The 83,681-nt window shown below is 38.2% G+C and carries 89 protein-coding genes, 1 tRNA gene and 1 pseudogene (1 of these 91 only partly in view); 48 read left to right on the top strand and 43 right to left on the bottom strand.

The window, feature by feature from the left end; genetic code table 11:
* The 8 genes from INT04_RS12645 to INT04_RS12610 all read right to left on the bottom strand — a co-directional run.
* Nucleotides 1–198 (bottom strand): hypothetical protein (locus tag INT04_RS12645; RefSeq protein ID WP_193016471.1); only part of this gene is annotated, 198 nt, incomplete at its 3' end.
* A gap of 43 nt (nucleotides 199–241) precedes the next feature.
* A complete protein-coding gene (locus tag INT04_RS12640; protein WP_193016466.1) occupies nucleotides 242–1,456 on the bottom strand; it encodes a phage major capsid protein in 1,215 nt (404 codons plus the stop codon).
* A gap of 11 nt (nucleotides 1,457–1,467) precedes the next feature.
* Nucleotides 1,468–2,319 carry a head maturation protease, ClpP-related gene (locus tag INT04_RS12635; RefSeq protein WP_115349554.1) on the bottom strand — a complete coding sequence of 284 codons (852 nt, stop codon included), beginning with the start codon at nucleotides 2,317–2,319 and terminating at the stop codon, nucleotides 1,468–1,470.
* A 4-nt stretch (nucleotides 2,320–2,323) separates the two neighbouring features.
* Nucleotides 2,324–3,655: a phage portal protein gene (locus INT04_RS12630; RefSeq protein ID WP_193016465.1), complete on the bottom strand. Its 1,332-nt coding sequence runs from the start codon at nucleotides 3,653–3,655 to the stop codon at nucleotides 2,324–2,326.
* Entirely contained in the window at nucleotides 3,655–5,394 is a 1,740-nt protein-coding gene (locus tag INT04_RS12625) for a terminase large subunit (RefSeq protein ID WP_193016464.1), read from the bottom strand. The genes INT04_RS12630 and INT04_RS12625 overlap by 1 nt, the downstream gene beginning before the upstream one ends.
* Before the next feature lie 2 nt (nucleotides 5,395–5,396).
* Nucleotides 5,397–5,867 carry a phage terminase small subunit P27 family gene (locus INT04_RS12620; protein ID WP_074924471.1) on the bottom strand — a complete coding sequence of 157 codons (471 nt, stop codon included), beginning with the start codon at nucleotides 5,865–5,867 and terminating at the stop codon, nucleotides 5,397–5,399.
* Between the two features lie 147 nt (nucleotides 5,868–6,014).
* A complete protein-coding gene (locus INT04_RS12615; RefSeq protein WP_193016463.1) occupies nucleotides 6,015–6,212 on the bottom strand; it encodes a hypothetical protein in 198 nt (65 codons plus the stop codon).
* Nucleotides 6,209–6,559 carry an HNH endonuclease gene (locus tag INT04_RS12610; protein WP_193016462.1) on the bottom strand — a complete coding sequence of 117 codons (351 nt, stop codon included), beginning with the start codon at nucleotides 6,557–6,559 and terminating at the stop codon, nucleotides 6,209–6,211. Before INT04_RS12610 ends, INT04_RS12615 begins: the two co-directional genes overlap by 4 nt.
* 940 nt (nucleotides 6,560–7,499) lie before the next feature.
* On the opposite strand from INT04_RS12610, the gene INT04_RS19550 reads away from it, so the two are divergent.
* Nucleotides 7,500–7,703 (top strand): KTSC domain-containing protein, encoded by a 204-nt coding sequence (locus INT04_RS19550; protein ID WP_036904935.1) that lies wholly within the window; start codon nucleotides 7,500–7,502, stop codon nucleotides 7,701–7,703.
* Nucleotides 7,704–7,942: 239 nt separating this feature from the next.
* Here the strand turns inward: INT04_RS19550 and INT04_RS12600 are convergent, their stop codons facing one another.
* From INT04_RS12600 to INT04_RS12545, 12 genes are all read right to left on the bottom strand, one after another.
* On the bottom strand, nucleotides 7,943–8,425 hold the full coding sequence (locus INT04_RS12600; protein WP_193016461.1) for a lysis protein: 483 nt from the start codon (nucleotides 8,423–8,425) through the stop codon (nucleotides 7,943–7,945).
* A 2-nt stretch (nucleotides 8,426–8,427) separates the two neighbouring features.
* A complete protein-coding gene (locus tag INT04_RS12595; RefSeq protein WP_164530183.1) occupies nucleotides 8,428–8,586 on the bottom strand; it encodes a hypothetical protein in 159 nt (52 codons plus the stop codon).
* Complete coding sequence (locus INT04_RS12590; RefSeq protein ID WP_109850081.1) at nucleotides 8,568–9,038, bottom strand: lysozyme; 471 nt, start codon at nucleotides 9,036–9,038, stop codon at nucleotides 8,568–8,570. The genes INT04_RS12595 and INT04_RS12590 overlap by 19 nt, the downstream gene beginning before the upstream one ends.
* Nucleotides 9,038–9,307, bottom strand: a complete 270-nt coding sequence (locus INT04_RS12585) for a bacteriophage protein (protein ID WP_036904926.1) — start codon at nucleotides 9,305–9,307, stop codon at nucleotides 9,038–9,040. The genes INT04_RS12590 and INT04_RS12585 overlap by 1 nt, the downstream gene beginning before the upstream one ends.
* A gap of 340 nt (nucleotides 9,308–9,647) precedes the next feature.
* Nucleotides 9,648–9,896: a hypothetical protein gene (locus INT04_RS12580; protein ID WP_072065159.1), complete on the bottom strand. Its 249-nt coding sequence runs from the start codon at nucleotides 9,894–9,896 to the stop codon at nucleotides 9,648–9,650.
* 204 nt (nucleotides 9,897–10,100) lie between these two features.
* On the bottom strand, nucleotides 10,101–10,259 hold the full coding sequence (locus INT04_RS12575) for a hypothetical protein (protein ID WP_156733932.1): 159 nt from the start codon (nucleotides 10,257–10,259) through the stop codon (nucleotides 10,101–10,103).
* 112 nt (nucleotides 10,260–10,371) lie between these two features.
* Entirely contained in the window at nucleotides 10,372–11,538 is a 1,167-nt protein-coding gene (locus tag INT04_RS12570; RefSeq protein WP_193016460.1) for a 5-methyltetrahydropteroyltriglutamate--homocysteine S-methyltransferase, read from the bottom strand.
* 240 nt (nucleotides 11,539–11,778) lie between these two features.
* A complete protein-coding gene (locus INT04_RS12565) occupies nucleotides 11,779–12,162 on the bottom strand; it encodes an antiterminator Q family protein (protein ID WP_075673909.1) in 384 nt (127 codons plus the stop codon).
* Nucleotides 12,162–13,136, bottom strand: coding sequence for a toprim domain-containing protein (locus INT04_RS12560; RefSeq protein ID WP_072065065.1), 975 nt, complete (start codon nucleotides 13,134–13,136; stop codon nucleotides 12,162–12,164). Before INT04_RS12560 ends, INT04_RS12565 begins: the two co-directional genes overlap by 1 nt.
* Nucleotides 13,133–14,698 carry a DEAD/DEAH box helicase family protein gene (locus INT04_RS12555; RefSeq protein WP_193016459.1) on the bottom strand — a complete coding sequence of 522 codons (1,566 nt, stop codon included), beginning with the start codon at nucleotides 14,696–14,698 and terminating at the stop codon, nucleotides 13,133–13,135. The genes INT04_RS12560 and INT04_RS12555 overlap by 4 nt, the downstream gene beginning before the upstream one ends.
* 260 nt (nucleotides 14,699–14,958) lie before the next feature.
* Nucleotides 14,959–15,228 carry a hypothetical protein gene (locus INT04_RS12550; protein WP_075673914.1) on the bottom strand — a complete coding sequence of 90 codons (270 nt, stop codon included), beginning with the start codon at nucleotides 15,226–15,228 and terminating at the stop codon, nucleotides 14,959–14,961.
* A complete protein-coding gene (locus INT04_RS12545; protein WP_064720848.1) occupies nucleotides 15,200–15,418 on the bottom strand; it encodes a hypothetical protein in 219 nt (72 codons plus the stop codon). The genes INT04_RS12550 and INT04_RS12545 overlap by 29 nt, the downstream gene beginning before the upstream one ends.
* A gap of 105 nt (nucleotides 15,419–15,523) precedes the next feature.
* Here INT04_RS12545 and INT04_RS12540 point away from each other — a divergent pair, with 105 nt between their 5' ends.
* From INT04_RS12540 to INT04_RS12455, 18 genes are all read left to right on the top strand, one after another.
* Entirely contained in the window at nucleotides 15,524–16,192 is a 669-nt protein-coding gene (locus INT04_RS12540; RefSeq protein ID WP_193016458.1) for a LexA family protein, read from the top strand.
* 294 nt (nucleotides 16,193–16,486) lie between these two features.
* Nucleotides 16,487–17,017 (top strand): Panacea domain-containing protein, encoded by a 531-nt coding sequence (locus INT04_RS12535; RefSeq protein ID WP_193016457.1) that lies wholly within the window; start codon nucleotides 16,487–16,489, stop codon nucleotides 17,015–17,017.
* A gap of 5 nt (nucleotides 17,018–17,022) precedes the next feature.
* Nucleotides 17,023–17,487, top strand: a complete 465-nt coding sequence (locus tag INT04_RS12530) for a hypothetical protein (protein WP_193016456.1) — start codon at nucleotides 17,023–17,025, stop codon at nucleotides 17,485–17,487.
* Nucleotides 17,488–17,641: 154 nt separating this feature from the next.
* On the top strand, nucleotides 17,642–18,100 hold the full coding sequence (locus INT04_RS12525; RefSeq protein WP_193016455.1) for a helix-turn-helix domain-containing protein: 459 nt from the start codon (nucleotides 17,642–17,644) through the stop codon (nucleotides 18,098–18,100).
* A 1-nt stretch (nucleotide 18,101) separates the two neighbouring features.
* A complete protein-coding gene (locus INT04_RS12520; protein ID WP_193016454.1) occupies nucleotides 18,102–18,308 on the top strand; it encodes a hypothetical protein in 207 nt (68 codons plus the stop codon).
* Between the two features lie 2 nt (nucleotides 18,309–18,310).
* Nucleotides 18,311–18,508 (top strand): hypothetical protein, encoded by a 198-nt coding sequence (locus tag INT04_RS12515; protein ID WP_193016453.1) that lies wholly within the window; start codon nucleotides 18,311–18,313, stop codon nucleotides 18,506–18,508.
* Entirely contained in the window at nucleotides 18,501–18,902 is a 402-nt protein-coding gene (locus INT04_RS12510; protein ID WP_193016452.1) for a hypothetical protein, read from the top strand. Before INT04_RS12515 ends, INT04_RS12510 begins: the two co-directional genes overlap by 8 nt.
* A complete protein-coding gene (locus tag INT04_RS12505) occupies nucleotides 18,899–19,198 on the top strand; it encodes a hypothetical protein (protein WP_072065077.1) in 300 nt (99 codons plus the stop codon). The genes INT04_RS12510 and INT04_RS12505 overlap by 4 nt, the downstream gene beginning before the upstream one ends.
* Entirely contained in the window at nucleotides 19,195–19,617 is a 423-nt protein-coding gene (locus tag INT04_RS12500; RefSeq protein WP_072065078.1) for a hypothetical protein, read from the top strand. Before INT04_RS12505 ends, INT04_RS12500 begins: the two co-directional genes overlap by 4 nt.
* Before the next feature lie 74 nt (nucleotides 19,618–19,691).
* Nucleotides 19,692–20,045, top strand: a complete 354-nt coding sequence (locus INT04_RS12495; RefSeq protein ID WP_193016451.1) for a hypothetical protein — start codon at nucleotides 19,692–19,694, stop codon at nucleotides 20,043–20,045.
* Nucleotides 20,032–20,238 carry a hypothetical protein gene (locus INT04_RS12490; protein WP_082147391.1) on the top strand — a complete coding sequence of 69 codons (207 nt, stop codon included), beginning with the start codon at nucleotides 20,032–20,034 and terminating at the stop codon, nucleotides 20,236–20,238. The genes INT04_RS12495 and INT04_RS12490 overlap by 14 nt, the downstream gene beginning before the upstream one ends.
* Nucleotides 20,235–20,717 carry a hypothetical protein gene (locus tag INT04_RS12485; protein WP_072065080.1) on the top strand — a complete coding sequence of 161 codons (483 nt, stop codon included), beginning with the start codon at nucleotides 20,235–20,237 and terminating at the stop codon, nucleotides 20,715–20,717. The genes INT04_RS12490 and INT04_RS12485 overlap by 4 nt, the downstream gene beginning before the upstream one ends.
* Nucleotides 20,718–20,726: 9 nt before the next feature.
* Entirely contained in the window at nucleotides 20,727–21,428 is a 702-nt protein-coding gene (locus tag INT04_RS12480; protein ID WP_072065081.1) for a hypothetical protein, read from the top strand.
* Nucleotides 21,428–22,009, top strand: a complete 582-nt coding sequence (locus tag INT04_RS12475; protein ID WP_072065082.1) for a hypothetical protein — start codon at nucleotides 21,428–21,430, stop codon at nucleotides 22,007–22,009. The genes INT04_RS12480 and INT04_RS12475 overlap by 1 nt, the downstream gene beginning before the upstream one ends.
* 11 nt (nucleotides 22,010–22,020) lie before the next feature.
* Nucleotides 22,021–22,272 carry a hypothetical protein gene (locus INT04_RS12470; RefSeq protein ID WP_072065083.1) on the top strand — a complete coding sequence of 84 codons (252 nt, stop codon included), beginning with the start codon at nucleotides 22,021–22,023 and terminating at the stop codon, nucleotides 22,270–22,272.
* Nucleotides 22,259–22,657 (top strand): hypothetical protein, encoded by a 399-nt coding sequence (locus tag INT04_RS12465; protein WP_072065084.1) that lies wholly within the window; start codon nucleotides 22,259–22,261, stop codon nucleotides 22,655–22,657. The genes INT04_RS12470 and INT04_RS12465 overlap by 14 nt, the downstream gene beginning before the upstream one ends.
* Nucleotides 22,644–22,961 carry a hypothetical protein gene (locus INT04_RS12460; protein ID WP_072065085.1) on the top strand — a complete coding sequence of 106 codons (318 nt, stop codon included), beginning with the start codon at nucleotides 22,644–22,646 and terminating at the stop codon, nucleotides 22,959–22,961. The genes INT04_RS12465 and INT04_RS12460 overlap by 14 nt, the downstream gene beginning before the upstream one ends.
* Entirely contained in the window at nucleotides 22,958–23,146 is a 189-nt protein-coding gene (locus INT04_RS12455) for a helix-turn-helix transcriptional regulator (protein WP_051175912.1), read from the top strand. The genes INT04_RS12460 and INT04_RS12455 overlap by 4 nt, the downstream gene beginning before the upstream one ends.
* 76 nt (nucleotides 23,147–23,222) lie before the next feature.
* On the opposite strand, the gene INT04_RS12450 is transcribed toward INT04_RS12455, so the two are convergent.
* Nucleotides 23,223–23,299 (bottom strand) — tRNA-Arg (locus INT04_RS12450).
* A 190-nt stretch (nucleotides 23,300–23,489) separates the two neighbouring features.
* On the opposite strand from INT04_RS12450, the gene folD reads away from it, so the two are divergent.
* The 4 genes from folD (at nucleotide 23,490) to INT04_RS12430 (ending at nucleotide 26,828) form a co-directional block, all read left to right on the top strand.
* Nucleotides 23,490–24,362: a bifunctional methylenetetrahydrofolate dehydrogenase/methenyltetrahydrofolate cyclohydrolase FolD gene (gene folD, locus INT04_RS12445; protein ID WP_193016450.1), complete on the top strand. Its 873-nt coding sequence runs from the start codon at nucleotides 23,490–23,492 to the stop codon at nucleotides 24,360–24,362.
* 3 nt (nucleotides 24,363–24,365) lie between these two features.
* Nucleotides 24,366–24,578 carry a ribosome-associated protein YbcJ gene (gene ybcJ, locus INT04_RS12440; protein ID WP_193016449.1) on the top strand — a complete coding sequence of 71 codons (213 nt, stop codon included), beginning with the start codon at nucleotides 24,366–24,368 and terminating at the stop codon, nucleotides 24,576–24,578.
* Nucleotides 24,579–25,208: 630 nt separating this feature from the next.
* On the top strand, nucleotides 25,209–26,150 hold the full coding sequence (fruK, locus tag INT04_RS12435) for a 1-phosphofructokinase (RefSeq protein ID WP_193016448.1): 942 nt from the start codon (nucleotides 25,209–25,211) through the stop codon (nucleotides 26,148–26,150).
* Nucleotides 26,151–26,384: 234 nt separating this feature from the next.
* Nucleotides 26,385–26,828, top strand: a complete 444-nt coding sequence (locus tag INT04_RS12430; RefSeq protein ID WP_193016447.1) for a hypothetical protein — start codon at nucleotides 26,385–26,387, stop codon at nucleotides 26,826–26,828.
* 102 nt (nucleotides 26,829–26,930) lie between these two features.
* Here INT04_RS12430 and cysS read toward each other — a convergent pair whose 3' ends face one another.
* Nucleotides 26,931–28,322, bottom strand: a complete 1,392-nt coding sequence (cysS, locus tag INT04_RS12425; RefSeq protein ID WP_193016446.1) for a cysteine--tRNA ligase — start codon at nucleotides 28,320–28,322, stop codon at nucleotides 26,931–26,933.
* Between the two features lie 432 nt (nucleotides 28,323–28,754).
* Between cysS and ppiB the strand changes: the two genes are divergently transcribed.
* The 7 genes from ppiB to INT04_RS12390 all read left to right on the top strand — a co-directional run bounded on the left by ppiB (nucleotide 28,755) and on the right by INT04_RS12390 (nucleotide 36,518).
* Nucleotides 28,755–29,249 carry a peptidylprolyl isomerase B gene (gene ppiB / locus INT04_RS12420; RefSeq protein ID WP_193016445.1) on the top strand — a complete coding sequence of 165 codons (495 nt, stop codon included), beginning with the start codon at nucleotides 28,755–28,757 and terminating at the stop codon, nucleotides 29,247–29,249.
* Nucleotides 29,250–29,261: 12 nt separating this feature from the next.
* Nucleotides 29,262–29,984 (top strand): UDP-2,3-diacylglucosamine diphosphatase, encoded by a 723-nt coding sequence (locus INT04_RS12415; protein ID WP_193016444.1) that lies wholly within the window; start codon nucleotides 29,262–29,264, stop codon nucleotides 29,982–29,984.
* A 134-nt stretch (nucleotides 29,985–30,118) separates the two neighbouring features.
* Entirely contained in the window at nucleotides 30,119–30,640 is a 522-nt protein-coding gene (purE, locus tag INT04_RS12410) for a 5-(carboxyamino)imidazole ribonucleotide mutase (RefSeq protein ID WP_193016443.1), read from the top strand.
* Complete coding sequence (gene purK, locus INT04_RS12405; RefSeq protein ID WP_193016442.1) at nucleotides 30,637–31,704, top strand: 5-(carboxyamino)imidazole ribonucleotide synthase; 1,068 nt, start codon at nucleotides 30,637–30,639, stop codon at nucleotides 31,702–31,704. The genes purE and purK overlap by 4 nt, the downstream gene beginning before the upstream one ends.
* Nucleotides 31,705–31,827: 123 nt before the next feature.
* Nucleotides 31,828–33,087 (top strand): CynX/NimT family MFS transporter, encoded by a 1,260-nt coding sequence (locus tag INT04_RS12400; protein WP_193016441.1) that lies wholly within the window; start codon nucleotides 31,828–31,830, stop codon nucleotides 33,085–33,087.
* 66 nt (nucleotides 33,088–33,153) lie between these two features.
* Complete coding sequence (locus tag INT04_RS12395; RefSeq protein ID WP_193016440.1) at nucleotides 33,154–34,176, top strand: mechanosensitive ion channel family protein; 1,023 nt, start codon at nucleotides 33,154–33,156, stop codon at nucleotides 34,174–34,176.
* A 179-nt stretch (nucleotides 34,177–34,355) separates the two neighbouring features.
* Nucleotides 34,356–36,518: an ornithine decarboxylase gene (locus INT04_RS12390; protein ID WP_193016439.1), complete on the top strand. Its 2,163-nt coding sequence runs from the start codon at nucleotides 34,356–34,358 to the stop codon at nucleotides 36,516–36,518.
* Between the two features lie 90 nt (nucleotides 36,519–36,608).
* Here INT04_RS12390 and ybbP read toward each other — a convergent pair whose 3' ends face one another.
* Entirely contained in the window at nucleotides 36,609–39,050 is a 2,442-nt protein-coding gene (gene ybbP, locus INT04_RS12385) for a putative ABC transporter permease subunit YbbP (RefSeq protein ID WP_193016438.1), read from the bottom strand.
* Nucleotides 39,047–39,733, bottom strand: a complete 687-nt coding sequence (ybbA, locus tag INT04_RS12380) for a putative ABC transporter ATP-binding protein YbbA (protein ID WP_193016437.1) — start codon at nucleotides 39,731–39,733, stop codon at nucleotides 39,047–39,049. Before ybbA ends, ybbP begins: the two co-directional genes overlap by 4 nt.
* On the opposite strand from ybbA, the gene tesA reads away from it, so the two are divergent.
* The 5 genes from tesA to INT04_RS12355 all read left to right on the top strand — a co-directional run bounded on the left by tesA (nucleotide 39,704) and on the right by INT04_RS12355 (nucleotide 43,563).
* Nucleotides 39,704–40,333, top strand: a complete 630-nt coding sequence (gene tesA / locus INT04_RS12375; RefSeq protein WP_193016436.1) for a multifunctional acyl-CoA thioesterase I/protease I/lysophospholipase L1 — start codon at nucleotides 39,704–39,706, stop codon at nucleotides 40,331–40,333. The two genes, ybbA and tesA, sit on opposite strands and share 30 nt — an antisense overlap.
* 50 nt (nucleotides 40,334–40,383) lie before the next feature.
* Complete coding sequence (locus INT04_RS12370) at nucleotides 40,384–41,169, top strand: SDR family oxidoreductase (protein ID WP_193016435.1); 786 nt, start codon at nucleotides 40,384–40,386, stop codon at nucleotides 41,167–41,169.
* Nucleotides 41,170–41,253: 84 nt separating this feature from the next.
* Nucleotides 41,254–42,111 (top strand): co-chaperone YbbN, encoded by an 858-nt coding sequence (locus tag INT04_RS12365; RefSeq protein WP_193016434.1) that lies wholly within the window; start codon nucleotides 41,254–41,256, stop codon nucleotides 42,109–42,111.
* A gap of 37 nt (nucleotides 42,112–42,148) precedes the next feature.
* Nucleotides 42,149–43,072 (top strand): SPFH domain-containing protein, encoded by a 924-nt coding sequence (locus INT04_RS12360; RefSeq protein WP_193016433.1) that lies wholly within the window; start codon nucleotides 42,149–42,151, stop codon nucleotides 43,070–43,072.
* 2 nt (nucleotides 43,073–43,074) lie between these two features.
* The gene (locus INT04_RS12355) at nucleotides 43,075–43,563 is read left to right on the top strand and encodes an NfeD family protein (RefSeq protein ID WP_193016432.1); all 489 of its coding nucleotides are present in this window, start codon (nucleotides 43,075–43,077) and stop codon (nucleotides 43,561–43,563) included.
* Here the strand turns inward: INT04_RS12355 and cueR are convergent.
* On the bottom strand, nucleotides 43,517–43,930 hold the full coding sequence (gene cueR / locus INT04_RS12350) for a Cu(I)-responsive transcriptional regulator (protein WP_193016431.1): 414 nt from the start codon (nucleotides 43,928–43,930) through the stop codon (nucleotides 43,517–43,519). The two genes, INT04_RS12355 and cueR, sit on opposite strands and share 47 nt — an antisense overlap.
* 135 nt (nucleotides 43,931–44,065) lie before the next feature.
* Between cueR and copA the strand changes: the two are divergent.
* The 4 genes and pseudogenes from copA (at nucleotide 44,066) to ybaK (ending at nucleotide 50,108) form a co-directional block, all read left to right on the top strand.
* A pseudogene (gene copA / locus INT04_RS12345) lies at nucleotides 44,066–47,009 on the top strand (copper-exporting P-type ATPase CopA).
* A 384-nt stretch (nucleotides 47,010–47,393) separates the two neighbouring features.
* The gene (locus INT04_RS12340) at nucleotides 47,394–48,674 is read left to right on the top strand and encodes a YadA C-terminal domain-containing protein (protein ID WP_193016430.1); all 1,281 of its coding nucleotides are present in this window, start codon (nucleotides 47,394–47,396) and stop codon (nucleotides 48,672–48,674) included.
* A gap of 109 nt (nucleotides 48,675–48,783) precedes the next feature.
* On the top strand, nucleotides 48,784–49,593 hold the full coding sequence (locus INT04_RS12335; protein WP_193016429.1) for a TraB/GumN family protein: 810 nt from the start codon (nucleotides 48,784–48,786) through the stop codon (nucleotides 49,591–49,593).
* A 35-nt stretch (nucleotides 49,594–49,628) separates the two neighbouring features.
* Nucleotides 49,629–50,108, top strand: a complete 480-nt coding sequence (gene ybaK / locus INT04_RS12330) for a Cys-tRNA(Pro)/Cys-tRNA(Cys) deacylase YbaK (protein ID WP_193016428.1) — start codon at nucleotides 49,629–49,631, stop codon at nucleotides 50,106–50,108.
* Between the two features lie 70 nt (nucleotides 50,109–50,178).
* On the opposite strand, the gene ushA is transcribed toward ybaK, so the two are convergent.
* Nucleotides 50,179–51,843 (bottom strand): bifunctional UDP-sugar hydrolase/5'-nucleotidase UshA, encoded by a 1,665-nt coding sequence (gene ushA, locus INT04_RS12325; RefSeq protein ID WP_193016427.1) that lies wholly within the window; start codon nucleotides 51,841–51,843, stop codon nucleotides 50,179–50,181.
* A 261-nt stretch (nucleotides 51,844–52,104) separates the two neighbouring features.
* Here ushA and INT04_RS12320 point away from each other — a divergent pair, with 261 nt between their 5' ends.
* Both INT04_RS12320 and ybaL read left to right on the top strand, forming a co-directional pair.
* On the top strand, nucleotides 52,105–53,343 hold the full coding sequence (locus INT04_RS12320) for an MFS transporter (RefSeq protein WP_193016426.1): 1,239 nt from the start codon (nucleotides 52,105–52,107) through the stop codon (nucleotides 53,341–53,343).
* Between the two features lie 238 nt (nucleotides 53,344–53,581).
* Entirely contained in the window at nucleotides 53,582–55,342 is a 1,761-nt protein-coding gene (gene ybaL, locus INT04_RS12315) for a YbaL family putative K(+) efflux transporter (protein ID WP_193016425.1), read from the top strand.
* Between the two features lie 114 nt (nucleotides 55,343–55,456).
* Here ybaL and INT04_RS12310 read toward each other — a convergent pair whose 3' ends face one another.
* The 9 genes from INT04_RS12310 to INT04_RS12270 form a co-directional block, all read right to left on the bottom strand.
* Complete coding sequence (locus tag INT04_RS12310; RefSeq protein ID WP_193016424.1) at nucleotides 55,457–56,767, bottom strand: inosine/guanosine kinase; 1,311 nt, start codon at nucleotides 56,765–56,767, stop codon at nucleotides 55,457–55,459.
* A 103-nt stretch (nucleotides 56,768–56,870) separates the two neighbouring features.
* Complete coding sequence (gene wzz(fepE) / locus INT04_RS12305; protein ID WP_193016423.1) at nucleotides 56,871–57,989, bottom strand: LPS O-antigen length regulator Wzz(fepE); 1,119 nt, start codon at nucleotides 57,987–57,989, stop codon at nucleotides 56,871–56,873.
* Nucleotides 57,990–58,152: 163 nt separating this feature from the next.
* Nucleotides 58,153–59,133, bottom strand: coding sequence for a ferrochelatase (gene hemH / locus INT04_RS12300; RefSeq protein ID WP_193016422.1), 981 nt, complete (start codon nucleotides 59,131–59,133; stop codon nucleotides 58,153–58,155).
* Nucleotides 59,134–59,341: 208 nt separating this feature from the next.
* On the bottom strand, nucleotides 59,342–59,629 hold the full coding sequence (locus tag INT04_RS12295; RefSeq protein WP_193016421.1) for a DUF2645 family protein: 288 nt from the start codon (nucleotides 59,627–59,629) through the stop codon (nucleotides 59,342–59,344).
* Between the two features lie 138 nt (nucleotides 59,630–59,767).
* Nucleotides 59,768–60,412, bottom strand: coding sequence for an adenylate kinase (gene adk / locus INT04_RS12290; RefSeq protein WP_193016420.1), 645 nt, complete (start codon nucleotides 60,410–60,412; stop codon nucleotides 59,768–59,770).
* Nucleotides 60,413–60,593: 181 nt separating this feature from the next.
* Nucleotides 60,594–62,477 carry a molecular chaperone HtpG gene (htpG, locus tag INT04_RS12285; protein ID WP_193016419.1) on the bottom strand — a complete coding sequence of 628 codons (1,884 nt, stop codon included), beginning with the start codon at nucleotides 62,475–62,477 and terminating at the stop codon, nucleotides 60,594–60,596.
* A 218-nt stretch (nucleotides 62,478–62,695) separates the two neighbouring features.
* Nucleotides 62,696–63,883, bottom strand: coding sequence for a formate-dependent phosphoribosylglycinamide formyltransferase (gene purT, locus INT04_RS12280; RefSeq protein ID WP_193016418.1), 1,188 nt, complete (start codon nucleotides 63,881–63,883; stop codon nucleotides 62,696–62,698).
* A 122-nt stretch (nucleotides 63,884–64,005) separates the two neighbouring features.
* The gene (gene rarD / locus INT04_RS12275; RefSeq protein WP_193016417.1) at nucleotides 64,006–64,917 is read right to left on the bottom strand and encodes an EamA family transporter RarD; all 912 of its coding nucleotides are present in this window, start codon (nucleotides 64,915–64,917) and stop codon (nucleotides 64,006–64,008) included.
* Nucleotides 64,918–65,153: 236 nt separating this feature from the next.
* The gene (locus INT04_RS12270) at nucleotides 65,154–66,101 is read right to left on the bottom strand and encodes an aminoimidazole riboside kinase (RefSeq protein WP_193016416.1); all 948 of its coding nucleotides are present in this window, start codon (nucleotides 66,099–66,101) and stop codon (nucleotides 65,154–65,156) included.
* A 272-nt stretch (nucleotides 66,102–66,373) separates the two neighbouring features.
* On the opposite strand from INT04_RS12270, the gene INT04_RS12265 reads away from it, so the two are divergent.
* Entirely contained in the window at nucleotides 66,374–67,846 is a 1,473-nt protein-coding gene (locus INT04_RS12265) for a glycoside hydrolase family 32 protein (protein WP_193016415.1), read from the top strand.
* Between the two features lie 62 nt (nucleotides 67,847–67,908).
* Here INT04_RS12265 and INT04_RS12260 read toward each other — a convergent pair whose 3' ends face one another.
* A complete protein-coding gene (locus INT04_RS12260) occupies nucleotides 67,909–68,904 on the bottom strand; it encodes a LacI family DNA-binding transcriptional regulator (RefSeq protein WP_193016414.1) in 996 nt (331 codons plus the stop codon).
* Nucleotides 68,905–69,371: 467 nt separating this feature from the next.
* Here INT04_RS12260 and INT04_RS12255 point away from each other — a divergent pair, with 467 nt between their 5' ends.
* The 6 genes from INT04_RS12255 (at nucleotide 69,372) to allS (ending at nucleotide 75,688) form a co-directional block, all read left to right on the top strand.
* Entirely contained in the window at nucleotides 69,372–70,007 is a 636-nt protein-coding gene (locus INT04_RS12255; RefSeq protein WP_193016413.1) for a response regulator transcription factor, read from the top strand.
* A 947-nt stretch (nucleotides 70,008–70,954) separates the two neighbouring features.
* Nucleotides 70,955–71,617 (top strand): CDP-alcohol phosphatidyltransferase family protein, encoded by a 663-nt coding sequence (locus INT04_RS12250; protein WP_193016412.1) that lies wholly within the window; start codon nucleotides 70,955–70,957, stop codon nucleotides 71,615–71,617.
* A gap of 3 nt (nucleotides 71,618–71,620) precedes the next feature.
* Nucleotides 71,621–72,346, top strand: coding sequence for a lysophospholipid acyltransferase family protein (locus INT04_RS12245; RefSeq protein WP_193016411.1), 726 nt, complete (start codon nucleotides 71,621–71,623; stop codon nucleotides 72,344–72,346).
* On the top strand, nucleotides 72,333–73,268 hold the full coding sequence (locus INT04_RS12240) for a phosphatidate cytidylyltransferase (RefSeq protein ID WP_193016410.1): 936 nt from the start codon (nucleotides 72,333–72,335) through the stop codon (nucleotides 73,266–73,268). The genes INT04_RS12245 and INT04_RS12240 overlap by 14 nt, the downstream gene beginning before the upstream one ends.
* Nucleotides 73,269–73,575: 307 nt before the next feature.
* Nucleotides 73,576–74,397: a CPBP family intramembrane glutamic endopeptidase gene (locus INT04_RS12235; RefSeq protein ID WP_193016409.1), complete on the top strand. Its 822-nt coding sequence runs from the start codon at nucleotides 73,576–73,578 to the stop codon at nucleotides 74,395–74,397.
* 376 nt (nucleotides 74,398–74,773) lie between these two features.
* Entirely contained in the window at nucleotides 74,774–75,688 is a 915-nt protein-coding gene (gene allS / locus INT04_RS12230) for an HTH-type transcriptional activator AllS (protein WP_193016408.1), read from the top strand.
* A gap of 58 nt (nucleotides 75,689–75,746) precedes the next feature.
* Here allS and INT04_RS12225 read toward each other — a convergent pair whose 3' ends face one another.
* The 7 genes from INT04_RS12225 to INT04_RS12195 form a co-directional block, all read right to left on the bottom strand.
* Nucleotides 75,747–76,991: an MFS transporter gene (locus INT04_RS12225; protein ID WP_193016407.1), complete on the bottom strand. Its 1,245-nt coding sequence runs from the start codon at nucleotides 76,989–76,991 to the stop codon at nucleotides 75,747–75,749.
* A 26-nt stretch (nucleotides 76,992–77,017) separates the two neighbouring features.
* Nucleotides 77,018–77,923 carry a carbamate kinase gene (locus tag INT04_RS12220; protein ID WP_193016470.1) on the bottom strand — a complete coding sequence of 302 codons (906 nt, stop codon included), beginning with the start codon at nucleotides 77,921–77,923 and terminating at the stop codon, nucleotides 77,018–77,020.
* A 47-nt stretch (nucleotides 77,924–77,970) separates the two neighbouring features.
* Nucleotides 77,971–78,798 carry a DUF2877 domain-containing protein gene (locus tag INT04_RS12215; protein WP_193016406.1) on the bottom strand — a complete coding sequence of 276 codons (828 nt, stop codon included), beginning with the start codon at nucleotides 78,796–78,798 and terminating at the stop codon, nucleotides 77,971–77,973.
* A 45-nt stretch (nucleotides 78,799–78,843) separates the two neighbouring features.
* Nucleotides 78,844–80,109, bottom strand: coding sequence for a DUF1116 domain-containing protein (locus INT04_RS12210; RefSeq protein WP_193016405.1), 1,266 nt, complete (start codon nucleotides 80,107–80,109; stop codon nucleotides 78,844–78,846).
* A 12-nt stretch (nucleotides 80,110–80,121) separates the two neighbouring features.
* Nucleotides 80,122–81,789 (bottom strand): acyl-CoA synthetase FdrA, encoded by a 1,668-nt coding sequence (locus tag INT04_RS12205; RefSeq protein WP_193016404.1) that lies wholly within the window; start codon nucleotides 81,787–81,789, stop codon nucleotides 80,122–80,124.
* A 545-nt stretch (nucleotides 81,790–82,334) separates the two neighbouring features.
* Nucleotides 82,335–82,901 carry a YceI family protein gene (locus INT04_RS12200; RefSeq protein ID WP_193016403.1) on the bottom strand — a complete coding sequence of 189 codons (567 nt, stop codon included), beginning with the start codon at nucleotides 82,899–82,901 and terminating at the stop codon, nucleotides 82,335–82,337.
* Between the two features lie 107 nt (nucleotides 82,902–83,008).
* Nucleotides 83,009–83,681: the 3' portion of a hydrolase gene (locus tag INT04_RS12195; RefSeq protein WP_193016402.1), read on the bottom strand. 5 nt of this gene lie beyond the right edge of the window; 673 of the gene's 678 nt are visible here — the last part of the coding sequence; the start codon falls outside the window, past its right edge — the gene reads right to left on this strand; the stop codon is at nucleotides 83,009–83,011.

The following is an 83,681-nucleotide window of genomic DNA, read 5'->3' as shown; positions in this document are numbered from 1 at the left end:
AGGCTCAGGCTCAGGCTCAGGCTCAGGCTCAGGCTCAGGCTCAGGCTCAGGCTCAATAGCAGGATGTACAACTTCCTTTTCTTTTGCATACCCTTTTTGAATTAACTCACGGCCATGTTGTTCTAAGGTTTCAATCTCTTTCCCCTCAGTAACAACGACACCACCAAAATAAATGGCTCGTAATATAATTAGCTTCATGTTGCCCCCAAAGAAAAAGCGGTCATGAAGACCGCTCTATCGATTATTCCCCTGATGTAGGCACGGTGAAATCACCGTAAACAAAGGCTTCCGGACGTTTTACTGCTAACGCCAAACGCTCCTCGCAACGAATTGAGATCATGTTTTTCTCAAAATCGTCAGTGTTTTCCGTAGAAATCACCACATTGGTTTCTTCACGATCGAATAACTGTGCACCCGCGTTAAATGCTCCTGTTAAGAATTTGCCTTTAAAGGCCGTTGATTCAGTAGCAACAACAGGTAGACCCCATAAAGTTGGGCCAATTAATGCAGATGGGTTGGCAAGAATGTAACGCCCTAATGAGTCTTTGGTTAATTCAATTTTCGCCCAATCGATAAAATGCAAAACATGCCCTGTTGCAGGCAGTCGAGCTAATTGCGCTTGTAGCATCGCAAGGCGTAAATCATCAATGCCACTTTGCTTTTCGACGCTAAATTCAGGTTTATATTTAGAGGCTTGAGGAATGATGCCATGTAAGTGAGCACCAGAGCCGTCACCAAACAAGATTTCTTGCTCTTCAACAAACTTCAAACCATAACGCATTTCAGCATCGACTAAAGACTGCAGTTGTGCAAAGTCATCTAGGATTTGTTTAGAGGCCTTGAACATATGAGCAATGGTGGTTACTGGTGTGATTTTGGTTGCAAATTCAATGTCACTGTAAGGCTTAGTGGTATTTTCTGGTACCACAGAAGCTTTATTCGTAAAGCCCGTTTGCTGAACCCAAAAAATAGCCGGTGACGTTGTTTTGCCCGGCGCAATCAGATCACGGATAAATAAACGCTGTTTTGGCGCAACATCAATACCGGGTAAACGTTGAGGCTCAACAACACCTTCAGCCACACTGGTTGAAGTTAATGCGGCTTGCACTGGAATAGAAATGCGTTTACTTGATTGAATACTAGAATTAATTTCTTTCAACACATCTGCGGAAATCACTTGTTGTCCAATTGTTTTGGCTGCCTGAACCGCATTATTCAACGGCATTTGTGCTACATGTTGCTCTAATTCACCTAATGAAGCTTTGAGTGTTTTTTCAGATTCACGCAATGCATTCAGTTCGGTTGCCATCTTATCTACTGCGGCTTTAGTTTCAGTGCTTAAACTACCGACTTTTTGCGCTTCTTTTAAGGCTTCTTCGGCTTTAGCATTAAATTTGCCATTGGCTTCTTCAATTTTTGCCAATAGATTTTTTAATAATTCATTTGTATCAGACATAATGTCTCCAATTAGTTAGCTGTGGCGAAGGCATTTACCGCCTTTTCCAATTCAGAAAGAGTTTCAGGATTAATTTCAGAGGTAGCGCTTGGCGTACCGTGAGGATTGGAAGTAGCGCTCGGCATACTTCGTGTTAAAGCACTAATAAGTTTTCTACGCTCAGAGCGAGAGGTGTTCGCCTTAGCAAGTAACGCATCTAATTTACGAATGGCGGCTTGTGGGCTTTCATCACCATCATCAACGATATCTGCAGTAAGCAAATTATCAGCAAACCCTTTTTCAATCGCTTCGCTCGCACCAATATAGGTCTCGTCGTCCATCATCTGACTCACGACTTCATTAGATTGCCCACTACGTGCCACATAGATATCTGCCATCGACGTATCAAAAGGGGCGAGATCATTAGCTAATTTTGCAAAGTCATGCCGATTACCCACACCGACAGCCCAACAGTTATGGATCATCAAAAAGGCACCGCGACCCATTTGAACTTCATCACCAGCCATTGCAATAATGGACGCAGCTGAAGCGGCAATGCCTAAAATATTGACGGTCACTTTTCCACTGTGAGAGCGAAGTAGGTTATAAATGGCTAATCCTTCAAACATATCGCCACCTGGACTATTGATATTGACAACCACATCATTATTTCCAATGGCGTGAAGTGCGGCAGAAATACGTTTTGCGGTAACCCCCTCTCCCCAATAATCTTCACCAATCACATCTAATATTGAGATGGTGTTATCTGTACTTGATGCACGAATACTGCTATTCCATTTATCCAGTGCTTTAGATTTCAGCTCATAGCTAATCGATGCGCAGGGGCGATCCTCCAGCGCAACTGGCAAATGACTTTTTTTCATAAATTTACTCCTCAGAGTGAGGTTGATTGGCTTGAGAATGCGGGGCTACGGGATTGCCGTCAGGAAATAACCAGTTGGTGATCTGCGCTTTAAGTTTTTCAGCTTCATTACTGGAGGCTTCTTGCCCGAGCTGATCAAGGGGGGTTAAATTAAGTTGAACGGTATAAATATCACCACCCTCAATCGGCGGTAAATTTTCTAGCCGTCTCACATCATTTCGACTCATCCAGCCATTTTGTAATGCCGTTGTGTAGTAAGCAGAGCGCCCTGCACTGTCAGCCCGTAATAAACCTTCAACAGAGAATTCAGCATAATAATCATCGTCGCCATTCAATAAACACCGGCTAATTTCTTGTTCTATATTGACTAAAAGAGGTCTTAGCGTATTAGTAAGAAACTGCATATTCATACCTTCGACGCTCGATGCCCAACTACTTTGTTTATCCATATGCCCCACCATAAAGGGTGGAACACGAAACCATCGACAAATCTCTTCAATACTGAATGTTCTACTTTCTAGCATTTGAGCCGCTTCAGGATTCATGGTGACATTGTTGTATTTCATCCCCCCTTCAAGCACCATCATTTTTCCCGCATTTTTTGAACCTACAAAGCTTAATAAATAGCTTCTGATTCGCTCTCTTTGTTCATCATTAAGCGGAAGTTCTGAAGATAAAAAACCTGAACTTTGTAATCCATTTTCAAATATTTTAGCCGCCGATTCTTCAACAGATAATGCGGCACCAATAACATCACGCCCTATTTTTACAGGGATCATTCCGCAAATACCATCCATGCCAAATCCACGAATATGCATGATTTTATTAATAGGTATTTTTCGGCTTTTTTGCCCTAATGGATCAGTATATTCATATTCGAGCATACCCGTTTGTTCACTGCGTTTAACTATCATGTTTTGTGGCAAGAGAGGCTCTAATGTGACCAACTTTGAACCAATATACTTCTTCTCAATAAAGCTATTACCGCGCAAACAAAGGCTAGCAACGACCATCAACATAAAGCGTGAAGGCGTCATTTCGAGATTGGGCTGTTTGCAGAGTAACCTATAAATAGGATGCTCTTTTGCTAGGCTTCTTGAACCATCACTTTCACTTTTATAAATTTTGATCGGTAATGTGGATATTGATTCACTGAGTAACCTGACACAAGCCCAAACTGTAGAAAGTTGCATTGCTTTATCTGCTGTTACGACTTTTCCGCTACTACTTGTGCCACTCCATTCTTGCCAAAATTCTCCACTGGTCAGTGAGATTGGAACGCCCAACCAATTAAGAAGCGCACTTTTAATACGTCCTGGTTTTTTGTTGTGTTGCATTAGATACCTACTATGATCGGGTTATTTATAAATCCTGAGATATCGGGCTTATCATCCCCGCCATTGACCAGTAATCGACTCATACCCGTAAATAGTGCAACAGGGCCGTCTATTTTGGCTTCAGGGGTTGATTTATTAGGGAAAATATTGTCATTTTTATCGGGTTTAACCGTGACGTTCGACATCATCCAGTTCATAACAGGGTGTTGGCCATGATGAAACTTACCCGCATAAACCAGTGCTTCAATCTCTTTCATGGATTCAGAAAAATTACGCACCGTTTGAGCGACTTCTACAAGGGGTAACCCTTCTTCTGCCAGTGCTAAACTAAACTGAGTGGCACTCCACGGATCAAAACCCAGCTCTTTTAAGTTTTCACCATCCACCCATGCGATGATTTCTTCTTTAATTTGAGCATGATCGACGACTTCGCCATCAGTTAATTCGAGATACCCCATATCTGCCCATTTTCGGTAAAGTTCAGCCATTTGGCGAGAACAGCGTTCTAACCTCTCCTCAGGTAACCAGAATTTAAAATCAGCATGAACATGCCCATTAGTAGGCTGTTGCCACACTTTTACCGCGGCACAAATATCAATCTTATTAGCGAGGTCAACGCCCACCCATAATGGATAGGTTTTTAATTCATGTTGAGGTGCGAGTTCTGGTGCATCATCCCACTTCATCATGTCCATCCATGACGATTCGGCTGTGACCCAAATATTCATGTGTTTTGTGAAGAAGTTAATTCGTGCGGAAACCTGCTCTTTGGCTTTCTTGGCTAAGCGGCGTAAATCATCCCAGCGCTTACAAATACCGAGACCCGGATTTGCCTTTTGCCACACTGTTTCATCAAAGGGATCATCGTCTTTATCTAGCGTATAGATAATGCCAAAGAAAGAATCATCATCCACTTGACCACGGAGAACCTTAATCGCGTAATCCCGTAACTCGTAACAAATCCCCTCTTTATTAAAACCCGCCGTAGTGATCCCAAAAAGAAGAGACTGCAGACGCGCACCGGTAGCGGTTTCTAATACGTCCCACACATCACGAGTTTTGTGCGCATGCAATTCATCAACAATACCGCAGTGAATGTTTAAACCATCAAGATTATTAGCATCACTGGAAAGCGGTTCAAACTTAGAGGCAGTTTCTTCTTGATAGATAGCGAGTTTATTAAATTCAAATAAACGACCCAATGTCGCTTTGGACTTTTTCAACATGTTCTTCGCATCTTCAAACACAATACGAGCCTGATCACGCGTTGTAGCTGCTGAGTAAACTTCGGCACCACCTTCACCATCAGCACCGGTCATATAAAGCCCAATACCTGATGACAATGTGGATTTTGCATTTTTCCTCGCCACCTCGTTATAAGCTGTTCGATATCGACGAACCATAACAGGACGTCCGCTACCATCGTTACGAAGGACTACTTCACCCGTACTTTCATCAATTAATGGACGAACAAACCCAAAGATATTGATGAGAATAAAAATATGCCAATCCATCAGGTCTATGGGTTTGCCCGCCAATGCACCTTTGACGTGAGGAACGAACTTATAGAAATTCAAAATATGCTGAGCACGAGGTTCACTAAACGTTATTCCTCGTTTCTCACCTTCCTTTAAATCATCGAGAAACCGCTGACAAGCAAGCCTAACCAATTCACCTGCAACAATTTTCCCTGTCACTACTTTCTCAGCATAACGAATGCCATCAATAACCTTTGCCATCTTTAATCTCTCGCTTTTAAAAATGCTGTAAATGGATCCTCTTCTGCTGGAGTCTTCATGGTGACTTTTGTTCGAGAAGCGGGAGTCATACCAAATTCACTTAACATGGCGCGAATACGTTTCCATGCATCGGCCTTCATTGCAGCAGATGGATGCGCCTTTATCATCAATCCACTTTCTGTATTGTTTTTGTAGGTATAGCCTTCTTTATCGAGAACATCACAATGATGTCGATATTCAGTGTAAGCTTCGACGAGTAACTCCAATGCCTTAGCATCCATCTGACTCATGACACCCATTGCATCAAGTTCTTCAGCAATACGCTTAAACCAATACTTACCTTGCTTAGTGAAATGCTTCGGAGTTGGGGGTACCCCTTTTGGCGGTTTTGGCTCTTTTTTATTAATCGGTCGTTTTGATGGGTTCCCCCTCACCAATTGCAGATGTGACGGGGTTTTAGGCGGTCCAGCCATAATAGAAATCTCCTATCAATAATTGCTTGGGGTTCCCCAAAAAAAGTTTTCTAACCTGCGGTGATGTGAAAAGAGGTAAGGGGGCGGTCCTAGGTGGCGAGAGTGGTAGGCATTTTACCCGCCCCTCCCCTATGAGGGGTTGTACTGTTATCCTTGACCAATATTACCTTTCATCTGCTGTTCTGCACCGATATAGCCCACAGCAAGCAATGCTTCACCTTCAGGGTATTCAGTCAGTAACTTTTTTATTTCAGTAATACAATGTTCAACCTTCACTTTGCTTTGTTTGGGGAGTTCAGCAACCAATCCTTTAAACATAAGTAAGGTCTGTTCATCTTGCGTCATTTTATTCTTTCCTTTGCTGTCTTAGCTCTATGACAGGACCAGCACAGGCTTTGCAGGTTACTATCATCATCGGTACCCCCATGTGCCTTAGCAATGATATGGTCAACTGTTTTGGCTTCGGTGGCTCGTCCTACTCTTAAGCATTCCTGACACAGATACTTATCACGCTTGAGTATACGTGCTCGTAACTTATCCCATTGGGTACCATAACCACGTTGATGACGAGACTTACCGCGCTGGTGGGTTTCCCATCCTAAGTTCTGATGTTCTTCACAGTAACCGTTACGTTCTGTTGTTGTCTTGGCGCATCCCTGTTTACGACATGCGCGAGGTATGCGAGGTGGCATGTTATCTCCTATAATTTAAAGGGCAGATATTTGCCATTTTAAAGAGGAGGATAATCCCCTTTGATTTTAAAGGCGGGATTTCCCGACTTTACTTCTGACTGCACCACGTTCTGTTATTTAGTTCATTCATAACTTGAGGCACATTTGGTGTTTAACTTTTATTTTTGTATTAACTCAATAATGCCAGCTACATAACACCTAACAGGTTCAGTAACATAGATTCAAATGATTAACATAAAACAAAATATTTAATAACATTAAAATAGTATTTCTCCTTTCTTTGATTATACTAAAAGAATATCTCTCCCCCCTATTACTTTGTGGTTCGTTAGTTTTGCCCATGTATGTGGGCTTTTTTTTACTTAAATTTAATTTACGGAGAAGTATTTTTTTATTCTTACACTTTGTTACTTTATTTAATATTTTTCTAATGTAGTATTTGTACTCACACTTTGATTGATTATTTTTCATGCCTTTTTGTGTTTGGCCCTTTAGGGCCTTTTTTTTAACCATACTCCGCTGATGAAGAGATCTGGTAACTACCTACTAAATAATTTCCTAAATAGCGCTCTATTAGTAATTGCCCTATTAATTCAGTCTCTGCCCAGTTTACCCCTGTATAGTCATCTTGTTTTATGTCAATTAATTAAAATTAGATAATTAACAACAGTAAACTGGTATATACACTTATTTAATCTATACTAAACAAACATCGCTATACTTTGATTGACATCTTGTTAGTTTGCCCATGCTTAATGCTGGGCTTTTTTTATTCTAAGTATTCCATATCTTTATTGTGATTAACTTCACACAAATAATAAATTCCATTACTTTTCCATTATCACATAAAACTAATTTAATATTTCTACTAAGATTAACAATAGCTAAGGTCAAAAACCTATTTTTCATTTATTACATTTACCTAATAGAGCTTACTCTAATGGATAAAATTTATATTTCATCGTCTAACATCATCTCTGTTGCTTACGATTACCACAGTAAAACATTAGCAATTAATTTCAAATGTGGGGAAAAACATCAGTATAATGAAGTGCCATTTTGCATATATCAAGGATTGATGGCATCAAACTCCAAAGAAGCATTTTATTATTCTATGATTGAACATAAATACCCTTATAGTTAAGTAATCTAATAATTATTATTACACTTAAATTTTATTTCAACATAAACAAAAACATATTATTTGATAACTAATGTAATAAGTTTACGGATTAATTAACAAAGAGAATTCCAGTTAAAATTAAAAGTAATATTTTTATTCTTGTACTATGAGTATATTTAGTTACGTATACTATACTAATTAAAGATTGATATTTTTCAACTTGGTTTATTTTAGCCCTCGTACCCTACGTAGGGCTTTTTTTAGTTCACACACTCCGTCCTAATATAATTCTGCAAATACAAAGTTTGCTGTTCGTTCTCGACTATCATTTCTCTGAGACGTAGATAATCTTGTTCAACTGCTTTGTTAAGTCGTGCGGTGTTTTCATTGCTTCCGCTTTCGGTGGAATTCTTGGTGACTGCTGGACACTCGGCTTTGACATACACCCGCTTAGAGCCATTGCGAATATCATCACGCAACCCATCAATTTCATTCTTTGCACTAGCTAACTCCTGAGTGTATTTAATATCGAGTTGATTTAGTCGCTCTATGCGCACTTGATAGTCAGCATTGATGGCCTTTTGTTCTTCGAGCGTATTAGTAAGTTCTTTGTTGTTTTTTGTCAGCGTGTTAATTTTTTCAGCTTGTGTATTAATTCTTTTCGCTTGTGCATTAATCAGCACGCAGCTACCAGCAACAATACCCACTATCACAATGACAATGTAAAGTTTCCAATGCTTCATAATTAGTACCGATGATGTGAGAGAGCTACCTGACAGCGCTTTTCTAAACTGGCTTTGTCGTTAACACATGAATTATCAATTGAGAGATAAATGCCACCAGCAACAGTGATGAGTAATGCAAGGATAAAGCTGATAATGATGATTAAAGGTTTCCATGACATAGTGCTGACTCCGCATCTCTACGACTGACTAACCCTCTCCATACTTTGCCACCAGCGTAAACCCAGCGTTTCATTTCTTCACAAGCGCCATACTGATCACCTGCATTTAATTTCTTGAGCAACGTAGAACGTGCAAAAGCTGTGGTACCCACATTAAAAGCAAAGGAATATAGAGAGGCTTTGGTTTTATCATCCAGTGATACTTTAACCAGAGCATCAACTTGCTGTTGCGTTCTGATAAAGTCTTTCTGCAGTAATTCATCACATTCTTGCTGTGTGTATGTCTTACCTTGAATGATGTCGTTTCCAGTATGGCCATAACAAACCGTCAGAACACCAGCAACATCACGATAAGGCTCGTAACGCATGCCTTCAAAGTAACCAATCACTGTTAGCGCAATACTTACCGCACCAGCACTCGCAACTGCAGCTACCTTCTGTTTTAGGTTCATTAAATGTCCTTTTTAGCTTTAGTCAGCATCTCGCCAACTATCTTTTCTATGTCTTGCGGATCGCTAGAACAATTTCGATGAACTAATTCAGCAAATAACGCTGTTCGTTTCCGCTGTTCTCGCTGTGTCATAAAGTAAGTTGCTAATCCAAGGAGCATGCTGAATCCCATCCCTATTACAAATCCCCATTCATACAATGAGAGACTTGCAAAAAAGGCAGTTAAGCCAGCCGTTCCGTAGGTAGCATTGGTCAATTTTTCCATGCGCATATACACCCCCTACGGAGTGTCCGAGTTTAGTTAAAAGGATGCAGACACACAGCTCTTGTGTGAAGTGATTAGTGTGTGATTGATACTGTGGTCTGCAATGTGTAAATAGATGGTGGGCACAACTCCACCTAGTGTGCGATTATCGATATCTCTGCATGAGGCTTTCGATAATTAATGAAATACGGCTCGCCAATAAGCTTTATATTTAGAACGGGTAACGAAATAATGAAATGACCAAGCTAAGCCTAATTGCTCTTTAGTCTTACCAGATAGCTTTATACATAGATTAATAAATAAATTTTTCATATTTTCTCCAATAAAAAAGGCCACCGAAATGACCTTACTGGCAAACTTTTCTGCCTCTGGAAATAACCCGAACAGTATCACCTGTTACTGTCGTAATGTAAGCGCGATCTGTTCTATTAATATCAAATGATGGGATGGCGTCTTTCTTTGTGTGTTCAACCCGCGCCACGATATCTTTATTTTCTGATTCAGGATAAAACTCTAAGCGGTACATATCCCCTAAGCAGTGGACTTCTTCCACTTTACGTCCTTCACGTTCAGTAATTAATTTAAGTGCGTACATAATTTCATTCCTTATTTTAGATAATAAAAAAGACCGCCTAAGCGATCTTCTGAATAAACTGTTCGGAATAATCGAATATGTGAACTTGTAAGAATTACTTACAGGTTGAAATAGCGATATCGGAATTCCGACATCGGAACAATATCAATAACTTAAACTATGATACCCTCATCAATAAAGGTAACACCCTCGAATTCGGGGGAATTAAAGTTTGAGATACCCATTACCGAAAAATAGAGAATCATTAAACTTCTGACTTCTTTCTTCACGCTCTTCTTCTGACAATTTATCGCGCTCAGTGTAAGGGCTGGCTTTAGCTAAGTCAGCCCTAGTTGGATATTTAGAATCTGTCGAATTCGTCATACATATAAACTCCAGATAACAAAAAACCCCGCCCAGACGAGGTTTTGAGAAACTATCAATAATCTCACGATATATAGAGTCTTATGAGTAATAACGTTTTCAGTCTGTGAGATTAATCTTTCCAGACCTCTTGAGCAATCTCTTTTACTAATGCGATTTTATCCCATTGTTGCTCTTCAGTTAATGCATTCCCTTCTTCAGTTGATGCAAATCCACATTGAGTACTTAAACATAATCGATCTAATGGTATGAACTTACTAGCTTCATAGATTCGTTCTATTACTTTTTGTTTATCCTCTAACTCGCCAATTTTGGAAGAAATTAATCCCAGAACAACTTTTTTGTTACCTGAAACATAAGATAATGGAGAGAAATCACCAGCTCTATCTGTATCAAACTCTAAATAATATGCTGATACATTTTCTCTTCCAAAAAGGATCTCAGCAATCGGTCCGTAGCCACCACTAGCCGCCCATGTAGAACGATAATTACCTCGGCAAACATGTGTTGTTAACACTAAATCTGATGGTGCGTTTTTAATAGCTTCATTATTCAAATAAACAAGCGTTTCCGCTAATGAGTTTATATCATTGCTTATTACAGTATGATCTGAATGGCATGAGCAACTATTTACACTTTCGCTCTCAGCAATACCTGAATTGTGATATCGAGAATCAACCATCATGCCCCAAGTACAATCATCTAATTGCAAATTGCGACATCCTATAAGATATAACTCTTTTATAAACTCTTGATAAGAAATAACAATATCGTTAATCAACTCATCTTTTGAAGGATAAGTTGCATTAGTGCTATCTAAATTTTCTGGTCGATAAAGCTCTTTGAAAAATTGAGCGGGTGCAGGGATCGTTAAACGAGGAACAATATTATCCTCAGCAAATTTCAACAAAAATGAAAAATGTTCAATAAAAGGGTGGCTATTTCCAGAGATTTTCCCTGTTAATCGAGCCGTCTCTGGACGAGTTTCAATACCATCGAATGAATATCCTTTAGATAAAAAGGCTTTTTCAACGCCGTTTAATCCCCACATAAAGTCTAAATGCCACCAGCTACGACGAAACTCACCATCGGTAATAACATGTAATCCGGCTTTTTTCTGCTTTTCTACTAACTCAATGATCGCTTTATCTTCTATTTTTTTTAATTCATGGCTAGAAATAGTGCCATTAGCATAATCGCTACGCGCTTTATGTAGATATTCAGGTCGAAGGTAACTACCAACGACATCAGCTTTAAATGGAGGGATGTTAGTGCTCATTCAATATATCCTATATTTTCTTATTAAGAATTTTGCTACCAAACATAGCATTAATAAAAAAAATGGATATTGAAACTATTTCATATTTAATATGAAGCTATTTCATTTTAAAAATTAAAAGCGCAGACAAAGAGAATAACCAATAAAAACACAAAACCTCACTTTAAATGAGGTTCATAAGCTAGTTGACCTTGATGTCAGTCTTATCACAATATCATCATTTTTACGTACGTAAAGTTTTTATATGATTTTTTCTACATATCGATCCATTTCTAAGGAAACATCTAGCATCATTAACATACCTTCTATTATTCCTTCTGCCTTTTGTAATTTTTTACCTATATGCCCATCAGAACAATTGTGCTTGTTAGCAAGTTGCATAAATGTCATTCCGAATAAGTAATAATCAAGCAATAGATCATGCATATCACTATTCTTTTTATTCAATTGCGCCATACAACTAGAAATAATTATTGCATCGTCTTCACAGCATTGAGGACGAGCTTTAACCTTGCTTGGTATTAATCCACTAAATCCCGCAGCAATCGAATACCATTGAACCGACTCTGTATTATCTGCCGACCATGCACCCCATCTTTCTAATACCTGTTGTATATCACGCATTACGCCACTTCCTTATGTTGTCTTGAAAATACTAACTCTCTTACCTCACAAGCTTCTGTTAGCATGTCATTAAAATCACCATTATCAGGCCATCTCACACTGACCGTTTCTACATCATTATTAGAAAGTAGGTTTTTATGTGCGCACTCCATAGCTGCAGCATGACCTGCCGCATTCCAATCCATATCTGTAAAGATAACAAGGTGGATAACACCTTTTGGTGCTTTGAACTTTTTCATGAAGTTAGTATTGATGACCGACCAAGTATTTACACCATAGAGTTGCTTACAGGAAAGTGCCGTCTCGATACCTTCAGCTATGCCAAGTGTGGTATCGACAGGAAACATTCTTATCGCGACAGATTCTGCATACTCTAAATAGTTATCTTCCTGCACCGCGGTCATTTTCTTCACAACATCAAGAGGGGCTTTTTTGTCTCCTTGTAAATATGTTCTATGTAAATAACAAAGTTGCCCTTTAGCATCAGTAGCTAGTGACCAAATAGCTTGAAATTTGTCAAAACTATTACGAACAGGTTGATGATCACAATAACGGACATTATCTGCTGGTAATTCAAAAACTCCTCGATTCTGCAAATACTGCATGGCGGGTGTGTTTTTCAGTATGGGTAGTTTGGAATAACAGCCAGTGATGCGTTGGAATAAATTATTCTTATTTATTTTAGTTGGCAAAATAGCTTCTTTTTCTCGCTGATTACCAATCAATACATCAATTTCATCTGCTAATGTTTTAAAGTCTTTACCTTGTGTTCTTTCCAGTAATTGAAAGCCATTACCCGAACCACATGTACAGATGTAAGTTCCTCGCCCGTCTTTATCATCAATACGGAATTTTCCTTTTTGTCCGCAGATAGGGCATTTCCCTTTAAAGTGCTTACGCCCCGTTATAGGAGGTAATCCATAATGAGCAAATACTTTTTCCCATTGCCCTTTTACGGCATCAATTGTATTCACAGTAAACCTCCTTGCTGTGGCTGGTGGCTAATTTGAGTGCGTAAATTTTGAATATTGACTTGTGCCTTCTTGCGAGATTTAGCAAAGGCAATTTGTTTGTATTTAATAAAGTTGCTCACTTCGGGGGTGATTTCTTGTGGTGTGTTGTGAAAGCCTTGTGGCCATACGCCAAATTTATCTTTGAAAGTATTAGAAACCCAACCATCACTGATCGGCTTGCCCTGTGTTGCGCGTTGATTCTGGTAGTATTTCAATTGAGACCACCAGCTTTGCTTGTCTTCTCGGGTGTAAGTGCGTTCTTTCTTATTTAGTTTTTTGATGTTTCGACTAGTATCAACATCAATATCTTCACCAACTAAAGGTTTAAACCCACATTTAGGGCAAACATAAACACCTGCAGGCTTCATGTAGTGGCAAGAGGAACATTCTTTGGGTTTCTTCTCTCGTTTTTCTTGCTCTCGGATAGATGAAGATTCACTCATGCCGTCATTTTTGGTAGGCAGTTCGTCATATTCAATATCATCGGGATAACCTAAGCGGTGAACAGAACCGGAGTGATCGAAAATAAGGCAAGTTTCTTTTCCTGGTGCCGTGCGTAATCCTCGCCCAATAGCCTGACACCAACGAATTTCTGATTTAGTTGGGCGAGCGTAAATAATGCAACGAACATCGCTATCAAAGCCGGCAATCAATGTTCCAACACTTACAAGTACCTTCGTCGCACCTTGTTCAAACCGATGGATAATAATTTGACGCTCATCATGTGGCGTATCTGCGGTGATCACCTCTGCATTCACACCTGCGCGGTTAAATTCGACAGTGACAAAATTGGCATGACTGACCGTGACACAAAAGCAAATCGTCGGTAGGTTTCGACCATTCACAAGCCAGTTATCAACAATGTCCCCCACCAAATCAGCACCACTCATGATTTCAGCAATTTCAGCTTCTTTGTAATCACTACCGAACTCTGCGTTGCTGGACGATTTTACTTTTGATAAGTCTGGTTTAGTTGGTGCATAGAACTCGTATGAGCTTAAATCACCACGCTTGATCAACTCTTTCATGGTGGTGGGCTTGATTAGTGTTTCGTAGTAATGACCAAGGAATGGCGCAAAAGGCGTACCGGACAAACCAATTACCTTGAATTCACTTTCACTGATCACTTCTAATATTTTCTTACGGCGTAAATGTGCCTCATCGATAATGAGTAAATCGATGTTGTCTGGAAAATCTCTACGAATAACGGTATCTGCTGACGCTATCTGAATAAAACGGGTCGGATCGTAATTAGGATGATCGCGCCATACATAGCTAATCTCTTCGGCTGGCAAACCATACTCAATAAAACGACTAACCGTCTGATCAATTAAAATGGTGTAAGGAACAAGAAACATCACTCTCATTCCACGCTGAACATGCCCATCAGTAATAAACGCAGCTAATGCCGTTTTTCCACTTCCTGTTGGGCTATAAATCATGAATGTTCTATTTTGCTTCCATGCCTGACGTAACATCGTCAATCCGCGTTCCTGTGCAAAATTTGGTGTGATTGTTAACATCGGTTTCCTCATTTGATAATTAGCACTGCCAAAGGAAGGGATTAATTTTTATTCATTTAGACATCTAAACGGCTAGTGGCTTTTTAACACCTATAGAGATCTATATTTAAGATCTACTCACTCCCTTGGCTGTGCCTTCCCTAACACCCCTTTCAAAGATCAACCCCCAAACCCCCTTAGAAAGTTTTCCCCTCTTCCCCAGAAAACAATCTAGACGGCTAAACGTCTTAACCTCCAACACCTCCTAAATCTAATTACTGCTAAATCGATAACGGCTTTGCTGTATACCCTTGCATTGCTCTCTGATAACGCTTTATGAACTCTCTTAATCTGACGTTAGCTTCATGGCGAGCTTTGTTGTCTTTACGGTAGGGAACTTGTTCTCGTTCCCATTCCGTTTGATACACTTCTGAATATTTAACTAATGCCTTCTGCCTCATGCTTGGGCTTAACTTTGTAAGTTGTTCCTGAATCCACTTAGCATCATCAGGGAAGTAATGTTCAGGCATCGGCATGTTGATTTGGTGCATGATTTAATCGCTCATGTGTATATGGGATTTCAGGATCGTAATGGCAGAGAATTGCCACATCTTCAGGAACACCACGCCACTTCCATTTACCAACGCCTTGACTACTCCGAGCCTTCCCTTTTAACGGATAAGCTTTGCCTATCGCAGCATTCGTTTTATGAATGCCTTTTAAGATTTCATATAAATTCATAATTTATCCTTGAAAGTTTTCTTTCGTTAAATCATATTAAAAAGAAAGCTAAGTTTCAATTCTTTTTGATATATTAGTTTCGGAATAACTTTTTGAGGCGAAAAAATGAGTACATTTGGAGAAAGATTGCTTGAGCGGCGAACTGAGCTGGGCATGTCGCAAGATGACCTTGCAAAATTAACAAGTGTGTCGAGAGTAACAATTAGTAAAATTGAACTAGGCGAATCACAAGACACAAGATCAGCAAATCTTTTCAAGATTGCAGCAGCGTTGAAATGTTCACCTAAATGGTTACTTCATGGGAAAGAACCAAAACAGGAAGTTACTGAGCAATTCGATAATAATGTATCAAATCCAAGACTATACAAACCGTCCCCAAAATATCCCGTATTGAGTATGGTTCAAGCGGGAAATTGGAATGAGGCTTGTGAACCATACACACTAGATCAAATAGATGAGTGGTATGAATCAGAAGTCAAATGCAATGGCTCTGCATTCTGGCTACGAGTGGAGGGAGATTCCATGACGGCTCCGATTGGGGTTAGTATTCCTGAAGGTTCACTTGTACTTGTCGATACGGGCAGAGAACCAATAAATGGAAGCTTAGTGATTGCCAAGCTAACTGACACCAATGAGGCTACTTTTAAAAAATTAGTAATAGATGGGAATAGTCATTTTCTTAAGGGGCTAAATCCGGCGTGGCCAATGATATCGATTAATGGTAATTGTAAAATTATCGGTGTTGTGGTTCAGATGATGATGCGGTTCGTATGATATCTACAAAACAAACTGGGTATATTTGATTGTGAACGCTAAAAACTCAGGGCGTTCGTGCCCTTTGTTGCTTTCTGAAAGCGTGATTTAAAGTTTTCTTACAAGGTATTTGATTGGTAGATTTGGTCAATTTAGCAACGATGCATACTGGCTACAATTACAGTATTTATAAAGGCGGCATATTATACATTTATAAAATTTAGTTACAAGGAATGCTTGAAGTTAAGCTAACTTACTTCTAATATACTCCAAGATATATTTAGCAATTTGATAAGTAGTTATAGGGTGAAATAAATGGTAAACATAAAATTTGATTCAGAAAAGGCTTTAGAGGCCATTCTGTATGTTGCCTCTAAAGCACCAATACCAGATATTTATCATGTCATTAAGATTCTTTATTTTGCTGATCTGAAACACCTTGAAAGATACGGACGATTAGTTACTGGTGATACCTATATAGCAATGAAAGACGGCCCTGTTGCTAGTGGTGCTTATGATATCATCAAATTAGCAAAGAAAACTTCATATGCTGTTCCAGCAGATTTGGATGTAGGCAACGTTTTGAAATCACTGGATGTTGAGAGTATGAATGTGAAGCCTTTACGTCCATATGAGGATGATGTATTTAGTGACTCAGACTTAGAATGTATAAATGAAGCTATAGGTGAAATTGGTCATCTATCGTTCGGGAAAATTAGATACAAAAGCCATGGTTTTGCCTGGAAGAGTGCTGATGAGAATGGAGAAATGGCAATTCTTTCCTTGGCTAAAGAATGTAGCGATGGTTGTAAAGATCTCCTAGATTATCTATCTGTTGGCGCATAGAACTGATGTCTTTAAGTGATTGTTTTCCCGATTCATTTAAAAAGTCTTTTATAGAACAGAAAAAGATAAAAGTATCTGATGTTCTTTTTTTACACTGTGATTTTACAACACCTCCAAAAAAGAAATATTTAGTTGTATGTTGCTGCGACCCTTTACTGGTCTTAGTTATTAACTCCGAAATACATCCATTTATACAATCAAAAAATTATCTCTTGGAATGTCAGGTGGATATTCTTAAAGAAGATCATGATTTCCTTAAATGGGATTCATATGTTTCATGTATCGAAGCACATCAGGCATTTAACTTGCAGGATGTGAAAAGTAGAATAATACATGAGTATGCTAGTATTTTGGTTGGCAATGTTGCGCCTTATTGCATGAGATCTGTATACCAAGCAGTAGGTAGAAGTAAATCAATGACCAGAAAGCATAAAAAACTAATTTTAGAATCACTATCAGAATTCCAATAAGCTACAATATAATCACCACAGCCTCTTTCGAGGCTTTTTTATTGTCTGAAACTTATCACACCTCAATCCCGAAACTTTTCTTTCATTTTTCTATTGACACAAAACTTAGCTTTTTGTAACCTAGGTTTCGAAAGATGATTATTGAGGGCGAGTCATGATCCAGATTATTGATGAATCAAAATTGTTACGAACAAATTCTCAGGTACAAACTCTGCTATGTTGTGCGCTTGAATCAAGCTCATCAAGTGAAATTCAATCACTGATAGAAATGGCAATAGAGAAAAGTAAGGCTATTAACTCTATTATCGAAAATAAACCTGAATCTTACCAGCAACCAAAAACTCCAGCGATAGAAACTCTCACTGCTTGCAACTCATTTGCAGAACGTTTACGTCTAGCGCTTTCTTACTCTGGAATGACTCAGGATGACTTAGCTTGGAAGATTGGATTATCACAAGGAGCCATTAATTCGTATGTAACAGGAAAAGTAAAAGAAGCTGGTATTGCTCGTGCAGGTGAGATTGCAGAAGCGATAGGAATAAATGCTGGGTGGTTACGTTACGGCGAAGGCGAAATGACAGATTTTTGCACCTCAAAAACAGAGGAGTTATAAGATGACCATTTTACATTCTACCGCAACCCATAACTTACCGAAACCTGACATACATACAGGCGTAATGCTACCTATGTTCTTGTTTCGTTTTTGGACTAAAACAGAGCGTCCAGAGAAAAAAGAAGTTATGGCCACCAGCGCAGAACAAGCTAAAGAATTACTCGGTGGCAACGTTGTTTTCTCTGCTCAATTTCCTTGTGAGGCTTAATTATGGCTCACAAACTCAACTTAGAAGCTGTTGCAAAAAAAAGCGACCAACTAAACGCCCTTTTATTCCAGCTCAACGCTGAACGTATATCGGGCCAACCTGAAATAGAAAGTTTAATTGGGCTAGCTTACGAATTATCAGGTGATATCTCAGTCTGGTTAATTGAAGAAAATGCACAGAGGGATAATGGCAATGAATAATACTGAATTAAAGCAATCCGCTCATGATGAATTAATTTATGCAACTTCTATTTTAAATCTCATTATCAACGACAACATAACACCTAGCGATAATATGTTTAATGCGATTGAATCAGCAGTAGCCAATATAGAAAGAGCTAAAGAAAGTGTATCAAGCATTAATACTGATAAATCACCAAAGCCTATCGGTGAAATTAAAATCAATAATAAGGATACAATTGAAACAGCTGTCGGGTGTATTTTAAATACATTAGAAACTGCAATTAATTTAAAAGTCGCTGAAGAAAGCGGTCACATTAAAAATTACGGCATTCAAATTACAAATTTAATCCAATCAGCAAAATTAAATTTAGAAACTGTTTATGAAAAAGTAAGTTTCACGGAGGCGCAATGAATATCGATGAATTAATTGTTCTTCCTGATTTAAACAAATTATCGGAAAAAGAACTAGGCAACTTAAGAGGTAATTTAGAATTAGCTATTGACTCACTCATTACAGGAATGAAGGTATTCGGCGATTTTATGTTTTGGGCTGATGCTAATGAAAATTATCCCGATGGTAAAGATCATCTTGGTGATGTGGGATTATTTTTAAGCCAAGTGTCATTATTGATATCAATATTAAATGACAAACTTGGTGGAATTGAATACGAAATATCAAATCGAAAAATAAAAGGAACAAAAAAATGAGCAAACAACACGAAGCTATTGAAAAAGCAACTGATAACCAAATTACTATTGCTATGCGCCCTGTTTATATTATCGCAGGTGCCAACCGTGCTTACTTAAGTGAGCGTTCTGCATTAAATAAGCTAGCAAACATTCTCACTGAGCGTGAATTTCACAAAGAAGGCATTGAGACTAACTATGAAGGCGAGCAATGCGAACTTGAGGATGGTACAATCGCTTTCAAGCGTGGCGAACCTACCGAGCACTTTATGGATCGCAAGGAAGCTAAACTAACCGAACTCCAAGAGCGATTAAAGCAAGAGCGTAATATTGAACGATTACAAAAAGAATATGCTAAAGCTGTCGCTAAATATGATGATGCAGAAAAAGAAGCCGACAGATTATATTACGAATTAAATAATGCTTTAACCAATAAATAAAACATTCACTAAATAAAAATTAATTATAGCGTTCATGCTAGGGATTGCTGCGCTCTGAATCAGGAGTAAGCAATATGGATAAAGTTAATTTACTTGAAATAAGAAGAAAGCGTTTTATCAACTCAGTGCTTATTTATATTAAACAAAATGGAAAGAAAGCTGAGTTTAAATCAAAGGTAAATAATAAAACTGTTATTACAGAAATTAACTTTGAAAATTTAAATAATTTCTTCCGTGATGTCTATGAAGAAAAAGATTGCCGTCAACGTTGTAAGTGGAGTGATAACGATATCTATAACACCTATGAGCGTTTATATAAATCTAACGGCTCTATTTCTGAAATGGGTAAATTCATGATTGATTATATTGTTGAATATTTACCTCCTTACTTAAATGGAGAGGAATATAAATATCATGACGTATTCTGAATTCATGAAAAAAGGCAAGCAATTAGAGAGTAAAGGATTTTATAGACGCGCAATAGAGCAATACAACCAAGCTTTTATTATTGCAGATCCACCAGCCAAAGGCGCAATGAGTTATCAACAAAAAATAAGTAATCAATCATCTAAGCGTTGTTTAGATAAAGCAAAAATTAAAGTGACAGGTGGTATGTTATGAATAGTAAAAAAATGACACCAGATGAAATCATCGAATATTTAAAAGAAAAAGGTTTCCCAGCCTCTTTATTAGATAAAGAAGCGATGAAATCAAATCGTAAATTAACACCAGAAGAACAAGAGATATTTATTAAGCACATTGTTGATAATTTAAGAACTATTGAAGCAAATAAATACTTAACCTCTTGCCTAGTACGATTTGGACCAGGGATCACTAGCACCTATGCATTTCGTCATGAAAATAACGTTATTGCAATTGATGAAGAAATTATTGAAACACTCCTGATTCATCAAATTGAAAATATGATCTTAGAGAAGCGCCCTAATGATGGCTACTCGGCTATATGGAAGTTCTATATCAGTAATGACCAACATGAAAAAGATACTGGTAAAAAATGGATGCAGAACTTCATTGATGAAGTATTTATCAAAGGCACTCAGTTTTTAAGCACTACTGTCTCAAATAATCTAATTCATTAAGGGAAATATATGAATAATTTAATTGGAACACAAAAAGATATTGTTATGTCTAGTTTAGACTTTCTCAACAACATCATAAACCCAGCCAGAATCGAATGCGGTGAACCAGAAGTAAAAAACACACACTTCATTAAACGTATAGAAGATGAGTTGGACGATTTACCAGCGGTAAAAAGTTTTTACCGCTACGGAAATGAAGTGAAAACTTATGATTTGAACATGGATCAGTTAATGCTAGTTGGCATGCGAGAATCAAAAGCGGTTAGGCGCTCGGTACTGGCAACATTAAAGTCGCTTAGTCAACCAAAACCAAAATCACAGGCAGAAATTATTGCTGCTATGGCATTGGCTAACTTAGAAAGCGAACGCCGTATATCTTATGTAGAGCAAAAAGTTGAACAAGTGAATGAAGTCGTTGATCAAATAAAACAAGGAACCATCCCTGCTGGCTGGATCGGGTACTCTCTGGCTAGAACTAAATCAGGCATGACGGTGGATAAATGCAAAATACTCACCAAACAGTTCAATGTTCGCAAAAATACAATAACTATTCTTACGCCCGAAGGTATGCCTAGACCTATGGCCATTATTCATGAGGATGATTTTATATCTGCATTCAAGGCAATGATGAATGAAGCCGAGAAACGTGGCACTCGCTGGCATCACCCTAAAATGGGATTGTTTCAGGCAATTGGCTGGGAGGATAAATAGTGGCTTATTTTACCGATATTGATAATGGCGTTATTTCTGATGATGGCACTTTAATTTCTTACTCTGAAGCTGTAACAGCCCTTGAATCAGGTCAATACGATAAAGAGCTATTGAAAGGTTTATATTTGGCTGCGGCAGTCATGGGTAAATTAGCTGATGAACCTGAAATATTAACGCCTGAACAGCGAATTTCCATCTGGCGATGGGTGGTAGCAACTTGCTTTATTCGCGAACTACAAGAAAAGAACGGCACCACTGAAATTCGTAATGAAGAAGGCGGTGTTGATCTTGCCACTATTTACAGTAATGGCGAAGCCTCGTTAACCATTTATCCTGCTTCTTTACGTGTTTGTCTTGCAAGCCATTTTGAAAGCATTCTTATCGAAGAGTTAGGGAGTGTCTATAAGGATTATTGTCCTGACTTCATCATAAAAGCTTATATCGGCTTTCTGGACATCTCCCTTGAACATGGTCCTCGTCTATCAGAAAAAGGACGTGAAGGGCTCTGTATTCTTCATGATGATTATATTCGTGAGTTAGAAGCTAATAACGGACTTCTAGCTATACCAACTATGCACTAAGGACGGTAAAAATGATCAAGCAGGATGAGACTGAGCATGAAGTTAACGAATATGACGATCCGCTTATTAAAGCAATTCATCATTTTGATGATGGTTGCTGTTACGTCAAACCTTATCTTTATGACTTAAATTTTAGACGGTTTATCCATGACGAGGTATATAAGCCCCGCCCTAACCCCAAGCAAGTTACTGAACCAAAATTAACACCGACTATTAAAAAGAAAAAACGTAAATCGAAAGGAGTTCGCCATGCTGAAGTTTGATAAAGATAACCGCTTAGTTTTAGATGAATTAAAAACACTTGAAGACTATCTGCGAGCTTTGGCTTATTGCAATTCTTCTATTATGCGGATTGATACCAGTTTAGATAAACATCAAGAAAGTGACTCAGATTGGGCGATACGTGCAAGAACAGCTCGTAAATATTTAAACTGGCAACGTAGAGCAATTTGCGATCAACTGGCTATTTTAAAGCGCCAGCGTAAAGAGGTTGATTATTCACGTCGAATACTCAGAAATGAAATTTTAGTTGCTGAACTGAAAAAGCTCATTACTCACGAAGAATTTATGCAACTTGTTAATAAAGCCGAAACAGAAGTTAGCGCGCAATTAGTCTCTGTCTTGGAGGTGGAGCATGACTACGACTGATCCTGTTTTAATTAAATTAATTTCAGACAACATTGCTGATCCTGGTGATATAACTGATGCTGTCTGGAAAGCCGGTTATCGTAAAACAGATTTTACCACTGAGCAGATCATTGATATCACGGTGAGCATGACGGGTGATTCTATTTATTTAAAATTACCTCATGACAATTTGCCTAAGACATTGGATGACATTAGCAAATATTATTTAAACAATATCATTTTTGATGCTCATTGGGATAACCCACCAACAGTTGTTGCACAGGTCATTATGGAGAACGGGTATAGGAAGGGAGACAAAAAATGACAACTACAACCCGATACATTAAATGGAAGGAAATGATCCAGTTAACAGGGAAAAGCAAACCTACAATTTGGAGAATGTACGCAAAGCGAAATGAGTTCCCCAAACCAGAAAGAACAAAAGGCGGTACATTTTTAGGTTGGCCAGAACATGTCTATGAAGAGTGGGTTAGAAGTGAAAAGCTATAATGCTAACTTGACCCGTTACTTGACCCGCATCTCTTGCGGGTTTCTTTTTAAAATCTCGTAACTCGTTGATTTTAAATGGTACGCCCTACAGGATTCGAACCTGTGACCTACGGCTTAGAAGGCCGTTGCTCTATCCAACTGAGCTAAGGGCGCCTAGAAGAGATTAGACGTCAGCAATCACTGCTGATAACGGGTGTGGATTATACGTTCAACATTTTGAGAGTCAACGATTTTTCAACGATATCAAACTATATGGTTAAAATATGGCAAGTATTCGACTGACAGATTGCTCTTGATCTGACAAAATAGGGCAATACCGTAATTGAATAATTTGGATGTATAGATGTCAGCAAAAATTATAGATGGGAAATCGATTGCGCAGACCATCAGAAGCGAAGTTACAGAAAAAGTAAAACAACGTATTAATGCAGGAAAACGTGCACCCGGTTTAGCCGTTATTCTCGTGGGCGATAACCCTGCATCACAAATTTATGTTGGAAGTAAACGCCGTGCTTGTGATGAAGTTGGTTTTATTTCTCGCTCTTATGATTTACCTGATACTACAAGTGAAGCTGATTTATTAAATCTAATCGACCAGCTTAATGATGATAATGCGATTGATGGTATTCTTGTTCAACTCCCCTTACCTGCAGGAATTGATAACGTTAAGGTATTAGAACGTATTCGCCCTGATAAAGACGTGGATGGCTTTCATCCTTACAATATTGGTCGCCTATGCCAACGTGCGCCAAAACTGCGCCCTTGCACACCTCGCGGTATTGTCACATTACTAGAACGTTGTGATATCCCTATGAATGGCTTAAATGCTGTTATTATTGGTGCGTCAAATATTGTGGGACGCCCAATGAGCTTAGAATTATTACTTGCGGGTTGTACAACAACGGTGACTCATCGATTCACTAAAGATTTACGTTTTCATGTTGAACACGCAGATTTAGTTATTGTGGCAGTGGGGAAACCTAACTTTATCCCAGGTGAGTGGATTAAACCCGGAGCAATTGTTATTGATGTGGGTATTAATCGCCTTGAAAGTGGTAAAGTTGTAGGAGATGTTGAATTTGACGCCGCATCACAACGTGCAGGTTGGATCTCTCCTGTACCCGGTGGCGTAGGCCCAATGACCGTAGCAACACTTATTCAAAATACTTTACAGGCATGTGAAGAATATCACTCGCCTGAAACAGGAAATAATTAGTCAATGGAAATATTTCAATTAGATGGGCACGATTACGTTGAGCTTTGTGATTTACTAAAACTTCAAGGCTGGACGGAAAGTGGCGCATCAGCCAAAAGTGTCATTGCAGAAGGCTTAGTTAGCGTTGATGGTGTCGCTGAAACACGTAAACGCTGTAAAATTGCTGATGGTAAAGTTGTCACTTTTGGTGAATTTTCAGTCCGCGTCAGCAAATAACCTAATCTTCATCAAGCGTTACTCATTTTGTAACGCTTTTTTCTTTTTCAAGCTTTTCCCCCTTTAATCCCGCTTTTTTCTCTATTTTTTCTTATTTAAAATAAAAAAATTATATAACATCATGAATTTATTAATAATTATAAAATCAAACTGTCCTTATGAAATTTAATTTCTCATTTTTTAACGTATCTCTTGGTATAATCCCTATTCAATGTTCAGCATATTGTACATTTTATAAAAAAGTAGATAAAAATAAGCATCGTAAGTTACTATTTTATATATAAATAACACTTTTCAATCATTACTGTAAAACTTCAGCAACAAACCTTTCCGCTGATACTTTTTACTCAATTATTCGTGTTTAAATGCACTAAAGTGTGATTTAGATCTAATTTTTTTCTACTTTCATTAGGCAAAAGAACATTGTTTGTACTAAATTACACGTTATAATTTGAAACGATTCAGCCTAGTGATGCTATTTTAAGTGTTATTTTGTGATATTTGAGTCTTTTTTTGCGCTTTATCTAACAGGAGATTTTATGCTCGGCTTACCCCTTCAAGGTATCTCTGACTTTGCTAATCCCCAGCAAAAAATAGTGCCGATTCTTTTATTTAAGGTAAGGAACTAGCATGAAACGCAGAGTTGCCACTATTACACTAAACCCTGCTTATGATCTTGTTGGTTTAAGTAACCCCATTGAGCTTGGTGAGGTTAATCGTGTAAAAACAGCAGGCTTTCATGCCGCGGGCAAAGGCATTAACGTTGCAAAAGTCTTAAAAAGCTTAGGTGTCGATGTCACTGTTGGTGGCTTTTTAGGTAAAGAAAACCAAGATGGCTTCCAAAAAGAATTTAGTGACTCAGGTATTGCAAACCGTTTTCAAATGGTTGAAGGCCGAACGCGTATTAATGTCAAATTGACTGAACCTAATGGTAAAGTTACTGATTTTAATTTTTCTGGTTTTGAAATCACAAAGCAAGATTGGACACGTTTCGTTAATGATACACTGAGCTGGGCAGGTCAATTTGATATGATCTGTGTCAGTGGAAGTGTACCTTCAAGTATCGATCTCAACGATTTTACGGCATGGATGACGCGTTTACGTAGCGAATGCATGTGTCTGATCTTTGATAGTAGTAGAGATGCCTTTGTCGCAGGATTAAAAGCCTCACCTTGGCTGGTTAAACCCAATCATCATGAATTAGAGATTTGGGCAGGTAAACCATTACCTGAACTTTCTGATGTTGTACAAGCCGCACAAGCATTACGCCAACAAGGTATTGCACATGTCGTCATTTCTCTGGGTGAACAAGGTGCGATGTGGGTAAATGCATCTGGTGCATGGATGGCTAAGCCCCCTAAATGTGATGTGGTGAGTACGGTAGGTGCAGGTGATTCAATGGTGGGAGGTTTAATTTACGGTTTAATGATGCGACAAACCAGTGAGCATACCTTACGCTTAGCAACTGCAGTTTCTGCACTTGCCGTAAGTCAAACAAATGTCGGTATTCATGATCGGGAACAATTGGCAAAAATGATGGCAGAAGTTGAATTAACGCCTTTAAAATTATAAATAATAATACGAGTGGTATATCAACGGTTATTAAGTAGAATTACCACTACATGATTAAATTCATTAACACCATGTCATTAAAATTCAAAAATAGAATCTCTTAAATTGATTAATAATTGTTTATTATTAAATCATTCTTTCTTTTTCTTATTTATTCGATAAACTTCACTTTAATAAAAATTAATAAAGATATTCTAAGGCTGATAAAAACTTATTTTGTTTTTAGGAGAAGTTATGGAAAGGCCCATAGTACTTTTATGGATCCAAGTTATTTCAGTATTATTTTTAGGTATAAGTTTGTTTATATTGGTTGCAGGTGCGCCTATTTATTTATTAGCAATGGCGATGGGGGGTGGGCAAACCATGTTATTGGGTTTGTTCATTATGCTCTGCTTGATAGCCACAATGATAATCCAAGTTACTGCATGGATAAAACTTGCAAGGAACAGTAGAAATGCTTACTCTTTTTTAAAAATTTCATGGGTATGCTTATCTGTATCTCTGTTTTTTATACTCAGTATTTCAATGTCATTAATTAACATATCTGAAGTCGGTTTTATTGCTTTTTCTATTATCGTAATCTTAACTCATCGACTCTTTTTTTCTGAAAATGTTGTAAATTATTTTGAGGAGAAACAAAAAGATAATGAAAGAGAAACCAGTATTATTAGCCAATAAATTAAATTATAAATAAAAAAATATCGGACATTAAATATCCGATATTTTTTATCAAACACATATTAAGTGTATTTACCAATAGCTATTATTAAATAGTTTATATTAATTATTACGACGCCAGGTTGTTCCTTGAGGACCATCTTCTAATACAATACCCATTGCGGTTAATGCATCACGCGCAACATCCGCGGCAGCCCAATCTTTATTTTGACGAGCATCATTACGTTGTTGAATTAATGACTCAATTTTTTCAACTTCATCTACGTTATCTGCTTTCGCACCACTTTGTAAAAAGTGCTCTGGTGCTTGCTCTAATAAACCTAAAACTTTCGCCAGTTTACGTAATACGGCGGCCAAGCCATTCGCTACACTCATATCAACCGATTTTAGGCGATTAACTTCACGTGCTAAATCAAACAAAACTGAATACGCTTCAGGTGTATTGAAATCATCATTCATAGCTTCAATAAATTGAGATTCAAATGCTTCCCCCCCCACAGGTTGAGCATTAACGTCAGTACCTCGTAATGAAGTATATAAACGCTCTAATGCGGTACGTGCTTGTTTTAAATTTTCTTCAGTGTAGTTGAGCTGACTACGATAATGGCCTGATAATAAGAAATAACGTACCGTCTCTGCATCGTAATATGCCAAGACATCGCGAATAGTGAAAAAGTTATTAAGTGACTTAGACATTTTTTCTTTGTCTACCATCACCATACCTGAGTGCATCCAGTAATTAACGTAAGGCCCTTCATGAGCACAGGTAGATTGTGCAATTTCATTTTCATGGTGTGGGAACATTAAGTCTGAACCACCACCATGAATATCAAAATGATGCCCTAACTCTTTACCATTCATTGCAGAACATTCGATATGCCAACCAGGACGACCTGCTCCCCATGGAGATTCCCAGCTTGGTTCTCCCGGCTTAGACATTTTCCATAAAACAAAATCCATTGGATTACGTTTTACGTTAGCCACTTCAACACGGGCACCTGCTTGCAGTTGTTCTAAATCTTGGCGAGAAAGCAGACCATAATCAGGATCAGTATCAATCGCAAACATCACATCGCCATTTTCGGCAACATAGGCATGGTCACGTTTAATTAAGGTTTCTGTTAGCGTAATAATTTCTGCAATATGGTGTGTTGCACGAGGTTCGGAATCTGGGCGGGCAATATTAAGTGCATCAAAATCTTTGTGCATTTCAGCTAACATACGAGAAGTTAACTGTTCGCAAGTTTCATTATTTTCAATTGCGCGTTTAATGATTTTATCATCCACATCCGTCACATTACGAACATAGTTAACATCATAACCTAAATAGCGCAGATAACGGGTTATAGCATCAAAAGCCACAAATGTACGTCCATGACCAATATGACACAGGTCATAAATAGTGATGCCACACACGTACATACCTATTTTTCCTGCATGGATAGGTTTAAATTCTTCTTTTTGGCGAGTGAGAGTATTAAAAATCTTTAGCATCAGTAGACGTTCCCGTTTTCAACTGTACGTGTTTATTACGTTTTTATATAAAAGAAAATAACAACTATACTCTAAATAATCCAAGATGTAGCTAGGCGACAACTGAAGTATGGCGAGTATAAATATAGCACGATATTTATGAAGGCATTGAATCTCGAATATAAAACAAATTCAAGATTATCGCGTCTTATCTTACTCTGCTTGGCACTTATTTTCACTGTTCAATCGTTGATAGTGAGCAATCAAACTTCTGTTATTTGGCTAAATTTTGGCAAAAAGTGTTTCCTCCCCTATTTTAGGTCCTTATTTAGAAAGAAAAACAGTGCGAAAAAAAGATGAATACTGACTAAATAAGGCAATTGTGATATAAAAAACGGGACTATTGTTTATGCCCAAATCTGGGTAAAGCTAAAATTATATTAGGATCTGAATATGGTTACTTTTCATACCAATTACGGCGATATCGTGATTAATACATTTGCAGATAAAGCACCTGCAACCGTAGAGAATTTTTTAGACTACTGTAAAGAAGGATTCTACGATAACACTATCTTCCACCGTGTCATCAATGGCTTTATGGTCCAAGGTGGCGGTTTTGAACCGGGTATGAACCAAAAAGCAACCAAAGCACCTGTTAGAAACGAAGCAAACAATGGACTGGCAAATAACCGTGGTACATTAGCAATGGCTCGTACTAACGATCCACATTCCGCCACTGCTCAATTTTTTATCAACGTTGCAGATAACGATTTCTTAAACTTCCGTGCTGAAAATGCCAATGGTTGGGGATATTGCGTCTTCGCTGAAGTCGTTGAAGGAATGGATGTTGTTGACAAAATTAAAGCAGTTTCTACAGGCCGTAGCGGTTTCCACCAAGACGTTCCTCGTGAAGATATCGTCATTAAAAGTGTAACAGTTAGCGAATAAGCCTAGCTCTTTATGTGTACGCTTTTTATTGCAGATCTGCATTTAAGTGAACATGAACCGGCAATTACTGCCGGTTTTCTTCGTTTTCTAAAAGAACAAGCCATTCACGCCAATGCCCTATATATTTTAGGTGATTTTTTTGATTTTTGGATAGGGGATGATGATCCTAATCCATTACATCAACATATTGCCCAAGCATTGATGACACTAAAAAAGGCGGGTATACCTTGCTATTTTATTCATGGAAATCGTGATTTTTTAATTGGCTCTCGTTTTGCAAAAGAGAGTGGCATCACTCTTCTGCCCCAAGAAAAAGTACTCCAGATTTATCAACATCGCATCTTGATTTTGCATGGTGATACACTTTGTACTGACGATAAAGCTTATCAACGTTATCGTAAAAAAGTGCACAATAAATTTATCCAACGCCTATTTTTGTGCCTACCGTTGTTTATCCGACTGCGTATTGCTGACAAAATGCGATCGCGTAGCCAACAAGAAAATCAGTATAAATCTGATTCTATTATGGATGTTAATCCGCAAGCTGTAATTGATACCTTTCAACAATTCAACACTCAGTGGATGATCCACGGCCATACACATCGCCCCGCTGTTCATACTGTCGATATTGAAGGCAGAATATATTATCGTGGCGTATTAGGTGCTTGGCATACTGAAGGTTCAATGTTTAAAGTCACCACTGAAAAAGTAGAACTTATTCATTTTCCTTTTTAAGTTATTTCACTTATTTCCTCTATAAAAAGCCATTTTTTTCTTTACGCAAACGTTTTCCTTGACGTGTTAGCGTGATACTATCATGCTCAGTTTATTAGGCTATATCCGTTTATGCTTACAGGAGCAGTTAAGTAATGTCTTCTCACGTTGGTCTAAATACCTCCCCCGCTCGTATCGCCATTGTCATGGGTTCTAAAAGCGACTGGGCAACTATGTCTTATGCTGCTGATGTATTAGATACGCTACAAATTCCTTACCATATTGAGATTGTCTCTGCCCATCGCACCCCTGATAAGTTATTTAGCTTTGCTGAAAATGCGAAAAGTAATGGCTTTGATGTCATTATTGCTGGTGCGGGTGGAGCCGCGCATTTACCAGGAATGCTCGCCGCAAAAACCTTAGTCCCCGTATTAGGTGTTCCTGTTCAAAGTGCAGCATTAAATGGTGTTGATAGCCTCTATTCAATTGTACAAATGCCCAAAGGTATTCCCGTTGGAACATTAGCTATTGGTAAAGCGGGCGCCGCCAATGCCGCTTTATTGGCAGCCCAAATTTTAGCGTTACATTCCCCTGCTATTTTCGATGCTTTAACAACATGGCGTATTGCACAAACAGATGATGTTTTAAATAACCCAGATCCAAGGGAGGCGTTATGAAGCCTGTTTGTGTCCTTGGAAATGGTCAATTAGGTCGAATGTTAAGACAAGCCGGTGAACCTTTAGGTATTGCCGTTTATCCAGTAGGACTTGATGCTGAACCTGAAGCCGTTCCTTATCAAAAAAGTATTATCACGGCTGAAATTGAACGCTGGCCTGAAACCGCATTAACCAAAGAATTAGAACGTCACACTAACTTTGTAAACCGCGATATTTTTCCATTACTTGCCGATAGGCTGCCTCAAAAACAACTTCTTGATGAACTAGGCTTAGCCACTGCACCTTGGCAACCTTTAACGTCTCCAGCCCAGTGGTCGGATATTTTTGCTCAATTGGGTGATTTTCTCATTGTGAAGCGCCGCATTGGCGGTTATGACGGTCGTGGTCAATGGCGTATTCATTCAGGGGAACAACAACAATTGCCCTCTGAGATTTATGGTGAATGCATCGTTGAGCAAGGTATTCCCTTCTCGGGTGAAGTTTCATTAGTGGGCGCAAGAGACAGTAAGGGAAACTGTGTTTTTTATCCGTTAACTCATAATCTGCATCAAGACGGTATCTTACGCATGAGCGTTGCATTACCAGCACCAATACCCGAGTTACAACAATCAGCAGAAAAAATGCTGACAGCTATCCTTAATAAGCTCAATTATGTCGGTGTAATGGCAATGGAATGCTTTATCGTTGGTGATAAATTACTTATCAATGAATTAGCTCCTCGAGTCCATAACAGCGGTCATTGGACACAAAATGGTGCTTCTATTAGCCAATTTGAGTTACATTTACGGGCAATCTTAGATTTACCCATGCCAAAACCCGAAGTTTGCCAACCAGCTGTAATGGTCAATTTGATTGGTACTGATATTCATCCACAATGGCTTTCATTGCCATTAGTCCATTTACATTGGTATGAGAAAGAAGTCCGCCCTGCGCGTAAAGTGGGACATCTCAATTTAGTTCACCGTGATAACCAACCCCTTAAAGATACGCTAAATTCATTAAGCCCTCTGCTTGATGACGCTTATCAATACCCTATCAAATGGGCTTTAGAAAAATTAAGCTAGCAGTCCGACTCATAAAGTTAGAGAATAATAGCCTTTAAATGAACAGGCCTTAAATAAAAGGGCCTGTTATTCGCTATTTTCTCCTGATTATTCAGGTTACTGCACCCGTTTGATGGAGTCAGGATGCAAGCCACGCAACAGAGTTTCGGGCCCGTTTATCAGTGGAGCATGCTGATATTGCTGGGTTTAGTGTATTTTTTAGCTACTGCAACCACATTTACTTCTTTAGGTGTTGTTCTTCCTAGCATGATAAGTGAGCTAGAGTGGAACTGGACACAAGCGGGCCTTGGTTTTACGTTATTAGGGTTAACTTGTGGCCTTGCAAGCTTTTTACCTACATTACTTATTCGTAAATTAAGTGTTCGCTTTACACTTCTTATTGGGTTGATGATCTTCGTCAGCGGTTTCTATTTTCTTTATGAAACCTACACCATTGCACGCTATTTCCTGGGTACCGCGTTGTTAGGGATTGGATTTACCTTACTTGCCACTGTTCCCGGAACTTATGTGATTTCTCGCTTATTTGAAAAGCAATCTTTTGCCTTCGGGGTTTATTTTACGATTGGTGGATTAGGCGGTGTTGCAGGCCCTTGGATCTATTTTTTAGCCACGCATTTATGGCATACATGGCGGATGCATTGGCTTATCTCAGCAATTACACTGACCATTATTACCCTCATCACTATTTTATTTTTACGTGAAGGCAGTAAAGAACAAGAACACGCTAAAAAAATTAGCCAACTGCAAACCACAAAACGTATCTATCAAACCAAAGAAATTTGGACTGCACGTCATGCCTTAAGAACATGGCAATTTTATGTTATCGCCGCCACTTACACTGCCTTTTTGTGGTGCGGTATTACAGTGAATAGCTTTGCCGTTGCACACATTATTGAAAATGGCTTTAGTGAGACTATTGCTGCCACACTATTAAGCACAATGGCCTTTATCAATGCTTTTTCACGCTTAGCAGGAGGTGCCATTGGTGAATGGTTAGAACCTAAAAAGCTGCTTATCGCGAGTTTGAGTATTATTGTGCTTGGCTTATTCGCACTCAGTATGGCGAACTCTTGGACTTACCTTATTTTATTTACGGTTTGTGTGGGTATTGGTTACGGCATGACATTCTTAGCATCAAGTATATTGCTTGCTAATTATTTTGGCCGCGCACCTTATCTTGAGCTATTTTCAGTCATGAATTTAATTTCAACACTTGCCTGTTTAGCTCCTTTCTTTGCAGGTGCAATTAAAGATATCTCGGGTAGTTTTACCCCTGCATTCTTAATTTTAGCCTTGCCTGTTTTACTGATTTTAGCGGTAACGTTATTTATGAAGCCTCCCGCTTATCCTAAATTTCAGCATGCAAGTGAGCAAAAGAAATAACAGTGAAATAAGTAAGATAGTAAGTTCTCTATAATATAAACGCATTTTCTAGGAGACGTTAAGCTGATGAATGATGCATTAATAATAAAATACTCAATAGGTATAGGTATTGCCTTAGCCTGTTTTGTTGCTTTTGTTGTCGTCTCTCTTTTTCATGACAAAAAGAAAAAACGTCGTAGAAATATTATTATTCATATCAGCCAAGCTGTCTTTCTTTGTAGTTTAGTGATTATCTTAAGCCAATATTGTGAAATGGCAGTGGTCGATTTTAATCTTCATTTTATCTCTTTTAGAATGATTAATTTCTTCACTTATGTTGGTATCGCTTTAATTTTAATGCGAAAATTTTTCTTATTAATTAATAGATTAGAGCAATCTCAAATTAAAAAAGGCAGTGATCCCACCTCTGCACGTATTATTTCACGTATATTTAAAATTACCCTTTTTGTCATTATCATTTTATTGTTTGGTGAGCACTTTGGAATGAGCTTATCTGGTTTAATGACATTTGGGGGATTGGGTGGTATTGCCATTGGCATGGCAAGTAAAGATGTACTAAGTAACCTTTTTTCTGGTGTCATGCTCTATTTTGATCGCCCTTTTAATATTGGTGATTGGGTACGTTCTCCTGATCGTAATATTGAAGGCACCGTAGTAGAAATTGGTTGGCGTATCACAAAAATTATCACCTTTGATCATCGCCCACTTTATATCCCAAACTCAATTTTTTCCTCAATTAGTGTAGAGAATCCTGGTCGAATGACCAACCGACGTATTGAAACTGAACTCGGTTTACGTTATGAAGACTCAGATAAAATTGGCATAATTGTCGAAGATATCCGCACAATGCTAATGCAAAATGACAAGATAGATACTCAACAAACATTGTTGGTCTATTTTAATCAATTTGCAGACTCGTCACTCAATATCATGGTGTATTGTTTTACTAAAACAACGGTCTGGGCAGAATGGCTTGCGGCGCAACAAGACGTCTATTTAAAGATAATTGAGATTGTGCATAAACATGGTGCTGACTTTGCATTTCCATCTCAAACAGTTTATATCGAAAAGCCGTCATCCATTGCATAAATATTGGAAAGGATAAGTCAATCTCTCCATAAGCTTACCCTTTTACTTATCACTTATAATGGTATGTTATGCACTTAACATGCATAACATTATCATTTTTATTGCTTCATTCATTTCAATCGTATTCACAACCAAGTATATTGTTTGCCAATTCTTCTATTGATTAAAACACGAGTGTAATGAAAAAAATGAAGTTGGCGTGTCACCCCTCGCTTTCACACTACTTTTCTTGTGAACGCCCTATTATTGATATTGCTGATGCAAATTTAACGCAAGTGTCAGCCGTTATAATGTCACTATTGGATATTGAATCCGGTGAGTTAACACGCATTCAGCAAACAGGTTTTCAATTGCCCGTATTTATTGCGGTAAATCTTAACGATACGGTAAATGCCGATTTACTTAATCAGGTTTCAGGCATTGTTATTACAGATAAAAACGCATATCAAAAAAATAGTATGATGATCAATAAAGCGGCTCATCAATATGAAGAAAATCTGACTACGCCATTTTTCTCACGCTTAGTAAATTATGTTGCTGAAAAAAATGTCGCATTTGATTGCCCTGGTCATCAAGGTGGTGAATTTTTTCGTCGTCATCCCGCAGGCGAACAGTTTTATCAATATTTTGGTGAGAACCTTTTTCGCGCTGATCTGTGTAATGCGGATGTCGAGATGGGTGATTTACTTATTCATGAAGGCGCACCTTATGATGCTCAAGCCTTTGCAGCACAAGTGTTTAATGCGGATAAAACCTATTTTGTTTTAAATGGGACATCCTCTTCGAATAAAGTCGCTTTAAATGCATTATTGGCACCCAATGATTTAGTATTATTTGATAGAAATAATCATAAATCCAATCATCATGGCGCACTTATTCAAGCGGGTGCCACTCCTATTTATTTAGAAACAGCTCGCAACCCTTTTGGTTTTATCGGTGGTATTGATGCGCATTGCTTTGAAGAGAGCTATTTACGCCAACAAATTGCAGAGATTACGCCAGAACGCCAATTCGATAAGCGTCCTTTTCGTTTAGCGGTTATTCAGCTTGGTACTTATGACGGCACGATTTACAATGCAAGGCAAGTTGTTGATAAAATTGGTCATCTTTGTGATTATATTTTATTTGATTCCGCTTGGGTCGGTTATGAACAGTTTATTCCGATGATGAAACAGTGTTCGCCTTTATTGCTGACGCTTAATGAAAACGATCCTGGTATTCTCGTCACTCAATCTGTTCATAAGCAACTAGCCGGTTTTTCACAAACCTCGCAGATACATAAAAAAGATGCTCATATCAAAGGGCAGCCACGATATGTTAACCATAAACGTATGAATAATGCCTTTATGATGCATGCATCTACTAGCCCTTTTTACCCCCTTTTTGCCGCCCTTGATGTCAATGCAAAAATGCATTCGGGCAAAAGCGGTGAAACAATGTGGATGAACTGTGTTAAGCAAGGTATCGAAGCACGTAAATCATTACTAAAGCAGTGCCAGTTTATTAAGCCTTTTATTCCTGAAATTGTAGATGGTGTTGCTTGGCAAGATCACGACACAGATGAAATAGCGTCTGATCAGCGATTTTTTAATTTTATTCCCAATGATAATTGGCACGCTTTTAACGGATATGCCGTTAATCAATACTTTGTTGATCCTTGTAAATTAATGCTCACAACACCAGGTATTGATCCTCATACGGGTGAATATGAAGCTTTTGGTGTACCTGCATCTATTTTGGCAAACTACTTACGGGAACATGGTGTTATTCCTGAAAAAAGTGATTTAAATTCTATTCTATTTTTACTCACACCTGCGGCACATAGTGAAAAATTTGAACGCCTAATTTCATTGATTGTAAGATTTGAGAGATTGCTCATTGATGATGCTCCATTAGAACACGTATTACCTTCCGTTTATCGTCGTTATCAATCTCGTTATCAGGGTTATACATTGCGCCAACTCTGTCAGGAAATGCATGATATTTGTATCAAATACAATATCAAGTTACTGCAAAAACAGATGTTTAGAAAAAATTATTTTCCTAAGCGAGCGCTAAGCCCTCAACATGCTAATATTGAATTTGTACGTGGCAATGTAGAGTTTTTACCGTTAAGTCAATTAGACGGTAGGATCGCCGCAGAAGGCGCATTACCTTATCCACCCGGTGTTTTATGTGCTGTACCCGGTGAAATTTGGAGTGGTGCGGTGTTGCGTTATTTCAAAGCCCTTGAAGTCACTATTAATCAACTACCCGGTTTTTCAACTGAACTTCAAGGTGTTTATATTTACGATGAGCAAGATGGCAGTAAACGTATTTATGCTTATGTCATAAAGAATTAATCTCTTTATTCTTCTTAAGAAAAAAATGCTGATGTTATTCCAATATCAGCATTTTATTTACTTAAATTTATGAGCCACTATCTCTGTCAGTTACTCGCCTTGAATACGTCGATATTGCCCTTTGTCTTGCAACAATCTAACGCCTAAAAGACTACCACATAGAGAAAGTAATAATGCTGCGACAACAGGCACGGTAAGCCACATTCCCCACTGAGGTTGCCAAGGGAAATTAAATACCGATTTTTGTAATAAACCTAATGCCACCTCTGCGCCCACTGCGGCAGCTAAACCCGCCATTAAGCCCAATAAAGCAAATTCTGCCCACAGTGTACGGCGTAATAATGATTTACCCGCCCCTAATGTACGATAAACCACCAGCTCAATTCGTCGTTGCGTCATGCCGACTTGAATTTGAGCAACCAACAATAATGCACCACAGATCATCACCAGCCCCACCATAATCTCTAAGGCTCGACTGACTTGCTGTAAGATTTGCTGAACTTGCTGAATTAAGGCACCTGTATCTAACACACTGACTGTAGGGAATTGTCGATTAAGTGCCGTAATTAACGCACCATCACCATTATAATAAAAGCTACTCATCCATTTTTCTGGCTGATTACTTAACCCTTCTTCTGAGAAAATAAAGAAAAAATTAGGACGCATATTCTCCCAATCAACATGACGAATACTGGTCACTATCGACTTAAATTCACGGGTATCTCCCACAAAAGTTAACTCATCACCCAGTTTAATTTTCAGTTGTTCAGCAACGCCTTGATCAAGAGAGACCCCATTACCGACAGGCGGCCATGTTCCTTCGATAATCACGTTATCTTTGGGTAATTCACTGTGCCACGTTAAGTTAAGTTCTCGACGTACAGTGTTATTTCCTGCATCACGTTTATCCGCCCACTCCTTGGCGTTACTCTCATTGATCTGTGTTAAACGCGCTAATACCACAGGATAAGCATCCGTAGGTTCAACGTTGTATTGCGCCAATAAGGTATTAATGTCTTGAACTTGAGGCTGTGACATATTGATCAGAAAATAATTAGGACTATCTTCTGGTAACTGTTTTTGCCATTTTTCTAATAAATCACCTTGGATCAGTACCAATAGCGTTAACAACATAAATGAAAGTGCAAAAGCAGCCAGTTGAGTCATTGTTTGAAAAGGTTGCCGTAATAGGCGAGTCACCGCTAAACGTGCACTTAATTGACGGAATTTAAACTGTTTTAATACCCACAATCCTAGCCAGCCAATCACCCCAAGTAAAAAGGCAATAACAACAATCCCTAATAAAATTGACCACAGTAAAACCCCTGTACCCGCAAACAGTGTTAAAGTACTGACAACAATTAACGCCACAAGGGGCAAATAATAACGAAGAGGCCACACTGGTGCCGTAGTATCACTTCTTAATACACGGGAAGGTTGTGTTGCCATTAGTTGATAATAAGGTCTTAATCCTGTTAATAAAGCGATTAACAATAAAGAACCCACTGACCAAAACCACGGTAAAAAACTCGCTTCAGGTAACCGTTTAGGTAAAACAGGCGTTAATATTTGTAGCAAGATAGCTTCAAAAATAAGCCCGACTAATGAACCGACAACAATCGCGCCAATAAGGATCACTCCCCATTGCCCAACAATCCACTTTCTCAATGCACGTTTGTCTGCACCTAGGGTTTTCAGCACTGCAATTAAAGTATGCCGACTACGGCAATAGTGTGCCATTGAAACCGCGACTGCCGATATGGCAAGTAATAACGTTAACAACGCAGAAAGTAAAAGAAAGTTTTTTGCTCTTTCCATCGATTGTGAAAGTGCACCACTGTCTAGTTTTAAGCTGTTCCAACGTTGATCGGGTTTTAATAACGGATCAAAACGTTGCTGATAGCTATCAATTACCGATTCATCGCCCGCAAACATATAACGATAAGTCAGACGGCTGCCCGGTTGTACTGCACCTGTTGATTCGACATCATCAAGATTAATTAAAATACGTGGCGCTATTTGGAAAGGGTTGAATCCGCTATCAGGCTCTTGAATTAATACACCACTGATCGTAAATGTAGCATCACCTACATCAATTTTATCGCCAACTTTTATATCAAGCAGTTCCAGTAATCGTGCACCTACAAGTGCTGTGCCTTTTTCTGGTTTTAAGCCCGCTGGTTCTGTTTCTAATTCACCATAAAGTGGATACAAATTATCAGTGGCTTTAACTAATGCAAGCTGTGGTGTATCTCCTTCTGGAGCATAAGACATTGTAGTAAATTGCATTTGGCGACTGAGGGTTAATCCCATTTTTTTCGCCTCAGCAAGCCAGTTTTCATCAATGGGATAAGATGCTCGCAACACTAAATCGCCCGCAATTAAATCTCGGCTTTGAGCATAAATACTTTTATCAATACGATCACCTATGCGCCCTAAAGCAAGCACACAAGCGACCGCAAGTGCTAAAGAAAGCCAAACAATTAATAATGCAGGAGAACGCCATTCACGCCAGAACCAACGCCAAATCATGACTCCTCCTTAAGTTGTCCATCAACTAATCGTAAACGCCGCTGACAACGAGCAGCCAACTCATTGTCATGGGTAACTAAAATCAATGTTGTTGCATAATCTCGATTGAGAGAAAACAGCAAATCAGCGATTTTATCTCCCGTTTTGCGATCTAAATTCCCTGTTGGCTCGTCAGCAAAAAGAATAGCGGGCTGAGTACAAAATGCTCTTGCCAATGCTACCCGTTGTTGTTCACCACCTGAAAGCTGTGCAGGCATATGGAATATGCGTTCACCTAATCCTAACAGCTTAAGTAAATCAACAGCACGCTTACGGCTGTGTTTTTCTGACTCGCCTTTTAATAATGCGGGCAACTGCACATTTTCGAGTGCATTCAAGGTTGGGATCAACATAAATGATTGAAAAACAAAACCAACATGCTCAGCACGTAACTTAGCGCGTGCCTCTTCATTCATTGTTGTAAGATCATGCCCCATTAATTTCACACAGCCCGCACTTCCATCATCAAGACCTGCAATAATGCCTAACAGCGTCGATTTACCTGATCCAGATTCACCAATTAACGCAATTGTTTGTGCGGGCTCGACAACTAACTCAACACCCTGCAATATAGAGATCTGACTATCACCTTGTCCTACTTGTTTGGTTAACTGATGAACTTCAAGAACCTTTTTCGACGACATACCTTTTTCCTTATCGTTATGATGATATTTAGCTTTAAGGCAATGGCTGCTGATACCTTTTTAATTTTTGGTGACAGCTTAAGTGCAGGATATCGTCTTCCTATTGAAAGCGCGTGGCCTCAGCGCCTTGCTGATAAATGGAAAACAACCTACCCTGAAATTAATGTTATTAATGCCAGCATAAGTGGCGAAACCGCATTTCAAGGTCAAAATCGGCTTTCTGACTTACTAAAGCAGCATCAACCTCGTTGGGTTTTAATTGAATTAGGTGCAAATGATGGCTTACAAGGATACCCTGTTGCACAAACAAAAGACGCGTTACAAAACATCATTACACAAGTTAAAGATGCCGGTGCAACGCCACTCTTTATGCAAATTATGATTTCACCTAATTACGGTAAACGCTATACACAATCCTTTTCAGCAATTTATCCTAAACTCGCTGAGGAGAATGCGCTTCCATTGATCCCTTTTTATATGGAGCAAATTGCCAATAAGCCTGAGTGGATGCAAAATGACAGCATACACCCCAATGAAGATGCTCAGCCTTTTATTGCGCAATGGATGGATAAAACGTTATCCCCTTACTTAACACGTTAGGCTATTCTGACAGTAGTTGACGTAGATTAAACGAGATTAATTGTAAAATTATGCAAAAAACGGTATTGATTACAGGAAGTTCTAGTGGAATAGGGCTCTGTGCGGCAAAAGCACTAAAGAAAAAAGGCTATCGAGTCCTTGCTGCTTGTCGTAAAGAGGAAGACCTTGAACGCATGGAAACGCTGGGATTAGAGCCTATTTATCTTGATCTTGATGATACAGAAAGTGTTGAAAAAGCAGCTCTAGAGGTTATTCGCCTAACAAACGGACATTTATATGGATTATTTAATAACGGCGGATTCGGTGTTTATGGCCCATTAGATGCTGTGACTCGACAACAAATGGAAAAACAGTTTTCTACCAATTTTTTTGGCTTACATCAGCTCACCACGTTACTGTTACCTGCCATGTTACCTCATGGTGAAGGGCGTATTATTCAAACCAGCTCAGTGATGGGGATCATCTCCACACCAGGCAGAGGCGCTTATGCCGCGAGCAAATATGCGGTAGAGGCTTGGTCTGATGCCTTAAGAATGGAATTAGCGCATACTGGTATTAAAGTCAGTTTAATTGAACCAGGTCCGATACAGACTTGTTTCACGGAAAATGTCGCTCAAGCCGAAAAAGATAAACCAGTAAAAAATCCTGGGATTGCGAGTCGTTTCACATTAACACCTGAAGATGTGGTGAAAAAGCTTATCCATGCTTTAGAAAGTCCAAGACCTAAGATACGTTATCCCGTAACGCTATTAACTTATGCTGTCAGAATATTAAAACGATTTCTACCTGATACTTTAATGGATGCAATTTTAAGCCGCCAAAGTGGCAAGCCTTGATTTTTCAGCTTTCACCCTTACTTATTAATGAAATAGCTTTATAAATCGCATCTATATTTAAAACTCTCAAAAAGGGACAAGTTAATGTTAGCAACTGCACATATTGTTGATGTAAATGAATCGAATATTCAACAAATTATAGAACAATCCATGACAAAGCCTGTCATGATGTATTTCTATTCAGAGCGTAGCCCACATTGTGCAGAGCTTGGTGTGACATTGGATAAACTGGCTGCCGAGTTTACTGACCAATTTATTTTGGCTAAATTGGATTGCGATGCAGAACAAATGATCGCCTCACAATTTGGCCTACGTGCTATTCCAACTGTTTATATTTTGCAAGAAGGCCGCCCTGTTGATGGTTTCCAAGGCCCTCAACCCGAAGAGGCAATTCGCCAAGTTTTAGCCAACGTATTACCAAAACCAGAAGAACTCAAAGCGGCACAAGCAGCACAACTTCTTTCAGAAGGAAAAGCGGATGAAGCGTTACCTTTATTAAAAGAAGCACATCAACTCGCGCCTAAAAACAGTGAAATTACACTGGCTTTAGCGGGTGCTCTTATTTCTTTAAACAAACATGAAGAAGCACAAACACTATTAATTACGATCCCATTACAAGATCAAGACAGTTACTACCATAGTTTGTTAGCACAAATTGAATTACAAAAACAAGCGGCTGACACGCCAGAAATTCAGCAATTGCAAAATGATTTTAACCAACAACCTCAAAATACAGAGCTTGTAATCCAACTTGCACTAAAATTACATGAAGTCGCTCGTAATGAAGAAGCATTAAAGTTGCTATTTGGTTTTATCAAGAAAGACTTAAATGCAGGTGATGGACAAGTTAAGAAAACCCTGATGGATATTTTATCTGCCTTAGGTGCTAATGATAATTTGGCGTCTAACTATCGCCGTAAGGTGTATTCTTTACTTTATTAGTTTTATTTTCTTATTAAAGCAGACTTAGGACAGGTATATGGAAATAGTCATTGGTATTATCATCTTATTCGCTATTATTTTAGTTTTAAGCGGTGTTAAAACCGTTCCACAAGGTTATCAGTGGACTGTCGAACGTTTTGGTCGTTACACCCGTACACTGACGCCTGGACTTCAAATTATTGTTCCTTTCGTTGATCGCATTGGTCGCCGTATTAATATGATGGAACAAGTGCTTGATATTCCATCTCAAGAAGTGATTTCTCGTGATAACGCCAACGTGAGTATCGATGCGGTCTGCTTTATTCAAGTAATTGACCCAGTAAAAGCGGCTTATGAAGTCAATAATCTAGAGCTTGCCATTATCAACTTAACACTGACCAATATCCGTACCGTGTTAGGTTCAATGGAACTTGATGAAATTCTCTCTCAACGTGACCAAATTAATAGTCGCCTGTTACTCATTGTGGATGATGCAACAAACCCTTGGGGTATCAAAATTACTCGTATTGAAATTCGTGATGTTCGCCCACCAAAAGAATTAATTTCTGCGATGAATGCGCAAATGAAAGCCGAGCGGACTAAACGTGCTGATATTCTTGAGGCTGAAGGGATTCGTCAAGCCGCTATCTTAAAAGCGGAAGGTGAAAAACAAGGCCAGATCCTGAAAGCAGAAGGTGAGCGTCAATCCGCATTCTTACAAGCAGAAGCCCGTGAACGTGCGGCAGAAGCGGAAGCAAAAGCAACACAAATGGTATCTGAAGCCATTGCCAAAGGTGATATGCAGGCGATTAACTACTTTGTTGCTCAAAAATATACGGACGCACTCGCACAAATTGGTTCTGCTAACAACAGTAAAGTTGTGATGATGCCATTAGAAGCCAGTAACTTAATGGGTGCAATTGGGGGTATTTCAGAATTACTGAATACTCAAAAAAGTGACTCAGGCAACAAGAGCAATTAATAATGATTGAATGGATGAGTGCTCAACCCGCACTTTTCTGGCTTTGTCTTGGTGGCTTGCTGTTAATTGCAGAAATGTTAGGAACAGCAGGATATCTTTTATGGTCAGGAATGGCTGCCCTATGCGTGTCTTTACTCGCATGGATGCTGCCTATTGGCTGGCCCATTCAAGGTGTGTTATTTGCGATTTTAACGGTCATTAGTGCGGTACTTTGGCACATTTGGCTTAAACGCAGAAAGCAATCAAAAGAAGCTGAGAACTTAAATCAGAAAAGTCATCAACTGATTGGAGTACATGCTGTTTTATCATCAGATACTGAAAATGGGTTTAGTCGTGTAAAACTGGCTGATGGCAGTTGGCGTGTATATTCAGACACGCCATTACATGCTGGTGATAAGGTTGAAGTGGTTGCTATTGACGGTATTACCTTGCAAGTTATCCCGCTTAAACCGGTTGCTTTTGATGATGACAACACCCTGACAAATGATTGATGATAGGACAATCTGCGCCATCATCACCAGGGCATTCACTGGCTAACAAAAGAAGACGCTGACGGATCGCGTTAAGTTCGTTAATTGTTTTTTCAATTTCAGCCACCTTTTTTAAGGTGGCTTCTTTTACGTCAGCACTATGCCGAGATGGATTTCTGAGTAACATCAATAACGCTCGACACTCTTCTAAGTTAAAACCAACCTCTCTTGCTTGCCGTAATAATGTTAACTCTTCAATATGTTGTGCCTGATAATAACGATAGCCGTTTTCACCTCGATTCGGTGGCGTAATCAAGTCTTTTTCTTCATAAAACCGAATAGCCTTAGCGGTTAATCCTGTTTTGCTTGCGATTTCACTAATATTCAAAATTCCCCCTTGACCTTCCCCTTGCGGAAAGGTTTAGCCTTTATCTCTGATAAGAAAAAACCTTTAAAGAAAGCAAGTTACCGGATATTGCGCAATAATAGAGGTAACGCTTTTTTATTTCGGAGATATATTAAAATGGCAAAAACTACGCTACTCGCACTACAAGGTCTTTCATGCTCCCACTGCATAAACAGTGTAAAAAAAGCACTTGATGCCCGCAATGACATAGAGCAGGCAATTGTGACTATTCAATACGCTAAAATTGACAGTGATGCAACTGCTGAAAGCTTAATAAAAACGATTGAAGATGCAGGTTATGAAGCCAGTGTTGCAACACAACCTGATGTAAAATTAAGCCTAAGTGGGCTTAACTGCATGAAGTGTGTCGGTAAAACTGAAAAAGCATTATTAGCGGTTGAAGGTGTTGCTGCAGTTAATGTCACAAAAGAATCTGCTGATATTTTTGGTGATGCGAGTGCTGATGATTTAATTTCAGCTATTACAGCGGAAGGCTTCCAAGCAAACGTTACGCCGGCTGACAACGCTATTCATTTAACACTTTCAGGCCTAAATTGTGGTCACTGTACTGGCTCTGTCAAAAAAGCACTTGAAGCCACTGCCGGTGTTGAAAGTGCCGAGGTTGAATTAACTCACGCAAAAGTAATCGGTTCTGCCACCACTGAAACATTAATAGACGCAGTCAAAGAAGCTGGTTTTGAAGCACAATTAGCAGGTACTGACTTCCCAAAAACTAAGCCGCTGACGCAAACGCATGCACAACTGGAAGCATCGTCAGCGGCTGTTTGTGATATTCCAGTTGAAAATGCTGATATTGATAATAATTTAGACACTGATGCTGATGATGACAGCAGTGTTCAACTGTTGATTGATGGCATGACCTGTGCGAGTTGCGTTAACAAGGTACATAAAGCATTACAATCCGTTGAAGGGGTTGAGAATGTACGTGTAAATCTTGCTGAACGTAGTGCATTAGTGATCGGTGATATCGATCATGAGGCCCTCATTACTGCTATTGAAAAAGCGGGTTATGGAGCTGAGATTATTCAAGATGATGTAAAACGCAGAGAACGTCAGCAAGAAGTTGCTGTCGCTAATATGAAGCGTTTTCGTTGGCAAGCTGCATTAGCATTAGTTGTTGGTATTCCTGTCATGATTTGGGGAATGATCGGCGACAATATGATGTTAACAGAAGCGAACCACAGCATTTGGTTAGGTATTGGTATTGCAACGCTGTTTGTTATGGTTGTTGCTGGTGGCCATTTTTATCGTAGTGCATGGCAGAGCTTAAAGAATCGCAATGCCACCATGGATACCTTAGTGGCATTAGGAACAGGAACGGCATGGCTCTATTCCATTACGGTGAATTTATGGCCTGAAGTCTTCCCTGCTCAAGCACGACATCTCTATTATGAAGCCAGCGCAATGATTATCGGTTTAATCAATCTGGGTCATATGCTTGAACAGAGGGCACGTCAGCGATCATCTAAAGCCCTCGAACGTCTATTAGATTTAACCCCCCCCCACGGCCAGAGTTGTTACTGAAAGCGGTGAAGTTGAAATGCCTTTGGCTGAGGTTAAACAAGGAATGACATTACGTTTAGCTACGGGTGACAAAGTGCCGGTTGATGGCGAAATCATTCAAGGCGAAGTATGGATGGATGAAGCTATGCTGACAGGTGAGCCTATTCCACAGCAAAAAACGGTAGGTGATGTTATTCATGCGGGAACGACCGTTCAAGATGGTTCAATCCTGTTTAAAGCAGCCGCAGTAGGCAGTAAAACAACATTAGCTCGTATTATTAAACTCGTTCGACAAGCACAAAGCAGTAAACCTGAAATTGGCCAATTAGCAGATAAAATTTCAAGTGTGTTTGTACCTGTCGTCGTCGCTATCGCACTCATTGCCGGTGCTATTTGGTATTTTTTTGGTCCTTCGCCACAAATTACCTATGCACTTGTTATTATCACGACTGTTCTTATTATCGCTTGCCCTTGCGCTCTAGGCCTTGCAACTCCGATGTCGATTATTTCTGGTGTCGGTCGTGCGGCTGAATATGGCGTATTAGTCCGTGATGCCGATGCACTGCAACAAGCGAGTAAATTAGATACCTTAGTCTTTGATAAAACAGGAACACTGACAGAAGGTATGCCTCAGGTCACTGAAATTCATACTTTCAATCAGATAGATGAAGCTCAAGCACTTACCTTAGCAGCCGCACTTGAAAAAGGGTCTAATCATCCTTTAGCCAAAGCCATTTTAACTCGCGCTGAAGGTATTGATTTACCCGAAATCAACACATTCCGCACATTGGCAGGAATGGGATTAAGTGGTGAAATTAACGATAAAACAGTACTTTTAGGTAACCCTAAATTAATGCTTGGATCAGGCATTGATATTAGTGAAATCAAACCACTTATTGATGCTCAAGCCGCTAAGGGCGTTACCCCTGTTTTATTGGCGCAAGACGGCAAAATTGCGGCATTACTTTCTATTCGCGATCCACTTAGAGAAGATACCGTAAGTGCATTACAACGTTTACATCGTCAAGGCTATCGCTTAGTGATGTTAACGGGAGATAACCCGATCACCGCAAATGCTATTGCAAAAGAAGCTGGCATTGATCAAGTTATTGCAGGTGTTATGCCTGAAGGTAAAGCTCAAGCCATTACAGAACTTCAAGCTGAAGGTCGTCGTGTTGCTATGATTGGTGATGGTATCAACGATGCACCAGCATTAGCTAAAGCTGACGTGGGTATTGCGATGGGAGGTGGTAGTGATATCGCCATTGAAACCGCAGCAATCACGTTAATGCGTCATAGCCTACATGGTGTTGCTGATGCTGTTGAGATTTCAAAAGGTACGCTACGTAATATGAAGCAAAACCTATTCGGTGCCTTTGTCTACAATAGCTTAGGTATTCCTATTGCGGCAGGTATTCTCTATCCCTTCACTGGCACACTGTTAAACCCTGTTGTTGCAGGTGCAGCAATGGCATTGTCGTCAATTACCGTTGTCAGTAATGCAAACCGTTTACTGCGTTTTAAACCCAAGCAATAACACTTAATAGTTTATGTAGAGTTATTATACTAAAACCTCTTTGACTTATCAGTAAAAGAGGTTTTTTATTATCTTATTATTGACTTCTTATTAATGATTATTAACCTTATCAAAAGGTTAAAAAAAAAGCCGATAATAATATCGGCCAGTCAAAGAGGAATTTCTCATTATACAAGAGAGTCATGACTCCGCTCTCTTGTCGCTAGAATAGCAATATATTATAAATTTTTCATCCGTTTTTATTACTCATAAAATAAACATCTTATTCTTATTAAAAGAGCATGAATAATAAGGCTGTTTATTTATATTAAATAAAAAATAAAATATTATTCTATTTTATTGAAGATATATTTTTCATCATTTTATTTTAAAAGGGATTTAAAATTGAAATATAATAAATATTTTATTATCACATTAGCTACCATTTATTCATCTTCGGTTCTTTCAATCACATTAGATTCAACAGCTTCTTCATATTTGATTAAATCTGAATATGAATATCCGACAAATGAAAGCCTCATAAATAAAAGCTCACATTTTACACCTTCTATTTTAAATCAAATAATAAGTGATAATATTCTTAAAATATCGAAAAACAAAAACACTTATGGCATTGAAATAAATACTAACATCGCTAAAGATCTAGAAAAATACTTAAGAGATCGTAGTTTAAGCGAACAAGCTGATCTTCTAAAAGAAAATATTATTAGAACAAATGGCCATATTAACATTCAATCTAATCATACGGATTTCAAGACAGGCATAATTGATTATCTGTTAAAAAAAAGTTTATTAACCGAGTCAACTAAAGATGATATAATTAATATCATCAATAATAAAAAGACAATGATTTACAGAGCTCAAGACAGTTTATTAACATTAGATGATTTAAACGCTCCTGAAAAATTAAATAAAATAATAAATAACCTCAATACAAAAAATAGCTATTTATTATTATTAGAACAAAATACAAAGAAAGATTTAAACCAGTTAGCATCACTACAAACACAAGATTATAGTATGCTTAACAATTCAATTTCAGATACCAATTCAAGATTATCAGAAACCATTGAAGAGAATAAAATAATAATTAAAAATCAAGGAAATAGACTTAATAATCACAAAGCTATTATTGATCAAAACAGTCAAATCACAGAACAAAATAAAACAACTATTGATACACAAAGCAAACTGATAGAAAACAATAGAATTGATATTAGTAATAATGCTGATAATATAGCAAATAATAAAAATCATATTGATGATATAACGAAAAATTATATCGATAACCTTAATATTAATGGCAATAATCTTTCATTAAAAAATCATTTTTCTACTCTCTATACTGAACAATCAGTGATAAGAAGTGAATTTAAAAATCTAAAAACCAATTTTGAGCATTTTAAATCAGATACTCAAAGTCGTTTTTATAAAGTTGAAAAACGCGCTAACCAAGGTATTGCTTCTGTTGCTGCCATGAGTAATTTACCTTTTACTGATTCAGCCACATTTAGTACCGCTATTGGTATCGGTAATTATCGTAATGCGACCGCCCTTGCTTGGGGTATGCAATATCGTATTAATGAAAATATCAAAGTCAGAGCGTCAACAGCTTGGAATGAATCAAATTGGGTCTCTGCTGGCGGTGTTGGCGTAAGCTGGTAAATAACGTAAAAACAGCGAAAGCTAAGTAAAGCTTGGTTTTCGTTGTTTCATTCCATGATAAATCCGTTATGCTGAAACCTTGTGTTTTTATACTCAACGGAGCATATCAATGACGGGTATTTTTCAGAAAATAAAACATTGGGTAGGTATAAAAAATACAGCCCATTACCCCTATCCTGCTGTTGATATTACACTACCCCATAATATCTCTTTACACCTTGTCGGTAGTATCCATATGGGTGTTCCCACAATGTCACCGCTTTCTAATGTACTTATCAACGAAATAAAAAATGCAAATGCTGTTATTGTTGAAGCCGATATCTCAACAGATGTTCAACCTTTTGATCAGGCATCTCTTTTTAGAGAGTCACTGGAAACACGCTTAAATAACTCTCTTTTTTCTCAAATTACACGGCACTGTGAAGACCTTTCACTTTCTCTTTATCAGCTCGACAATAAACCACTTTGGCAAATTGCTTTGATTTTACAATCTACTCAAGCGATGCAACTGGGATTACAACCTCAACATGGTATTGATTATCAAGTAATCCAACATGCTAATGAATACAAAAAAACGATTATAGAGTTAGAGGGTATTAAGGATCAGGTCGCACTATTATTGAATTTTCCTGATGATGGTCAGCAATTGCTCGAAGACACGCTAAAAAACTGGCACGATAATGCACGCACATTGCAAATCATGATCAATTGGTGGTTAAATTATAATAGTAAAGAGAAACAACCGCCTTTACCAAATACCTTTAGCAAAGCTGTGTTTGATATTTTGATGGCTCAACGTAACCAAAAGTGGGTAAATACCTTATCAAATCTCCCTGCGGGTCGTTATGTGGTAACGGTCGGCGCCCTTCACTTATTTGGTGAGGAAAATTTGGTTGATTTATTAACACATCAAGCATAAAAATATTTCTCTAACCTTGTTGAGTAGGAATAATCATGACTCCCGCAGTAAATTTACTGGAAAAACAAAAAATAAAATTCACCCTTCATCCTTATGAACATGATACAAATGTCCATAATTTTGGTGATGAAGCGGTTGAAAAACTAGGTTTAGATAATCGCCAAGTGTTCAAGACACTTTTAGTATCCTTAAATGGTGATGCTAAAAATCTAGCCGTTGCCGTAACACCTGTTTCTGGTCAGTTAGATTTAAAACTTGTTGCTAAGTGCTTTAAAGCGAAAAAAGCGGATATGGCTGACCCTCAAATTGCACAAAAAACAACAGGTTATTTAGTGGGTGGAATCAGCCCATTAGGCCAAAAAAAACGGCTACCAACGGTGATTGATGAACAAGCACTTGAGTTTGAGACTGTCTTTGTTTCTGGTGGTAAACGTGGTTTAGATATTGAATTATCGGCAAAAGATTTAGGCTCAGTATTAGACGCCCAATTTGCACTTATCCGCAAAGAGTCATAATTATTAATGATTTTTGCGTAAAAAAGGCGACGTTAATGTCGCCTTTATCTAGATAAGTATCAAACAACACTTATTTTTTGTAAACAATTTCGCCCTTAGGTTCAAAATCTGCTGCTTGCAACGGTGAATGTGCTTCAATATAACCTTTTAGCACTTCTGCATCGACAAAGCCGGTGTTGACATAGCCAGGATGTATATCAATCTTAGGATAACCATCACCACCAATACCGTTAAAATTCAGTGTCGCCATACGGTAAGATTTAGTTTTATCTAATGGTTTACCCGCAATTTTTACATCACTCACTTTACAGTCTGCATCTACCGTTAAGCTTACATTGTAAAATTGTGCATAAGCACCAGAATCTACTTTCATGCAAGCAACCGCAGATAAGTACGGTTCAACTTCTTCACCTTTAAAATCGACATAAACCAGTTCGTTAGCGAATGGTTGAACTTTTAATACGTCTTTATAAGTGATATTGCCAGATTCGATAGAATCACGCACACCACCACCACTCATAATGGCAAAGTCTGCGTTAGCGCGCTCAGCTTGTGCTGATAATAATAAACGGGCCATGTTAGTTTGAACAAAGCGAACTTTACTGCGGTCACCTTCTAATTTACCGACAACTTCACCCACTTTAACATTCAGTTGCTCACCACCTTTTTCTTGGTAAGGAGTTAACAATTTCATCATGTCTGGGTTATGAGGAATTTCTTTAGTGTAATAAACTAGCTCTGTTGTGCCGTCGTCTTTCTTCACTTTTTGATTTAAGTTGATTGGGATTAATTGGTAATGCTTTAACGTGAACTCACCATTGCGGAATTCAAAGTCTGCACGACCAACATATTTACCCCATTCATGTGCTTGAACAATCCAAGTACCATTTTGATTATCAGGTGCACAAGGTGTGCCTGGAACATAATCAGCTTGTTTGTAGTTTTTGTTCTCTTGAGACATACAGACAGGATCTTGTGAGTGACCACCCACAATCATATCAAGATAGCCTTTTGGTAAGGCACGCGCCATTTCTACATCACCTGGTGCGTTAGAACCATGATTACCATCATCATAGTGACCCATATGGGTTGCAGCGATGATAATGTCTGGTTTTTCAGTTGTACGTAACTCTTCTACCACTTTTTTCGCTTCATCTGAAGGTTTACGGAATTCGGTATCAGGAAAATTGGCGGGATTACCAATACGCACCGTATCATCCGTTGTTAAGCCTAATACGGCAATTTTCACGCCTTGTTTATCAAAAAGGGTGTAAGGTTTGAATAAACGCTCACCGGTGCTCTTTTGATAAATGTTTGCAGATAAGAATGGGAATGTTGCCCATTTTTCTTGTTGGCGTAAAACATCTAACGGGTTATCAAATTCATGGTTACCTAGCGCCATTGCATCATAGCCGACTAGGTTCATTCCTTTAAAGTCTGGTTCTGCATCTTGTAAGTCAGACTCAGGAACTCCTGTATTAATATCACCACCTGATAACAGCAGAACGCTACCGCCATTTTTAGCCACTTCATCACGAATATTATCTACTACCGTTTTTTGAGCTGCTAAGCCATACTCGCCACGATCGTTATGCCAAAAATGTCCATGGTGATCATTAGTGTGCAAAATAGTTATTTCGTATGTTTTATCCTTTTCCCATGCCTGAGACAACGCTGGCGCCATGGCTAAAGAGACCGTCAATGCGCATGCCGATAATTTAAAAGATAAGCTCATGGTATATCCCCATGTATATTATTTATTGAGAAGGTTCTGCCATGCATCTACTGTAGAAAAAGAAGACAGAAGTTAAATACTTTTGCTGTATTTTATGACGTAGGTTATATAATTTTTTTATTATTTCATTGATCCAATAGTTTTTTTGAGACATGAATCAAACTCTATTTCTCACAAAAGCACTCTATTCCAAATAGATGTAAACTAGACTAATAAAAATAGAAACAATTTATTAACATAATGATGTGACAGGGAATTAAAATGAGTAATACCGATCCAATACTTCCAATAGAAGAAGCTCAAGTTTTACAACGAAAAGCCAATAAACGTAATACCGTTTTCAGCATCCTAACCGCGATCAGCTTTTCACACCTTCTCAATGATATGATCCAATCCTTGATATTGGCTATTTACCCAATGTTGCAATCTGAGTTCTCTTTAAGCTTTGTACAAATTGGGATGATAACTTTAACCTATCAAATTACAGCATCGTTATTACAGCCTTTTATTGGACTCTATACTGATAAATATCCTAAACCTTATTCATTACCTATTGGCATGGGCTTTACGCTTACCGGGCTTATTCTTCTGGCCTTTGCTGATACTTTCCCAATGTTATTGCTTGCCGCTGGGTTAGTAGGTACTGGCTCATCTGTTTTTCATCCCGAATCATCTCGGGTTGCCAGAATGGCATCCGGTGGAAGGCATGGACTTGCACAATCACTTTTCCAAGTTGGCGGTAATTTAGGGAGTTCTTTAGGCCCATTACTTGCCGCTTTAATTATTGCGCCTTATGGCAAAGGTAATGTGGGCTGGTTCTCTCTTGCTGCATTACTGGCGATAGTGGTGTTATTACAAATCAGTCGTTGGTACAAAATTCAGCAAGAAGCACAGAAAAAGCACCCCAAAACAACACAGATTAAAGCCGTATTACCTCGTAAAGCCATTTTGGGATCTTTAGCTATTTTACTTATTCTGATTTTTTCTAAGTATTTTTATCTTGCGAGTATCAGTAGCTACTATACTTTCTATTTAATCCATAAATTTGGCGTCTCTGTACAAAATGCACAAATTCACCTGTTTGTTTTTCTTTTTGCCGTCGCGGCAGGAACAATGATAGGTGGCCCTGTGGGCGATAAAATTGGCAGAAAATACGTTATTTGGGGCTCTATTCTAGGAGTCGCGCCTTTTACATTGATCTTGCCTTATGCCAGCTTATATTGGACCGGCATCTTAACTGTATTTATTGGTGTCATTTTAGCTTCAGCATTTTCTGCTATCTTAGTTTATGCTCAGGAGCTCATTCCGGGTAAAACAGGCATGGTTTCAGGGCTTTTCTTTGGGCTTGCTTTTGGGATGGGAGGTATTGGTGCGGCTGTCTTAGGATACATAGCCGATCAGAAAAGTATTGAATATGTTTATCATATTTGTGCTTATCTGCCACTGCTCGGCATTTTCACCCTTTTTCTTCCTAATATTGGGGTAGATAAAACTGAATAAGCTGTACATTTCCCTGTTATCTTAATGAATAGGTAACAGGGTATTACTCGTCTTAAAAGGTAAGACTCATTAAAATAACATAAAAACACGCATTTGCATCAGAAAACTCAATCAACTTGCTATTTTTATAAATAATCGATAATTTTTAGCGAATTTATTGCATAAATACGTTAAACTATCAGCCTGCTATATCACTCGCCCCCCGATACATGTAGTTTTATAAAAAGAAGGAGAATTGATGCCGCATTCAACACCCCTCATTACCACCATTGTTGGTGGGTTAGCACTTGCTTACATTTTAGGCATGATCGCTCAACGGCTAAAAATCTCACCTTTAGTAGGATATCTTGCTGCGGGTGTGCTCGCTGGTCCATTTACACCTGGCTTTGTTGCTGATACTTCGCTTGCCCCTGAACTCGCTGAAATTGGCGTCATTCTATTAATGTTTGGCGTAGGTTTACATTTTTCTTTAAAAGATCTTATGGCGGTAAAAGCCATCGCTATTCCTGGTGCTATTGCGCAAATTGCAGTAGCAACACTGTTAGGGTTGGGATTATCGGCATTTTTTGGCTGGGGTTTATTCAGTGGCATCGTGTTTGGTTTGTGTCTTTCAACCGCAAGTACGGTCGTTCTTTTGCGCGCACTTGAAGAAAGAGGCTTAATCGATAGCCAACGAGGTCAAATTGCTATCGGTTGGTTGATCGTTGAAGACTTAGCAATGGTATTAGCCCTTGTGCTACTTCCTGCAGCCGCCAATATGCTTGAAAGCAGTGATCAGACAAGTATTTCTCAACTGATGATTAATTTAGGTATCACTATCGGTAAAGTTGTTGCCTTTATCTTAATTATGATGGTTGTTGGTCGTAAGCTTATTCCTTGGATTTTAGCAAGAACAGCCGCAACGGGTTCTCGTGAACTCTTTACGCTGTGTGTATTAGTATTGGCTTTAGGTATTGCTTATGCTGCAGTGACTTTATTTGATGCTTCTTTTGCATTAGGTGCATTCTTTGCTGGTATGGTGCTTAATGAGTCTGATTTAAGCCACCGAGCGGCTCAAGATACTTTACCTCTGCGTGATGCTTTTGCTGTCCTGTTCTTTGTCTCTGTTGGTATGCTATTTGACCCAATGGTCTTGCTTGAACACCCTCTTGGTATCTTAGCAACATTGGCTATCATTATTATTGGTAAATCTGCTGCTGCATTAGTCCTTGTGCGAATGTTTGGGCATTCTCGACGAACAGCCTTAACCATTTCCGCCAGCTTGGCTCAAATCGGTGAATTTGCCTTTATTCTTGCAGGCCTTGGTGTTGCCTTAAATGTCTTAGAGCCTGATGCGCGTAATCTTGTTTTGGCGGGCGCGTTAGTTTCTATTATGCTAAACCCCGTTCTATTTACTTTATTAGATCGTTATCTAGCAAAAACAGAAACCAAAGAAGAGATGGAACAGCTACAACAAGAAGAGTTGGAAGAAGAGATGCCTGTTCCTGTTGATATTTGTGGTCATGCCATTATCGTTGGTTATGGACGTGCAGGAAGTATGCTTTCCGAAAAATTATTAGCTCAATCTATTCCCTTAGTTATTATCGAGAATAGCCGTAATAAATTCGCGGAATTAAAAGAGAAAAGCTTAAATACCGTATTGGGTAATGCATCAACAAAAGAGTCTCTTGCTTTAGCTCGTATTGATTGTGCTAAATCGCTATTACTGACTATTCCTAATGGTTATGAAGCCGCTGATATTGCTGAGACAGCCAGAAGTATGAACCCTGATTTAAATATCATTGTTCGTGCTCATTTCGACGATATTATTGTGCGAGCTAACTACGATGAAGAAGCGTCTTTTATCCTTGAGAAAGGAGCAAATCATGTCATTATCGATGAAGATCAAACTGCCTCGGCAATGGCTGATATGCTAATTAAAGAAGTTGAATTTGGTTGTGCCATTGATGATACCCCTGAAAATGGTCAGCAAATCATTGCGCCAAGTGCTGCGCAATAATAAATATAGATGTAATCACTTAAATTAATAAATTTAAGTCAATAAAAAACCTATCAATAGATGTTGATAGGTTTTTTTCATATTGCTAAAGCAGCACTTAGATACAGTATGAACTTAACGTTCCCAATAGGCTTCTTCTAAGCTATCTTCTTTTTCAGGTAAACCACGTGTTAAACGGGGTGAATGCTGACTAAGCACTTGATAACTGACTCGGTTAGCGTATTTACACACTTGTGCTAGCGATGAATACGTTAAATAAGCTCGAGGATGTTTGCTTGAATTAGGCACATTAATACGATGATAGCTATTAGCCGTAATATCATGCAGTAATGCTGATAATGCCGCGTCACCCGCACCATTTGTATTCATGATTTTCTCAGGGCCCCCCATATACGGTTCTATATGAGAATAGACTTTCTCTGGTTCATCACAATCTTTACGGCGCATCGCTCGGCTAAATTCATAACAATTAAACTCAGCAATCGCACCCGGTAATAAAGGATGTGTTGTTTGACGTTTAAAACTACGCTCCGTATAACCGCCCATATAAAGCCCTGCGGGACCTGCTGTACAGAGAACTAAGTCAACCCACTCTAATGCTACATCAGAAGCAAGAAGAGGATCAGCATGCCCTGTTAACTCAAAGGCTTCATCTTCATTCATTGCCACAACAGATACATGTTCTTTTAAGAAATCACGCCACCATTGAGGATCGTCTGCAATAACGAATTTTGTGCCTAAGGTGAGAACAACAGGTACATCATGTTTTTTTGCGTATTCGATCGCTTTCATGGTGGCTAACGGCATAGGCTCACCCGGTTTACAGCGAACCAAATAAGCGGTTAATACCAGCGCAGACGCTTCTGCAATCACCTCTTCAGGAATGCTTTCAGGCATAAGTTGATTCATTTGGCCTGGGCTAATAGCAAAAGTTCGCTCACCATTCTCAGTGATCAGTGTAAAGCAGCGCCCAATAGCGCCATCAACACCTTGAAGGTAATTTAAATCGGTGCGACTAGAGGTATGGCATAAATAGCGATAAGCATAACTGCCGATCTGAATGTTATTACACATTGTCCCCAATAACACGGAGCGGTCGTCAGCCAAGACAGAATAGTTATGTAGCGTGTTACCAATAGTGCCGCCTGCAAATTCATGAGTGATTAAGTTATTATCGGTTAACTCACGATAAAGTGCTTCTGCGACATCATCTTCAATAACCAGAGAGTGTCCCTGACTCAAGTTATAACGGTTAATAAACGCCTCATCAACTTTTGCTTCAATATCAACCAACGTTTGGTCAATACCCACAATATAAGCACGAGAGGATTCGCTCTCCGTCATATTGATGATGGGGTGTAATAAAGGATCTCGTAAACTAACGGGAAAATAGTGTTTGGATTTTCGTTTGCCAGGGAATTTCATTGTGAACGATGCTACACAGCTAAAAAAGATGCGCAATGTTAACACAATATTATAGGAGTGACAGTAGGTGTACGTCAGTACACCTACTTATTTGGAGATGTTTTTATGCAGTTTTACGACGACTTCTCGCCATATAGCCCAGTAAAACGCCCATAACAGAAAGAATAAAACCAACAAAAGCAGCACCAACTAAAATCAGAGCACGTTTAGGTGCATCTTTTTTAGTCGGTTCATAAGGCTTCAACATATATTTAAACGGCACAAACTGAAGCTCATCTAATTTCACTTGCTCTAATTGCTTCATGTTATATAAACGGTTTTGCAGTTCAGAACTGACCGTTGTTGGGTCAGTAATAGATTCCGTGATAGCCAATTTACTGCTTAAAGCATCAGAACCCATTGCAATAGAATAGTCTGGGTCATCTTTTATTTGTGCTCCTTCACTTGAAATAGGTTTTTTAACACCAGCAGCATTAGCAATTTCTAATGCATATTTCAAACGTTGCACATTAACATTACGGGCATTGGCAATACGTTCCAAATCCATTTCATAGGCTTTTTGAGCAAAGCTTAATTTACGCTCAATTTGGTCATCAATTTCGTCTTTCACTTCCACACGTACTTGCGTTGAAATAAAACGAATATAACCAGAAAGTAAATCGTAAGCTTCTTCAGGGGTTGGAGCAGTAAAACTTAAATTAATTTCACCACTAAACTCTTCATCACTATTCTTGGCATCTGACGCTTTTAAGTTAATATCTTTTGTTACGATAGCTTCAATTAATCTACGCTTATCCAGTGGTGTTGGATTTTCCATTTTCGCCAACAAGCTTTTGTAATAATCCGTACTGACTAAAAAGTCTTCACGTAAAACGCGAGAATTATAGTTATTGATAAATTTTTGATAAACAGAAGAAGCGTTAACGCCAGTATCAACATCGACTAAACTCAATTCTGTTAATGTTGATCTTAACTGTTTCATTTCATCAAGCATTGGCTTGGTTATTGCCGCTTGGCTTGTCCATTTTTGGGGTAAAAAGCTTGCAACAGTAAAGCCAACGATAGCAAATAATAGCGTAATGCCAATAATGACAAATTTTGACTTATAAATAACAGAAAATAATTCAAAAAGATCGATCTCATCATTCTGTTTTAGATAAAAGTCGTCAAAATGTCCTTTATCAATTTCTGAAGATTGTGGTTTTGAAAGCTTACTATTCATTTTCCTGCCTAAATTTATGTAATGCAGTGTCCGTTTATCAGCACTTTTAGTGATTCCCACTAAAAGACTTAAAAAATGAGAAAAGATAAGTTTATATATAACTGAAATATGATCAAATTAATATATCATCAAATCCGATAATTTTATTTATAGAATTCAGTAATTATTTTTCGCATACCTCTCGGATCATCGCTTCTAGCAAGTCAATATGCTCTAGATCATCATTTAATGCCGGAATATATTCGTACTGTTTGCCACCACCATGAATAAAGAACTCTCGGTTCTGTTCATTAATTTCTTCTAATGTTTCCAAGCAATCAGATGAAAATCCCGGACATACAACCTGTACATGTTCAACACCCTCACTTCCCAGCTTTTCCATCGTTTTATCCGTATAAGGTGATAGCCAAGGTTCACGACCAAAGCGTGACTGGAATGTCAGCATGACTTGCTCTTTAGGATAACCTAACTGTTCTTCTAATTGCTGTTTTAGTTTTTCTGTTGTGAGGCAACACTCATCATAATAAATATCGCCCGTTTTAATAAAGCGCTCAGGAATACCATGAAAAGAGAGAATTAAACGATCGGGTTTGCCATATTGCTGAAAATTTTTCTCAATAGAGGAGACAAGCGCTTTGATATAAAGCGGGTGTGTAGGATAACTGCGAATAAAGTGAAGAGAAGGTATTGTACGCATATCTTTAAAAATGCGACTAACACCATCAAATACTGCCGCTGAAGTAGAGCAAGAGTATTGTGGATACAGTGGTAACAAAATAATGTTCTCAACACCTTGTTCTAATAGCTTCCCAACCCCTTCATTTAGCGATGGATTGCCGTAACACATCCCCAACTCCACGGGTATATTCGGTAATCGCTCAGCAACAGCACGTTGTTGTGCTCGGCTATAAACTAACAGAGGTGATCCTTCATCCATCCAAATCTGTTGATATAACTTAGCTACTTTGGGTGAGCGAAACGGTAATATCGCCCCTTGTAATATTGGTTTCCAAATCAAAGGAGAAACATCAACAACACGAGGATCGCTAAGAAATTGTGCTAAATAACGTCGAACAGCACCCGTTGTCGGCGCATCAGGCGTGCCAAGATTAACCAAAAGAACACCATACTTAGCATCATTCATACTATGACTCCTTAGAGTTATTTTATTAGGATAACCAAAGAGTAGAAGAATAAAGGAAAATAATAGATTGTGCTTGTCAATTTATTGGATTGTTCTTTTTACACATTATTTAACAAAGAAAAAAGCAAAGGTAATCTGAAGATATTACTCATCCCACAATAAAGTGATTACAAACCTTCAAAGCAGATTTAGATATTTGGGATAATGTTTAACACCAATTAAATCGTAAAAAGAATGACCAAAAAAGACACATTCCTGTAATCGCAATATACACATATTTTATCTTTTTATTTTTATTTAAAAGGAGCATTAAAATACCAGGAATAAGCACTAAAATAGGCTCAATAGTATATCGTCCGCCTAATGGAAGCTGGCAAAGATTTTTTATATCGCCTTCTCCTACCATCCATTCATAATCAGAAATTGAAAGTATCTTTATCAAAAACAATAGAAAAACAAAATATATAAATGAAAATATCGTCCATACAATATTCATATCTAATGTCTATCCTGTTGTTTCCTTCAAATCTGAAGTAAATACGCGTTTCAAATTCCCAATACACTCACACTCAATAGCACATCATTAAGATAAAAAAATCCCGGCTCAACCGGGATTAATCATAGCGATGACAAATTAGCCAAGGATACTTTTCAATTCAGCATTAATTTCGCTTACTTTTTGTGTACCATCAACTTTGAAGTATTTTGCATTGCTTGTTTTAGCTTCATTTTGATAATAAGAAACTAATGGTGCAGTTTGAGTATGATACTCAACCAAGCGTTTACGAACAGTTTCTTCTTGGTCATCTTTACGTGTTGTTAACTCTTCACCTGTCACGTCATCACGATTTTCCACTTTTGGTGGATTAAATTTCACATGATAAACACGACCTGATGGTGCGTGAACACGACGGCCAATAATACGATCAACAATGATGTCATCAGGTACCGCGAATTCCAGTACAAAATCCACATTGATGTCTGCTTCTTTCATTGCATCAGCTTGTGGAATTGTTCTTGGGAACCCATCCAACAAGAAACCATTACGGCAATCGTCTTGTTTGATGCGCTCTTTAACTAACGCAATCACTAATTCGTCAGTCACTAACTGACCATTATCCATCAACGCTTTTGCTTTCAGTCCTAGTTCTGTACCTGCGCTTACCGCAGCACGTAACATATCACCAGTTGAAATCTGTGGGATACCATAGTTTTCTTTAATGAATTGAGCCTGAGTGCCTTTACCAGCGCCTGGAGCGCCTAGCAGAATGATACGCATCGCGTAAATCCCCTTGCATTTAATTTTTTATATTTAAACTCGAAAACGCATTACCATACCATTTTGTGAGGTCATCGCTCAAGAAATCACGGTAGCGATTGCATTTTATTTTTATCGAAAAAGAAAAAACCACGTTCTCTTTACAGAGAAACGTGGTTTAAATGTTTGAAAACGAAAACAGTTACGCTTTTTGAACTAAAAGTTGATTCACTAAGCGAATAAACTGGTTTGGATCTTCCAAAGAACCCCTTTCCGCAAATAATGCTTGATCCAGTAATAAGTTTACCCAATCCGCAAACAATGCTTCATCCGTTAGCTCTGCCGTTTGTTTCACTAATGGATGGTTTGGATTCAGCTCAAAGTTATACTTCACTTCTGGCACTTCTTGTCCTGCGGCTGCAAACAATTTTGCCATTTGGGTTGTCATTTCATCCGCACTGGTTGTCACAATGGCAGGCGTATCTGTTAAGCGGTGTGTTAATTTCACCTCTTTCACTTTATCACCTAACAAGGTTTTAATGCGTTCAACAAAAGGCGCTAATTGTTTATCCGTTTCTTCTTGTTCAGCTTGTTTTTCTTCATCCGCAAGCTTATCAAGAGACTCATCTGCTTTACTCACAGACTGGAATGATTTGCCATCAAACTCAGTGAGGTAATTCATCATCCATTCATCAATGCGATCAGATAGCAGTAATACTTCAATGCCTTTTTTACGGAACAGCTCTAAATGAGGGCTATTTTTCGCTGCGGCATAACTATCAGCGGTGATGTAATAGATTTTTTCCTGACCTTCAACCATGCGGCTGACATAATCTTCCAGAGAAACAATTTGAGCATCACTGTCGTTATGCGTTGATGCAAAACGAAGTAACTTAGCAATAATTTCAATGTTAGATGAGTCCTCGGCTGGACCTTCTTTTAAGGCTAGGCCAAATTCTTTCCAGAATACTTGATACTCTTCTGGCTTATTTTCTGCCAATTTTTGTAACATTTGCAATGCACGCTTAGTCAATGCACTGCGTAAGTTACGGGTGACAGAACTGTCTTGCAAAATTTCACGAGAAACGTTTAACGGTAAATCATTCGAATCCACTAACCCACGAATAAAACGCAGATAATTAGGCATAAACTGTTCAGCTTCATCCATAATAAAGACACGCTGTACATACAGTTTTAAACCATGGCGTTGTTCACGATTCCATAAATCCCAAGGTGCTTTTGAAGGTACATATAACAAGCTTGTGTACTCTTGTTTACCTTCAACACGGTTATGTACCCAACTTAATGGGTCAGCAAAATCATGAGAAATATGTTTATAAAATTCTTGATATTCTTCGTCGCTCACCTCGGCTTTATTACGTGTCCAAAGTGCTTGCGCTTTATTAATTTTTTCCCACGTGACTGTGCCATCTTCTTCATTTTTCGTTTCAATCTCAACAGGCAGGGAAATATGATCAGAATATTTACTAATAATGCTACGCAGACGCCAGTCATCTAAATACTCATCTTCGCCTTCACGTAAATGAAGTGTGATCTCTGTTCCACGATCGGCCTTTTCGATATCAGCAATAGTGTAATCGCCTTCGCCTTCAGATTCCCAGAAAACACCTTTGTCTGCTGTTTCACCTGCGGCACGCGTGCGTACCGTCACTTTATCTGCGACAATAAAAGCCGAATAGAAACCGACACCAAATTGACCAATTAATTGGCTATCTTTAGCTTGATCTTGTCCGATAGATTCTAAGAAAGATTTTGTACCAGATTTTGCAATAGTACCCAGATTATCAATGACTTCATCACGAGTCATACCAATACCATTATCACTGATAGTCAGAGTTCGGTTCTCTTTATCAGTGGAAATGCGAACATGCAATTCACCGTTATTTTCATAAAGTGCTGCATCTGATAATGCGCGAAAACGCAATTTATCAGCCGCATCTGATGCGTTCGAAATCAATTCGCGAAGGAAAATTTCTTTATTGGAGTAAAGAGAATGGATCATTAATTGAAGAAGTTGTTTAACTTCTGACTGAAATCCTCTTGTTTCCTGACCTTTCATGCTCATTTTTACCTCAATTAATCCTAATTTGGCGAAAAAAATCAATATGACTAAAAAGTGGGGATAGTTAAGCAAGTTTCAAGGGTTGCATAAAAAATTAAGCCAATAAAAACGATTAGACGCCTTATCGCGATTAAAAATCACTCAAATCAGGATAAAAATATTTACCGTTAAATTTATCAAAACGAATAAAAAAGCTAGCAGTCAAAGAGAATATTTATCAATTACTTCTTACCGTCGCTCACAACGATCATTTGAGCGCCTTCTTTTACCTCATCAAGTGCCTGTTGTATTGTATCGGCATAAGCAAGAACAACGCCTAATCGACGAGAGCCTGCAATTTCAGGTTTAGCAAAAAGGCGGATCTGGCGATTTGCTTTTAATGCTTTTTCGATGCCTGAATAAACAATATTTGTACTGTGTAACGCGGGTAAAATAACCGCTGAGGCACAATGGCCTAATTGACGAATACCGCCAATGGGGTAACCTAAGAAAGCTCGAACATGAAGAGAAAACTCTGATAAATCCTGTGAAATTAATGTCACCAATCCCGTATCATGAGGACGAGGAGACACTTCATTAAAAAATACCTCATCACCTTGAATAAATAATTCGACACCAAATACCCCGTAGCCACCTAAATTTTCAACGACTTTACTCGCAATATGTTGTGCTTTAGCAAGTGCTGTCTCACTCATCTTTTGAGGTTGCCATGATTCACGATAATCTCCTTTTTCTTGGCGGTGACCAATAGGAGCACAAAAATGGATACCATCAACAGCATGAATAGTCAGTAAGGTAATTTCAAAATCAAATGGGATCATCTTTTCAACAATAACACGCCCTTTTCCTGCTCGTCCGCCCTCTTGAGAATAGGCCCAAGCATGTGCTAAATCATTTTCACTACGAATAACACTTTGCCCTTTCCCCGAAGAGCTCATAACAGGTTTGACAATACAAGGAAAACCGATGTCTAAAGCGGCTTTTTTAAAACTCACCTCATCATCAACAAATTGATAATTTGATGTTGGTAAAAGTAATGTTTCTGAAGCTAAACGGCGGATCCCCTCTCTATCCATGGTGAGTTTTACAGCGCGGGCACAAGGAACAACTTTTTGCCCTTTTTGTTCTAATTCAACCAATAACGAGGTTGCTATCGCCTCAATTTCAGGAACAATAAAATCAGGTTGCTCTTGTTCAATAATGAGCTTTAATGCATTACTATCAAGCATATTTACAACATAATGGCGATGTGCAATATGCATTGCGGGTGCATTTGGATAACGATCGACCGCAATCACTTCAAGACCTAAGCGTTGGCACTCTATCGCGACTTCTTTGCCCAATTCACCAGCACCTAATAACATCACTTTTGTTGCATTTGCCGTCAGAGCCGTACCCAACACAGTCATTTTTTACCCTCACTATCTCATTATTAAGAAAAACACCACCACGCAAACGATTGCTTTAAGTAGCATAACGGATTTAACTTGATAGACAAAGAGTCTGAGAAAAAAATAATCAAATAGAAGGATTACACTGTTTGACTGCGCTTTCCTTTTTGTATTTTTAGATAATTAAGGCGTTTTCGGATAAGTGCTATAATACAACACAAAAGCCCTAGCCAAATCAGAGAGAAACTCACACCTTTTACTTTATCAAAAGCTTCATGGAATAAGAAAACAGCCAGTAAAAATTGAATTGTGGGCTCTATATATTGTGCTAGCCCGATAACAGTTAGTGTCGTTCGTTTTACTGCGGCGGTAAAAAATAATAACGGCAATATCGTAACAGGTGCGGTTAGAATATAATAAAAACGTGTCAGATTATCAGCAGAAGGGAGCGCACTTTTATCCGTCATAAAGAGCCATACTGTTACGCCTATTGCTAACGGCATTAACCAAAGTGTTTCCAGAAACAACGATGTTATGACATCAAAACGAATAAACTTACGAATTAATCCATAGACTGCAAATGCTCCTCCCATCATGATGGCCAATACAGGTAATTCGCCATACATCCACAACTGATACCCTACCCCCGCGCAAATTAAGGCAACGGCCCATTTTTCAGCGAGATTAAGTATCTCTTTAAGAAAAATCACCCCCAGTAAAATAGAAAAAAGAGGATTAATAAAATATCCCAAACTCGCCTCTAATACTTGCTGATGCGTTAATGCGTAGGTAAAAGTACACCAAGAGACTGCCATTGCCATTGAGCTAAACAGGCACATAAAAACTGAGCGCTTATCTTGGAGGACAGCGCGCCATTGTGTTCTATTTTTGATCAGGAGTCGTACTAGTAATAAAAGCGGAATAGACCAAATTAAACGTTGAGCTAACATTTCTAGTGGTTGAGCACCCGGTAAAAGCCGATAAAACAAAGGGGTAATTCCCCAAAGAATATAAGAAAAGATGGCTAATACTGCGCCCGATTGAGCCCACATTTAATGTTCCATAAATAAAAGTAGATAAGTTTTAATATCATACGCTTAAAACAGAGAGAACAATATGATCAACATCGATGATTAATTGATTAGAAAATACAATAATTTAATAGAAGAGATAAAAAAATCTCCATAAATAACAGCGCCGAGAAAAGCCAATTATAAATGGAGAGTAAGAAAATACCATTAAGAGAAAACCGTGGTAAAAACCACAACCAGAAAAAAAGAGTGAATGTTCAGAAAATCTCCCGAACATGCAAAGGGGGTTGTTGCTGAACAAAATCATGTAATTCTTTATGGCTTGGCGCAGCGGCAATTGCCCCTTTTTGAGTTGTTGCCAACGCACCACATGCAGCCGCTTGTGTCACTATTTTTGATAAATAGTGTTCATCTTCAGCTAAACCATATTCCGCAAGGGCGGCTAACAGACCAGACATAAAAGCGTCTCCTGCCCCAGTGGTATCAATGCATTCCACTGTAAAGGCACTGAATGCCACTTGCGTATTGGGTGTTAAAACTAAACACCCCTTAGAGCCTTGAGTGATCACTTTCAAACGTGCGGGATAACTTTCAAGTTTATTAAGTGCATTATTCAATGTCACTTCTTGAGTCATCCAGGTAAGTTCATCTTCTGATAACTTTAATATGTCAGCGTTATGCGCATAATCATCAATAATTTCGCGCATTTCTTCATGATCACGCCACATTTGAGGACGTAAGTTAATATCAAAACTCAATAATGAATCGGTTTCTTTAATATTTTTAATTGCCAAATCTAACGTTGAACGACAAATAGGATTCACTAATGCCAAAGAGCAAAAATGTAAGATATCTTTTTCAAATAGGGGTAAGGATTTTTCTGTTAGAAATTGGTCAGCGGATTCATTCACTAAAAAGGTAAAATCACGTTCACCATTTTCTTGTAAAGAGACAAGAACAGTACTCGTTCGATGAAATTCATCAAACTCCATAGCTTGAGTATCAACGCCTAAATCAAACAATGTTTTTTGCATAAAATGACCAAATGCATCTTCACCCACACGTCCGATAAAACCACTTTGTTGACCAAGCTTAGCCACTCCTGCTGCAACATTAACAGGTGCCCCACCGGCACATGCTTCATATTGCATGTTTTGTAATGGGATCAAGTCAACAACAGCATCACCTAAAGACCAGACTTTCATAATCTCTCCTGAAGATAAGCAATTATTTTTCTTCACTATATTCTGTTTTTATGACTATTCATAACGATTAGGTGAAGATATCACTCGTAAATCCATACTGATAACGTTAACATAATGAGATGTCATGATAAAGTCAATCTCATAAAAAGTCTTTTTTTTACCTAAAATGTTATCGTTAACAAGCGGAGCTTGTGTGATTAAAACTGTGCTTTATTCTTTCAAAACACGAAAAAACACCCTAACAACGCTGAGTATATAATAAGGATAATCATATGAAACACCGTATAGAACAATCGACAAAAGCCTTAAGTATCTTGATTGAAAAACGCGGCCATAAATTTTACCCCCAATTCCATTTAGCCGCCCCTGCCGGTTGGTTAAATGATCCTAATGGTCTTATTTATCATGATGGCTTATATCACGCCTTCTATCAGCATCATCCTTATTCCCAAGATTGGGGGCCAATGCACTGGGGTCATGCTACAAGCACCGATATGATCCACTGGCAACATCAACCTATTGCGTTAGCACCCGGTGACAACTACGACAAAAGTGGCTGCTTTTCAGGATCAGCAGTTAGCCATGAAGGTAAACTCTACCTTATCTATACGGGGCATAATTGGTTAGGTGATGAAGGTGATGACAGTCAAATATATGAAGCTCAATGTATTGCGGTAAGTGAAGATGGTATTCATTTTGAGAAAAAAGGGATCATTTTACCGCCACCTAAAGGTTATATGCATTTTCGTGATCCTAAAGTGTGGTATCAAGAAGGAAAATGGTGGATGGTTGTTGGTGCTCGGGATGAGAAAGATCAAGGCCAAGTCTTACTCTTTTCTAGTAAGACGTTATTTGAAGATGGTCAACAATGGAGCCCTGATTACACCGTTTTAGGAAAAACAGACGATAAAAATATCTATATGTGGGAATGCCCTGATTTCTTCCCTATAAGCCAAGAAAATGAATTTGCCATTGTCTTCTCACCACAAGGCAAACGTGCTGAAGGATACCAATATCGCAATCTCTTTCAAGCGGGAGCGTTGATCGGCAAATGGTCCCCCAACCAAGCCTTTAAACCACAAGGGCACTTTATTGAACTTGATAATGGCCATGACTATTATGCGCCACAATCATTTGCTACACCCGATGGCCGCCGAGTATCTATGGGGTGGATGGATATGTGGAATTCCCCTATGCCATCAAAGGACGAGTTTTGGTCTGGTTGTTTCACTCTACCTCGTGAAATTACGTATGAACAACACAAAAATCGTTTACGTATGGTGCCCGTAAAAGAAGTTGAATCATTACGCCAAGAAAAAAAAACAATTCAGCCTCTTACTCTCAGTAACCAATCTATAGAGTTAATAAATAATACACCTGCCATTGAACTCAATTTAACGTGGTCTTTAGACAGCTCTGCCGAAAAATTTGGCTTATGGCTTGGTGAAGGGCTAGAACTCTTTATTGATAACCAATCACATCGTTTAGTGCTTAATCGCCATTACCCTAAACACAATATCAGTGGTGCTCGAAGTATTTCATTACCTGAGGGGTGTGTATTAAATTTACGTATTTTTATTGATCGTTCATCTATTGAAGTCTTTGTGAACCAAGGTGAATTTACGTTTAGCAGTCGCTATTATGCGCAAGAAAACACACGATCCTTACGCCTTTTCTCCATGAGCGGAGAAGCAACATTATTATCAGGTGAATATTGGCTATTAAACAGTATCAACACTTTTTAAAAACCTACTCATCTGATTAATCGTGATAACAGAATTAATAGTGATGATAAAACGTGAGTCCATCAGAGCGACTCACGTTCCACTAATTGGCAAGGTACTTGCACAATATTTCGATGATTTTTTTCTTGAATAATATGCAATGTCGCTTCTTTGCCTAATTCATAATGTGGCAATTGTACGGTTGTTAATGGTGGATAAAACAGCTCTCCTGTACCAATCATATTATCGTATCCCAACACAGCGACCTGCTCTGGAATGCGTAATCCCATTGAAAGTAAGACTTGATAAGCTAAAAAAGCAATTCGGTCATTACCACAAATCAAAATATCAAAATCTGCTTTTTGCTTAACACAATGCTTTTTCAATATTTCAATCACATCACGGTAATGTTCATCTCCAAACATCATTGTATATTGACGTAAATGGGTTAATGGTAAACCCGCCTCTTGCCAAGCATCTTCAACCGCTTTACGACGAATTGGCCCAGCAACTGACTCTTGTGGTATGTAAAAGCACAAAGGGTGACGATATCCCTTTTCGATGACTTTTTTCATTGCAAAATATTGCCCATGATAATCATCAGGAATATAAGTCGGAAAAGAATGTGCTTTATCCAAGCAATTTGCTAACACGACATTTTTATCATGCAATTTTTCATGCACTGAAATTTCGCGTAATCCCATCGTGGTATAAATGATACCGTCAGGTCGTTGAGCTAAAAGTTGCCAAATAGCATTTTCATAACAATCTTGTGCCGTTAGATTAACAACAAATGAGCTCCAACCGAATTTTCTTGCCGTTTGCTCAATAGATAAAATCATTTCGACCGAAAAGGGTGTCGTTGCAGTATCAATTGCCAAAACGCCAATTGAAGAGACTTTTGTTCCTTGCCCACGAATTTTTCGTGCAGAATAATCTGGAACATAGTTAAGTTGATCAATAGCACTTTGGACTTGTTTCAGTGTTTCTGGTTTTAATAACTCAGGGTTATTAATCGCTCTTGAGACTGTCATCAAAGAAACGGATGCAAGTCGAGCTACATCTTTCAGTGACGCCATAGTATTGGCTCGATTGGTTTATTAAAAAGGATAGATACAAATAAAGTGCTATTTTACAAGAAGTAAAGTCAAAAAGCCACAAAGGGAATTGTATTGTAACTAAATGCGACTATTAATTACCTCGCCTAAAAGCATCTAAATATATTATTTTTTTACTTATTAAGTGAGTTCAATATAGTTAAAATCACTTACGATAAAAAACTTAGTTACAATTAATAATTGTTATTCAAACCTCCATTATAGAAATAAATTATTCTTATCTATAAAATACAAATATTGAAACAAAACAAAGTTCTGATATTTTATCTATAATATAATACAGAAGTATTAATCATTTTTAATTTGATATATTCTAAATATAGCTCCGTTACGTGAATGTTACCCTACACAAAAAAATTTATAAATTAGTCAAATTTCGTTACTCATTCACTTTTAGTGTAAGAGCAGAGTAAAACCAGGAGCAACATATGGAATCAATAATTCACTTAATCACTTTTGAAGATGACAGTACAAAAGTTCAACTTAAAGCCGTGCTTTCTTCTTTAGCGGCTAATGTGAAAACCTATTCAAATGAACAGGCTTTCTTAAAATACTATTTTTCTTCAACAAAAGGAGCACATAAAGAGTGCATCATAATTAATACAAAAAGCAGTGCGGCGCCATCAATTGCACTGATTAAAGAACTCAACAAATTGAAGAATATCATCCCTGTTATTATTATTTCTGGGGACAGTTCCATTGAGAGTTGTCGTAGTGCATTTAAATCAGGGGCTTTTGAATATTTAACTCGCCCTTTAAATGTGAATGAACTTCTTAATATTGTTTCAGAATCCTTCCTTCATTATGAAAGTGAAGTTGAGCAATTCCGAACATATATATCTCTAAAAGATAAGTTTGGTAAGTTATCAAATAGAGAAAAAGAGGTTATGGAGATGATCCTTGATGGAAATACGAGTAAAGAAGCAGCAGAAAAACTTTCTCTGTCGCCTCGTACTGTTGAAGTGCATCGCTCAAACATGTATACGAAATTGAAAATAAGATCACTACCACAATTAGTTCAAGAGTATGATTTCTTTAGAAAATATGACTTGAGAGCAAACTAATTTACAGTATGTTTTTTATTTATCAATAGGTTGTATTATCTAGCCATATACCAATATGACCTGTTCAATTTTCATTATTTTTTATTAATGAGAGAAAACTGTACTTCTAAAAATATTCTATTTTGGATGACTTATACCTAATATGGGAATAAATAATACGTTAGACTCCATTCTACGATAGAAGGGGCGGCAACTTATTTTGATGCCACCCTTTCATTAGGGTTCGTTTAATTTCAATTTAATACACTTGTCTATTTTATTTTCATAATCGCTATTATTAATAACTATAATGACTGTTTTTTATTAATAATAGCAATATAAGAATAGATGAAGCATTTCATTTGATATAAATCATTTTTTACTTTTTATAAAGATGTTCTCTTTCATTTTTAAATCTCGATTTTCTTTATTCTTATTTTACGAAGAAAATTATTAATGACTAAAAAATAATACAAAAGGAATTATTGTCTCTTTTTTTTATGCCAAATTAAAGCCTGTTTATGCGTTTTGATTTTCGATTTAGGCGAAATTTTTTTTATAAGAAAATTCTAATTTGAATGTTTTGATTGCGATTATTTAAACAGTAAAATAAGAAATAATAATAAGTATTTCCCTTTACACTCCCTTTTACTTAAGAATTTTATTCTCTTTATAGTTTAATTAATGTAATACATTATTTATCATTTCTACTTAATCACCTTCCAATAAAGATAATCATTAAATGATTCATTGGCGTAAGTATAACACACTACAACAGAATAGGTATTAACCCCTAGAAAAGTAAATATTTATTGTTAATTGATTGAATGTCCTAATTAGAACGTTAATAAGTAAAATAAATTAGTATTCAAAAAAATATAAGACAAACTTATACGTTTATTCTTATTCTCACTTTGAGCAAATAGCCTTATGCTATGTACTCCTAACTCGCTTTATTACAAAGAAAAATGACTGAACAAGATAAAAATCGACGCCCTATTAAAGCAAGACAAACACACTGGGCTACACAGTGTAGCCGGTGGCTACAACAAAAAGGGGCTACGCCTAATGGAATTTCAGTGTTTAGCATGATATTCGCACTACTTGCAGGCTTAACGCTCTTTTTTGCCCTTTCTTATTCTGATGGACTATTACGCTCATTTTTGCTGATCCTGAGTGCGTTCATGATCCAGAGTCGCCTTATTTGTAACTTGTTAGATGGTATGGTTGCGGTTGAAGGTGGAATGAAAAGCCCAGTCGGCGCTGTTTATAACGAATTACCGGACAGAATTGCCGATACGCTCATCATTTTAGGGGTGGGTTATGGTTTATCTTCCTATTTTCCAATGGCAATAACCTTGGGATGGATAGGTGCTTTCTTTGCCGTTATGACCGCTTATGTTCGTGTTTTAGGCGGAAGCTGTGGCTTAGAACAACGCTTTACTGGCCCCATGGCGAAACAACATCGTATGGCATTACTGACATCGATTGCGGTTATCGCTGCATTTATTCCTAACCTTTGGGGAGTGTGGCTCTTTTTTATTTCATTATGGATTATTATTTTAGGCTCAACACTAACCACAATTTTCAGAACCCGTCGAATTTTACGGGATTTAGCACAAGGTGTCTGATTAATGAAAAATGGAAAACTTGCTTTAGATGCAAAAGTGGTGTCCTCCGTATTAGTTTCTATTTGCCGTTTTCTGACAGGAATTCGGGCAAAACAAACGTCACCCATTGCGAAAGATACACCCTGTATCTATTACGCAAACCACTCTAGTCATCTTGATGGTTTGGTGATTTGGTCTTGCCTTTCACCCAGTGTGCGCCCTTATGTTCACCCTGTCGCTGCGGAAGACTATTGGAATAAAAATCGCTTACGCCGTTATTTATCTCGTCGAATTTTTAGAGCAATCCTTATTCCTCGTCATGCAGCGAAAATGAACTTTTCGGAAGAGAATAATCCTGGTGGTGGATCAGGCATTGAACAACGCGTTGATGAAACATCATCACCAACACCAGATAAAGTGAATGCCCTTGATATTATGCAAGAAATTTTAGACCGAGGTGATTCTTTAATTATTTTTCCTGAAGGAACTCGGGGAAATGGTGAATCCATCCAAGATTTTAAAGCTGGCCTTTGGCATCTTTCTCGTAAAAATCCGAATGCCCAATTAGTCCCTATTTACCTTGAAAACTTAAATCGTGTACTTCCTAAAGGCTCTCGTTTAGTGGTTCCTGTTATTTGTAGCGCAATTTTTGGTGCCCCCATCGGCTCCACACATGAAAATGAAAGTAAGCAAGAATTTCTGATAAGAGCAAAAAGCGCGTTAGAGGAGTTACACAATGGAACGTATTAATAATGAAGTCCTCTGGATATTTATTGGGCTCTTCTCTTTCTTAATTGTTGCCAGCATTATTGGCGCTATTCTTGCGGCGATTAAAGGTCCGACATCAACGATCACTAACCTTAACTCAAGGATCAATGCTTGGTGGGTTATGTGTATTATTGCGGGTGTTGCAATTGGTATTGGGGCGATTGGCTCTGTTGTACTGTTTACTATTATTTCATGGCTAGCCTTACGTGAACTCATTACCTTAACACCAACACATCGGGGTGATCATGAAGCCCTTTTCTGGTGTTTCTTTGTTATATTGCCTATCCAATACATCCTTGTTGGCGTGCAATGGTATAACTTAATGGCTATCTTTATTCCTGTTTACGCCTTCTTATTAATACCAACGCGTATGGCGCTTTCAGGTGATACTCATCATTTTCTTGAGCGTATGGCAAAAGTGCAATGGAGTGTAATGATAGCGATTTATTGCCTAAGTTATGCTCCTGCACTTTTAATGTTACCGATTGAAGGTTTTGAAGGCCGTAATATCAATTTGCTGCTCTTTTTAATGATTGTGGTACAAGTTTCTGACGTACTTCAATATGTATTCGGTAAATTATTTGGCAAACATCCTATCGTGCCAAAATTAAGCCCCAATAAAACAGTAGAAGGCTTTTTTGGTGGCATTATTTCTGCCAGCCTTATTGGCATGATGTTATGGTGGGCAACACCTTTCTCATGGTGGGCGGCATTTTTACTCTCTTTAGTTATTACGCTAGCCGGTTTCGCAGGCGGTTTATGTATGTCAGCAATAAAAAGAGACAGCGGTGTAAAAGACTTTGGCACCATGATAGAAGGTCATGGTGGAATGATGGATAGAATGGACTCGCTGTGCTTTGCAGCCCCAATTTTCTTTCACGTTATTCGTTATTTTTACGTTTAGTTTTTACTTTATTTAGTCAAAAACGAGCTAATTCATTATGTACTAAAATGCCGATATTTATCGGCATTTTTATCTTTTTACTCATAGTAATTAATAGCACACATTGATTATCATCATAACAATTAAACATTTGTTTTAATTTTAGACCAATAGTCAATATAATTATTTTAACAATAAAATCAATTAATTAAACAATAATATTCTTAATTAGAGATCTGGTTTCTCTATTTTTACATTCATTATAATAGCCTAAACACCAGATATCTTTTACCCTAGCGCTCCTTTACATTCAAGAATATCTATCATTATGATCACTTGGCTACTTCTTGCTTTTTCTTTGTTATTTTTGGGTTTTAATCGCACATTTGCACTTATTACACTTGCAGTCACGGCACTTAGCGCATTTATAACAGGTGTTATTACATGGCAAACTTTGCCACTTATTTTTAGTATTCTGTTATTAACTTTTGCCTATTCTCGTTATAAAACACATCCCCTACTTCGCGCGATTATTATTCTTGCGCTGATTATTATTGCTAGTGGTTTAGCCTTTCACCTTATTCCTGGCTTTAACAATTTACGCTACCTTTCACACACCGCTATAGGAATAAAAAGTGCCCCTTTTTCTTTTTATTTCAATGCCGATAAAGCATTGCTACCTTTTATTTTTTTGATTTTTGTTCCCACTCTTTTTGCCTGCAACCCCTTAAAAGAAGCGAACAAATTACACTGGATAATGCTGATTATTGCTATTCCTGCATTATTACTCATCGCCGTAAAATTAGGCGGATTAGCCATTGAACTGCATTTACCACAATGGTTACCTGCATTTATTCTCGCAAACCTCTTTTTTGTTTCGCTTGCTGAAGAGGCTCTATTTAGGGGGGTTATTCAACAAACATTATCACGTTATCTTCCACCGTACGTTGCACTGTTTATTGCCGCTATTATCTTTGGCCTAACGCATTTTTCAGGGGGATTATTGTTGGTTATTTTTGCTTCTCTGGCAGGCATTATTTATGGGTTAGCGTGGATGTGGAGTGGAAGACTTTGGGTTTCAACAGCGTTTCACTTTGCACTTAATCTGACGCATCTACTCTTTTTTACTTATCCTTTTAAAATAGCTTAATCTCTTTTTTCTTATCTCAACAAGACGCTATTTTTTATTCTGATGCTCACCACCTTTTGCTGATATCTTAACTTCGTCAGCAAAAGGATGAGTGAAACGTGAAAGCAATCACACAAATAGAATATAGATATTCTTATTTGCGTCCATCATCCAGTGAATTTTTTGTTAGTATGCTTTATCGCTTATCGATAAATAATCAAAACTTCATATGGCACACCACAATAAGCCAAAAATAATAACATTCATTAACACGATAAGAAGTTGTCTTACTTTGCGGTATAGACCTTAGAAAAAATAGGTAAGCTTTGCTTTATTTGCTTTTTTTAGTTCAGCATTTTGCTGATATTTTGCCTTTCTCACCACCAGGACAAAAACTATGTTAGATCAAGAGATGATCCGTACTTTTATACAGGTTGCTGATTGCCAAAGTTTTACAAAAGCAGCTGATATGCTTCATAAAACATCGGCAGCCATTAGCTATCGTATAAAAACGTTAGAAGAAAATATTGGTACTCAACTGTTTAATCGCACTACCCGAACGGTGACGTTAACACCAGCAGGAGAATATCTATTAGAAAAATGCCGCCAATGGATTGTGTGGTTAGAATCTATGCCCGTTGAACTTCAGCAGATGAATGCGGGTGTTGAACATCAAGTTAATATTGTGATTAATAATCTACTTTATGATCGCACAGCCGTTGCCAGTATGCTCGCATGCCTTCATCAACGCTTCCCTTCTACTCAATTTCATATTACCCGCCAAGTCTTTATGGGTGTCTGGGATGCACTTATTAATGAAGACTATCATTTTGCTATCGGTGTTACGGGTAATGAATCCCTTAAGAATAATATTAACATTTGTGCCATGGGCGAAATTCAATGGCAATTTGTCGTTGCCCCTAACCACCCTTTAGCCAATATCAGTGAAGTATTAAGTGATGATCAAATGAGAATGTATTCTGCGGTGAACGTCGAAGATACTTCTCGCCATCTTTCAAAACGTACAGCGTGGCGTTTATCCGGTCAGCACGAAATTCGAGTGCCTGATTTACACACTAAATTAGCCTGTCATTTAAAAGGAGTAGGTATCGGATTTTTGCCATTAAGTTTATGCAAACCGCTTATTGATAGTGGGCAGCTAATTGCTAAAGAAGTAAAAAATCGTCGCCATAATTCACCACTTTCATTGGCATGGTGTGAAGATAAAAAAGGGGCTGTGGTCAGTTATTTAGTCGAGCTTTTTAAACAAAATCACCCCAGTGTGCAATCGTTTTATGATCCTTTAAATTAAAAGGGCAAACCGAAGTTTACCCTTTTAGTGCTAATTCAGCGATTACCTGAGTAGCGAATTACGCTTTTGCTTCTTCATTATTATTGTTGCTTTCTTTAATAAAGAGGCTGGCAACGATACCAATACAAATCAAGACAGCGGCGAAGTAGAAACCAGAGTCCATACTTCCTGTTCTATCTGATAAGAAACCCGTCAGCGTTGGGGCAAAAACAGAACCTAACATACCAATACAGTTATAAACACCAAACGATGTTCCTAATGCATGACGAGGTGAGTTATCGGCAACAACAGCGACCAAAACGGGGTTTGTACTGATTTTACCAACAATACCGTAAAGGATCAGAGCACCAATTAATACCGGCATAGATTCTGACATTGGTACAGCAAGAATAGCCACTAAAGACAGCGGTAACATTACTAATAAAACAGGTTTACGACGACCAATTTTATCTGAAATCCAGCTAAATATTAGTGATCCAGGAATAGCAAACCATGGCATTAATGATGCGATAGTTGAAATTTGTGTCCCCGTAATGCCACGCTCAGTTTCTAAGTAGTACGGTAACCAAGTTACTAATACAAAGAAGCCATAAATTGAACAGAAGATGGTGACATACGCAAGATTAATATTACGGTTACCAAATAAATCTTTAAATGTTAACTTAACTTTCTTTTTAGGCTCGCCATTTTCTGTCGCAGGTTGTGATTTGGGTTTATCTTTGATGATCCATAACATCACCAATCCGATGATAATAATAGGTACACCAATAATATAGAACGGTGCACGCCAGCTCATTCCCATCTCACCAACAGAAATACTTGAGATGTAGTAACCAATAGATAGACCAAATGCCATACCACTATTAATAATCGCACTACCTAATGTAATACGATGTTTTGGTATCGCTTCCGAAGATAGACCATATTGAGGGCCATAATAGAAACCTTGGAATACCCCAACCATGACCCATGCAAACATAAAGGTCACGTAAGTTGGCATCATACCTGCAATAATGGTAAAGCCACCAAAGAGTACAACCCCAGTCACTAATACTTTTTTCTTACCTAAATAATCACCAATCATGCCTGATGGAATATTTAGTGCTGTATAGCCGATAAAGAAAATACTCATGATGGAGCCAAGTTGTGCTTTGGTAAGATCAAACTCAGCACCAATATTTACCATTAAAGGCCCAACAATGGCACGGCTACCATAAAGCGCAATCCAACCAAAGAAGAAAATAATGGTCAGCTTGACCCAATATGGGACTTTGCCTTTCTCATTCACTTGTGCATCGTTCATAATGACGCTCCTGAAAGCATTTTTTATTAAGACTTATAAATTAAAGTGCCAGACTGACCTTCAATAACTTGTTGAATATTTTGTAATGCACCAATATGGGCTTGCTGCCCTGTTGCATTAACAAAATCACTCACCGCCATAATTTTGGGTCCCATTGCACCATCAGAGACTGCCATTGGAGCAAGTTCTTCTGGTGTTGCTTCACGAATTGCAGCTTGCTCTGGTGTACCCCAATTTTTATAAATAGCATCAGCTTCTGTTAAAATAACAAAGTGCTCTGCATTTAATTCACGAGAAATTAAAGCTGCGGTTAAATCTTTATCAATAACGGCTTCACTGCCAATAAATTCATTATTTGTATTGTTGACTGGGATCCCCCCACCGCCACCACAAATAACAACATGACCTTTATCTAATAAAAGTTTTACGGCTTCGATATCAATAATCTTTTTCGGTGTTGGTGATGGCACAACACGACGATAATGTTTACCATCTTGTTTAAATGTCCATTGATACTTAGCAATTAACGCTTCTTTATCAGCTTCATCATAAATAGGTCCAATAAATTTACTTGGATCGTTAAATGCTTCATCATTAATATCAACAGAAACACGTGTCATCACAGTAGTAATTGCTTGTTCAGGGTTATTTTGATTAATTTTTTGTGCCATCATATAACCAATCATACCTTGGCTTTCCGCGACTAAGATATCTAATGGATATGCAGGAACATCTTGATATGCAAGGTTTTGTAATGCAAGTAAACCTACTTGAGGCCCATTACCGTGTACTAATACAACACGATACTCTTTTGCTAATTTATTAATTGTCTCTGACATTAACTCAATATTTTTATATTGATTTTCAGCAGACAAAACTTCTCCGCGTTGCAATAATGCATTTCCGCCTAAAGCAATAACAATTGTTTTCATCATTATCCGTATCCGAATGTTTATATAAATTTTTTTATTAAAAAAAATTAATTAATATGCTGTTGTTGTTTTTTAGTTTGGTAACCAATCCATAATCCCAGTAATGTATCTGCGCCAGAATGATGACCAATAGAGAGTATTTCCAACATATCCTTAAAAATAATCTCTTTATTTTTTATTTTTTTACCTAATTGAATGAGATAGGTAGAAAATATTCCCTGTGTGGCATATTCCAAATAATGCTTACTGACAACTGTTGTCAATTCAGATAAAGGAGGCGTGTCATTAAAAAAATGATTAAGACTTTTTTCTGGTTCTGCTAAATAATGTGCAAATAACATCCCCACTAGCATATCATCTGAACTTGGTGTTAATCCGGGGCCTTTCCCTGTAAAAATGGCCCAGTTAACAGCATTACCTGACAGTTGATTATGAAATAGCTTAACTAATAATCTAATTTCACCGATTTGTGCAATTTGACGATAATTTTTCAAAGGCCCATAAAGCCCTGTTGCAATTGTTGGTGATAACAAAGAGAAAAAACTCTCTAACCAACGTAAATCTAAATCTGCTTTATCTTGTAAGCGCAAATTCTCAATATCACCTGCAACCAATGTGAGCGTATTTGAGAGTGTCGCTTGATGATTTGTAAGATGCATTACAACCGAAGGACGACACTGCTTGGCAAAATAATCGAAATCATCTTGTTTCAGTAACCATCCCATCGGACTTAATCCTCTTCCTTCACGATGAAAAGTGATTAAGCGTTGTTGAGGGCAAATGAAATTCAAAGCATGGTCATAAATGCCCACACATTTAATCTCACCTTCAAAATCAGTAATATGCTGACTGGTTTGAAGTGCTCGAATTTGCATAATGCCCCCCCTTTATTGCTGTGCTTTTGTTGTTATCACGCGAGATTAAGCATCAACGCCTAATTCTTCAGCCAGTGCAACAATCGCTTTTTCAAAGCAACCTAAAGGTGCGCGTACTGTTCCCGCACCAATCTGACCAACACCTGGTTCTTTATGTGCGATACCTGTGTTAATCAGTGGCGTAATACCCGTTTCAACAACACGACGCGCATCTAAGCCTAAACATGCACCTTGGAAATCCCAAGTTGGAATTTGCAACATCATGTTACGAGCAAGATAGATTTCAGCCATTTCTTCAGTCACTTCACGCGCTGCATCCATACCACCAGATGCACCAACGAAACGTGTAACACCTGGTGCTGCAACCATTGCTGCGCCACCAATACCAAAGGTTTCAGTGATTGCACTGTCACCAATATCTGGGTTTGCATCTGCTTGGCTAAAGCCTGAGAAGAACAGACCTTGTGGTGTATTGACTGGAGCAGTAAACCACTGGTCACCCATTCCACTGATTTTGATACCAAAATTGCTACCATTGCGTGTCATTACAGTGACGATAGTGCCTTGTTTGATTTGAGCGCCTGCATCCATCGCGGCTTTACAATAAGCCATGGCTAAATTCAGGAAGAATTGATCTGTCATGCTCAGGAATTTAGTCACTTTCGTGATTTCATCTGCTTCAAAATCTAACGTGCTTAATACTGGTGCAAGTTGACGCAGTAACAGTGCAGAAGCGGCGATATTACGTTGGTGGAATTCATCTCCCATGGTAATTGCTTGACCCATAATTGCAGTCAGATCAATACCGTTTTCAAAAGTAGCAATAGCTGCTTTTAATACTGGCGCTAAGCTATTTTGCATCCAATGTAAGCGTTCTTGAACATCAGGGCCATAAGCACCAAAGCGCATGACTTTACCAATACCCTCATTCATATTGCAGTAAGCATCATTGCCATGAACAAGGTTTTTAATCACCAGCATTGGCATATGAGCAGACGTAATACCGCCCATCGGGCCAACGGCATTCACGTTATGGCAAGGGATAAACTCAATTTCTCCCGCTTCTAACATAGCAAGAGCTTGTTCTTCAGTTTCAGCCCAGCCTTCAAATAAAGAAGCACCGATACAGGCACCGCGAACAGGGCCACTCATTTCACCCCAAGTCACAGGAGGGCCCGCATGAAGTAGTTTTTTACCTGTTTCTAAAGCAGGGACAACTTCTTTTGCTAAGCTAACATCACACCAGTGAGGACGGGCTTCACGGATACGTTCGATAACTGCTTCATTCGCTTGTTCGATAGTTGAGTACATATCTGCAATTCCTTATTTCAATTTCTTTAATATTTCAGCCAGTTTTTTGTTGCCACCTGCGATAGGTGCCCACTGATAATGAACAACAGGGGTGCCACTTGATTGCAGATCGTCTGCAAAGCTACGTAATCCTGCGTTGATCACAGAGATCCCGTTAAGCAGTGGCGACACTTCAGCATGAGCTTCTGCTGGATGTGGCTGGATTAATTCTTTTGCTAATAAAACGGCTTCTGGCAACGTATCCATCACGATAATGCCCGCTTCTTTTAGCTGTTTATGCTGTTCACTGCGGTTTTGGGGATCGTCTTCAGTTCCAGTAATGGTTGCGATTGTAATTAATGGATTGGCTTCGCCACGTTTTTCATTCAGTTTTTTAATTTCCTGAATTAACGCGCCGGCAGGATCTTGAGTTGCACCATAACCAATAACAAAATCAACCAGTAACACGCCTGCTTCTGTTTTATTGCTTAGCTCGCTGATAAATTTGTTACGTGTTGATGGGTCAATCATTGGGTGAGGTTTACCCTGTGTATAGAAATCATCACCCATATCAATAATTTTGTGGCCATCGGCATCTAACATCGTGCCTTGTTTATGTTCGTTATCGACTTCAACATTCAATTTTTCTGATAACAACATGGCGCATTCAGCTGCTAATGTACCGCCAGCGTAAAGACCGATAATTTTTTTACCCGTCACTTTTGGTAACTCAGCCGCAATATCTTCAACACGTGCTAATTCAGCCGCAATACGTGCTGTTTCATCTAACGTACGAGTGAAATAAATATTGTCATCTTGGAATTTTTCAGGTGTCGTTCCTAAAAATTGCGCCACAATCGGTTTATTATGACGTTTCATTTCTGCAATGATTTTTTGACGAACCGCAGGTGCTGGTGGCTTAGAAACAAAGGCAATAACACGAGTATTAGGATCAGCAGCCAGCATATTGATAGCAGTAATTGCACTAATCCCCCCAATTTGCTCAGTTAAATCACGTCCACCTAAGCCAATTGAGTGAGAAATACCTTGGCGCTGTAAAACAATTTGAGAGGTAATTTCTTGAATACCGGTGCCTGATGCACCAACAATACCAATTGATCCTTTAGGTGCGATATTTGCAAAAGCAAGAGGAGCCCCCGCAATATTTGCCGTACCGCAGTCAGGTCCCATGACAATCAGACCTTTAGCTGCTGCTTTTTCTTTTAATGCTTTTTCATCGGCAATAGAAACATTGTCAGAGAACAGCATAACGTTACAACCATCGTCTAATCCTGTGTCTGCTAGTTCTGCCGCATATTCACCCGCGATAGAAATCAGTAACATATTGGCATTAGGGCTTTTTTGTTTGGCAGTACGCCAACTGCGTACTGTTGTTAATTTATTGCCCCCTTTTTGACCACTGGCGATATCAGCTAATGCATCTTCTAGCGCAGTAGAAATCATGTCGATAATGGCAGGATCGTCTGATTCAGCTTTAATCGATACACAAATGTCATTCGGTGTTGCTTCGTTAAACATGTCATGCCAAAAGCCGGTGACATCAAGAAGAGATTTATTCGCTGGTGTTCCCATCATGACGGAAATTTCTTCCACCTCTGGGGCTTCACTTAATTTTCGGGAAATAATCATCAGGCTAACTGAATCCTGAAAGCTCCCTTTTTTAATAAAAGCATGGATCATTATGATATCCTTAACGCATTTAATATATGGAATAGAACATATCTATTTGCATTTCGTTTTTTTGATAATAAGAAGCCTATTTGCTTAAACACTTAAGCAATATAAAATAAATGTCTGATTTATTAATTTTGAATCTCTGGGTATTAACATACTGAAGAAATATCAAAATGTAGAGTGATTGAAGTCACACTTATTTATTGTAAAAAATTTTTATTCAATCGAACGATATTTATTAAATAAATTATGATGAGGAAAGTTTATTAATTCAGAGATAAAATCAAAAATAAAAAAGTAAAATTTAACGAAGAACAAACAAAGAGGGTGAAATAAAAACCATATAAAACAATAACAAATAAAAATGAAGCAACAATTCGATAACATACAACAATAAATCATTATTATCAACAATTAAAAATAAAACGCTTTTTATCTCTATTTTTAGAATTTAACACCTAACTTAAATTATATTTATTATTATATGAAAATAAAAAAAGCCTTATATTTCACAAGGCCTTTCTATAAAAGATAAATAAATATGACTTAACTTACTGCTTAATAGCTTCAACTTGAATTTTTAATGTCATAGTATCAGCCATTCCTTCTTTAACCAAAAAGTCCACCCCCCAATCTGAGCGTTTAATGGTTGTTTCAAAATCCCCACCACAAACAGGGGCATTAAATACAGGGCTTTCATAACAATTAAATTTGGTTGTTGTTAATTTAACGGGTAGTGTTTTTCCTTTCATCGTTAATAACCCTTCTATGAATATGGGTTTATTATCTGAAAAATACCACTGAGTTGAAGAAAATTGAATCGTTGGGTATTTACCCGCTTCTAAGATATCCGCACTTTTAACATGATTGTCAAATGCCGTTAATCCTGTATTTAATGTTTTAACTGGAATAGAAACATTTATTTTTCCTATATTCTTTTCTGGGGAGTAGGTTAAGTCACCTTCAATTTCATAAAAGCCACCACTGTTGGTTGAAGTGCCAAAGTGATCAATATAAAACATGGCTTTAGTATGTGTTGGCTCAAGTTTATATTCACTAGCCTGTATTGTAGGCACAAATAATAATGAGGATAATATGGCAGGTAAAATAAATTTCATTATAACTTCCTAATATATTTTTCATAAGAGAATGCCTATAAAGAAAATACTTTATAGACATTTTTTAAACACAGAGAATACAAACTACAAAGAGAATCAAGAATAAATTAACGTTGAGAATCTAAGGCTTCATTATTTTTTAATACATCTTGAGCTTTGCTATAACTTTCAATTAATAGCTGATAAGCAGGGAAAATCTGAGTATACGCTTGCGCCCATTCTGCTGCATCAGCACGGTTCCATGTTTTTTGAATTTCAGAAGCAACTGCTGCGGTATCCATCGGTACTACACCCGCTTGAACGACGCGAGCTAAGGTAATTTCTTCCGCCATTTTACTGTAAGTACCTGATGCATCAATCACGGCAAAGACTTGATAACCTTCAGCAACGGCACTAATTGCAGGGAATGCCATACAAACACTGGTGATAGTACCGGCAATAATTAATTGTTTTTTGCCTGTTGCTTTAATTGCCTCAACAAATTCAGGGTTATCCCATGCATTAATTTCACCTTTACGGGCAATATATTTTGCATGTGGTGCATTTTGATGAATTTCAGGAATTAATGGGCCATTAGGACCTTGTGGTACGGATGCTGTGGTAATAACAGGTATATTAGCTAATGTTGCCATTTTTGCTAATACTGAGGCACGCGCTCGTAATTCAGTCATTGGCATATCACCAACCGTTTGAAATAAACCACTTTGATGATCAATTAATAACATCACCGCATCTTCTGGATTAATAACAGGACGTTGTCCATTAAAATTTGCTGGAGCA

It is taken from the genome of Proteus sp. FME41 (assembly GCF_014897315.1).
In the GTDB taxonomy this organism is placed as follows: Bacteria; Pseudomonadota; Gammaproteobacteria; order Enterobacterales; family Enterobacteriaceae; genus Proteus.
This window is presented reverse-complemented; position numbering and strand designations above follow the sequence as displayed.

Coding starts and splice junctions, on each gene's coding strand:
- allS (WP_193016408.1), top strand. CDS start 74,774: ATGTTAGATCAAGAGATGATCCGTACTTTTATACAGGTTGCTGATTGC.
- INT04_RS12400 (WP_193016441.1), top strand. CDS start 31,828: ATGCAAGCCACGCAACAGAGTTTCGGGCCCGTTTATCAGTGGAGCATG.
- INT04_RS12360 (WP_193016433.1), top strand. CDS start 42,149: ATGGAAATAGTCATTGGTATTATCATCTTATTCGCTATTATTTTAGTT.
- fruK (WP_193016448.1), top strand. CDS start 25,209: ATGAAACGCAGAGTTGCCACTATTACACTAAACCCTGCTTATGATCTT.
- INT04_RS12240 (WP_193016410.1), top strand. CDS start 72,333: ATGGAACGTATTAATAATGAAGTCCTCTGGATATTTATTGGGCTCTTC.
- INT04_RS12580 (WP_072065159.1), bottom strand. CDS start 9,896: ATGTACGCACTTAAATTAATTACTGAACGTGAAGGACGTAAAGTGGAA.
- INT04_RS12510 (WP_193016452.1), top strand. CDS start 18,501: ATGAATAATACTGAATTAAAGCAATCCGCTCATGATGAATTAATTTAT.
- INT04_RS12260 (WP_193016414.1), bottom strand. CDS start 68,904: ATGGCGTCACTGAAAGATGTAGCTCGACTTGCATCCGTTTCTTTGATG.
- INT04_RS12600 (WP_193016461.1), bottom strand. CDS start 8,425: ATGAAGCATTGGAAACTTTACATTGTCATTGTGATAGTGGGTATTGTT.
- INT04_RS12495 (WP_193016451.1), top strand. CDS start 19,692: ATGGATAAAGTTAATTTACTTGAAATAAGAAGAAAGCGTTTTATCAAC.
- ybaK (WP_193016428.1), top strand. CDS start 49,629: ATGACTCCCGCAGTAAATTTACTGGAAAAACAAAAAATAAAATTCACC.
- INT04_RS12490 (WP_082147391.1), top strand. CDS start 20,032: ATGACGTATTCTGAATTCATGAAAAAAGGCAAGCAATTAGAGAGTAAA.
- INT04_RS12615 (WP_193016463.1), bottom strand. CDS start 6,212: ATGACGCAAGATGAACAGACCTTACTTATGTTTAAAGGATTGGTTGCT.
- INT04_RS12565 (WP_075673909.1), bottom strand. CDS start 12,162: ATGCGTGATATACAACAGGTATTAGAAAGATGGGGTGCATGGTCGGCA.
- INT04_RS12595 (WP_164530183.1), bottom strand. CDS start 8,586: ATGTCATGGAAACCTTTAATCATCATTATCAGCTTTATCCTTGCATTA.
- INT04_RS12370 (WP_193016435.1), top strand. CDS start 40,384: ATGCAAAAAACGGTATTGATTACAGGAAGTTCTAGTGGAATAGGGCTC.
- INT04_RS12320 (WP_193016426.1), top strand. CDS start 52,105: ATGAGTAATACCGATCCAATACTTCCAATAGAAGAAGCTCAAGTTTTA.
- INT04_RS12625 (WP_193016464.1), bottom strand. CDS start 5,394: ATGGCAAAGGTTATTGATGGCATTCGTTATGCTGAGAAAGTAGTGACA.
- INT04_RS12310 (WP_193016424.1), bottom strand. CDS start 56,767: ATGAAATTCCCTGGCAAACGAAAATCCAAACACTATTTTCCCGTTAGT.
- INT04_RS12525 (WP_193016455.1), top strand. CDS start 17,642: ATGATCCAGATTATTGATGAATCAAAATTGTTACGAACAAATTCTCAG.
- ybcJ (WP_193016449.1), top strand. CDS start 24,366: ATGGAAATATTTCAATTAGATGGGCACGATTACGTTGAGCTTTGTGAT.
- cysS (WP_193016446.1), bottom strand. CDS start 28,322: ATGCTAAAGATTTTTAATACTCTCACTCGCCAAAAAGAAGAATTTAAA.
- INT04_RS12460 (WP_072065085.1), top strand. CDS start 22,644: ATGACTACGACTGATCCTGTTTTAATTAAATTAATTTCAGACAACATT.
- tesA (WP_193016436.1), top strand. CDS start 39,704: ATGAACTTCAAGAACCTTTTTCGACGACATACCTTTTTCCTTATCGTT.
- INT04_RS12355 (WP_193016432.1), top strand. CDS start 43,075: ATGATTGAATGGATGAGTGCTCAACCCGCACTTTTCTGGCTTTGTCTT.
- INT04_RS12365 (WP_193016434.1), top strand. CDS start 41,254: ATGTTAGCAACTGCACATATTGTTGATGTAAATGAATCGAATATTCAA.
- INT04_RS12630 (WP_193016465.1), bottom strand. CDS start 3,655: ATGCAACACAACAAAAAACCAGGACGTATTAAAAGTGCGCTTCTTAAT.
- ybbA (WP_193016437.1), bottom strand. CDS start 39,733: ATGTCGTCGAAAAAGGTTCTTGAAGTTCATCAGTTAACCAAACAAGTA.
- INT04_RS12465 (WP_072065084.1), top strand. CDS start 22,259: ATGCTGAAGTTTGATAAAGATAACCGCTTAGTTTTAGATGAATTAAAA.
- INT04_RS12270 (WP_193016416.1), bottom strand. CDS start 66,101: ATGAAAGTCTGGTCTTTAGGTGATGCTGTTGTTGACTTGATCCCATTA.
- INT04_RS12265 (WP_193016415.1), top strand. CDS start 66,374: ATGAAACACCGTATAGAACAATCGACAAAAGCCTTAAGTATCTTGATT.
- INT04_RS12485 (WP_072065080.1), top strand. CDS start 20,235: ATGAATAGTAAAAAAATGACACCAGATGAAATCATCGAATATTTAAAA.
- INT04_RS12570 (WP_193016460.1), bottom strand. CDS start 11,538: ATGAGCACTAACATCCCTCCATTTAAAGCTGATGTCGTTGGTAGTTAC.
- rarD (WP_193016417.1), bottom strand. CDS start 64,917: ATGTGGGCTCAATCGGGCGCAGTATTAGCCATCTTTTCTTATATTCTT.
- INT04_RS12620 (WP_074924471.1), bottom strand. CDS start 5,867: ATGGCTGGACCGCCTAAAACCCCGTCACATCTGCAATTGGTGAGGGGG.
- INT04_RS12220 (WP_193016470.1), bottom strand. CDS start 77,923: ATGAAAACAATTGTTATTGCTTTAGGCGGAAATGCATTATTGCAACGC.
- INT04_RS12295 (WP_193016421.1), bottom strand. CDS start 59,629: ATGAATATTGTATGGACGATATTTTCATTTATATATTTTGTTTTTCTA.
- INT04_RS12390 (WP_193016439.1), top strand. CDS start 34,356: ATGAAAAAAATGAAGTTGGCGTGTCACCCCTCGCTTTCACACTACTTT.
- INT04_RS12640 (WP_193016466.1), bottom strand. CDS start 1,456: ATGTCTGATACAAATGAATTATTAAAAAATCTATTGGCAAAAATTGAA.
- INT04_RS12610 (WP_193016462.1), bottom strand. CDS start 6,559: ATGCCACCTCGCATACCTCGCGCATGTCGTAAACAGGGATGCGCCAAG.
- ushA (WP_193016427.1), bottom strand. CDS start 51,843: ATGAGCTTATCTTTTAAATTATCGGCATGCGCATTGACGGTCTCTTTA.
- INT04_RS12530 (WP_193016456.1), top strand. CDS start 17,023: ATGTCTTTAAGTGATTGTTTTCCCGATTCATTTAAAAAGTCTTTTATA.
- INT04_RS12235 (WP_193016409.1), top strand. CDS start 73,576: ATGATCACTTGGCTACTTCTTGCTTTTTCTTTGTTATTTTTGGGTTTT.
- INT04_RS12550 (WP_075673914.1), bottom strand. CDS start 15,228: ATGCACCAAATCAACATGCCGATGCCTGAACATTACTTCCCTGATGAT.
- INT04_RS12415 (WP_193016444.1), top strand. CDS start 29,262: ATGTGTACGCTTTTTATTGCAGATCTGCATTTAAGTGAACATGAACCG.
- htpG (WP_193016419.1), bottom strand. CDS start 62,477: ATGAGCATGAAAGGTCAGGAAACAAGAGGATTTCAGTCAGAAGTTAAA.
- INT04_RS12335 (WP_193016429.1), top strand. CDS start 48,784: ATGACGGGTATTTTTCAGAAAATAAAACATTGGGTAGGTATAAAAAAT.
- INT04_RS12255 (WP_193016413.1), top strand. CDS start 69,372: ATGGAATCAATAATTCACTTAATCACTTTTGAAGATGACAGTACAAAA.
- purT (WP_193016418.1), bottom strand. CDS start 63,883: ATGACTGTGTTGGGTACGGCTCTGACGGCAAATGCAACAAAAGTGATG.
- INT04_RS12430 (WP_193016447.1), top strand. CDS start 26,385: ATGGAAAGGCCCATAGTACTTTTATGGATCCAAGTTATTTCAGTATTA.
- INT04_RS12535 (WP_193016457.1), top strand. CDS start 16,487: ATGGTAAACATAAAATTTGATTCAGAAAAGGCTTTAGAGGCCATTCTG.
- INT04_RS12225 (WP_193016407.1), bottom strand. CDS start 76,991: ATGAACGATGCACAAGTGAATGAGAAAGGCAAAGTCCCATATTGGGTC.
- folD (WP_193016450.1), top strand. CDS start 23,490: ATGTCAGCAAAAATTATAGATGGGAAATCGATTGCGCAGACCATCAGA.
- INT04_RS12215 (WP_193016406.1), bottom strand. CDS start 78,798: ATGCAAATTCGAGCACTTCAAACCAGTCAGCATATTACTGATTTTGAA.
- INT04_RS12545 (WP_064720848.1), bottom strand. CDS start 15,418: ATGAATTTATATGAAATCTTAAAAGGCATTCATAAAACGAATGCTGCG.
- adk (WP_193016420.1), bottom strand. CDS start 60,412: ATGCGTATCATTCTGCTAGGCGCTCCAGGCGCTGGTAAAGGCACTCAG.
- hemH (WP_193016422.1), bottom strand. CDS start 59,133: ATGAATGATGCTAAGTATGGTGTTCTTTTGGTTAATCTTGGCACGCCT.
- INT04_RS12205 (WP_193016404.1), bottom strand. CDS start 81,789: ATGATCCATGCTTTTATTAAAAAAGGGAGCTTTCAGGATTCAGTTAGC.
- INT04_RS12590 (WP_109850081.1), bottom strand. CDS start 9,038: ATGAACCTAAAACAGAAGGTAGCTGCAGTTGCGAGTGCTGGTGCGGTA.
- INT04_RS12250 (WP_193016412.1), top strand. CDS start 70,955: ATGACTGAACAAGATAAAAATCGACGCCCTATTAAAGCAAGACAAACA.
- purK (WP_193016442.1), top strand. CDS start 30,637: ATGAAGCCTGTTTGTGTCCTTGGAAATGGTCAATTAGGTCGAATGTTA.
- INT04_RS12575 (WP_156733932.1), bottom strand. CDS start 10,259: ATGACGAATTCGACAGATTCTAAATATCCAACTAGGGCTGACTTAGCT.
- INT04_RS12395 (WP_193016440.1), top strand. CDS start 33,154: ATGAATGATGCATTAATAATAAAATACTCAATAGGTATAGGTATTGCC.
- ppiB (WP_193016445.1), top strand. CDS start 28,755: ATGGTTACTTTTCATACCAATTACGGCGATATCGTGATTAATACATTT.
- purE (WP_193016443.1), top strand. CDS start 30,119: ATGTCTTCTCACGTTGGTCTAAATACCTCCCCCGCTCGTATCGCCATT.
- INT04_RS12635 (WP_115349554.1), bottom strand. CDS start 2,319: ATGAAAAAAAGTCATTTGCCAGTTGCGCTGGAGGATCGCCCCTGCGCA.
- INT04_RS12470 (WP_072065083.1), top strand. CDS start 22,021: ATGATCAAGCAGGATGAGACTGAGCATGAAGTTAACGAATATGACGAT.
- INT04_RS12520 (WP_193016454.1), top strand. CDS start 18,102: ATGACCATTTTACATTCTACCGCAACCCATAACTTACCGAAACCTGAC.
- INT04_RS12515 (WP_193016453.1), top strand. CDS start 18,311: ATGGCTCACAAACTCAACTTAGAAGCTGTTGCAAAAAAAAGCGACCAA.
- INT04_RS12500 (WP_072065078.1), top strand. CDS start 19,195: ATGAGCAAACAACACGAAGCTATTGAAAAAGCAACTGATAACCAAATT.
- ybaL (WP_193016425.1), top strand. CDS start 53,582: ATGCCGCATTCAACACCCCTCATTACCACCATTGTTGGTGGGTTAGCA.
- INT04_RS12480 (WP_072065081.1), top strand. CDS start 20,727: ATGAATAATTTAATTGGAACACAAAAAGATATTGTTATGTCTAGTTTA.
- INT04_RS12245 (WP_193016411.1), top strand. CDS start 71,621: ATGAAAAATGGAAAACTTGCTTTAGATGCAAAAGTGGTGTCCTCCGTA.
- INT04_RS12455 (WP_051175912.1), top strand. CDS start 22,958: ATGACAACTACAACCCGATACATTAAATGGAAGGAAATGATCCAGTTA.
- INT04_RS12540 (WP_193016458.1), top strand. CDS start 15,524: ATGAGTACATTTGGAGAAAGATTGCTTGAGCGGCGAACTGAGCTGGGC.
- INT04_RS12585 (WP_036904926.1), bottom strand. CDS start 9,307: ATGCGCATGGAAAAATTGACCAATGCTACCTACGGAACGGCTGGCTTA.
- ybbP (WP_193016438.1), bottom strand. CDS start 39,050: ATGATTTGGCGTTGGTTCTGGCGTGAATGGCGTTCTCCTGCATTATTA.
- INT04_RS12505 (WP_072065077.1), top strand. CDS start 18,899: ATGAATATCGATGAATTAATTGTTCTTCCTGATTTAAACAAATTATCG.
- INT04_RS12210 (WP_193016405.1), bottom strand. CDS start 80,109: ATGTACTCAACTATCGAACAAGCGAATGAAGCAGTTATCGAACGTATC.
- INT04_RS12200 (WP_193016403.1), bottom strand. CDS start 82,901: ATGAAATTTATTTTACCTGCCATATTATCCTCATTATTATTTGTGCCT.
- INT04_RS12555 (WP_193016459.1), bottom strand. CDS start 14,698: ATGTTAACAATCACACCAAATTTTGCACAGGAACGCGGATTGACGATG.
- INT04_RS19550 (WP_036904935.1), top strand. CDS start 7,500: ATGGATAAAATTTATATTTCATCGTCTAACATCATCTCTGTTGCTTAC.